The sequence below is a fragment of the Dehalobacter sp. DCM genome (assembly GCF_024972775.1).
GTDB lineage: Bacteria > Bacillota > Desulfitobacteriia > Desulfitobacteriales > Syntrophobotulaceae > Dehalobacter.
The window spans coordinates 1,605,001-1,720,343 of the sequence record NZ_CP092282.1; the positions used below are offsets into that span (position 1 = coordinate 1,605,001).

Consider the following 115,343-nt stretch of genomic DNA (forward strand, 5'->3'; position numbering starts at 1 on the left):
GTAAAAATAGAACAAGAAGAACCCGTCATAGCAGCGGGTTCTTTCTTTAAATAACTGGCAACCGAGGGAGCAACCGAGGGGACAGGGAGCAACCGAGGGGAGCAACCGAGGGGACAGAAGCAACCGAGGGGACAGGTACCGCGGTTGAAATAGTTGAAAAAGTATGCAAACTTTTTTAACCTAAAATCAGAGTAGTTGTATTAGTAATCCACAGTATCCCAACAACGTAAGCGCTTAATAGTAACAGAGTGCCTTATATAAAAAAACTCTAAAGGAGGAGTAGTGATGGATATCAGGGAAGTCGCACAGCAATACCGATTGAATCAATGGATCCAGCGAATCCGTGAATGCCGCAGAAGCGGGCAGAAAATTGCTGACTGGTGATCACTGATGCGGTATACAATCCGAAATAGCCAATCCTGAAAAGCCCAATCAATAAAGCTGCGATTGTCGAAGCTGAAATTGAACAATAGATACCCATAATTATGATAGGGATGCAGCGAAAATCGACAATTACGCTCGGTGTGACCCTTAAGCTGTAAACCATAAGCAGGCATCCAAGTATCCCGGTTAGTATACTGATAATCAGCATGGTCTTAGTATTGAATTCTAATATTCTATCTCTGACGATCAAGTTTCCTAAGGTCACGGAAGCGATAATGAGCACGGAGATTGACGGAAAGACCACTCAGAATGCTAAGCACGAATAAACCTCCATAAAGTAAATTCAGTTAGCATCGAGATACGTTTCATTTTATGTATCAATTCTCGATGAAAGATCAAACATAGATTTTCTTAGATCCAGGATATAACTGGTCATTTTTTTTATAGTTTCCGTCTTGTCAGGAGTTCGATTACTATTATCTCCCGTCATATGTTTTAAAAAGTCCCAAAATGCCGCTGTCATATTATTTTCATTCATGGCAAGGATGATAGATGGGGTAGACGTTTTGGCAACGATGGTACCAACGTCCTCCTTGGAGTAAACAGTATACCTGTCTTCTGTTATCTCTGAAGTCAGATAAATATGAAAATTACTGTAGGTTTTCAATAGATCTACGAGACGTTCAAGATGAAGCACGTATTCTTGCGGAGTATAGTATGCTGAACCACCGCTCAGCATATCCGAAGAGGCAACCTTCACTTTCGATGCCAATACCGTAGTTACATCAGGAAGACAGATAATTTCTGAAAATATATTAGTTTTCAAAAGTGCCTCAAACAGAATAACTCTGCTCTTCTGGTAATTAATCAGATTCTCGCCGTTTTTTCCTAATCGGGAGATAATACTGGATGTTACTGCCTCAGGCATAGTCAACAACGAGAGTGATTCCGTCTTAATAAGGGAATCGCTTTTTTCCTTTTCAAATTCAAGAAGGGTATGAAAATATGTAGCCTCATCTTTTGATGTAAAAATCATCATCAGCGGTTTACATAGAATAAGATATTGTTTGTATTCTTCTTCATAGGCTTTAATCGCTTTTTTATCTTTAAAAAAGAGATTAGCAGCCTGATTAAGCATATGACCGACTGAGCGTGATATGACAGCGGAGACATTTGGGGCAATGAATAAGGTTTGTTTAAAGATCCCATCCCTCTTTTTGGGATAAAAGTAAGGTTCGATTGCGCCTGTCATATAAAGAGGCATCCATTGGTTGATGGCATTCAGCATCTCATCCAAGTTCCGGCTGACGGTATGAATAATCTTTATCCGGTTACCTTTCATGAGAATCTGGAACATTAATGAGGCCCATTTCATCGCAAATTCCCGGTCAGCTGTCATCCAATCAGTAGGCTCATCACTGAACAAAAGCAGGGTATTCGGAGTGCCTTGAGTAAGTACATCTGTGAGAAAATGAATAACGGCCTGTTTTTTGCCCTCTACACCGTAAAAAATGGATACAGCCGGAACATTCTTCTTAGGAATTTTCTCAGAAACATAAAAAAGCGGTACCGACTGCCTGGAAGTGTAATTAGAAAACCCTGATAGAAAATTTCCTACTGTAGATACTTCATTTTTTACCTCTCCAGACAACCATCGAGAGATCAATGCAGAAAGCTCGCTTGCCTCAGAATTAAACGGGTTGGCATCAAGTGCGTCACATATAGCTTTTCGCTGGTAATCCTCTTTGCAATGGCTGGCAAAATAGGTGGCCATTGCATTGATAGAGGTGATATCTTTCAAAGCGCCTCTTTGTCCTTTACGCAGTCTGCTGATATGCGAAGCGTCAATTCTTGTATAAATTGATAGAGCGCTGTTGGTAGTCTTAGTAATATTCATTAAAAAATCTAGCTTTTCGTTGAATTGCATATTACGCACCTCATGCATATTACTTTGTGTAAATTATAGCAATTGTATTTATAGAAAATCAATTATCTTGACAAGAATCCTGTCAAGATAATTGACATTGTCAATAATACACAGATGATTTTATGCACAATTCAGAAATGATAAACTGGTTTATAGTGAGGTGAATAACGTGCAAATGTGAATTTGAGGGAGGAAAAAGGAATGCGTAAAAAATTCTTATCCTGCGTATTGGCCTTATCATTGATATTGTCAATGATTGTGGCAATACAGATACCGGTATCGGCTACTCAGCAGCCGGCTGCGGTATTTACAGACGGAGATCTGGATCAGGTTTACTTTGCCGGAGATACACTTTCCTTTAATCTGACGGGTATCCCGGTCGGTGTTTCGCCAGCTGGAATTCCTGCTGGAACAACGCTAAGAGTTTGTTTAGGTGTGGCAGACCTTTCAGGTTTTTCTGATTTTACCGTTTTCTCTGATACACTGTCAAACGGCATGGGGGATGGTACCGGGTTTTATGTGGAACGGACACTTCAGGCAGACGGAACTCTTGATTCACCGGTCACAGGCACATTGGGAAATAGCCTGACGGTGGGAATCGTCGCTGTTAAGCTTTATGTTTATAACGGTTCATCCTGGCAAAATGTTTTACAGGGGCAAACGCCTGATTATATCGTGTTGACTGAAGGTACAAAAAATGCCATGGTTGGAATGGATGGTGTCATGATAATGCCGGACGGCGTGACGAGTGACCCAGTTATTGGCAGCAGTGCACAGGATACCGAGGATCTCAGAGATATGGATATATCCTTCAGTAAGACCATAGCCGATGGAATAACCGGAACCATAGCTTTTACCGGTTTAAATCTAATGGTTAACAGTTCAGATATTGCGGGACTGGACGATGGATTGATCATGGAGCAGGTGGCCATTCCGACCGATGGTGCAACAGAGCAGTATACGATGGGGGTTGATGTAACGCCTTCAGCACTTGCCTTTCTTGAGAGCTTAGGTGCGGTCGTATCAATCTCATCATTATCATTTGACGGACTGACAACAGATGACTTCTCTGCTGTAGCGGCAGATGTTGCCGGCGGTACGGTCAGCAACCTGGCTTTCAATGATGATACTAACACCGTATCATTTACTGTTAACCATTTTAGTAATTATACTTTATCGATGACCGATTCTAGTGAAGAAACGGACATTTTCTATGATGATTTCGAAAGTTATGCTGAAAATACTTTCCCTTTATCTTTTACACAGCAATATAACGGCACAGGAGATGCTAATCAAACGGTCATCACTGCCCAGGTATTTGATGGTTCAACAGGAAAAGTTTTTCAACTAGAAGGCGCACCTTCGTGGTCTTCAGAACAATTCGTAACTTTGCCTGTTTCTCTGCCGGACAATCTTATCTTAGACGCTTATATTAAACCAGTGACAAGTTCCCGCAATGCTGAGCTTGCTCTTCGTAACCTAGGTGTAGGGCCATGGGGAACAAGAATATCTAGTATCTGGTTTGAAGGTGACGGCACAATTGTTGCGGTACAAAACGGCAATGATGCAGACCGACTATACATTGAGAATTATACAGTCGGAAACTGGTATCGCGTCACTTTAGACAATGACATGGTTTCTAAAACTTATGATGTATATATCAATGGGGTTGTAAAGGCGTCTGATATACCGATGAACCCTTCGGTGGCACCGACAACATTGAGTCTGATTGCTCATAATGTTTCAACCAGCAGGGCTTATTTTGACAACGTTGGACTATATGCTCAACTGCCTGATTTTAATAATTATGTTTGTGAGATAACCGATACAACAACAAAGTACACGACCCTGACTGATGCGCTGGCCGAAGTGACGGATGGGCAAACCATAAAGTTGCTTGCCGATATCGATTATACTGATGGTTTAGTCTTAGAAAACAAGCATCTTATCTTTAATTTGAACGGCTATACCCTTAATGTTTCAAGCACTGACGATTGGGGTCAAGGCATTGAAGTGCATGATGGAAGCATACTCGAAATCGACGATTCTCTTGGCGGAGAACTCAACGCCATTGGCAGCAATAATCCGGAAAAATATGGTTCCGGTCTCCGCTTGGACGGAAACAGCACAGCTACGGTAACAAATGTTATATCTTATGGTTACGCTAACGGTGCCGATTGCACTGAAGGGACACTCACTATCAAAGGAGATGTCCATAGCGGAAATAACGGAGTATTTGCCCAGGCAGGTGGCCAGGTTATTGTTAAAGGTACAATTTACTCCGGTGGACAGGGAGCGATATCGTCGCTTGAGGATACCAGTATAATAATCGATGGCGATGTCATTTCTTCAGGAAGCGGTATTACCTGCGGTGCCGGAACATTGCTGGTAAAAGGTGATATCCAGTGCACCTATAATGGCGTCAGTGTTGCCTTTGGGGGCAGTGCCGAAGTCTATGGCGACGTCACGGTAGGAGGTGCATTTGGTAATTATGCTGTTAATGTTACTGCCGGAACGGCAACGATCAATGGCACTCTCACTGCGCCCAAGTATATCAGCCTTGCCGACACCGATTTTCTGGAAGGCAGTCATACAGGAGTTGGCAGCGGCTATTACGTTTATACCAAAGACAGCAGCACGGCAAAAGTAAAAATCAAGAACTGCCTGATTCCAGGTTGCTTTACTTCAGTAGATGACGGCGGATTCAATGAATATACCGAAATTGACGGTGAGATTTATTATCATGTCAGTACGGCTAAACAATTGGCTCATGTTAACGACCACTTGAGTTATAACTTCATCCAAACAGCGGATATAGATCTGACAGGCATTGACTGGACACCTATCGGGCTTACTTATGATACTCCTTTCACAGGGGTTTATAATGGAAATGGACATTCTATTACCAACCTAAATGTCAACCAGTTTGCATTTACGACGAATAAGTCAGGAGGACTGTTCGGCGCACTTGTCGGCGATGCAGCTATTAAGAACCTCGATGTATCAGGCAACGTCATCTATCAAGTTAACTGGTATGCAACAAGTTCGATGACAGGCGGCATTGCTGCTTCAATGTTCAGTTCAGGCGGCAGCAGGCCTGTAATAGATAATTGTTCCTTTACCGGCAACGTTACGGCTATTGCACAAGTTACGATTCTGAATAATGGGATTTCATCGTTTGCAGGTGGTATTGTCGGTTATGCGCGTGATGGAGTCATCAAAAATTCCAGCTATAAAGGCGGTAATATCCTAGCCACGACAATTCCAAGTTCGGGTAGCACAACAAGGGCTTGTGCAGGAGGCATAGCTGGGAATTTAAGCGAAAATGCCTCCATTATTAACTGCTATAGCACTGAAGGCAGTGATATCTCTGCAACAGGCAGCAGCAACAACCGTGCAGGCGGTATTGCGGGACAAACACAATACAGTTCCAACATATCTGTTTGTTATAATGCTGGAAGCGTTGATGCAACACCGGCAGCGGGCGGGACTGCTGAAATCGGCGGTATCTCAGGTCAAACCGAAGGCGCAAGCACGATTTCGGATTCCTATTGGCTTGATACCTGCGGTGCAGGGGCTCAAGCAGGCAGCGACAATTCTACAGCGACGACCGGAAAAATGATTGATGCCGCAATGAAAGCAACAGGTTTCCGAGATACATTAAATAGTGCTTTAAATGCAGTCTCTGATCAAACGCTTTATACATGGCTGCAAGCTTCCGGCAATTATCCGGAATTGTCTGCTGTATTTTGGAAACAACCGACTTCACCCAATATCTTTCCTGAGTCAAGGGTTAATGTAGTTACCCAGAGGCTAAGCGGTTCGGACCGTTTTGCTACCTCAGTATCCATTGCCGAAAGCCTCTATAGCGGCCCTATTAATCATTGTATTCTGGCCACCGGATTCAATTTCCCCGACGCCTTATCAGGAAGCTCCCTGGCCAACCTGCTGGATGCGCCGATTCTACTGGGAGGCAATTCAGCGCAGGACAGTCAGGAAGTACTCAACTATATTAGGACACATCTGACCGAAAACGGTACGCTCTATATTTTGGGCGGACAGGGCGCAGTATCCGAAAAACTTCTCGCTGCCCTGAGGGAGATGGGGGTAAAGAATATCCAAAGGATCTCCGGCCAGGATCGATATCTGACCAATCTGGAAATACTCAAGAAACTCAATGTTGCGAAGGGGACTCCTGTATTTATTACTACCGGAGAAAATTTCCCGGATGCTTTGAGCATCAGCTCCATTGCAGCCTCGCTCGGCTATCCTGTTCTGCTCAGCGGCAAGGATTCTCTTAATCAGGCCTCCCTTGATTATTTAAAAAACCTTGCGCCGGGTAAAATCTATTTCATAGGCGGCAGCGGCGCAGTCTCCGAAGCCTTGGCTCAGAAGCTTCAGCAGCTAACGGGCTTGTCTTCTGGCTCAGCGATTCGGATCCAAGGTCAGAACCGTTATCTGACAGCGCTGAATATTGCCAAATACTTTAACCTTGATACAAAAAAGGTATTGCTGGCAACCGGAACGGACTTCCCGGATGCGCTTTCCGGCACGACCTTGGCTGCTCATTATAACTCTCCGGTACTTCTCGTAGGAGGAGAAATGCAGCTGATTGAGGAATATTTGGACTCTCAAGCGTATACGGATGCAATCATCTGTGGTGGTACGGGCGCGATTCCACAATCTATTATTGAGGATTTATTTAAGTAAAAAAATAAGTAAATAGCCATAAAACACTGTAATTGCTGGTCACATCTTCGAGATACTTCGATGATGCCCTGCCAATGATATTCGTGGAATCCCAAAATTCAAGCTGTCTGCAAATAGAGCAAAGATTTCAGTTTACACTGTTCTTTGCTCTATTTCTATACACCTGCTTATTTGACGGTTACGTTAAAATGTTACAAATTGTTTTTAGAGTAGAGTAGAGTAGATTTTATCTCCCCAGATAGGAAAAGTGCATATAATCATTTGACGAGTGCCAGGCGTTTCCGCCCCAGGTAAAGCCGTATTTATTGAAAGCGTTTACAACGTCGCCGTTTAATGGAATTGAGTATGGACTTATTCCCGGTTTCCAGAAAGATCCAGCCTTGATAACGCCGGTGTTGGTAATCATATAATTCTCATTCGGGTTGATATCAACGGCCAGTCCCCAGCGGTGCTCCGAGGTCGGTTCCGGGCGCCAGGCATATCCCTGAACGCTATAAATTGGAAATTTTTCCGGGCCTTCATAGATTTCTTTGAATACTGACTGAATCCGGTCGGCAATAGCCTTATTGACGGTCAATGTGCGTTTTCCTGAGTACTTTTCACCGCTTGCTTTCAATAGCCAGACATCGACAGAAATCGTCGTCATATGCTGAACGGACTCAGTGGCACTTGGATAGACCGGATTGCTTAGAGAACCAAAGACCAGGATGTATTTTTCTTCTGTATATCCCAGATCAAGCAGCGGATCGGAAGATTCCTCGGGATAAAAGTCTGAGGTGTTGTCCCATTCACGGGAATGTTTCATGCTGCGACGATTATTCGAATAACGATATCCATTTTCAGAGATTAGTTTATCAATGGTGGAATTGCTTATTGCGGACTCGCCGCCCAGAATGCAGAGCGTTTTCCCCGAGGTGTTGGAATCAAAATACGAGCGGGTCGAAGCGGATAGGGTTGAACTGACAAGAACAATCGGCGAGTTCGTCTTTGCGGCATAGGCTGATCCGGACAAAGCGTCTGCGTAGTCCTCACCGGTCGCGATCATGACGTTAGGTCCAGGTACGTCACAGCCGAAGCGGTTGATGACGGCAATGTTTCGATCATATTTATTTACCCCGGTGATCCGTTCCGGATTTGGGAACATTTGAGCGACATTATCGCTGATAATATCGGTATCACCGATCACATACGTATTGGTAATCGGATGAGATTGGATATATGCTTCTGCTTCCGGTGAGATACGGTCTTTTGAGACTAAAATTATCGGTACGTTTTTGCAGGCGGCGATGGAAGATACCGAAAGGGCATCCGTAAAGCCATCGCCTGATGTGATAAAAATTTCTGACGTATTAACGGATTGACTGGCTACGACAACGGAGGTCGCATACCTGTCAGGGCCAGCCCAACGGGTTACAGTTATTCCCATCTTCTGTAATTCCAACTGAAGCGTATTCGATAAGACAGCAGTCCCGCCGATAAGAATCACACATTTCACTTGAAGATCAGTTAAGGTTTGTTTGGTCGCTGACGGCAGGGATTTTTTTGTTGCGAGCAAGATCGGTGCATTGAACTGTTTAGCTGTTACAGCAGAAACCAAAGCATCCGGGTAATTATCGCCACTGACAATAATTGCATAATCCGATTGTGTCCAGCCGGTATGGGCGATCGCGGCAGCGGTTGCATAGCGATCTTGCCCGGAGACACGGATGGTGGTCTCTTCCGTGTTGCCCAAAGCAGGTATCTGTGATGAAAGGACTAGGATCAGGGAAGCTGTTATACAAAGAAAGATTCTTAAGCCGCGCGGCATCAACATTTCACTTCCATTTCTTAAAAGAATAAAACAAAAAAACAAGCGATCAATGAATCATAGATGCTTGTTTAATGCTCTCTATGGTTCGGCAGTCTGGCAATCCTGGCATAAATGCTTTAGACCCATGACTTTGCGGCCCAGCCTTTCAGCTGGTGTGCTCTTGTCGTCATAAATATATATTCATTTCGAAACATTTATTGTTGAAATAATTCTATTGAATTTTCCGACGATTGTCAATCCATTTGCGGCATCGTTCGCCTGCATATGTCAATGACAAATGCTCGCGGATACAAGTTTACATGAAGGAATTAAATGTTTTTTAGAGAAAAATATTCGAATTTGATGGTTGTGGCTCAAAATGACGTAGGGTTTATTGATGATTAGTTACGAATGGAGGAGAGAATGTGTCCAACGAAACCGATGTTACGGTAATACTACCGCCACCGGCAATACCACTAAGGATTCTTAGTGATCCTGCACCTGAACCTGTACCCCGGCCTCAGGGATATAATGGTTCTGATCTGACACAAAAAAAGAAGAAAGAACGGCGTATGGAGCTCCAGGGACTGGAGGTGGGAGATCCCCGATCGACAATAAATCTGCTGAAACTTGGACTGCATAATGTTGCCCAATCTCTGCCGCCGATATTACGGAAATACGGGTGGATGATACCGATTATTCTTGTAATATGGACGGGATTAGGAACGTTCAGCGCGTATAAGATGATGGCTGCGGCACCTGCATTGGCGCCGCTGTGGATGTTCCTGGATAAGATCATACTGGTTTTGGTCTTTCTGACGGCTTCTTACAATAATTTTATCGGGAAAGCCATCTATGCCACTGTCGTTCTTCGCGTCATCGTCCCTTTAGTCCGGCGCGTACGGCGAGAGGGCTTCCGTAAAGTAAAAACAAATTTTACATCGCTGATACCTGATTTGCAAAAAAATTGGGCGGAAGTCGGGGCACGCAGTCTCGGCATTCTGATCCTATTCGCCGGTCTTGCTGCGATGATCTCTAATTTTCTGACACGGAACAATGCGATTGATAAAATCGCGGTTTCACTGGCTATTGCATTTGCCATAATGAAAGCGCTTGGTGATGGACCGCGTAGTATTCCGTTTATGACCGGACGCGTCGTTATGAATGATCTGTTTGTCTTGCTGCGTAAACCAAGCCCAGTACGCAATCATCATATTTATGTAGCGCTCAGCGGACTGACGCTTGGCTTTCTGAGCAGTATTCTGCTTGCCGTTCTGAGAAAGCCGTTGGGAGAGAATATAGGGTATATCCTGGGGGCGATTGCCGTGGTCGCCGGCTTAGTACTGATAGTGGTCATGAAATCCAAACAAGCCGATGCGTAAATTTAAAGATCGGACATACGGCTTTGAAACACAATTTGACGCGGATACCGGCTTATATATTCGCAGCAATGTTTTGAACGAGAACGGTGAAGATACCGGGGAAGAACCCTTTATGGCGGAAATGCCTCATCTGCTGGACATTGGCATCATGGGCCATTGTGATCATGGCGGCAGCGGTCTGTGCGTGCAGTCGGGCGTTCAGTGCTATCAGGATGGATGGCATAAACACGAGCCGAACATGTCTTTATTGGATTACAAAGCGATAATCCGGCAGTGTGAAGGCCATGTATGTCAGATTGCTCTCGGAGGCAGAGGAGATCCGGACATGCATGACGATTTTGAAGCAATCCTGGTCAGTACACGCGAGGCTGGGGTCGTTCCGAATATGACAACATCCGGGCTCGGGCTCACTTCGGTCAAGGCACGCCTGATCGCTGAATATTGCGGAGCCGCCGCAGTCAGTTGGTATCGTTCAGAATATACGCTAAAGGCTATCGCTGCCTTACTGGATGAAGGTGTTCACACCAATATTCATTATGTACTGAGCAATCAGTCACTGGATGAAGCGATTGCGCTCATTGAACAAAAAAGAATCCCCAAGGGGATCGGAAGAATCATCTTCCTGCTGCACAAACCGGTGGGACTGGGGCGGCAAGACAATGTATTGGATATCCTGAATCCAAAGGTGCGTTACTTTTTCGGCTTGTTCAATGACGCAGAAAACTGCCGAATCGCCGGATTCGACAGCTGTTGTGTACCGGGACTTCTGAATATGGCTTGGAAAGTCCATCCGGCCAGCATCGAGCCATGTGAAGGCGGACGGTTCAGCGCTTATGTTACGCCGGATATGCAGATGCTGCCCTGCAGCTTTGACCAGCAGCAGCGCTGGAAGGTTGACTTGCGTCGCCATACATTGCTGGAAGCCTGGAATAGCAAGGAATTTGATGAATTTCGAAAGATAATGAGAAATAGTTGTCCGGACTGCAGTCTGAAGGGCTATTGCCTTGGCGGATGTCCGGTTGTACCTGAAATCGTCCTATGCGGGATGATACGAGGAGGGAAAAAGATTGAAAATACGAACTGAGTTTGTTACCAATTCAAGCAGTACCAGTTTTGGCGCGTCGCTTGGCGATGCTGTCGCTGCCGTTTTGGTGGGACTTGCTGTATTTCAATGTGATTGCAGCAGGGTTGAGGAAAGCGACAAAGTGGATGAAGAGGACGGTGGCGGCGGAGGAGGCGGAGACGCCGAATTAGAGGGTGCCATGGCTGCAGCGGCTCAGGCGGCGCAGGCAGCCGCCGAGAAAATGGCCGCAGATGCTGCGGCAAAGGATGCGCTGATTGGTGGGGTACTGGATGCGGAGAGCGCCAAACTGGAGGCAGCCGGCAGCAAAATTGACCAGGAAATCGACGCGTATACAAAGCAATGGGCTGATGCGCAGACGACAGCGGATAAGAGCGACCCGAGCTTTGATAAGATGAATCAGCAATATCAAGACTATATCGATTATTTAAAAAGTCAAAAAGACCAAATCGAAGCACAAAAATACCAGCTGGCTGTGACAAAGGCGGAAGAAGCAGCAGCTAAAGCGGCAAAGAGCGATTGGGTCAAACAACAGCAGGAGGATCTGGTCCAGGTCAAAGAGCAAAAAGCTTACCTGGAAGCTGTCGCTAAAGGGTATGGGCAGCATAAAAGCTACGATACCAGTGCGGTGCAAAGCCAGATTGAAGCCTTAAAGCAACGGGAAAATGAGCTTCAGGGAACGCTGAAAGCAAACAATGCCGAGATCAATTACACCCCGAAGGATCGTACTCCGATTGGCCCGGATCCGGAAATAATCCGGATCCAACAGGAACACAAACAAAAAATGGAACAGCTGCAAAACGAGATTAATGTTGCCAAAGAAGAGCGCAATAACGCGCGCAGAGATGAATTGATCAAAGAACAGCAATGGCAGCAAAAGGTCGCAGAAAATGAAATGGCCAAAGCAAGTTTCTGGAATGTCTTGACGAAAGCAGGCGAACTGACGCAAACGGCCGCCGACACCGGTGTCGATATCCTTTCCAATGTGACGGGACCGGTTGGAAAGACGATCAAAACTGCTTATACCGGACTTAAAGGTGTAGCCGGGGGACTCGGCGAAGGGTTGGCCAAAGGGAATATTCTCAACGAAGTGGGTAAGGGTGCTTTGGGAGGACTCAGTGATATCGCCAAAGATAAACTCGGGGGATTTGTCGGGGACCGTTGGGGCGAAGCTGCAGGTAAGGCGGCCCAGAATATCTATAATGTCGGCGCTGAGGCAGGTAAAGAAATGTATGGAACCTTTGTCGACGGACCTGAGAAAGGGAAAGAAGGCGAGTTTCTGACAAATATCGTGACTTCCGGTTTTAAAGGCGCAATGAAAGGCGCTTTGGACTCATCCTTAAATGTCCTCGGAGACGGAATCCTGCCAGAAGGCGGAAAAATACCTGAAGGACTGGATTGGTCGGATGTCAATGTCGGTTCGTTTATTAACTCCATCCGGAATTCAAACCCTTTGACCCAAAGCTTCGGGCAGACAGCGATCAATAACGGCCTGCAAAGCTGGGCGACGGACCAGGGCAAAAATTTCATCAAAGGCGATCCGGTCATCTTTGATAACTGGAAACAGGGATATACCGGTCAGGGAATCGAAGCCGTCAGCGTGGCAGACGGCAAAGCGTATACACCGTTTGTTGAGAGCGGCCTGTCCGGCGTTTATAAGGCAGGAAAAGCCATTCAAAATACTACCGATAGCATAAACAACTTTGTGAATCAGTATAACCCGGTTACTTATGTGTATTAATAGGAGGTACTGTATGAGTTTACGATTTCACTTGAAGCCGGAGGCTGTAACCTGGCTGGGATCCGCATTTGATGAAAAATCAATCATCTCGCCGCTTTATTCCGTCCAGGCACCGGGTTTTGCCGAACAGGATAAGCAAGGGCTTATGGATCAAGGAATCATCGATACAGCAGGAGCACTGACGCCGACGGCATACGAGTTTTTTAATGGATTAGCCGGGGCTCAAAGCTTTGCAGGATTCCGAGTTGCCGGCCCTTTCGGGAAAATTGATAAGGTCGCTTACTTTAACGGGGATAGAGTATATTGGGTCGACAATGCCGGAGAAACACTGATAGTATCCGATATTAAGGATACGGAGACGATCCTCACGATTCTTAACGAAATAACCGGAATCAGCCATCTGGTAAACGCTTCTCTGGATATTGAGCTTGACCCGGCTGCCGCACAGGTGTTTACAGCATTGACAGATTTGACACGTCAGGCTGCACTCGTTGCCTGCGCCGGAAAAGGCATGATACCGGAAGGTTTTAGCCTGGATGAGATCCTTAGTGCCTTAAACTATGAAGAGACACGCTGGTTCGGTTCGTATTTGCGCCGATTAAGACCGGACGGCGTATCGGTGAATCCCGAAATAGCGGCAATCGCTCTGCAGGCATTGATTGACGCAGGATATATTAGCAAAAATGAAACCGGATACAGTCTGGTTCGGGAAGCATACGCCATGGCTGTGAATATGCTTATTATCGAAAACGTTTTTCACCTTCGCATCGGTAAAGTTGATAACAATGAAATTCAAAGCGGCGAAGCCCTTTTCTTGCAGGCGGGACTTCACGATGCGCTGATGATAGACTCCGATGGCAAAAAAATAGGGTTTACTTCGGTATCGACGAATGCGATGATTGAATATCTGATCAGCATGATGACGACACCACCTAAAATATAATTCTGGACATTCAAGCAATTCGTTACTACTTCATGCTACAAAGAAATTTATTTCCATTTCCATTTACATGGGACCTCATGAAAAAAGAATCAAGGGACGGAGGGGACAAAGGTCTACGTCCCTCTGTCTCCCCGTTCCGGTCATTTGTATTTTTATTGATTTTCTTATCATTATCGCTATAATCATTAAGATTTATTCCAGGCGGGATGGGATTCTCAAGCGGCGTATATTACTCTATGGTCTCGGCATTATCGTTTTTGCGGCCAATGATTTGAATTATTATTATGCTTACTATTACAATACTCACTGGGTTACTTGAACAAGTTTCTGTTTAACCGCATCAAGATAGATAAATCATTGATTGATCAGCTTACCGTTCTCAATGGTACGGGTATTCAAGTGGTACATGCCATTATAACCATGGCTAAAGCGATGGGGATAGAAACGATAGCCGAAGGTGTCGAAACCAAGGAACAGATCGATATTCTAAAAGGATTGGAATGCAGCCAAGCCCAGGGGTATTACCTTGGAAGGCCGGTGCCAGCCGCTGATTTCGAGGAATTGTTTATAAAAGCAAGAAAAAAGGGCGTATCTCGAAAGCGCAAATAAGATGTTCAACCGAAAATGACCGCGGCTTATTAAATTAAAGGATTTAGAGCACGGTTTGTGGAAATATATCCTGTTTACGATGTATAATCGTATAGAATATATTTGCTGGAGGTTTAGCATTGGCAACAAAAAAAACCCGTCGGGGTGCACGCAGCAAGAGACAGACGGTTAGTCAGACGATCCGGAATGAAATCATCGGGATTCTTATCGTCGGTATTGCCTGTCTTGGCTTTGTATTGCTTTATTCAAACGGAAATGGCACTGTGGTAGCTGCCTTGGTCAAGGGTTTACGCCTTTTAGCAGGAGAAGGCAGTATAGGAATATTTATTATTCTTGGCGCGGTTGGTATCGGATTAATGAGTACCCGCAAAAGTAGTTTCAAATCCAGGATAGCGGGGATCATTCTTCTTTGGCTGGTCGCGGAAGGATTTATCCATTTAGGGCTATCCGATAACGATCTACCATCGACACTGATGGCGATGGCTCGATATGGCCAGGGCGGCGGAATAATCGGCGCTGCAATCAGCATGGCGCTGGTTAAAACAATCGGACCTGGCGGAGGTTTCGTTATTCTCGCTGTTCTGGCTGTGATCGGTGCGATTCTCGCGCTTAACCGGTCATTGGTGGCGACGGTCAAGGATGTGCTGGAAGCGATGGCAAACGGCGCGGGCTTGATTCGAAATCATCTGACCGATTTTGTGAAAGTACTCGCAGACGGACGAAGGGAACGGCAGGAAGAAGAGACGTATAGCCGACAAAAAGCGCTGGCGGAGAAGAAAAAAAGTGAACCGAACAAAATGCCGGTAAAAAATGTCAGAGAAGATTTTGATACCCGGCATAGCGGTCCTATTATCGAAATATTTGGCGAAGAGAAAGATAAAACGACAGTCCCTAACCCGCCAATTATTCAAACAGAACGGAATACGCCGGCATTTCAGAGCGATTCGGAGCTGCCGGCAGGGAAATTGACCAGTACACCGATTCAACGGAAGACGGAGAAGTATGGTAATTATAAGCTGCCGCCGCTGACGCTGGTCCACAAATCCATGAAAAAAGGACAGCGGACCAATAAGGACATCGCCGATAATGTGAAGTTACTGGAAGAAACATTGGCGAGTTTTGGTGTGCGTGTCAAAGTCACGCGAGTCACTCAAGGACCGGCGATTACCCGTTTTGAACTACAGCCGGCACCCGGGGTTAAGGTTAGCAAGATAACCAGTCTCTCGGATGATATCGCTTTAAGCCTGGCGGCATCCGACATCCGTATGGAAGCCCCTATTCCGGGCAAATCGGCAGTTGGTATCGAGGTTCCCAATAAAGAGGTAGCCATTGTGCATTTCCGTGAGGTCCTGGAGACTGATGATTTTCAGGATTCGCAAAGCAAGCTCAGCCTGGCTTTGGGGAAAGATATTACCGGCACACCGATTATCGGTGATCTGACGAAGATGCCCCATCTTTTGATTGCCGGCGCTACCGGCTCCGGTAAATCGGTATGTATCAACACCATTATTGGCAGTATTGTTTATAAAGCCAGGCCGGATGAAGTGAAGCTCTTGTTGATTGATCCTAAGGTTGTTGAACTCGCGATCTATAACGGGATCCCGCACCTTATTTCACCGGTTGTCACCGAGCCTCAAAAAGCTGCCGGTGCATTAAAGTGGATCGTAACAGAAATGGAAACACGGTATGAACTGTTCGCTGTCGCCGGCGTCAGGGATATTGTACGCTATAATTTTCTTGTGAGTGAGAAGAAGGATCCGGAGCAAAAGCCGATGCCCTATGTGGTCGTTATTATCGACGAGCTGGCGGACCTGATGATGGTCGCCCCCGGTGAAGTCGAAGATTCGATTTGCCGTCTGGCACAGATGGCCAGGGCTGCCGGTATTCATTTGATCGTCGCAACACAGCGCCCATCGGTTGATGTCATCACCGGTTTGATTAAAGCGAATATTCCTTCCCGAATCGCCTTTGCGGTATCATCCCAGATCGATTCCAGAACGATCCTGGATATGGGCGGTGCAGAAAAGCTTCTCGGACGCGGGGATATGCTCTACCATCCCATGGGTATCAGTAAACCGGTCAGAGTTCAGGGCTGCTTCCTTTCGGACAAAGAAGTACGCAATATAGTAGACTACTTGTTGGAACAGGCGAAGCCGGAATACTTCGAGATACCGGAAATGGCGCTGGCCAGTACTGGTGCTGAAGAACCGGAAGACGAGCTTTTCTATAAAGCGGCGGCTGTGTTTATGGAAACCAATACAGCTTCCGTATCGCTTCTTCAGCGAAAACTGAAGATCGGTTACTCGCGTGCGGCGCGGATTGTCGATATGCTGGAGGAAAAAGGTGTCGTAGGACCCTCCGAGGGATCAAAACCCCGTGAAGTGTTGCTCTCCAAAGGACAGTTTGAACAGAAATTTGGCATAAACCTAAATAATTAGTAAAATAAGCATGGCTAATTACTTATAGATCCATATATTAGTTTATTTTATATAAATTTAAACTATTGCTGGTTTCTTGAAGGATAAGCGTAAAAAATGTAGAATATCAGAATTTGGAGAAAGTGTATGCTTCAAGACATTTTAGTCGAAGAATTATCCAAGCTAGCGGATGCTGTATATATTGATGTCAGATCGGAACATGAATACAGCGACGGGACAATACCCGGGGCAGTGAATGTCCCGATTTTTAACAATGAAGAGAGGGCTCAGATCGGGACCATTTATTCGCAGGAGTCACCCAAAAAGGCAATGGAGCTTGGCTTGGAAATAGCAAGCAGAAAACTGCCTGTCTTATATAAACAAGTGGAAGAAATCGCCGGAAAGAAACCTATCCTTATGTTCTGCTGGCGGGGCGGGATGAGAAGCAAATCCGTGGCTGCCGTGCTCGATGTGATGGGACTTCATGTTTATCGTCTGACCGGCGGGTATAAAGCATATCGGCAAAAGGTCGTCTCCTTTTTTGAAAACGAATGTGATCAACACATCGTGGTCATCAAAGGAAATACCGGCGCCGGAAAAACAGAACTGTTGGCGGGTCTTAAAGAGCATGGTTATCCGGTGATTGACTTGGAAGGATTGTCTAATAATCGCGGATCTGTCTTCGGACATATTGGTCTGGGCACTCAGCCGAGTCAGAAACAGTTTGAATCGATGCTCTATGATGAGATCGAACGCTACAAAGATTATTCTTATCTGATAATGGAATGCGAGAGCAGGCGGATCGGCAGAGTATCCGTTCCAGGCACTGTCTTTCAGGCGATGCAGGAGGGAACGAATATCCTCTTGTATGATACACTGGAAAACAGAGCAAAGAGATTGTGCCGCGTTTATACAGAAAATGTTGAAATGATGGATGAACTTCAAGCTGCGTTGGAAAGACTAAAAAAAACAATAGGAAAAGTGAAGCTTTCTCAGTTGAATGAATTATTAAGCAAAAAGGCTTATACGGAATTTGCGCAATATCTGATCGCAGATTATTATGATCACCTGTACGGTTATCCTAATGAAAAATCAGAGGCATTTAGCCTCAGTGTTTCCCACGAGGCGCCCCAAGTTGCTTTGCGAGAAGTTGAGCAATTCTTAGATGAGAATTTCGCGGTATAACTTTGACTATCCAGTAAAAGAATCAATGACATCACATAATAAAACAACGGATGGCATTATTTAAGGGACTAAAAGTTTTAAACTTGTTATTATTAAATGAAGCAAATCTTCGATGAAAATGTTAAGGGTGGTGAGGCCATGGCTGGTGAAGGGGCCATTCTGCAGATGGCCAGAGAAGAAAAAGGTTGGAGTTATGAAGAGGTTGAGGATGCCATCAAGATTCGCGTCAGATATCTCAGCGCCTTGGAAAATGAAGAATACAACGTCTTACCGGGAGCAACCTATACCCGGGGATTTTTAAGGACGTATGCTAAACACCTGGGACTTAATCCCCAGGAGATCATCGATAAATACAATACGTCGTTTGGTAAAGAAGCGCAACCTGCCATGACAACCCCATTAGCGCCGATTCCGCAAAAACAAGTATGGTTCAGGCCATTGGTGATTGCAGTGATGGCGGTTGTTGCCATTATCATCGTGGTTGTCGTTATTATGCTGACACGAGGTGACAATCCGGAAATCGGATATAAACCACCGACCCTGCCCACGCCTCCTCAAACAGCACAAGAGGATAATAATCCCGACGACACCGAGAATGATAACGCCTCTAATCCGGCGCAGAACTCCGGACAGCCGGCTGGGCAGCCGGGAGAACAGCCGGTGGTCTATGAAGGGATTGTTGCCGAGCTTAACTTTAACTCAGATTGCTGGCTTGTGGTCAAAGTGGACGGGAAGACAGAGATCAACGGGATGGTTGCTTCCGGCACAACCAAGACCCTGGAAGCCGACCAGAAAATCGAATTTGTTAGAGTCGGAAATGCAGGGGGATTGACACTTACCGTTAATGGAAAAACACTCCCGCCGCTGGGCAAGACAGGTGCTGTCGTTGATAACTATGTTATCGATTTGAACAATCTGAATACATTGACAGGAACGCCTGAGACGCCCCAGACCACTGAGCAGACAGAGACTGATCCGGATTTAGAGCAGTAGGATACGTAAGGTATAATTAAAGGACTGACACCGCAAAAACATGTTACGGTATGTTTCTGCGGTTTCTTTATTCGTATAGCTTCTTTCACTATTTGCTAAATACAACAAATACCGATAGAATGAATATGCTTATTTTATTAATAGTCTGGAGGATTTTGCGTGCGCAGCTCCACGTCATTTTTACCCATTAATAAAGAAGAGATGGAAGAACGGGGATGGGAACAGGTCGATTTTGTTCTGGTCTCGGGTGATGCCTATGTCGATCATCCCAGCTTCGGGCATGCAATTATATCCAGGGTGCTTGAAAATGCCGGTTATAAGGTGGGGATCCTTCCGCAGCCTGATTGGAAACAAGCGGACGAATTTAAACGTTTCGGACGGCCGCGGCTTGGTTTTTTAGTCACTGCCGGGAATACGGATTCAATGGTCAACCATTATTCGGTGAATAAGAAACTCAGAGATAAAGATCACTATTCGCCCGGGGGGAAGATGGGCCGTCGCCCCGACAGGGCAACGATTGTCTACTGTAATAAGATACGCGAAGCATACCGGGATATTCCAATCATTATCGGGGGCGTGGAAGCCAGTCTGCGCCGTTTTTCCCATTATGACTATTGGAATGATGCGGTCAGAAAATCAATTCTTATCGACAGCAGTGCCGACGTTCTGGTGTATGGCATGGCTGAGAAGCAAATCGTTGAAATCGCCGAGTATTTGAATAACGGGATGGAAGTGCGATATATCAGGCATATCCCCGGAACGTGTTATACGGTAGACAGTCTGGAGGAAATCAGCGATTATATTCAGATACCCTCCTTTAAAGGTGTCTCGGAAGATAAGATAAAATATGCGGAAGCCTTTAAGATCCAATATCAGGAACAGGATCCGATCCGCGGAAAAACACTGGTTCAGCAGCATGGAACCAAATATCTGGTGCAAAATGTACCAGAAATGCCGCTTACACGGACAGAACTGGATGCGGTCTACGCACTCCCCTATGTGCGCGAAGCGCATCCGCTATATTACAAAGAAGGCGGGATTCCTGCTCTTGAAGAGGTTAAATTCAGTATTGTCAGTTCAAGGGGATGTTTTGGCAGCTGTTCTTTTTGCGCACTGACTTTTCATCAGGGACGAATCGTTCAAAGCCGCAGTGAAGAAGCGATTTTGGAGGAAGCGGTCACGATCACGAATCTCCGGGATTTTAAAGGGTATATTCATGACGTCGGTGGTCCGACTGCGAATTTCCGTCATCCGGCTTGTGACCGGCAACTGAAAAATGGTGCCTGCAAAGACAAGGGATGTCTGCATCCGGCACCATGTAACCGTCTGCGCGTCGATCATCAGGAATACCTTAACCTTCTGCGCAAACTGCGTAGACTCCCTAAGATCAAGAAAGTATTTGTCCGATCCGGATTGCGCTATGACTACATTATGGCCGATAAAAGCGAGACGTTCTTAAAAGAACTCATCGAGCATCATATCAGCGGCCAGTTGAAGGTTGCACCGGAGCATATCTCGTCGAAAGTATTGCATACCATGGGAAAACCTGCGGGAAAGACGTTTGAGCAATTCCGTCAGAAATATTTTAAAATCAACGAACGCCTTGGCAAAAAACAATTCATCGTCCCCTATTTTATGTCCAGTCATCCCGGCAGCACGCTGGAAGCGGCGGTGGAATTGGCCGAGTATTTAAAGGATATCCATTATCAGCCGGAACAGGTCCAAGACTTCTACCCAACTCCGGGAACATTATCGACAGCCATGTTTTATACAGGCCTTGATCCGCTGACCATGAAGCCGGTGTATGTACCAAAAAGTAAAAAGGATAAAGCCATGCAGCGGGCTTTGCTGCAGTTCCGGGATCCGAAGAAGTACGCCATAGTCTATGCTGCCTTGGAGGAGGCGGGAAGGACGGATCTGATCGGCTATGGGCCAAAATGTTTGATCAGGCCGAAACGTTCATATTCAGTTAAACAGGGCGAGTCAAGCAAAGCCGAGATGGCAGAAAAGACCAGTGCAAACAAACCTGGCGGGTCGGCAAAGGCGGCAAAACATAACGGAACAAAGATGAGTTCAAAAAAGGCCATCCCCCTGTATAAAAATGATAAACCAAATAAAACAGATAAATCAAATCAATCGAATAAACAAGATAAACGAGGTAAATCAAGTCAACCCAATAAGCCCAATCAATTAAATAAGCCGAATAAGCGAAAAATAAGTAATAAGGACGGCGCCAAAAACTAGAGCAAAGGGTTTTGACATGATTATAACCTGCGTTATATACTAAATTGATTCTTGAACGTTGTATCAATCATAGTGATGCCCCATTCTTTTTGAACTGACAGTAATAAATATTATAAACCGATTTGAGGGACTGAAATTGAAGAAAACAGCGGCAGTGGTTAATCTGGGATGTCCAAAAAACCAAGTTGACAGTGAAATCATCAGCGGATTGCTCGGTACCCAATTTGATATGACGGATGATCCGGCCTCAGCCCATGTGATCATCGTTAATACCTGCGGCTTCATCGAAGAAGCTAAAGCCGAATCTATCGATGCCCTTTGTGAAATGATAAACTATAAGAATAACTGCCGGTGTGAGAAGGTGTATGCCGTTGGCTGCCTGGCTCAACGCTATGGCAAGGATTTATTCAAGGAGCTTCCGGAATTGGACGGTGTGTTGGGTGACGGCGATCTGGACAAGATACTTAACGATGTGGCCGGAACAGAAGAACGTGTTTTTCGCAACAAAAAGCATCAGGATTTTCTATATTCGCATGACATGCCCCGGCTGCGTATGAGCCCGCCCTATTTTGCCTATGTCAAGATCGCGGATGGCTGCGATAATTGCTGCAGCTACTGTGCTATCCCTCAGATCAAAGGGAAGTATAGGAGCAGGTCAATGGAATCGATCACGGAAGAAGTCAAAAGACTGGCGGACGAAGGGGTTAAGGAAATCGCCCTTATTGCTCAGGATACAACGCGTTACGGCCTGGATCTGTACGGCAGGATACGATTGCCCGAATTGATCCGTGGGTTGGCTGCGATAGACGGTATCCAATGGATCAGACTGATGTATTGTTACCCGGAAGCATTTTCGCAGGAACTTATCGACCTGATCGCGGGTGAACCGAAACTATGCAAATATGTTGATCTTCCGCTCCAGCATGGGGATAATGATATTCTTGCCTGTATGAACAGGCGAAATACAGCGGAAGAGGCTGAAGACTTAATTGCGAAGCTGCGGGAAGCAATTCCATATATCTTTATCCGCTCCTCGTTTATCACCGGATTTCCCGGTGAAACGGAAGAGCAATTTAACAATCTGCTAAACTTTGTCCAAAGAATAAAATTGGACCGAATCGGTGTATTTGCCTATTCACAAGAAGAAGGCACACCGGCGGGACGGATGAAAAACCAACTACCCCTTGAGGTCAGAGAGTCACGCAAGGAGCGATTAATGGCGGCCCAGGCTGGAATAGCCGAAAGCATCCAACAGAAGCGCATCGGGCAAGTCATTCGCGTGATCCTGGAAGAAGAGACCGCTCCTGAGCAATGGACCGGAAGAACTGAAGGAGATGCGCCTGAGATCGACGGACAGATCTATTTGAAGGTATTCGGAAAACATACTGCCGGAGATATTCTTCAAACAACAATAACGAAGGCTGACAGCTATGATATGGGAGGAGAAAGTTTGGAATGAATCTGCCAAATACGTTAACGTTGATCCGAATTATTATGATACCGATTTTTATGGTCGTCCTATTGGTTCGAACACCGGAAGGGGCAGCTTATTTCGCTTGCCAGGATTATATTGCCGGTGCTCTTTTTATTATTGCGTCCGCAACCGATGGTATCGACGGATATATTGCCCGCAAATATCATCTCGTCACCAACCTGGGTAAATTCCTGGATCCCCTGGCCGATAAATTGCTGGTATCGGCAGCGCTGATTGCGCTTGTCCAATTAGGAACAGTTCCGGCCTGGATCGTTTGGGTTATACTCGCACGTGAATTTGCCATTACCGGTATTCGGGCAATTGCTGCTGCTGACGGGGTCGTCATCGCTGCCAGTAAGCTCGGAAAGTGGAAGACTGTCTCCCAGCTATTAGCCATTGCTTTGCTGATTCTCAGAGATTGGCCGCTCAGTGCGCTGAACATCCATCTTGGCCAACCCCTGCTTTATATTGCCTTGGCCTTAACCATCATTTCCGGTGTGGATTATATTTGGAAATCCAAGCAGTTGTTTATAACAAGGAAATAAAAAAATAATTACCTTGGATAGCTTTCCGGCAATGGTGAAATAATGACTAAGGCAAAAATAAACATTCAATCAACGATTGGAGTGTTCACAATGAAAGCAGAAATTATTTCAACGGGAACAGAATTATTGCTTGGAAAAACACTGAATACAAGTGCCTATTATCTTACCGGGCAGCTCTCTGTTCTGGGGATTGAAGTGGATTATCTTACCACCGTGGGCGATAACCGAGAAAGACTAAGGGACGTTTTCCGCCAGGCATGGAACCGTTCCCAAATGGTGTTTATCAGTGGCGGAACAGGACCGACGATTGACGATCTGACCAAAGAAATCGTTGCCGAAGTTCTTGGACTAACCATGAAATTTGACGCCGAAAGTATGAAGCGCATCGCGGCATTTTATCAGAACGACACAATGCCGCCGCAAGCGGAGAAACAAGCCTATTTCCCCGAAAGTGCGTTTATTTTGACCAACGATAACGGAACCGCTCCCGGGGCGTTTATTCATAAAGATAACAAATATTGTATCATCTTACCCGGACCGCCTTCGGAAATGGAAGTCATGTTTCAAAAGTATGCACTGCCTCAGCTGACGCGACTTCTGGATAAAGACCCTGAGAGTATGAAAGTCAGAGTACTCAAGGTATTCGGTTTAGGCGAATCGGAACTCGAGCAAGAACTTGCCGATCTCTTGTCGGATCCAACCTTCGCACTGGCACTTTTGGATAAACATACCTATATCGATCTTAAAATGACGGTCAGAACCTCTGATCCGGTACAAGCGGCAGCGATCCTGGATCAACAAGAATCGCTGATTCGGGAAAAGCTTGGAAACAAAGTATTTGCAGTTGGTGACGAGACCCATGCCAGTGTTATCGGTAAATTACTTTTGGCGCAGCAATTGACTTTGTCTACTGCGGAATCGTGCACCGGCGGTTTACTTGGAGGCCGGATCACAGCAGAAGCCGGATGCTCAGCGTATTACCTCGGTGGTATCGTCAGTTATGCCAACGCAGCGAAGCAGAAATTACTTGGTGTTCAGGAAAAAAGTCTCATCGAAGAGGGCGCGGTCAGTGAGTGTGTGGCCGGGGAAATGGCAGAAGGCGCACGCAGGGCATTTGGGGCTGATATCGGACTGGCGACAACGGGTGTTGCCGGGCCGGGGGGAGGCACCGCTGATAAACCGGTCGGGCTGGTATACATTGCCCTGGCCTATGCCGGCGGCGTGGAGATAACAAAGAATCAATTCTCGGGGAATCGACAGTCAGTGCGGGAAATGACAGCGGAGACCGCTTTAAATATGCTGCGGCTTTATCTGCAGGAAAAAGAAAATGCTTAACCTGAACACGATGTCAAAGGATGACTGATGCTGTCGCTAAAGTGCGAAAAGTATTGGTTGAAGTTGGATTGACAATACCCGTAAATAAAACGTATAATAGAAGTCGAACATACGTTTGATTGCAAAGGCATGAGATAAATATTAAGGGAGGCTTTTAGAGATGGCTGCTCCGGATAAATTAAAAGCGTTGGATATGGCACTCAGTCAGATTGAGAAACAATTCGGCAAGGGTGCTATTATGAAATTGGGAGAGGCTTCAGACCGCATGGCGGTAGAAACAATCTCAACGGGTTCCTTGGCACTGGATTTGGCTTTAGGCGTGGGCGGAGTCCCGCGAGGCCGTGTTATTGAAATATACGGACCGGAATCATCCGGAAAGACAACCGTCGCATTACATATTATCGCTGAAGCCCAGAAAACGGGGGGAGTAGCGGCATTCATCGATGCGGAGCACGCCCTTGACCCGATCTATGCGCGTGCCCTGGGCGTTAACGTCGATGACCTGCTGGTTTCCCAGCCGGACACGGGGGAACAGGCGTTAGAAATCTGCGAAGCGCTGGTTCGCAGCGGAGCGATAGATGTTATCGTTATCGACTCCGTCGCTGCCCTTGTCCCGAGAGCGGAGATCGAGGGCGAAATGGGTGACTCCCATGTGGGACTCCACGCCAGACTGATGTCACAGGCTCTGCGAAAGCTTACAGGTGCTATCAGCAAGAGCCATACATGCGTGATCTTTATTAACCAGATCCGTGAAAAAGTTGGCATCATGTTCGGAAATCCGGAGACAACCACAGGCGGAAGAGCATTGAAGTTCTATGCTTCTGTTAGATTGGAAGTCAAGAAACAAGATATCATCAAGCAAGGGCAGGATATCATCGGAAATCGTACCCGGGTAAAAGTAGTTAAGAACAAAGTCGCGCCACCTTTTAGCTTTGCCGATTTTGATTTAATTTACGGCGAAGGGATCTCCCGAGAAGGCAGTATCGTTGATATGGGATCGGAAGCCGGTATTATGCTCAAATCCGGCGCGTGGTACTCTTATAATGGGGAACGCCTTGGTCAGGGAAGAGAGAATGTGAAGGACTTTTTGCGCCAGCATCCGGCTATTGCTGACGAAATCGAAAACAAGATTCGGGATACGGTTTTGAATGTAAAAGAAAAGCCGCACACGGCTGAGGATACGAAAATAAGCGATTATGATGATTAAACAAGGGACAACTTCCACGAAAAGCGCTTTAACAACAGCGCTGGACTGTTTAAGCCGACGGCAAATGTCGGCTTTTCAGCTTGCCAATAAATTGGAGTTGAAGGGTTATTCCTCGGAAGAAGTCACCGAGGCAATCAATAAGTTAAAGGAGTGGCGTTACCTGGATGACCACGTATTCGCCATTACGCTCATAAAAAGCAAAGCGGCGAGATATTCCAGAGCGCGGATTAAAGGGGAACTCCATCACAAAGGGATTGATGCCGCTCTGGTTGAACGCGCACTGGAAGAAGGTTATCCCGACCAAAAGGAACTCGAAAACGGAATAGTCATCGGACGTAAGATTTATTTAAGCGAATATAATAAATATTTGAAAAAAATTGCCAGCACAGCGTCGGATTCATACTCAGACGATTCCGAAATCAAGCATTCTCCGGGGATTCTGCTGCGAAAGAGAATTGGCGATAAACTGCTGTCCAAAGGGTATCGGCTGGAAACAGTCAAAAGAATTCTTAACGAGATCCTGCGCGAGATAGATTGATTTGCATTCGAATATTTAGTCAATATGGTTGGTATTGACAGATTGTGCAGGGATAATTCGGGACTCACCTTGACAATATTTACACATTTAATTAAACTAGTACTTGATGGATTAGTTTCTTGTAAATTATAACCTTTACGGTTTTCTCTTATATTAATTGAACATAGAAGTCTGCACAGGGGATCCGTGTAGCTTTTCGTTGTAGCTTATATGGAGAAAATAAATAATGAGGGTTAAATTTAACAGAACTGGTCTGACCAGTTTTTTTGGTATATCAGAAAGTATAAATCTTTTATGATATATCTAAGTGCAGCTAGGTCTGCCGCCAAAGACTTGGCGACAGCCAAGTTTTACTTAATTTATGGTATTTTATATTAAAACATTAGGTTAAGGAGGTGAAGCTTTGGAAATATCAAGCTTGATTGCAGTTATTATGGTGCTCGCTGGCTTAGCGATTGGCGGTCTAATCGGCTGGTTTATTCGTAAAACTTCGGCGGAAAAAACGATTGGATCTGCGGAAATAGAAGCAAAAAGGCTCTTACAGAATGCGGAGGTTGAGGCCGAAGCCAAAAAAAGAGAAAAAATCGTTGCAGCGAAAGAAGAAGTTATGCAGCTGCGCAATGATATTGAGAAAGAAACCAGGGAGAGACGAAACGAGATCCAACGTCTGGAAAGACGTAACCTTCAACGTGAGGAAACCCTTGAGCGAAAGTTGGAGACGTTAGAACGCAAAGAAGAGAATCTGCAGAATAAAGAAGCAGATGTTGAGAAACAAAAAAGTGAACTGAATGAACTTTTAGCCAAGCAAGTGGCAGAATTGGAAAGGCTTTCAGGCTTAACGCCAGAAGAAGCAAAACAGCTCTTGCTGAAAAGTGTCGAGGACGAAGTACGTTACGAATCGGCAATTATGATTAAGGAATATGAGACCCGGACAAAGGAAGAGGCTGAAAAACGAGCTAAAGATATTATTTCTTTGGCAATTCATCGTTGCGCGGCAGATCATGTCGCAGAAAGTACGGTTTCCGTCGTTGCCCTGCCTAACGATGAAATGAAGGGGCGTATTATTGGCCGCGAGGGCCGGAATATCAGAGCTCTTGAAACGTTAACGGGTATTGATTTAATTATTGACGATACACCTGAAGCTGTGATCCTTTCGGGCTTTGACCCCATCCGTAGAGAAGTTGCCCGAGTTGCACTGGAGAAACTGATTCTTGACGGACGCATCCATCCTGCTCGGATTGAAGAGATGGTTGAAAAGGCGCAGAAGGAAGTCGATCAGAAGATCCGAGAAGAAGGAGAACAAGCAACCTTTGAAACGGCAGTTCACGGTATTCATCCGGAACTGATTAAATTGCTTGGACGGTTGAAGTTCAGAACAAGCTATGGACAGAATGTGTTGAAGCATTCGATCGAAGTTGCGCATCTATCCGGACTTATGGCAGCTGAACTTGGTGTCGATGTTCAGATAGCGAAACGTGCGGGACTTTTACATGATATTGGCAAAGCTGTCGATCATGATACAGAAGGTACTCATGTCGAAATCGGAGTTGATCTCTGTAAAAAGTATAAAGAATCCTGGGATGTTATTCACGCCATCGAAGCACACCACGGTGATACGGAACCGAAAACAATTGTTGCCGTTCTTGTCGCAGCCGCGGACGCCGTATCGGCAGCCAGACCGGGTGCACGACGTGAAACTTTGGAATCCTACATTAAGCGTCTTCAAAAGTTGGAAGAGATTGCTCAGACCTTTGAAGGTGTAGAAAAATCATTCGCTATTCAAGCCGGAAGGGAAATCCGCATTATTATTAATCCGGACAAAATTGATGACGTGCTTGCACCGAGAGTTGCTCATGATATCGCCAAACGTATTGAGGAAGAGCTCGAATATCCGGGACAAATCAAAGTCGTTGTGGTTCGTGAAACTCGGGCAGTCGATTACGCAAAATGATCTCCCGTAGGCACAAAGAGTCCGGAAACGGACGATCCAGATTGATGTAGACATTAACAAAAGAATGTACTATACTAACAAAGCAGGTTTATACCTGCTTTGTTAGTATATCACTGTATATTTTGCCAGACTAGGAAATGGCGTTGCCCTAAACATAGGCGAAAACAGAGGATTAATTTACTAGTTTCATACAGAAGGATTTTGCCGTATCATATCAAATAAATGAGAAAAAAAGTATACTGTTCAGGAAAGGATTAATGCCATGGGCGCCTTTGAAGTTGCCAATACTGAATCGAACTATTTAAATTATAGTACCGGCTTGCTGGTTTCAATACTGCTTCGTTACCCTGAAATTGTGACGATCAGTTGTAACTATGAACAGCAGACGATGGTACTCAAGTTTCTAGCGACCACAGGATTTGATTTTACAGCCATCAAAACAAAGCTTTATCAAGCGTTGGAGATGTTCCATAAAATTGAAGGACGTCAGATGAAACGCTGCGATATGGAGATATTTGAGCAGGAGATGGACTTAATTGTCATCAGCAGGGACTTAAGCAGTATTACTCAAAGTGAAATCAGCCTCATCGTTGAAATGATGAAGGATGAACTGGCAAACAAGCTGATTGCGGATGATGCTAATTTACCTGATGAAGAAATCCTGCTGCAGGACGAAGTAATCAGCCATATGATAACCGCGATCCGCGCTAATGGTACGGAAAAAAGCTTAACCGCTTTGCGTGAAGAAGGCAGAGTCCTTGTATTTAATGGTTAGGGGATCACTATGAAAATTCTTTTTATTGCTGATATTGTCGGCAGACCGGGACGAGAAGCCGTTGCTGCATTTTTACCGGAACTTCGGAAAACCTATCAACTGGATCTGGTTATCGCTAATGCGGAGAATGCGTCGCACGGGAGAGGTCTGACCAGAGATACAGCGACGGAGCTCTATGATTACGGAGTTAATTTCCTGACCATGGGAAACCATGTCTGGGATCAAAAGGATATCGTCAAATTTATCGATAATGAAAATAAGTTAATTCGTCCTGCCAATTATCCGAGAGGGGTACCTGGCAAAGGGTATGGTTTTGTGTCGCTCAATGGAATAAAAACAGGCATCATCAATTTATCCGGACGCATATTCCTGCAGCCCTTGGACAATCCATTCACCATGATCATCCCGCTGATTAACGCCATGGCCCAAGAAACGCCGATCATTATTGTCGACTTTCATGCTGAAGCGACATCAGAAAAAGTAGCTCTTGGCTGGTTCTTAAACGGGAAGGTCAGCGCGGTTATCGGGACGCATACCCATATCCAAACAGCGGATGCCCGCGTCTTAAACCAGGGTACTGCGTATATCACCGATGCCGGTATGACAGGACCCCGCGATTCTGTTCTTGGCGTAAAGAAGGAAATCATTATTAATAACTTTCTGACTCAGATGCCGGCGCGGTTTGAGGTTGCCGACGGAGTGCATCAGCTGAACGGGGTCGTTCTGGATATTGATGAGAAGACAGGAAAAGCACGAAGTATCCAGCCTATCCAAAGAGATAACGGGGAGACAGAGGGACGTAGACCTTTGTCTCCTTAGTTAAGGGGACAAAGGTCTACGTCCCTCTGTCTCCCCTGTCCAATTTCTCCCAGATATGAAAATGACGGATATATATGCGTTTATAGGATTAATAGCTTTTGCACAGCGCAAATAAACAAATCAGAACGTATGGGATAGTATATTGTCGAAAAGCGTTTATTTTTGAGATACGAAAAAACCAAGGGCGGTGCTTCCTGAAAGAGGATTTTTTTCAATTTACTAGAATATATTTACAGTGTGGAAATACATGTAAAAGGGTCTAGTGGGAGGTACATAGAATGGATGTATTAAAAGTCTCAGCAAAATCCAGTCCAAATTCTGTAGCCGGTGCCTTAGCCGGTGTACTCAGAGAAAAAGGAGGAGCTGAATTGCAGGCGATCGGTGCCGGTGCATTAAACCAGGCAGTGAAAGCAGTTGCAATAGCCAGAGGCTTCGTCGCGCCAAGCGGACTTGATCTCGTTTGTATTCCGGCATTTACGGATATACAGATTGAAGGCGAGGAAAGAACAGCCATTAAGTTAATTGTGGAGCCAAGATAATGGCACAGTGAACATCCGCATAAACCAAATATAAGGACTTGTCGATTAACGGCAAGTTCTTTTTAGTTAAGTATGTGTGATATTACAGGTCGCTGGAAAATCATGCTATAATGATACTTAGTAATATAATAATTTAAGGAGTCAATCATGGCTGATTTATGGATAGCAGACGGACATTGTGACAGTATCGGGGATTATCTTGCCAGGAAAAGAGATTTAAGGGAGCCGTCGTCTTTCGGTCACTGGGACTTGACAAGGGCACAGGATGCACGTCTTGGACTCCAGTTTCTCGCTTTATATATTGAAAGCGAATATAAGCCTTTCCAGGCAGCCTGGCGAGGTCTTGAATTGCTGCAAGCCGCGCTGGAATTTATCGATAAGAATCACAGTGATGTTTTTCTTGTGAAATCTAAAAACGATATCCTAAAATTAGGCCAATCCGACGCCATCGGTCTACTGATCAATGTGGAAGGCGGAGAAATCATCGGCGAAAGTCTGTTTATGCTGGACCTGATTTTCAGACTCGGTGTCCGGAGCATTGGACTGACCTGGAATGAACGCAATGCTATCGCCAACGGTGTGGGCGAAGGGCCTGACAGCGGTGGTTTATCGCAATTCGGTTTTAAAGTTATTGAAAAAATGAACGAACTTGGGATGATTATTGATGTTTCGCATGTCAATGCAGCCGGATTTTGGGATGTGATTCATCATTCCAGAACACCTATCATCGCTTCACATTCCTGTGCCGCGGCACTGTGTGGACATCGCAGAAACCTTACGGATGATCAGCTGCGTGCGCTTGCTGCAAACAAAGGACTTGTCGGCATCAATTTCTGTCAGGATTTCCTCTGCGATAACGGACAGGCCGATATAAACGATGTGGTCAGACATATCTGTCATATCGCCGAGGTTGCGGGAGTAGACAGTGTGGGTTTCGGATCGGACTTTGATGGGATCGAGTCCACACCTGCCAGGCTGGAGCATGTTGGGAAATACCCATACCTTGTAGAAAAACTGAGCCGCGCCGGTTTTAACCGCAGCGAATTGGAAAAAATATGTTATAGCAACTATGTTCGGTTTTTGTCTGCTGTTATAAAATGAGGGCAAACCGGATCAGAATAAAGATCACTAAGGGCGATTATCAATAGTTAAGAGGACGAGTATGATACATACGGCAAAATATGAGGCGGATCTGCACTGTCACACGACAGAATCGGACGGTGTCTGCACTCCAGCTCAAGTTGTTAGACAGGCATGGGAAGTCGGGCTTAAAGCAGTAGCGATAACTGACCACGATACCATTAGTGGGTGGTCGGAAGCCGAGAAAGCCGGCAAACAATATCATATAACAGTGCTTAAAGGGATTGAGATCAATACGGATTGGGAAGGCAGAGAGGTTCATATCCTGGGCTACGCTCTTAATGCGAACGACGATAACCTTGCCACTCGTTTGTCAGAATTACGCGAGAAGCGCGTCCAGCGCATCAAGAAGATGATTGGCAAACTATCACAATGCGGTGTGGATATTGCGTTTGAAGATGTGCTGAAACATGCTGAAGGTGATTCCATAGGGCGTCCACATATCGCACAGGCTTTGATTGAGAAGAAAGTTGTCGATAACGTTCATATAGCGTTCGATAAATATCTAAAGATAGGCCGCCCGGCCTATGTGCCGAGAAATAAGCTAGACCCAGCCGAAGCCATCCGGATCATTCGCGATGCAGGCGGGGTTGCTGTTGTTGCTCATCCGGGATCCTTCTGCACGGCTCAGGAAATATCTCAATGGGTGAAAGTTGGCTTGCAGGGAATCGAAGTATTTCACCCCGAAAATTCAGCGGATGATCGTTGGCGCTTAACGAAAATTGCTAAGCAAAACGGATTGATCATCACCGGTGGATCGGATTATCACGGGCACTCTGTCAAACCGGGGATCAACCTCGGCGACTGGGGTGTGGGGATGAATGTTATTAAAGAGATCGAACAACGCTCATCCATCTTTTTTCAACAAAAGGATTAAAATTTAACTTCCATGTATAGAATATTACTAGTACTTTGTAACACCTAAAACTTGCATTACTCGGCGAGGAAAATTTTCGTATGACAAGGCGAAGGATTGAGTAATACTGGCTGTATTACGAATGACGACAACGCAGTCAGACGGAAATTTAATCGACGATAATGTAAGGAATTAGATGTTACAGAGTACAAGCTGAAGATACGAATATCGAATTTATCGTTGAAGCAGCAGGGGTATTCTATGACTGGGAGATGAAAACATGAATCCAAATGATGAAGTTGTTCTTTTAAATAAACGAATCATGGAACTGGAAAAGCAGCTTGATAATCTGCGATTAAGCCGGAGGGTTCTCATGGATCTTCTGGAACAACTCGAAAAAGATAAGAAGATACTTAATCAAAAACTCGAACAAAAAACAAAACAGCTGCAGCGATATCGTAAGCACGGCAATGGAAAACAGAATGGTATACAGGAGTTTGAATTATTGGAGTTTAAGAACTACATGCGAGAATAAGCCCTAATTCCGGTTATCCGCCATATAAAGTATTTTTTCCTTCGGCGAGGTCGGCGCATGATGGTTGAGGATGAACGTTTGGATATCCGGATTAACGCCGGCTTTAAACGCCAACCGTTTTCCCCAGACGGGGTGCTGCTGATAAATGATTAGGGTTTTAGTCAAAAGGGATCGCTGAGCAAGGATCTCTTTTTTAATATTCGCCGGAAAATGTCCAAAAAGGACAATAAAAATACGCTGCCACAGATGCAAAGCGATCAGCGCTTTTCCGCAGTCGTGAAGTAAAGCCGCATGAAGAAGATTTTGATAATCCTTAGATCCGTAAGTCATCTCGATAAATCGCTTTTGGTTTTGAATGTCATAGGCGACATCCAAAGCATGTCGCTGATCAGTCAAGGTTTGTCGTGTAAACAAGGTAGCCTCAGCCTCGGATAATTCGCGATATATCCAGGTGTACTCACTGTCACGAACACTTGGCCATAGTGCATTAAGAAATTGCTTTATCCGATATAACAGTGCGACCACTCTCTTTCCGCTGTCGTGTACATCTTCAATGCGTACCCGATTCCGTTATGTTACAATACAATACTATTATACTATTTTAAATTAATACTTCCTTATTTGCTACTCGTCTTTGACAATATCTGTTATACTGGGAAAAGTATCGATGCTCTGGCTATACTTTGGGGGGAAATCAGATGCGCAAAAAATTAGAGTCACAACTCGCGGAATTGAAGAATAAAATTGTGGAAATGAGCCGATTAGTTCAAACGGCACTGGAACTATCGATGGAAAGCTTAAAAACACGGGATATGACATTGGCAGAAAAGGTGATGAAGAATGATGCGGTTATCAATGACGCGGAACATGATATAGAGCAGTTCTGCACGCATTTGGTAGCGACACAGCAGCCATTTGCCGCCGATCTCAGGATCATCATCGGCAGTTACCGGATCATATCCTATTTAGAAAGAATGGGGGACTTGGCAGTTGATATTGCCAAAGTTTCCTTGCGGATAGGTTCGGTACCGCTGATCAAACCGCTGATTGATATGCCGAAGATGGCTGAAGCAGCTATTAGAATGCTGCATACGGCGGTTGAGGCGTTTATCAACACGGATATCGCGAAAGCGCGGTCTTTAGCGGAAGCGGATCATGAAATTGACGCTTATTATAAACGTATCCTCAACGAGCTGGATGAAATGACGGCAAAAGATTCTTCGATGTCGGCTCAAGCAATGCAGCTCTTACTTGCAACACGTTATATCGAAAGGATCGGTGATTATTGCACGAATATCGGAGAGGAAGTCGTGTATATGGAGCTTGGGATTCGTGAGGACTTAAACCGCTGATTTTTATTTTTTTTTGGTATTTCCTCTCCCTGTCAAGCGTATTAATTACAAAAACAGCTTGTAAGGGGAGGATTTGTATTGAAAACACTATGGAAGAAGGTATGGGATGCTCATCCAAGCATCTTTGCTGTATCCGGGTTAGAGGAATGCACGGATGAAACACGAAAAGGCTGGCACCTTCCCGCACAGTTTGCATACTTCAGCGGCGGAGATATTAATCTGCGTATAGGCATTATTGCAGCTGAAGACAAATATAAAGACGAAGACTTCCTTTTAGGAGGCATCCAGTGGGGTGCCCATATCGGGAATGGAACCCGGACGGTTATCTATTTTGTTGCTGCTGACTTTTCACCGGTGTTTGTTAAAGCCATCAATCAAATCGGAGGAATGTTGGTAGCCAAAGCCGTGTTTTGGAAGGCCAGACTTACGCCAAGCCTTTATGCGGTTACAGATAAGGATTATTATAAGGCATCTTTTCATGCCGATATCGGTGAACCCCGGTGCGGATTGGATTATTGGCATCGCGAGCTCAATGCAGTGGCTTGGAATCATCTGCGGATCATCAATGACTTTTTCGACGGTTTGACCCGCAGAAGAGTAAGAACCGTCTACGAGAAAAATAAAATCGTCTATTGTTGGGGAAATATAGAGATAGCCGAAGTCAAAAAGAAAGGGAATAAATTTGACCTCGCAACAAAAGTTAAATGGACACGCAACAAAAACATTGCTTCGAAATTTTCCAAGTTAGGTTGGGTGGATGTATCCGGTAATATCAATGATGAATTTTGCCGCAGCATCACAGGGATTCTGGAACTTCTTGAAAATATGGAGATCAACGGCAGCCTTGATACGCGGGATTTGTTTGACCTCAAAGTCATCAATGATAAGGAAGCTATTCCCAGATATTTTGGTAGATATCTGGATTCCCCATGGCTTCCCCGGGATAGAAATGATATGATAGACATGAATCATTTGTATTTTTTTCAGGACGGCGAGGTGCTTTCGATGCTGAAGCCCGTACTGGAAAAACCCTTCCACATGGCCGCATATGCGCTTCTTGCCTTTTCTGCTTTCGAAAGCAGTATCAAGGATAACAAGACCGTGAATGGTATCGTTCGGGTCTGGAATGAAAAGATTTTTTTTCTCTGTGAACAGTCATATCTTGAAGAGCTTCTGCTGTTCCAATCCTGGCTGAAACAACCTGAGAAATTTCCGATTTATATTCTGCCAAAAGAATGGAAAACAGAAGGTTTTAAGGGATTAAAGGAGTTAAGCGCAAATGCGTTTGTTTATTAGCTTGAATTTTAAGGAACAAACTCTTCGCCATTTCGAGAGCTGGCAGCGTTTGCTTCAAGAAAAGGGTGTTAAAGGCTATAAATAATTTTCAAAAAGCAGAGGAGTAGAGATGATTACGTATCGCAGAGCAAAATTAAGTGATGTTGAGGATATCCTTAGTCTGATCAATTACTATGCAGAACAGGGTATCATGCTTCCCCGTACCCGGAGCACACTGTACGAGGGGATCCGGGAAGTCATTGTCGCTGTGGACGGCGACAGCGACAGAGTGGTAGGGACAGGCTCTTTACATATTATTTGGGATGATCTGGCTGAGATCAGGACATTAGCTGTTGATGAGAATTACAGAGGGCAAGGGATCGGGCGCAAGATAATCGATCTTCTGCTTGACGAAGCGCGGGAGCTTCATTGTCCTAAGGTGTTTACGTTAACGTATCAAGTGGAATTCTTTAAACATATGGGTTTCACACTGACCGACAAGAATGCGATGCCCCACAAGGTCTGGCGCGATTGTATCAATTGCGTCAAGTTCCCGAACTGCGACGAGAATGCGATGATTTTATATTTAGACTAAGATCATTTAGGAAGAGGTAGGTTAGTATGTCTGACTATGATAAAAATACAAAGACAGTAAAAATTTACACCGACGGAGCGTGTTCCGGCAATCCGGGACCGGGTGGTTGGGGAGCCATACTCAAATATGGGGAAAATACGCGTGAATTGAACGGGTTTGAAGCGAATACGACGAACCAGCGTATGGAGTTGACTGCGGCTGTCCAGGCTTTATCAGCGCTCAAGGAGCCCTGCCGGGCAGAACTGCACAGTGACAGCGCTTATTTGATCAATGCGTTTGAACAGAAATGGCTGGTCAACTGGCAAAGAAACGGCTGGCTTAATTCCCAGAAAAAGCCGGTAGAGAATAAAGACCTATGGGTTTCGTTGCTTGAATTAGCCAAGATACATCATGTCACTTGGATTAAGGTTAAAGGGCATGCCGGTCATCCGGAGAATGAAAGATGTGACGAACTGGCGAGAAGGGCTATCAGCGAAGCACGGGCAAAGAATTAATTTTTGAATCGTCAATTAATCTGCGGCTCGAAGACAATTGTATTCCCTGAGTATAAAATATTTTTGATAATTACTATTATTTAAGCAAATTTTGGCTTGTTTTTGCAATTAATTTCGATATAATAGTCATAAGGTATTTTATAGTGATTTTTTGCACAAAAACTGCATATAGCGATCATGATAAAATCCTCCGGCATCGTTTATTAATTCAATATGATTAAAGGAATAAACAACACTATTCCTTTTTTTTAAGTCTTGGCGTAAGCCAAGTTTTATTTGGATATTCTAAAAGTATTTTCTAACACGCGGGTGTTGTATCAAATAATTCTTAGAGATGTGGAAGGGATAACGGATGGCAAAATTTCTAGAGTATCAAGGTAAAGAATGGCTTGCCAAAGCAGGTATACCTGTACCGAAAGGCAGAATGGCGGCTTCTCCTGAAGAAGCCAAAGAAGCTGCCGCATGGATCGGGAAAGCAGTAGCAGTCAAGGGTCAGGTACAGGCAGGCGGCCGTGGCAAAGCCGGGATTGTAAAACTGGTGGAGACACCGGATGAAGCTGAAGCGGCAGCGGCAGAAATCATGGCCAAAACGGTCAAGGGGCTGCCAGTCAGAAAAGTATTGATTGAAGAAAAACTGGATATCAAAAAGGAGTTCTATTGCTCTTTTGTGATTAACAATGCCCGGGATGCGCGCTGCCCGATGCTGATGTTCAGTACCGAGGGCGGTATGGATATTGAAAGTGTTCCCGAAGATCTGATTTTTAAGATGAATATCGACCCTATTTTTGGTTTGCAGATTTATGACGCCATTGACTTTTGCGTCCGTGCGGGCATTCCCAATAAAGATGTCAGCAAATTTGCATCATTTTTGACCAAACTGTCGCAGACGTATAAAAAATATGACTGCCAAACGCTGGAGATCAATCCGTTTGTCATGACCGGCGATGGCAGCCTTATTTGTGCTGACTGCAAAATGGAAATCGACAATAGTGCCGTTGGCCGTCATCCGGAATTCGGTATCAAGATTGCCCGGGACCTCCCCGGTGAACCAACCGAGCTGGATATCATCGGGTGGAGCATTGAAGAGACGGATGCCCGCGGTACCGGCTTTCTGATGAATATGGGCTACGATGAGCTCAGTCCGGGTTATATCGGTTATCATCCCATTGGTGGCGGTTCAGCCATGATGGGCTTAGACGCATTGAACCAAGTCGGCCTTAAACCTGCCAATTACGCAGATACCAGTGGCAATCCGGTTGGTTCTAAAATTTATCGTGTAGCAAAATGTGTGCTGTCTCAGCCCAATATTGACGGTTACCTTCTGGGTGGTTTTATGATGGCGAACCAAGAGCAATGGCATCATGCGCATGCGATTGTCAAAGTACTCTGGGAAGAGCTTCCGAAGAAGCCTGGTCTGCCTTGTGTTCTGCTGCTTTGCGGCAACAGGGAGGATGAATCCATGGAAATCATGCGTAAAGGGCTGGCGGAACTGATGACGCCGGACGGTATCGGGAGACGCATTGAGATTTATGGAAAGGAACATGTCACCGATACCAAATTTATCGGTGAGCGACTCCTGGCTCTGACTAAGGAATACAGAGCAGAAAAAGATGCACAAGGAAAGTAGGGAATGCCATGCTGGAAATAAAAGAGAAAAGTATTATTGTGAGAATAGATACCAGCAAGTGCGACTGCTGCGATACCAAAGCGTGCGTCGCTGCTTGTAAAAAATATGCAAGAGGGATCCTTCAAGTGGACGAAGGAGGCAAACCCTCGGTTGCCCATTTAGGTTCGGATGAGATTTTACGGCTGGGGACAGAGTGTTTAGCCTGTGAGATCGCTTGCCAATTTGAAGGTAATAAAGCACTGAAGATCACTGTGCCCATCGAAGGAATCGATGCGTATCTTGCCAAAAGGACAGACAAATAATTAAACGGTGTGATCGTAGTCACTATGCCAATATAAGAATGAGGGATATAAAATGGGTATTTTGATTAGTAAACATTCCAAGGTAGTTATCCAAGGGATCACAGGCCGTGAAGGATCTGTGCGGACCAAATACATGAAAGAATACGGCACCCAGGTTATCGGCGGAACGAGCCCGGGCAAAAAAGGAGAAGAGATCCACGGGGTACCGGTGTATCATACGGTCAAAGAAATTGCCAGAGAAAAAGGCGACATTGATTTCAGCGTGATATTCGTACCGGGCAGTGTTTTGAAAACAGCCGTTTTTGAAGCGGCGGATGCCGGGGTCAAGAATATCATCCCCTGTGTTGAAGGGACACCGATCCATGATATTATGGAAATGATAGCTTATTGCCAAATGCGGGGAGCACGTTTGATTGGACCTGGCTCGATTGGCATTCTGACGCCCGGAGAAGCGGTTGTCGGCTGGCTGGGCGGCAACGTCGAATGGGCAAATAAATTCTTTAAAAAAGGCAGTATCGGCGTATTCTCCCGCAGCGGCGGACAATCCGGGACAATTCCCTGGGTACTTCGTGAAGGCGGATTTGGTGTGAGCACGGTGGTCCATACCGGGACAGAACCCGTTATCGGAACGTCCATGGCCGATCTTCTGCCGATGTTTGAAGAGGATCCTGAAACAAAGGGAGTTGCTGTGTACGCAGAAATCGGCGGATCGCAGGAAGAAGAATGCGCCGACGTGATTGCTTCAGGTAAATTCACCAAGCCCTTCGTAATCTATGTAGCGGGGGCTTGGGCACCGGAAGGCCAGCGTTTCTCCCATGCATCCAATATCGTTGAACGTGGCCGCGGTTCAGCCAAGAGCAAGATTGAAGCGGTGACCAAGGCGGGGGGGTTTGTTGCCGAAACTCCAACCGATATCCCGATAATTCTAAAAGAAAAAATCAAGGACTAAGTGCGTATGGTACTTTAGTGTCAGTGGTTAAAATAATCTGACTGCTGCTAAAGAAAGATATTACTTAAACGATGAAAAATGATAAGTGTATGAAGGAAAATTAAAGGAGGACCCCCACTATGGCTGTTATGAGATCCATTATGTATGTCCCGGGAAATAATCCGAAGATGGTTGAGAAAGCGCCAAGCATTCCTGCCGATATCATCACCCTGGACCTGGAAGATTCCGTACCCCCGGCCGAGAAAGAAGCTGCCCGTAAAATCATTGCCGAAAATCTGAAGTATGCCGGATCCGGCGGAGCTTTAGTCTATGTCAGGATCAACAACTGGGAAACCGAACTGACCAATGATGACTTGGAGGCTGTCGTTTGGGAAGGACTTGACGGCGTTACTCTGGCGAAAACCGGCCATCCCGACGATGTGAAACGACTGGATTGGAAGCTTGAAGAACTCGAGCGCCGCCGTGGTCTTGAAGTTGGCTCCATTAAAATTTCTATGCTGCTGGAAACGGCCAAAGGGATTATGAACGCCTACGAATGCTGCTTAGCCAGCAAGAGAAATGTCAACGCGATTTTTGGCGCTGTTGACTACTGCCGTGATATGCGGATCAAACTGACTTCCGAGTCAACCGAGCAATTATGGGGACGTGCTAAAGTGGGCGTTGCCTGCCGTGCAGCTGGTATCGTCGCTATCGACGCGCCTTTCGTTGCTTACCAGGATATCCCCGCTTTCGAGAAAAACGTCGCCGACGGCAAACAAATGGGCTATGAAGGCCGCATGATCATCCACCCTGGACAGGTCGAACCGTCTAACCGCTTGTATGCTCCGGATCCGGCCGATGTCGAATGGGCCAATGGTGTTGTGAAAGTCTTCGAGGAAGAGGGTATTGCTAAAGGAAAAGCGGCTGTTTCCTACAACGGGAAAATGGTGGATACACCGGTTTACCTCAATGCCAAAGACATCCTCGCAGCGCATGCAGAAATTGAAGCAAAAAACGCGACAAGACAAGCCTAAGATAAACGATCAAGGGCCATATAAAACAATCAGGCCGCCTATTACAGACGGCCTGAAATTTTAATCGCGCTACATAAAAAATCGATCTAGAAAATCAATCGGTATAAGAATTGCCAATATTTTTGATATTTTGTTAAAAGATGCTTGTCCAAGATATACCAAAATGATTATAATTAGAAACAGTATACGTTGATATGAATCGAAAGGAAGATGCATGATATGTCACGAATTAAGAATCTTCGTGAAGAAGCGTTGGCTTTTCATACGGTAAGACCTGGAAAATTAGAGGTCAGAGTCACTGTTCCCGCTAATGACAGAGATGACTTGACATTGGCCTATTCTCCCGGCGTAGCCGAACCGGTGAAAGAAATTGCCAAGGATTTAGCTAATCTTGATGTTTATACGAACCACGCCAATTACGTGTGTATCGTCTCTGACGGAACGGCAATCTTAGGTCTTGGTAATCTTGGCGCAGCGGCTGCCATGCCTGTAATGGAAGGGAAAGCCCTTTTGTTTAAAACATTTGCTGATGTCGATGCATTTCCGATTTGCGTGAATACCAATGACATCGATAAGATCGTCGACCTTGTTGAATTAATGGCCCCGACCTTTGGCGGAGTCAATCTTGAGGATATTAAAGCCCCTGAATGTTTTGAGATTGAAGGTAAACTCAAAGCCCGCAATATATTTAAGGGACCGATTTTCCATGACGATCAGCATGGAACAGCCGTCGTGACCTTAGCGGGCATTTATAATGCCCTGAAAGTAGTTAATAAGAAGCTTGAAGATGTCAAGGTTGTTACTAACGGCGCGGGAGCTGCCGGCATGGCGATTATCAAGCTGATGATGAGCATGGGACTGAAAAATGTTATTATGTGCGATACGAAAGGCGCGATCTATAAAGGCCGTACGGAAGGCATGAATAAATATAAAGTAGAGATCGCTGAGAAGACAAATTTCGAAATGTGCAAAGGCAGTCTGAGAGATGCCATTGTCGGTGCTGACATCTTTATTGGCGTATCCGCACCGGATTCACTTGATGAAGATATGATCCGTTCGATGGCAAAAGATCCGATTGTTTTCTGTCAGGCTAATCCTATTCCTGAGATCTGGCCGATTGAAAGGGCATTCGAAGCCGGCGCTGCCGTCGTTTCAACTGGACGCTCCGATGTGCAAAACCAGGTCAACAACGTTCTGGCTTTTCCGGGAATGTTTCGCGGAGCGATCGATGTGCGTGCCACTGATATTAACGATGCGATGAAGATTGCTGCGGCTCAAGCCATTGCCCAATGTGTTAAGCCGGAAGAGTTATCGGCAGACTACATTATCCCAAGCGCATTGAACCCGGAAGTTGCGCCTGCTGTTGCTGCGGCGACCGCCCAAGCAGCTATTGAATCGGGTATCGCCAGAAACCCGATCGACCCGGCTCTGGTCGCGGAGAATCTGAAGAAAAGATTAGCTAACCAGTATAAATAAGGGCGGGGGGACAAAGGGGACGGGGAGACAAAGGGGACGGGGAGACAAAGGGGACGTAGACCCTTGTCTCCTTTTTTAGGAGACAAGGGTCTACGTCCCCTTTGTCTCCCCGTCGTTACTCAAAGTTACTCCAGAGTAAGGACGCGTGCACAATACCGGCGACAAGCGGAGCACGGATTGCGAAGCGCAACGGTCCATGGATGGACCTAAGTTAAAATTCGCCAAGGAGGGCAAAAGAATTTTAACTTCCCTAATGTAAATTCATGGAGGGCACAAGAGCCGAAAGTGGTATTGTGCAGGCGGCCCAGCCCCATATACGAATATTTGCTAACGTATTTAAAGAACGGTGTACTTGTCATTGCGTAGAATTTTTCTGTGTGACAAAAAACGATCATATACGATCGTATTTGTCACAGACAAAAATTATTAGTCATTTTTTTACCAAGGAAATACAGATACAATCAAGAATATAATACGGGAATAAACCTTATCCTGTTTATGTATGACAATGCGTTGTCACGGTTAGCGACCCAATCGCTTAAGGGTAAGGACTGATTTGGATTTGAGGATTGTAAGGAGGCATGTTTGGCAATTGGGGGCATCTATATTGACCAAAAGCACAGGAGGCAATGAAAGTGCTATTCGACGCAGGAAGGGTATTACGCACGACGCCAATGGTCTTAAGAGCCCGTGGGTTGCTGGATAATCGATCTTCAAAGTGGGTTACTGATGTGTTCTTAATAAATTATTGGAAGCGGCCGGCACAGGCGACACCTGATCGAAATGCCGGCCAAAAAACAGGAGCCCATGGCAAGGCTCCTTCTTTTTCTGTTCATGTATAATTATAATTCCTGAATGGATGCTTCATCCCGATCCATTCGTTTCATACAGGTTATTAAACGCTCACGAAGGACTTTATCGGTAACAGCTTCACGCATCTGACGTAATAAATCAATGGTACGTCTTAAGACAGCAATGATATCTCCTTCGTCCAAGGTACACAGCTGTTGAACCGTTGATAGCGGAGCTCCCTGACTCCAATGATAGGTAATAATCGCCGGACGGGCGTCGAATCGCACCGATTCCGGCCCGCAAATACTCTGGATATAGCTTTGAATCGCCTTAACAGGTTTCAAGTCAATACCATCAAACTTGTTAAAGTAATCATTGCGTTTACTCTCATAATCGATACAGGAAATTAAAGCAGCGAGCTGATCATCATCCAACTGTTCCATAATTCCGGAAAAAATGAGCTCGGTCACCAGGACCTCCTGTACATAGATGTGCCGGGCAATTTCGCCTCGAGGTAAGATGATATCACGGTCGTCTGCCAGATCGATATAGCCCAGCTGCTTCAATTGCGCTTTTTTCATGATAAATTCGTCATTAAAGGTATGATAATCCGGAAGAAGCGTGAGTTGTTTCCTCAAAGCCGCTATTTCTTTTTCGAGATTTTGCCATTTACCGGCATGGGACTTACAGTTCGTGTTTTGCTTGTGAGTACATTTTTGCGGGGCTGTACGCAATATCTTATCCCATTTTAGGATCTTGCGGTACATTTGACGCCCGTATATCTTATTCCGGCGGCGGGGATCCAGTTTATCATAGGCTTTGCGCAGCCTGTCCAGTTCTTTGCGTTTGGGGTAATAATTCAGAGGACACTGAAATGTACCCACATGCTCGCAAAGATGCTCTTTATATTTCGCTGATTCAGCTGAAAGCGCCAAAATCTGGTCTTCGGTTTTCTTTGCAGACAGGATATAGGAATGGGCGGCAAAACTCTTCTTGAAGTAGATTTCAATTTGCTCGGGTGTCAGGGTAGCCAAAAGGTTTAAGATGGTATTATAGGAAAGACGGAACTGACTCGTCAGCGGTTCCAGTTTGGCAATATCGAATTTCACCGGAGGTTCTTTCTCAAAATAGTTTAAATCGACGATGGCGAAAGAATATCCAATGGGGTCGATGCCGCGTCGACCGGCTCTTCCGGACATTTGAAAAAATTCATGATTAGCCAGTGGCCTGAAACTGCGTCCGTCGTATTTATTGAGCGAATCAAAGCATACGGCCTTGACCGGATAGTTAATCCCGACGCTGAAAGTCTCAGTGCAATAAAGAACCGAAATCATTTTGGCCAGAAAAAGGTCTTCAACCATCGATTTTTGTAAAGGTAAGAGACCGGCGTGGTGATAGGCGATCCCTTTCCGACATACCCTGAATAATTTACGCGTTGAGGAGGACCATTCCATTTCCGTGCCAAAGTGCGTAATAAATAAATCTTTGATTTGATTGCTTTTTTCCGGCGTCAAGAAATTCTTAATATTGGCTAATTCGTGGGCTTTATCGGCACATTGTTTTCGGCTAAAGACAAAATAGAGACAGGGCAGGTACTCTTTTTGAATAGTTTTGATCAGATCCAAATGCGATGTGGGTGAAAATAGAGGAGATTTATCGGCGCGGTCGGTTGATTTAAGCTTCTGATAGTAAAATTTAATCAGGTTATCATAGCTGATAAGTCCGGTATCCTGGCAAAAGTAAAAATACTCTAAAGGGACAATCCGTTCATTGGCTTCAATCAGGACGACTTTATCCTGGCGGATAGCTTCAATCCAACCGGCTAATTCAACGGCATTGGCAATGGTCGCGCTCAGACCAAGTATTTTGATATTGGGAGGGGCGAGAATGATCGATTCCTCCCAGACGGTCCCGCGATCCTCGTCATTCAGCCAATGAATCTCATCAAAAATAATATAGGATACATGTTCCAGTTCTTCATCGTCCGTAATCACTTGGTTTCTAAAAATCTCCGTTGTCATGATTAACAGCGGAGCTGTAGGGTTAATGACAACATCACCCGTCATTATACCAATACGGTCACTGCCGAACTGGTGGGAAAAGTCTTTGAATTTTTGATTGCTCAGAGCTTTTATCGGCGCGGTATAAATGATCCGTTTGCCCTCGCGGATTGATTTTTCCACTAAGTAATCGGCAACCAGCGTTTTGCCGGTTCCGGTAGGCGCGGAAACAATAACCGAATGTCCTTGATTAATCGCCTCAATGGCCTCAATTTGAAATGGGTCGAGCTTCAGTCCCTGGTACTCCGATAGCATGCGCGTCACCCGCTTAATTTTTATCGCTGTCAATTCAGAATCATTGTAACAGAGTACAGGCTGATTATCAAATTGACAGGATTAGTGTTTGACATCATAGGCATTATTATTTAGAATAAGAATAGATTGACAGTTGGGAGAGATATTAATGGAGGAGAATTCCGGAGACTTACCAAGCCATTTTATGGGGCAGTTGAATAAGAAAATTGGCAGAAGGCTTTAATCATCCTGTAATGGATTGATTATGCCTTTTTATTTTTGGGGTTGGATGGTGTAGCCAGCAAGCATAATATATTGGAGGGTATATCGTGATTACCGGTATCTTATTTTTGATCATACTTATCGCATTAAACGCGTTCTTTGCAGCGTCTGAAATTGCATTGATATCTTTAAATGACAATAAAATAAAACTGATGGCCGAAGAAGGGGACAAGACAGCGAAAATATTGGTGGGTCTCCTGGGAGAGCCGAGTCGATTTCTGGCAACGATCCAGATCGGGATCACCTTTGCCGGGTTCCTGGCCAGTGCGTTTGCGTCGGAATACTTTTCCGATCCATTAGTTCAGCTTTTAGTACGCTGGGGAGTGCCTGTTTCAGAGACGGTTATCAAAACAATATCTGTTATCGGCATCACCATTATCCTCTCCTATTTTTCGCTTGTTATGGGCGAGCTTGTCCCTAAACGAATTGCAATGAATCGGGCTGAACGCATTGCCTGGATTGCTGCAAAACCGCTATATCTATTATCAAAAGTTGCCTCACCTTTCGTAAAACTGCTGACTGTATCCATGAATTTTTTTGTCAGGTTGTTCGGGGTTGATCCAAATGCTGAAAATGAGCAGGTCACAGAAGAAGAAATCCGTATGATGGTGGATGTCGGTGAGGAAAAAGGGACGATTCATGAGACAGAAAAAGTCATGATCAATAATGTCTTTGAATTTAATAATAAGACTGTATCCGAGGTCATGACCCATCGGACCGATATCGCCGCCTTAGCGATCGATGCCTCACTTGATGAGGTAATCGCTTTTGTTAACAGTGAAAAATACTCCCGCATACCCGTTTATGAAGATAATATCGATAATATTATCGGGGTGCTGCATTCCAAATATCTATTCCAATATCTTGTCAACCACAAAAGCTCAGAAAGTTTTACCCTGCGCGATGTTATACGCCAGCCTTACTTCGTTCCTGATTCGAAGCGCACGGATGAATTGTTTAAAGAGCTGCAGCAGAAAAAGACCCATTTAGCCGTTATTATTGATGAATATGGCGGCACCGCGGGTATCGTTACGCTGGAGGATTTGATCGAGGAAATCGTCGGTAATATATTTGACGAAGATGACGAGTTTGAACAGGAATTTGAAAAATTAGATGATAATACGTATATGATTTTTGGCTCGACGAGTCTGGATACGGTAGTGGAATACCTTGATGTGGAACTGCCAATCGAGGAATATGATACGTTAAGTGGTTTCCTTGTAGGCCAATTAGGACGGATTCCCGAGAATGAAGAGAAACCCACAGTCGAATTCAACGGACTGGTCTTTAAGGTCGAGAAGGTGGATGAAAAAAGAATTGCTAAAGTCAAGGTCTGCAGGGCGTAACTGGATTTGAAATAATCCAGTTACGCCCTTCCCTATGCCGATTGCGTTTTCTTCTATATTAACATATAATTATATCCATATATGTTAATGCGATGTTTATCGGTTAATGCATCACGCTGTTCTTGATTATAATTTAGGATAAGGGGGAGTTAATTTGGACGAAATTATCAATCTGCTAAGCATACTATCCGATAAAACCAGACTGCGGATTGTATTATTGCTTATGGAGCGGGAACTTTGTGTCTGTGAGATATTTGCCGCACTGAATATGTCACAGCCTCGGGTATCCAGACAGCTCGCCATCCTCAAACAATGCCGGCTTATAAAAGACAGAAGGGTTGGGAAGTGGATATACTATCATATTGATAACAATACGGAGGCGGACTATTTGAGGAGTATCGTTTCCCTCCTGGTATCATGGCTCAAAGACGACCCGGAATATAAACAAGATCAGCTGATGGTGGATTATGTGAAGCAATATCCCTGCTGTATATCGGAGGTAGAATAGATGGAAGAAAGATCAATGATTATCTTACCCATGCTTCAGACAACGTGTCTGACCGAATATGATCTTCAAGACCCGATAATCACCGGAGAAATAAAAACTCCCGCCGGTCTGGTACCCAAGGTGTCAACAGTGCTTTCAAGGAAGGATATCATCGGAGCATGGAAAGCGCGTTGGGGAATTAACCGGATGACGTATCGGATCAATCCGGGTATCTATGCGATTGGCGACCCAGATGATGCCTCCCCGATTTTTGTCAGTGCCAATTATAAAATGAGCTTTGATGTACTTCGAAGAGAATTGAATGGCATGAGCGCCTGGATATTGGTACTGGATACCAAAGGGATCAATGTGTGGTGTGCTTCAGGAAAAGGTACTTTCGGCACGGCAGAGATCGTGAACAAGGTGAATAAGACAAAACTTAGCCAGATCGTTCAGCATCGGACATTAATCCTGCCTCAGCTTGGCGCTCCAGGAACAAGCGCCCATAAGGTTCTGAAACAATGCGGGTTCAAGGTCGTTTACGGTCCGGTCAGAGCATCCGATATCAAAGACTATATGGCAGCAGGAATGCAAGCATCTGACGACATGCGGGCCGTACGCTTTACAATGGTTGACCGTTTCGTGCTGACGCCGATCGAGTTAGTCGGCACCTTAAAAAGATCCCTGCTTATCTTTGGTGTGTTATTTATGATTAATCTGATCCGGGCAAATGCCTTCGGAGTGGTTGATTTTTATGCGTATGTGGGTGCCATTCTTATGGGCTGTGTGTTGACACCGGTTCTCCTTCCATGGATACCTGGCCGCGCGTTTGCTTTTAAGGGCTGGCTATTAGGGTTGGTTTGGACGCTTGTCGTCTTAGGGCTTAGCGGCTGGCCGGCAGAATCTGCCCTCAGCATCGTCCGTTCTATCGGCTATTTATTGGTACTGCCATCGATCTCAGCCTATCTAGCGATGAATTTTACCGGCGCTTCCACGTACACGTCCATTTCCGGTGTGATGAAGGAGATGAGAAAAGCTGTTCCACCGATTATCATCACTTCCTGTTTGGGTGCAGTAATGATTCTGATGGACAGCTTATTCCTGTTATAACATTCATACGAAAGGAGCCTTGGCTATGAAGCATCACTATCTTAAAAATGTGTCGACATTGCGACTTCTGGAAGAAAAATGCACCGGCTGCGGGCGATGCATGGAGGTATGTCCTCATCAGGTTTTTGCAATAAAAAACGATAAATCGGAAATCATAGACAAAAACAGCTGTATGGAATGCGGCGCATGTGCCAATAATTGTCCGTTTGAGGCTATCGAAGTTAAGTCCGGCGTTGGCTGCGCTTCGGCAGTGATCAAAGGCTGGCTGACGGGGACAGAACCTACCTGCGGCTGTTCTGACGAAGGCGGCAGCTGCTGCTGAGATGCTTGAAAAGGGGGACCACGATGATCCCGCATACAACCACCATTACCGGCATATTAAGCGGCTATAAGACTGATCCGGCAAAGGGTCTTAGCTCGGATGAAGCGGCGCAACGGCTTGCCGAATATGGGAAAAACGAACTCCGAGCCGGGAAGAAAAAAACGAACCTCCAACGATTTGGCGAGCAACTAAAAGATATGATGATCATTATTTTGATATTGGCGGCGGCGGTGTCGTTGGGCGTCGCTGTTTACGAAGGGGACAGGGGAGGATATTTTGAGTCTTTCCTGATCCTCTTGATTGTCGTCATTAATGCCATCATGGGCGTCATTCAGGAAAGTAAAGCCGAAAAAGCATTGGAAGCGTTAAAAAACCTTTCGGCTCCGCATGCCAGAGTGCTGCGCAGCGGGCATGAGACCCTTTTGGAAGCCTCCCAGCTCGTACCCGGTGATGTCATCCATTTAGAAGCCGGTGACTACGTTCCTGCCGATGCACGCATTATTTCTGCTTCCAGCCTGCAGTCAGTGGAATCGGCATTAACAGGTGAATCTGTTCCGGCGGAGAAAGACGCAGAGGTCATTGTCGAAGAAAATGCAGCGTTGGGCGACCGTGTGAATATGCTTTATGCCGGGTCCAGTATAACCTATGGTCGGGCCAAAGCGGTTATTACGGCTACCGGGATGCATACGGAAATGGGTAAGATTGCGCACCTTCTGGATGCCCAAGAGGAAAGTCAGACCCCTCTGCAACAAAAGCTGGCCTTAATGGGAAAATATATCGGCATCGCTGCACTGGCAGCGTGTGCCGTGATTTTCGTCATTGGTATTTTCAGTGGAATGCACAGTATTGAAATATTTATGATTGCAGTATCTCTCGCTGTTTCTGCTATACCTGAAGGATTGCCGGCTATCGTGACGATTGTGTTGGCTATCGGTGTGCAGCGTATGGTGCGAAAAAATGCGATTATTCGAAAACTCCCCGCTGTGGAAACACTTGGCAGTGCGTCTGTTATTTGTTCTGACAAAACCGGGACATTAACCCAAAATAGAATGACGGCAGTTGCCGCTTTTGTACCTGATCGGGAGAAAGCGGATAACATCGACGGCGATGATTCACCACAGATAAAAAAACTGCTCCAATACGCTGCTCTGTGCAATAATGGCGCTGTCGAATTTAATGACGGCAGTGAATTCCATATTGGAGACCCTACTGAAACGGCAATCATCCTTGCCGCAAATAAAAAGGGATATTCCAAAGATGCTTTGGAACGTCAATACCCGCGTCTGGCCGAAGTCCCATTCGATTCCGACCGAAAGATGATGACAACCGTTAATCGGGTTGAAGACGCAATTATCGTTATTGTCAAAGGTGCTTTCGATGTCTTGGAGCAACGATGCGTTTCCGGTGATCTGGAAGCCGGAAGAATACATACGGAAAGTATGAGCCGTCAGGCATTACGTGTTCTGGCTGTAGCTTATAAAGAAATAGATTATGTTCCCCAGGCTCCTTCCGCTGAAGACCTGGAGAACGGATTGACCTTCATGGGGTTGATTGGATTGATCGATCCGCCTCGTCCAGAAGCAAGGGCAGCCGTGGCCATATGTCGTGAAGCCGGTATCAAAGCGGTGATGATCACCGGCGATCATATTGTTACAGCCTCTGCTATCGCCCGTGATCTGGGGATACTCAAGGACGAAGATCAAACCATCGGCGGCAGTGAGTTGAAGTCGCTTTCGGATGAGGAGCTAAGGGAGCGTATTCGCCGTATCGCCGTGTATGCCCGTGTTTCTCCTGAGGATAAAATACGAGTTGTACGTGCATGGCAGTATCAGAATGAAGTGGTGGCTATGACGGGTGACGGTGTGAACGACGCACCTGCCTTGAAAGCGGCTGATATCGGCTGTGCCATGGGTATAACCGGAACGGATGTGGCTAAAGGGGCTGCAGATATGACGCTTACGGATGATAATTTTGCGACTATTGTCGATGCGGTCAGGGAAGGCCGCGGCATATTTGATAATATCAAGAAAGTTGTTGGCTTTCTGCTCGGAACAAATATTGGAGAGGTATTGACTGTCTTCTGTGCAATGCTGATATGGAAACAGTCGCCCCTTCTCGCTATTCATCTTTTATGGATTAATCTGGTGACAGACAGTCTGCCCGCAGTTGCCCTGGGCATGGAAAAGGTAGAAGCGGATGTGATGAAGCGTCAGCCCAAGCCCAAGGACGAAAGTATTTTCGCCCATGGATGGGGTATTCGTATTGTATTGCTGGGTTTTATGTTTGCTGGTCTAACACTGACGGCGTTTTGGATCGGCTGGCAAATAACGGGCGATATTGTTGCGGGACGGACCATGGCCTTCCTGGTATTGGCGCTATCGCAGATCATCCATTCGTTTAACATGCGTTCCGAACAATCTGTGTTTATTATCGGTGTTTTTTCCAATAAGTATCTTAGCGGTGCTGCGGCGCTCTCGATGGCGCTGATCGCACTTATCGCATGTGTTCCGGTCATTGCCGATGTTTTTGGCTTGACCCGGTTATCCCCGGAACTGTACTTAGCAGCTCTTGGTTTTGCATTCGTACCATTGGTGGTCCTGGAGATAAGCAAAATACTCTGGCGAGTACACCGAGGCAAAAAATAGACTGCAAAATTATGGACTATTCTCGCTGGATATTTTTTCTTTTCTTCCTTTTGCGGATGATTTTTGATACCAGCCATCCCCCAATAAAAAATGCTAGGATATACCCGACACAAGCGATCAGTGGCATACCCCAGATTTTTGGGGTTATATCTGTCATGCTAATCAGGCTTGCACCAATAATTAAGGCGGCACAGAGCAGACTCATTGCGAGTTTGTCGACCATATCATCAGCTTGTCTGGCGGGCCCATCGGCATCGGTCAGGTTGATATTGATTTTGGCTTGCCCGCGCATGGCCATTTTTAAGATGTTGGAGAGCTGCTCCGGTATGGTCAGACTATTCTTAGCGGATCCGTAAAAGGACAAAGCGGCCGACATAAGCTCCTGGTGCAGGTCGAGATCCCTTAAAACCATGCCGGAGACGTGATTGGCCATTATCTGAACAAAATTGACCTGAGGGCAGCATACCGCGAGTACGCCTTCAATGGTGATCACCCCGCGTCCCAGCATGGTGATCCCTTTGGGGAGGTAGATCTGATGGTCATCCAGTATATCCTTGATTTCCTCTATGATCTGGCCAAAATGAAGTTCGCCCAGATCTAAATCGCCATAGCGTGCCAGCATGTTCTCAATATCTTCGTAAAGCTTGGTATGATTAAGTTTTCCTCTGATGGTGCCCATTCCTTGAAAGATGTTGATCAAGCCTTCTATATCACGTTGGACAACAGCGAGGATCATTTTTTTTAGGAATGATTTGTCTCTATTCGTGATTTGCCCGACCATACCGAGATCGAGCCAGACGATTTTTCCGTCGCGGATGTAAATGTTGCCTGGATGTGGGTCGGCATGGAAGAGACCGTCATCAACGATTTGCTTCACATAGTTTTCAGCGAGTTTGATGCCGATTTCAACGATATCGTAGCCGTCAGCCTTCAGTTCGGCCAAATGATCGATCTGAATCCCCTCGATATGTTCCATGACCAATACTTTCGATGTGGTTAATTCACGTTCTATCCTCGGGAAAGTGACATATTTGATACCTGAATTCAAGTTGGCGAATTTTTCAAGGTAATCCGCTTCGGCAAGGAAATCCATTTCCGATTGGGCTGTAGCCCACATTTCATCAATAAACATCCGTAAGTCTATTGTTCCCATATCAATGCGCAGGACTTTGGTCAGAGATATTGCTCTTTTGATCAGGTGAATATCCCGTTCCATGGTTTGGTAAATACCGGGACGCTGTACCTTCAAGACCACGGTTCGGCCATTTTTCAAAACAGCCTTGTGCACTTGGGCGATTGAAGCCGAGCCAATGCATTCTTGAGTAATCTCACTGAATCGTTCTTGGGCTTGTACACCATACTCTGATTCAAGAACACCAAGCATTTCTTCGAAGGAAATAGGCTTTACATCCGTCCGAAGTTCGCTTAACGCATCACAATAACGCCGGGGGAGCATATCGGTACGCATGGACATGATCTGGCCGAATTTAACAAATGTCGGTCCCAGATCTTCAAGCATTAACTTCATTTTTTCAGGAGAAACGCCGTGGATAATTCCATGGCGTCTTAGTACATTGATCATTTCCCGCAGACGGGCTGCATTTGTTTTGCTTGTAGGGCTTGTATTGGTTGTATTGGTTTTATTGGTTTTATTGGTTGTTTTGGTTGTTTTGCTGTCAGTCGAAGTGCCGTTGTATTTCATCTTTCTTCTCCAGCTCATTGAGCTTTTCTCGTAAGGCGGATAGTTCTTCTTTACTTAAAGTATCGAGCTTTTTCAGGAGAGTTTCCATATTCTTATCGTTCTTTTCCGGTTCGTGATTGGTCAGATTACGTCTTAATTCCTCATTAATGATTTTACCCTGTTCTAATGTGAGCTCACCTTTTTCTATGAGGGTATCAATCATTTCTTTGGTCTTTTCAGCGGAAGTAGCGATGGCCCCAATGCCCACAAGGAAGATTTTTTTCATCTCATCACTTAGATTCATATTCACAACCTCCTTTTACCTAGTATAACGAAAATAACGCTATAAATATAGAGGGAAAAAGCAGATTATTAAATATTTGGAATTAACAGAAAACAGTGTGTTCATCAATTTAATTATTTATGATAGTATTGAAGTAAATCACTGATAAATAAGCAATATATCCCATAATATGCTAAGAAACAGAACTTTTTTTCTTGTGTTCGCCAGATCATTGGAATATTTAACGACTAATATTATACCGTTTGGTATTCGTGATTTATGACGGCGCATATTTCCCTTATATTTATATTTCGGAGAATTTATACATTTATTATATGCTCAGCGGTACGTTTTTGTGGCTTGAATCGCTTATCTTGGGGGCGTATATCCTCGGATGGACGCTGTTGGTGATAGTTATAGGCGAGGATAATTTAAGAAAACGGAACAATATAAGGGTTAATAATACTCTTGTTACTGTGACAGAAGAAAAGTATGGAGGTCGATTGTTATGAAAATGAGAAACATGATGATAGCCACGGTAATCATTCTGATGATGGCGATTACGGGGTGCCAGAAAAACACAGAACCGGCGCCAAATCCAAATCCTGAGCCGACTCCGGCACCCGAAACAATGAATCTGGCAGTTTATTATCTCAAAGAAAGCAATAATGAGATCTACTTGGTCAGAGAGGTTCATACTGTCGAAAAAAGTGAAGGTGTTGCACGGGCTGCTTTAAACGAGCTGGTCAGCGGGACACCGCTTACGTCCGGTGCTTATAACGTGCTTCCGGCAAATACCCAGATTCTGGATATTACGATTGAAAAGGGTTTAGCGACCGTCGATTTTTCAGAAGAGGTCCTGCATGCCAATGTCGGAGCAAGCGGAGAAGCCCTGGGGATTGCCAGCATCGTCAATACATTGACCGAGTTTTCGACGATTCAAAAGGTTCGGTTTACTGTGAAAGGCAGTGCGGAAAAAGGCATGGACTGGTGGGGACATGTCGGACTTTATGAACAGCCATTTTCACGCGACCTGAGTTCGGTCAATGAACCGCTGATATGGGTAACGGAACCGACAGCAGAACAGGCCATCACGAGCCCATTGACAATTAAGGGGAATGCTAAAATTTTTGAAGCGGTTGTCAGTTATCGGCTGAAGGATTCAACTGGGAAGATTCTGGCGCAAGGGCATACGATGGCATCCGCCGGCGCTCCCGAGCGGGGTGACTTTAAGGCGACGTTGACATTTACGCCTATATCCACGGGTAAAGGAGTGCTTGAGGTCTTTGAGTCCAGTGCGAAAGATGGTAGCGATGTTAATAAGGTGACGATCCCGGTTACCTGGTGATTCTTTAAGAATTCACTCCGCACTCCAACCAATTGTGGTGATATCCTGGATAGGAGCGGTATAAAATATTAGGCGTATAATTCTAAATAGTATGAATATTTGTGCAACATTGTCTGTGAGATGATATAATAGAATAAAAACGTAAGAATTGTCGGTTTTGAGAGGAGTTGTTTTTTGATGCCGAGAGTATTTCTCAATAACAAATACTGGCTGAGAGGCGGCCGCTTAAACCAGAAACGTCATTTAGACATGACAGAGGAAGAAAAATCGCAAATTGCACGGTGTCTTACACATCCTCCAAAGAAAACGCCCAACCGGTCTCGTTACGGTTGGGCGTTTCAGATACGGGTTTCTATATCGTCAGATAGAGTTTCCGCCAATGCAGAAACATGGCTATAACAACCCAAAAGCCTGTGTATAGGCAGATAAATGCTAACTGGGGATTTGTACTCCAACTATTTACCCAATCGTAAATTATTTGGAATAGTGTCACGGATTGGCTGTGGATGGTTACGTTAACATGACGCACAACGGAATAAAGCATGGATGAGCCAAAGTAAATAAGAATGGCATTTCGGCCGATTGAGTCAAACGGATAATAAAACGGCGCCGAGATTTTGTCGATAACCGGTATTCGTGTATCCCATAATAGGTGGGAAATAGCCAAAACCATAATCGAACAGCCTGAAGTCAGGGTGACAAAGGAAGGTGTCCATAGGCGTTTGTTGATAGGGATGAAGTGGGCGAGGACAACCGTCAGGGCTAGGAGAAAAACACCGAGAGCCAGTATTTTGAGAAAGCCCCACTGAATAGAATCTCTTTTTAAAAATACACCGGCAGTAAAACCAAAAAGAGAGCTGGCCATTGCTGAAAATAGGGTGCATACCCCTTCGGGATCGTAACCCATTCGCCCCTGGGCGTAGATATGATTATTCGTAAAAATTAGCGGGTCAAGCATACCGGACAGGTTATTTCCGGGGATGGGCAGACCTCCCGGTATGTCGCGGCTGGTATAGATCAGGAGGATAAGATAAACAGCAAGAATTACTATGCCGGCGCTAAAAGGCCAGATCCATCTTCCGGATACTCTGGTTATAATCACAGTAAGCAGGCCGGTAACCGCAAGGACTTGCAGAACACCGGTAAAGCGCAGTGTAGAAAAGCTAAAGTTCCACGTTACGAGAAGATTAAAGAGCAAACCAATGAGAATAAGAAGCAAAAAACGCCGGACTAAGCGAAGCCACGGCACTTTTTTACTATAAGCGATGGCCATGGCCGTACCGGATAAGGTCACAAAGGATGGAAAGGCAAAGTCGATGAGATGATAGCCGTTCCAGATAGCGTGTTTGACATAGAGAGCGTATAGCGGGCCTTCCGGTACAAAGGTTAAAAATACCAGCAAAACGGATAAAGCCCGGGCAAAATCCAGGGCCTTGATCCTATTGGGGCTTTTTTTCTTCATAGAGAACTTTCCTTTCTGATTCTGCAAGTTCATTGTGTTTTCAGACGGATCTATTGTTCTAATTTAATCCAATGGGTTTCTTTATGACCAGCCGCAAAATCAAAGGCAGTTTTTGTTGATAGTATACCAACGCTGTACCGTCCCTCCTCAGGATTCCAGACATGATACGCGTTTAAGGCGGCTTCGTATTTTGCTTTATCCTCATTAGAGGTGATTGCTGTAATTGAGGCATCGGGGTGTTGATCCCAGTGCAGCAAAAATACAATATATCGCGCATCCGCCACGGAATCCGTAACTTGAAGTTCACGTAGCGCCGTGCCGGCTGCCCGATGATCCGGGTGTGTATCATCCCAGGTCATCGTTTGATGAAGAGCGCGTGGATACATTGCTTCAAAGGAAAGAATAATATCTTTTACATCCTCAGACGACACCTGGCCGTCAGGAAGATCGTTCAAATAGATATTATAGGGCTTGATACCGAGATTAGCGGCGGATTCGCGGATATCCATCAGGCGTGACTCGCCAAGCTCGTCGCGTGTCAGCGGGGCAAGGCCCTGAAGTGATAATTTCTCGCTAACTACATTCAATGTTGCACTGGCCGTACCCTTTGTAAGCAAGACGAGGATAACCGGATCGAAGTGCTTTTGCGCTTCGATAATCGCGGCTCCCATGTTTAAAACTTCATCGTCAGGATGAGGAACATAGAAAATACAAGCCTGAGTTGGTGTGTCAGGCTTTGCCGGTTCATCGGAGGGCACTTCGGGTTTTGAAGGCTCTACTGGTATAGCCGGTTCCGTTGGGGTAACGGGGTTCGTTCCATACGATATTGCCCATATGACACCAAGGACGGTAACTAAAACCGCGATAAACAGAATAGGTAGCAGAAACTGTTTCTTCATAATAGCAAGTCATCCTTTATACGTACTGTTAATTAATTCTAATTTGTTTTAGGCTTGCTGAACAGTCCTGTTTACAAGTTTTTATGCAATATGGAATGGTTTTTATTATAAAATGCTATTAACAAAGAGTTTTGCCAGCATCGGATCAAACTGAGCTCCGGCGTTCTTCAGGATCTCCTCTGCCGCCGCCTTTGGCTCGAATGCAGCCCGATACGGCCGGTGGCTGGTCATCGCATTGTATGCGTCGGCAATCGCAATAATTCGTGCTTCTAATGGGATCTCAATCCCTTTTAAACCTTGAGGATAACCCGTCCCATCCCAGCGTTCGTGATGCCCCAGGATGGATTCGGCCAGATTGGCGTATTCTGGGATCGAATTGATAATATTATGGCCAATTTCCGGATGCCTTTTTATTTCGGCACGTTCAGAATCAGTTAAAACATCCTGCTTCGTGATGATACGCGGGTCAAGACTAACTTCCCCGATATTTCGAATGCGACTCAGGGTTTTAAGAGAACGAATACTTTCATCGCCTAAACGGACGGCGCGGCCGATTTCGGCGGCATAGAAGCTTACGGTTTCTGATTCAACTTTTTCGTTGGGATTTCGCTTGTAAAGCGTTTCAATAATGATTTGAACCAGAGGATGGAACGGTTTGTTCTCATTATCTTGACCATCATCCGATGCGTTAATCTCAGACGAGGGCTTAATATCAATATTAAGAGAATCCAACTGCGCATTGGCAGCGAGTTCATTAAGCCGTTTGACAAGGACTTGTGCTTGGGCAGCAGTTGTCTTAGGCAAAAGTATAACAATTTCTTCATCGCTGACCCTGGCGATAATATCATCGGTGCGGCATTCATCCTTAATAATCTTAGCAATCTTTTTAATTATCGAATTTGCTTTAGTAGTCCCAAGTTCCTGCCTCATTAGCTCCAGATGATTAATATCAATCACCGCAAGCGAAATCGGAAGATTTCTTTCCGTATTCAAACGTTTCAGCTCTTCTTCAAAAAAGCGGCGATTATATAGTCCGGTCACCGGATCGTGAAAATTAGCGTAATGGGCCCGGGCAATTTTTTTCTTGCCACTGACCGAGCCATTGATCAAGAAGACCATCCCATGAATGTGATTATCGTTGTCGGACACCGGTGCCGATTTGATTTTTACCGAACGTTTTTCACCATTCTTACATTGGATCGTACTGTTCTTGACCAATAAAATATCCCCAAGAGATTTGCCTATTACCTCATCGCTTGTCCAACCGGATAGGCCTTCGGCTTTCTTGCTGATAAGCTGGATCTTGTTTTGGTTGTCCGTCAAGATAACGGCATCATCGATAGTCGCTAATGTCGTTTTTAACCATACTTGCCCTGACTCCATCTCAACGTCTCCATTCACTAATCAATCGGATAATTATCCTTATCTTGATTATCGTCTATTACGAAATAATTATTTAGGGGAGAAAAACGGAGCAAATCCGATAAAATAGGAACTAACTAAGAATAATCACCCGTATTTCAGGTGGATGCTTTAACAAACAATAGGTAACAAAATATTCGAATAATTTCGACATAATAGTGATTTATTTTCTTCATCGATAGATAAAGACGGTATCGCTGAACTTATTTCGTTTTGCGACACCGTCGTTTATAGTTTATATTTTGTTTTAGCTTTCATTTTATTTATTTTTTGTTTTCAATTTCTGTTTTCAGTTTTAGCTTTCAATTTCACACATTCAGTTTAGATAATGCAATTAACCGTCCGTAGCAAGTCGTCAATATTAAAAGGTTTACTCAGGAAGCCTTGATACTGATTGGCTTCGGGAAGGTTGTCCCGATTGGGGATAGCGGCCGTAATAATTACGGCAGGGATATGACGCAGTTGATTGTCATTGCGCATTCGCTGTATCAAATCACGGCCGCCCATACCTTGCATAATCAGGTCTGTTAACAATAAGTCCGGTACATAACCGCTTTTCATAAGATACAGACCCTCTAATGCATTTTTCCTAACCTCGACGTTGTGTCCGTCATCTGTAAGCGCTGTTTGAATGACCATACCGATAAGGGGGTTGTCCTCAACAACCAATATTCTGTTCATAAGCCACCCTCCAATTCTGGATAAGATTAGACACAATAAAAGTATATCATGGAAAAACAGCGAATGTTGTCGACTGATGGTGTCATAAATAGACATAAATAGTAGAATGCATCCTGGCAGAAATAAATGCAAACAAATCGTTTATTTATTGGAAATTTGCACACTATTGGTGATCCAGAAACCAATTGGTTGCATAAAAATCGAATTTTCGATATGATTACATCGAAAGTTTACATGACACGCAACAGAAAAATCGTCAAGGAGGAAATGCGATGTTCCAGGAATTCAAACAATTTATTATGAAGGGCAATGTCGTTGATCTTGCAGTCGCGGTGATTATTGGCGGCGCGTTCGGCAAGATTGTGACTTCATTAGTGAATGACATCATCATGCCTTTGCTTGGGCTGATACTAGGGAAGATCAACTTTACAGAGCTAAAGTGGGTTATCGTACAGGGGTCTAAGGGAATAAATGGTTCTGAAGGGGTTAAAGAAGTTGCCGTTTTATACGGGACATTCATTCAATCCGTTGTTGACTTTCTGATCATCGCACTCGCTATCTTTTTTATGCTGAAAGCACTGAGTAAATTGAAGCGGAAGAAGGAAGTGCTGGAAGAAACACCGGCTCCGCCTGAACCTTCCAACGAGGAAGTGTTATTAGCGGAAATCAGGGATTTACTTAAAGCGAGAAACAAATAGAGATCCTAAGCAAGGTGTAAAAGCGCCTTGTTTTTTTCGCAGGTTTTTAATCATAGTGCTCGATGTGATGTCCTGTATGAAAGATGGGTATACTCATGATGGCTAAATTTGTTCATGACGGGTTTGCTCATGAATTCAGTATTATGCGCAATTTTTATTGTACAAAATGCCGATATTTTAGTATAATAGCACTTTGAAAATACTACGCTTCTATTTACATAACATATACGATTTAAAGGAGGATATTATGCAAAAAATCCAAATGAAAACGCCATTAGTCGAAATGGATGGCGATGAGATGACCAGGATCATCTGGAAATCCATAAAAGAAATCCTGCTTCAGCCTTACATTGATTTAAAGACAGAATACTATGACCTTGGACTGGAATATCGCGATCAGACGAACGATCAGGTGACGTATGATGCCGCGATGGCCAACAAGAAGTACGGCGTATCCGTCAAGTGCGCGACGATTACACCCAATGCCCAACGTGTCGAAGAATATAATCTGAAAGAAATGTGGAAAAGCCCGAACGGAACGATTAGAGCCATACTCGATGGAACCGTATTCCGTTCACCGATCGTTGTCAACGGAATCAGTCCGATCGTCAGCGCATGGAAGAAACCCATTACGATTGCCCGTCATGCCTATGGTGATGTTTACCGTAATACGGAATACCGTGTTGAAGGCCCCGGAAAAGCAGAGATTGTCTTCACAGGAAAAGATGGCAAGGAAATACGTCAGACCATATTTGACTTTGAAGATAAAGGCGTCATTATGGGTATGCATAATATCGATAAATCAATTGAAAGCTTTGCCCGCGCTTGTTTTAACTATGCTTTGGATGTTAAACAAGATCTTTGGTTCGCAACAAAGGATACAATCTCCAAAAAATATGACCATACATTTAAGGATATTTTCCAGGATATTTTTGAAGCAGAGTATAAGGAAAAATTTGCGGCAGCCAATATTGAATATTTCTATACACTGATTGATGATGCAGTCGCACGTGTCGTCCGTTCTGAAGGCGGATATATCTGGGCATGTAAAAACTACGATGGCGATGTGATGTCCGATATGGTCGCTACTGCGTTCGGTAGTTTGGCAATGATGACATCCGTGCTGGTTTCTCCTGACGGCAACTATGAATATGAAGCCGCTCATGGCACAGTGACCCGTCACTATTACAAACACCTTAAAGGCGAAGAGACCTCAACAAACGCGATGGCTACCCTGTTTGCCTGGACAGGCGCCCTGCGGAAACGCGGTGAGCTTGACGGCTTGAAGGATTTGGTTGAATTTGCTGATCAGCTCGAAGCGGCTTCGCTGAGGACGATTGAAGAGGGGACCATGACCAAAGACCTTGCTCTAATATCCGAACTTCCTGAGAAAAAGGTTGTGAATACGGAGCAGTTCCTCGTCGAAATCAGAAAGACGCTGGATAAAATCAGGAATTAAGAGAGTCAGCGATATTGTCTCAAATAGATACTTATATCGAAGAAAACCGTCTAATTAGATTATTTTGAGACGGTTTTTCTTTTTTTGTATATCAGAAAATGTAAGTGACTTTCTGTCCTCGAAAGTGTGATTCGCGTTCTGAACTACAGAAGTGCAGCTGTGGCTGTCGCCTTCGTTGAATTAATAATTATTATTGAAATAATGGAGATAGGATATTGATTTTTGTTTATATATTCACTATAATAGACTCAAGTATAATTCTCAAGATGAGAAAATCAAATTTAAATTTGAGAGGATGTGAGAGCGTAACAATTTGCCTTTTGAAACATAAGGAGAGTGAAATTTTTAACGTTATGTTATTAATTGAATCTGCAGATTACCGATTGGACTGTAGCTCCTTATAAAGCATGTTCATGCTTATTATTTGTTGTAACTAACCGTGTCCAATTGCACATGGTTTTTTTTATAGGCAGAGGAAAGTGACATACCACACTTGCAAACCGTCATTGGCTATCCTTTATATATATTTCCCACAGGCCAATGGTCAATAAACAGCGAAGGAGGAAAGCGAAAAATAGCTCTTATTATCATTTTTTTAGAGATTTAGAAAGGGAGATGAATGATTTGACAGATACCAAAAAAAGTCTAGCACTGTATGTATTCTCTATTTGCTGCTTCTATTTCTGTATGCCGTCCATGGGGATTATGACTCCGACTATGGCTACATTATCCCAAGCTTTCCCGACGGTTCCTTTTATTAGCATCACCTACATCGGCACCATCGTTGCTTTGTTCCAAATCTTTGGTTCTTTCATCGGCGGTGCGATTGTTGGTAAATTCCTTAAATTCCGCACTACGTTAATTCTTGCTTTTGTTCTCTATCTGGTTGGCGGCCTTGGGCCTTATTTCCTGCCGGATGGCTCCAGCTGGACAACTGTTTTGGTCTTCCGGGCTATCTTCGGTTTAGGACTTGGCTTAAACGTTCCGATGGGCGCTACCCTGATTTCCAGACTCTATCGCGATGAAGCAAAACGCGCGAAGATGATGGGCTTCGGAATGCTGTTCTTCAACATCGGTGCTTTCGGCTTCAGCTACCTCGGACCATCTTTGGCTCTGATCAGCTGGCAGACCGCTTTTCTAGCTCACTTTGTTGGTATCGTCGGTTTAATCGGCGCTATTATGCTGAAAGAGCCCCCCGATGCCGAAGAAGTCAAGGGTGCAAAAGTCAAAATCACCCCGAGAGCTGTTCTTTGGCCATTAGTTTTTGCTATTGAAATGACGCTCGTGTACAGTATGTTCACCATGGGTTCCATGGTTCTGGCACAAGGCGGTATGGATCCTAATACAGCCGGTATGTACCAAGGTACTGGAATCGCCATCCTGACCGCTGTCGGATTTGTTCTTTCCATTGGTTTTGGCTGGATTTATCGTGTAGTAAACAAGTGGATTGTTGCCATTTCTATGATTTGCGTCACCATCGGGCTTTTCCTCGTCAGTTCATCCGGTGCTTCCTTAAGTATTCCGCTGTTCTTGGCTGGCTGGGTATTCTTCGGTATTGGCCAGCAAGGTATAACTAACGGCTTGCCGATGGTTGTCAGCACGGTTGTTGACAAGGCGACGGCGGCTGCTGCGTTGGGTCTTACTTTTGGTTTCATGAACTTCGGCGGCTTTACCTCCACGCCATGGGCTCAGCTCCTCTCGACAATCGGAGCTGACACAGCTGCTGCTGTTATTCGTGCCAATGGGATCGTCTTCATTGTATTCACAATCGTCATGATTGTAGCTACAATGAGAATGAAAAAGTTTAGCTCCGAATCTGAAGCAGCGAAATAAGTTTTTTGAATAAGAAGGGCGCTGTCTGGCGATAATGCTCGTCAGGTAGCGCCTTTTTCTTTTATTGATTAATAAAATGCCGTGTTTAGATATGGCGGGCTGCTGTCTAACGAACGATTTTGTTCGTTGGTCGACAGCCCTTTTTGGTTGCCTGTTTACAATAATATGAGAATTGATCATGTTAGTTACACGAGAATTAATGTGATTAACGTAACGCCGGGTACTGATTTTTTAGGGAAATTTGAGATAATATAGAAAGGACTATTATATATTCAATGAACATTAGCGTTAATATTATATTATGAAGAGAAGGTGTAACACGATGCCAAAGTCACTCAGCCAATTTTTGTCCGAGCAAGGGGTCGATGACAATCTGCTGAAAGAAGCGGCTAATTTTCGGGAATTTTACAAACTGGAGGATAACCTTCGCTTTCGAATTCCGGACACCCTAAGTTATTTTTACGGCAAGGATATTTGGAATATGTGTATTGCGGCCTTGCTGGAGGGTGAAAGCATTCTGTTGTCGGGGCCGAAGGCGACTGGAAAGAATTTGTTGGCTGATAATCTAGGCACATTGTTCGGGAGGCCGCAGTGGAATGTTTCCTTCAACGTCAATACAGACAGCGCGTCGTTGATTGGGACCGATACATTTGTCAACAACGAGGTCAGACTACGGAAAGGTGCGGTATACGAATGTGCGACGTACGGTGGCTTTGGCGTCTTTGATGAAATCAATATGGCTAAAAATGAAGCTATTGTTGTTTTGCATTCCGCTTTGGATTATCGCAGGATCATCGATATTCCTGGCTACGAAAAGATCAGCCTGCATGATGCGGCGCGGTTTATTGGCACGATGAATTATGAGTATGCCGGGACGCGTGAACTCAACGAAGCCTTAGTATCGCGGTTCTTAGTCATTGATATTCCACAGGTGGAAGAAGATAAGCTCATGCTTATCCTACAGGGTTATTTCGCGGATGCTGATATGGAGAAACTGGATCAGTTTGCCGGTTTGTTTCTGGATCTTCAGACGAAAGCTGATCACGGTGAGATCTCAACAAAATCGGTGGACCTTCGCGGGCTTATTGCCTGTATACGAACGATCAGAAGAGGTCTTAAGCCCAGATTAGCTGTCAGTATGGGAGTCACGGGAAAAACATTTGATCAGTATGAAAAGGAAATCGTCGGTGACGTCATCCGTACACGAATTCCAGATAGCTGGCAAAGAGAAGATGTTTTTCCATCGAGCCTGGAATAATTATTAGGGTTTTATTCTATTTTGGTTTATCAGGCAATTTTAAATACTTGATACATCTAAGTGCAGCTAGGTCTGCTGCCAAAGACTTGAACCAGCCAAGTTTTATTTAAATTTGCTGTGTATCACTAGGTATTGGGCTATGTTGAAGGGAAGGATCCGTATATGGAGTGGATCTACAGTAACTATGACAAGGAAAGCCGTCTGAAGAATGTCATGTGGACAGTCAGCGGAGACTACTCCGAGGAATTGGAGAAGTCAGGTTTTTATGCGCACATATCCGATGATTTGGCCTTATATTACGCTGCCTTGGCTGGCGCCAGGAGAAAATATATTAACTGGAAAATGGTCAAAGGTTATTTGAATTACCGGGTTAAGCAAGGCGTTTCATTTGAGGTGCTGTTGGTTTTAACGCAGCTTTGCTGTGACCGGATGGTTGAAGCGGCTTTGTATCATGAACGACCGGGTCTGGTCGAAATAAGCAAAAAGGCCGTTGGCGACTTAATTGAAGCGTATCTGCTTGATCCTCCGAAAACCCTTTTGGATCAAGTGCGCTATGCGGTATTATTGCGACAGGCTGGCAAGCACATTCCGGTTGACCGGTTGGTCGGGGATATTGTGCGTGCGATTGAAGATCCAGCCGAGGTAAAGGATACTGATGATGTCATAGCGAAAATAGACCGAATTTATAATGCGTATTTTTCCGGATTACAGGAAGCTGCGGTATATGACGGTCAAAAAGGGCAGGCAGACTATCGGATCGCTGATGATGTCAATAAGGCATTTGATCAAGACGACTTCCAGAGATTTATGATGGAAGAGTATTATCATGAGACTGAAGATGTACTGGAGGCTGCCGTCGATCAAATAGCCACTGTCTTCTTGGCGGAAACGATGGGTTCGCTCAGACCGGATAAAAATGAACAAAGCGGACCGGTTGATCGAATTGTATCAATGGACGAGGAAACCGCTGAAAAGCTGCATGCAAAAATTGAATATTACTACGGGAAATCCTTTTTGTCTAAGGATGAAGTGATCCGGATTGAGAAACGAATCTGCAGAAATACCCACGAGGGCTGCAGGGTTCATTTTACGGATGGTGTTCTTCGGCATCAGGGTGATCCTACTTTTCAAACGAAATTAGGCCACAGACAAAAGGAAAATAATATGGCTTATTTCAATAGTACGGCACGTGTCAACCGCAGAAATATCCAGAGACTCAAGGAAAATATTATCCGTATGCTGGCCAAACAGGCTGAAGTAACCGTTGTTCCCTCTGAATATGGGGTGATCATACCCAATAAGCTGTGGATGATTGGCAGGACATCTAATCATAAGGTGTTTAATAAGGTCATGACCAATGCAAAGGGCGGGTATGTGATCGATATCTTGCTCGATGCGAGCGGATCCCAGCGCGAACGACAGGGAATTATCGCGGCGCAGGGTTATATTCTCTCAGAAGCGCTAACCTTAGCTGAAATCCCGAATCGCGTCATGAGTTTTTGCAGCTTTTTAGACTATACCATTTTGCGACGGTTCCGCGATTATGACAGCCCGCGCCTGGATAATAGCAATATTTTTGAATACCAGGCTGTGGGGAATAACCGCGACGGACTGGCAATTCGGGCTGTCTGTGAAGCTTTGACCAAACGGGATGAAGAGAATAAGATTTTAATCATCCTCAGTGACGGAAAACCCAATGATATTCAAATAGCGAAGAACAGCACGATAAGGGGTGATACGTCTTATCGTGGGTTCAAGGCGATAAAGGATACCGCAATGGAGGTTCGCAAAGCCAGAAAGTCCGGAATCATCGTTTTAGGCGTATTTACTGGGAAGGAGCAAGATCTGCTGGCGGAAAAGTACATTTACGGCAAGGATTTTATTTATACCAGAGATATCGGGAAGTTCGCGGATATTGCCGGGATTTTTCTAAAACGCGTGATCGACAGCTGAAAAAGGATATTTACACTCTTGTTCTTTTTTTACAAAGACCTATTGACATCACTGGGAATAGATAATATATTTTGTTATAGTGATAGCATTTATGTATTTATTAAAAACATGTTTCCGTATCATATCAAGAAAAATCAAATAATCACCATTTTGCCTGTATACACTTGTTAATATGCGTAAAATTGTACAATCTAAAACCATATAAAAAGTCCCGGGCAACTTCTCCATGTCATATTTTTATAAATAATTAAATTTATGCGTTCAGGAATGCTGTGAATAACATGAAGCAATAGCAATTATTATTTTGTGAATAATTGCTAGGATAGTAAATATTGATTTTTGTTTGTTGTATTATCCATTGCCATAGGACTGTACAGCATTATTTTCTGTGCCCTTATGGGTTGCAAATTGGTGAGTCTGGTTTTTTCTTCATGACCGCAGAGATTACGACTACCTTAGCCGATGGAGTAAACTGATGACGACAGCCATGCGGTGTCGATGCATCGAAATAGAGAGAATCGCCTTCTTTCAAGCGGTATTCATCAGATGCAACAAACCAAAGGGTTTCACCTTCCAGCATATAAAGCAGTTTAACTCCTTCGTGAAGTACGGGTGACATAGTGACTAAATCACCGCTGATGATCAGGCTATCAATTTCTTGATTCGGACTATCGGTCAGCTGCTGATACACACAGCCCATATGGTTTATTGCTTTTACTTCATTACTTTTAACAAAACTATGGACAGGATCCTGCTCATGAAAAAAGATATTAATGGGGACATCTAAGGCACGAGAGATCTTTTCTAGAGTTGACAAAGAGGGGCTAATAAAGTCATGTTCAATTTGGCTTATATAACTGATACTCACATTAATCATTTCTGATAGATTTGTAATGCTCAGATGGCGTTCCTTACGGATATTGCTAATCAATTTCCCTACTTTCATCAAGAAATTTCCTCTCTTCAACGTGTTGATTTTTCAGAGAATAGATGACAGTTATTGATTGAAGTGCAGGCAACGATCATTTCTAGTTTGTCATCGCAAGGGACACCCCAATGCGGTGCAGAGGCGTTAAAGAGAATGGCATCTCCTTCTCGCATTACGTATTCCTCCGTTCCAACATATAAGTGTAATTCACCATGTAATACATAAATCAGTTCAGTTCCTTCATGCTGGAAGATCATGCTTTCTAAAGCATGGATCTTTGTAATATATACACAGAGAGAGCTGCTCGGCGTGGGGTTACAAAGATATTCCAATAATCCTCCCAGCGAATGATGCAGATGAGTGCGTCTTTCCTTGGGAATATATTGGGTTTGGATCTTCGGCCGGGGAAAAAGTGAAGACACCGGAATACTCATAGCACCGGCAATTTTTTCTATACTCGATAAAGAAGGGCTGACCTTGTTTCTCTCTACCAGACTGAGATAGCCCATAGTCAAATCCGTTCTTTCGGCAATATTTCTCAAACTCAGCTGTTTCGTTTTCCGGATATCACGAATGATGGGACCTATTTCAACCATACATACCCTCTACGATCTAGCACATAGTCACACAAATAAAGTTTTACATTATACATTAAATTATATCCAATAACTCCTTTGTTTTGTACAGGAAATCGTTGTCAATAAACGGGATACTACCCGCATTCCAAGCGAATATTTACAGCCAGTTAATGCCAACCAGGCTTCCGTAATACAGACGATATCGAATCAGAGTTTTGAAGTCAAAATCATTCTATAAGCAGGTGCGATCCTGTCAAGGAAGTGAAGACGTATTGCGACTCTAGAAAGGTGTGAGGATAAATGAGCGATAGTACGGCAGAACAAACACTTGATCAACAGAATGAAGAGATTCTTGATGACTTTCCGGAAGGTATGATAAATGCGGAAGAAAGGAATAAGAACAATGTGGATGGCGATATTTCCTTGTTGACTGATATATATGCTTTGTGCAATCAATTAATTATCAAAGATGACTTGCATAGTGTTTATCACGCCGTTGTTGATACAGCTCTGATGCTGACCAACGCAGATAAAGGGTTTATCCAGGTTCCAGATGAAAAGAACCTGGGCGCGTTGAAGCTCATTGAATACTCTGGGATGAAAGAACATAAAGTTCCATATGCTATCCCCATCGGAGAAGATTGTTCCGGGAGAGCCTACACAGCGTTAAAACGGGTTATTGTCAAAGAGGTATCCAGTTCAACGATTTTTTCGAAGGAGAATAGACAGATTCTCCTTGCGGAAGATATACAGGCGGTTCAGTCTACGCCACTGATCAGCAGCAAGGGGAATACTCAAGGGATACTGTCGACATGTTATAGTCAAAAGCACGATCTGAATACAAGAGATTTACGGGTGATTGATATACTAGCACCGATTGCAGGCGATATGATTGAGTTAGCCAAAGATCGCGAAGAAACAAATCAGAAAGTGAAAGAAGCCCTCGCAATTAACGAAGAACTCCGACGCATGGACCAGCATAAGAACGCCTTCCTCAGCATGCTCTCTCATGAGCTCCGTAATCCGCTGGCTTCCATCATGATGAGTCTGTCATTGCTTGATGTTCCGGAAAATAATAAGGAAGCATTACGAGCGAAAAAGGCTATAAAACGGCAGTCTGCACTGCTTTCGCGACTTATCGACGATCTGTTGGATGTCACGCGTATTTCATCGAGCAAAATGACACTAAAAAGAGAATATATTGATTTGAATATGATAATTTCACGGGCGATTGATGATTACAAGGAACAATTTGAACGCGGAGGCGTTCACTTAGAGGTTGACCTGCCGTTAGTTCCTTTATATATCGAAGCAGATCCGGCACGGATAACACAAATTATCGGCAATATACTGCACAATGCGGTAAAATTTTCTGGAAGCGGCTGCTTGACCGCAGTGACTGTCTATAAGGAAGGTGCCGAAGCAGTTATTCGTATCCGGGATAATGGCATTGGTATCGAACGTGATTTATTAGAAGATTTATTTAAGCCTTTTGCACAGGCAGCAGATAGGAACTCAGAAAGGAATGGTCAAGGCCTCGGACTCGGTTTAGCCATTGTTAAAGGCATCGTGGAGCTCCATGGCGGTATTATTGAGGCATTTAGTGAAGGTTTAGGCAAAGGAACAGAATTTATTATTCGGTTGCCGCTTGGAGAAGGGCCGAATAATCTTTCTTGTCAGCAAAACATTGAAGATAAAAAGGCTGCGCAAGTTTTTAAGATATTGGTGATTGATGATGTCCCGGATATTGCGGAAATTCTCAGTTCCTTGTTATGCTCCCTGGGTCATGATGTTATTTCGGCCAAGAGCGGCAAAGAGGGGCTAGATAAAGCCAGAACATTTCATCCCGACGTCATCCTGTGTGATATCGGTATGATAGGAATTGACGGGTATGAGGTTGCGCAAAGAATAAGAAACGACAGTGAATTAAAGGATGTCTATTTAATTGCCTTATCCGGGTACGCTCAAGAAATGGATATTAAGAAGAGTATGCATGCCGGTTTTGATAAACATCTCGCCAAACCGTTAGACTTAGCTGTCTTAGACAAGATTCTGCTTGGGATCTCCAAAAGGTAAAGGGAGTATAAATTAGAAAACGTCATACGCAGGGAAATCAATGAGTTGATTTCCCTGTATGATATTTTTATATGTGTATTTAATTTGAATAATATATATGTAATTTCATTAATGCAGCATAACAATTCTAAGAGCAGATTTAGCGGCGGGTAAATTTGTTTACTATCCCAAACCACTATATAATGCCTTTATTGATTCAACTTAATTAAATGATACATAATAATATGAGGTGTTAATATTGACTGGGCAATTAATTGAAAGCGAGTTTATAGAAAGAAAGAATGTTAAGGATATTCTGAAGAATGTACTATCATACCCACTGAATATTGTAGTTGCTCCGATTGGCTACGGTAAAACAACCGCTGTCAAAAAATATGTACAAGATATAAAAATTCGCTCTGTATGGATTTCAATGTCAGAGCTAGGGAAGGATAATGATTTTTTTTGGCAGGAGTTAATCAAAAGTATTGCTCAATTTAATCAAACATTAACCGAAGAACTACAATCTCTCGGTTTTCCTTCGGATAATATAAGAATTGCCAAGGCTCTTAATATTATCAAAAAACGATCGGCTAAAGAAGAAATAATTATCGTCTTTGACGACTATTATTTGATTGAAAACAATGAGAAGAACGAATTATTATTGAATCTTATTCAGTTAAAAATACCCTACCTGCACATTATAATATTAAGCCGATTTATGCCGGACATCCCAGTTGCCGGGCTAATTGTTTCAGGTTTGTGTCATTTATTAGATCATGATGTACTCGCCTTTAGCATCGATGAAACTGAAAAGTATCTTAGTTTATATGGATGTCATGTAAACAAAAAGCAACTGGAGGAAATTCAGGATTATACTTGCGGGTGGATTACGGCTATTTGTCTAACCAAGAATTATTTAGTCAATGGGGAAGCGGATGCTTTTTCTAAATTTTATCATGATAGTGAATTGTTATTAAAATCAGTGATTACTCATATTTATGAGCCGGAAATTACGGAATTTCTTTATAAGATATGTTTTTTAGAATCATTCACTATGGATCAGGCATGTTTCATTTTAGAGGAAAAAAAAGTAATCGATTACATAAAACGGCTTTATAGGGATAGCTTTTTTATTTTAAGAAATCATGAAGGTGCTTATAAATTAAATAAGATAGTAAGAAATCTCCTTTGCAGTGGAAGGGAGCCTAATAAAAATGATATCGATTATCAGAAACTCTATGCAAGAGCAGGTCTTTGGTACATCAATGAGAAAAAGTACATTGAAGGGTTAAGTTGTTTATTTAAAGCGCAACATTTGGAAGATATATTAATGGTAATGGACAAAAAAGAGACAACCCTTGATATCATTCAATCTGCGCTTATAATCAACGATAACCTTTTGGAAATGATACTTAGTATGCAAGATCAAATAAAATACCAATATCCTATGGCCATGATTAAACTAATCTATATCTATTGCTTGGTTAGAGATAAAGAAAAGGGCGCAGAGATGTTTAATCTTTTGGCTAACTATTATAATGTATATAATCACGCGACATACAGTAACAAAAGAATTCTCGGTGAGATAGAATTTCATTGTAGTATAACTGTTTTTAATGATATCCAAAAAGTTTTTGACCATTTTGATAAGTCTTACGAACTTTTAAAGGGACAATCGTATATCAGTGATAAGCATGATGGACTCATATTTAGTTCACCCCATCTATCATATATGTACTATCGAGAAAAAGGGCACTATAAGGATATTATAGAGATTTTATCATCCAGGTATGAAAGCTATCTCTGTCTTATTGGCAGTAATTATGTCAGTTTTCAATACTTAGTATTTGCAGAATACTACCTTGAAACAGGCGATCTCGAACAAGCCCAACTTAATGTATTAAAAGCAGTTCATCTCGCACAAAAAGATAGATTTGTTTACCTGCTCGTATGTGCTAAATTCACTTTAACTCGTCTTTATCTTGCTCAAGGTAATATTTCCGGAGTCAATGAATGTTTGAGCTATTTTGCGGTTATAAGTCAGAATGATGATAACCTGTATATTCGAACCACCGTGGATATAGCTAGGGCCTATATATATTCCTGTATGGATCAAATAGACGAAATACCCGAGTGGATTAAAAGTAGAACGAATCTGAATGAAAGTTTCAGGCACAGTATGGATGTTTTTAGTATCGTATATGGTAAGTATGTGCTCCTTTCCGGTGATTTTATTGAGCTTGATGCTCTAATAAATAATTTTCTCGCTCAATTTCGAGTGTATAACAATCAGTTGGGATATATTTATACCTTTATATACAGTGCGGCTGCCAAGTGTACTCTTTATGGAATAGCTGATGGTGTTGTAGAACTAAATAAGGCATTGACTATCGCTGAGGCAGATAATATTGTTATGCCTTTTGCTGAAAACGCAGAATATATATTGCCCATTTTAAAAAGTGAGTTAGTTAATGTGAATTCAACCTATCTGAAGCGGCTCACCGCCTGTTGTATAGAGCATCTTGCTATAAAAAGAAAAATTAAAAGATCCAAAGGCTTCCTATCTGATCGAGAAATCGAAATATTACAGTCTTTAAATGACGGATTAAAAATAAAGGAAATTGCCAAAAAATTATTTCTTTCACCAAATACAGTTAGCACCCATATGAAAAATATCTATTCCAAATTGGATGTTAACAATAAAATTGCTGCTATTAAAAAGGCTTGTGAAATCAATATTATTTAATATTTAATTTATATAAAATATTCAAAAAATACCATATTTATGTGATGCTGCATATTCAGAATAAGACTATAATTAAAAAAGCTTATTCCGATATGCTTTTTTTTTAGGGATCGTTTGTGATAAATATTCAATACAACCAAATTATTGTTGACGCTTAATTAATATTGGGAAGGAAGCTATATTGTTGTGGTTGATAAAAATACGCTAATGCACAAAAATACTAAGGTAAACGTAATTTTCCATAAAGAATATCATCCCAAAAAGATTGTTCTAGCGGAACTAATTTGTAATAATCAAGGACGCGCTATTGATTGCAAAGTTTTAAATGTCACCACTTGCTTACCGAACTCCGATTTAAATAGGGAATTGGTAGTTAATCAGGCCAAACACTTGTTAAATGCTGCGGTGTATACGTGGTTAGAAATATTTGAAAGCGTTGTTAATAACGGAAATTCTTTAAAATTCGAAAAATATAATGAGGCGCTGAGCCGATGGTATCACGTACAGGCTTACGCCACTTATAATAGCAATCAGTTTGTTGCCATCTTTGAAGATATTATGGATATAAGCAGCTTCAGTTGATGGATGATCGGGATGGCCAGCTTGACCATTCGCTATTTTTATATACAAGTGACAAACGAAAGTTAGCGTATTGAAAGGGTGGATAATATGGCCTGTCCGCAAAACGTTGCAGATAAAAAAGCTGCGCAAGTTTTAAAGATATTGGTAATCGATGATGTCCCGGATATTACGGAAATTCTCAGCGCCTTATTATGCTCGTTGGGGCATGATGTTATTTCGGCCAAGAGTGGCATTGAAGGGATAGATAAAGCTAAAACATTTCATCCCGACGTCATTCTGTGTGATATCGGTATGATCGGGCTTGACGGGTACGAAGTTGCGCGAAGATTACGAAACGATAGTGAATTAAAGGATGTATACTTAATCGCCTTATCCGGATACGATCTGGAAATGGATATTAAGCAATGTATGCATGCCGGTTTTGATAAACATCTCGCTAAACCATTAGACTTAGCTGTCTTAGATGGCGTCCTTGCTGAAATACACAAAAGGTAAATCCAGCGGGATAAGCGTATGGGGACGAGGGCTGGGCATTGGCATATAGGGGACAAAGGGGACGGGGGGACAAAGGGGACGTAGACCCTTGTCTCCTTTTTTAGGAGACAAGGGTCTACGTCCCCTTTGTCCCCCCGTCTCGGCTCCATCCTCGTTTCCATCGTCTTGCCCTCGCACCGAATTTCATATCTCTTTGTATGAAATATCTCGCATTATCTCCCAGAATATAAAATAATTGCATAAAAAGGTTTATAAATTCTAAAATATATAGGATAATACATAATGGGAAAATAGTGATGATAGAATGACTCAAACGGAGACAGAATAGTGAAGTATCTTACGAAAAAAGTAAAATTAGCGAATATGCTTGCCTTTTGGAAGCATTTTCAGAAGCAAGAATGTCTTGTTTTTTATAACCCTCAAAAAGAGGAATTGATTTTTGGTGCTAAACGCATCAGGACTTTTGCCGACGGGGAATCACATCAGGATTACCCCTATGTATTCTCAACACGGTCATTTTTTCCGATGGTCAGGGATCCCAAATGGGTTGATTTTGGCAATGAGACAATTGCTTTTACTTATTATTTGGTTGAAAAAGACGGTAATCAAACGCTTTATTATCCGGATCAAGGAATTGACGATACTGAAATAGAGGAAATAAGCTCTATTCAAAGTTCTTTGACGCATACCCATACACATACCTGTCAATTTGGAGATGATTACCCCCAGTGGCAGGCTATGTTCGACAAAGTGCTCAAAGAAATAACCTTACATAAAGCGACGAAGGTCGTACTTTCGCGTGAAGTGAAAATCACCTGCGATGGAACAGTAGATCAGGAAAGTGTTCTCCATAATCTTCTGAAGAATAACCGAGACAGCTTTGTTTTTGCGTATACTCGCGATGGAAAAACGTTTTTAGGTGCAACACCGGAAATTCTGGTTCAAAAAGAGGGAGATACCATCATCAGTTATGCCTTGGCGGGCACGATATCCCGCAGCAAGCTGGATGATGAGAAGCAACAGGCATTTCTGCTTAATGACCCCAAAAATGTACATGAACATACAATCGTTATCGACAGGATTGCTCAGGTATTGAAAAAATACTCTCGGGACGTGCAAATAGGGCAAACCCGTATCTTGGCATTAAGGAATCTTTACCACCTGCAAACCATTCTTATGGCTAAAGATGCGAGCCCGTTAACGGAGTGGGTGACCCGGCTTCACCCAACACCGGCTATGGGTGGCAGTCCGTATAAGACCGCTTTGGATATTATTAAGAGAAACGAAAAACACGAGAGGGGACTCTATGCAGCGCCGCTGGGAGTCATTAATGCGAATGGCGACGGTGTTTTTGTAGTGGGAATCCGTTCTGCGCTTGTCATCGAGAATAAGGTCTACGCTTATATAGGATGCGGGATCGTTGAAGGGTCCGACTGTCGCGAAGAATATCTGGAAACCAACGAAAAAATGCGAACGATTCTTGAGAGCCTGGAAGAGAGCGATGGAAATGAACGATCATAATTATCTGACCGGAACAAACTATATTGCGGCGCTTGTTGATGAGTTATATCAGCTGGGGGTTCGAGAAGTCGTGATCAGTCCCGGGTCGCGATCAACACCTGTCGCCATATTATGCTGCGAACACCAATTTGATGTTTATATCGACATCGATGAACGTTCAGCTGCGTTCTTTGCTTTGGGTATCGCCAAAGAAAAGTGTAGGCCGGTGGCTTTACTTTGTACATCGGGATCGGCCGCCGCCCATTATCTGCCCGCGCTGGTGGAAGCAAGATATTCGCGGGTGCCGATGATCGTACTGACAGCGGATCGTCCGCCTGAATTACGGCAGGTCGGAGCACCGCAAACCATCGACCAGAACAAACTCTTTGGGGGTTATGTTAATTTTTACGAGGAGATATCCTTACCAGAAGAAACGGAGACCATGCACCGCTATGTCCGTATGGTGATGCAGAAAGCATATGGTGCAGTGATGAAGACTGGATTCGGCACGGCACATATCAATATCCCATTGCGCGAGCCCTTGATACCGGATCTGAATAAACTTGATTTTTCCGCAGGCCGCAGTTCCTATCGGTTTCAATTGATATCTGAACTGTCTCAGGCGAATAGGAACATCGTTTTACCGGATAGCTCAATCTTTGATTTCCTAATAAATAAGAATGGGATTATTATCGGCGGCGGGGATGCCTATGCGGATTACCATCGTGAAGTGATTGCGCTTGCCCAGCGTTTGAAGGCGCCGCTGCTGGCTGATCCGCTCTCGAATTTCCGCAACTATGATTCGGACGTGATCATCGATAGCTATCAGGCTTTTCTCAAATCGAATGAGATTAAGGATGAGCTAAAGCCGGACTATATCATTCAGTTCGGACAGACCCCGGTTTCCAAGAGCCTCCAGCAATATGCAGCCCGGCATCGCCAAAGTCTGTTTATTCAGGTTGACACTGTATTTGAATACCGTAACCCGGCCCTGTCCACGGATACATATATTGAAGCTTCACCAAAACAGTTTGCCAATGCGTTGAAATCTGAAAAAAGCAATACCGAATACCTGAAAAAGTGGCAGACACATCAGAAAAGAATGCGGGATAAATTGAAATCAGCCGAAAAGGAAACCCGATTTTTTGAAGGTGCGATTATTCAGAAAATGCAGAAACAGCTACCGGAGGGATGTCGGTTGTATGCGGCAAACAGTATGGCTATTCGCGATGTTGACGATTTTTTTGAAGCGCGAGCGCAGAAGATCAAAGTCATGGGAAACCGCGGCACGAATGGAATCGATGGGACAATATCGACGGCATTAGGCATTGCGGCAGCAAAAGAGCCCACCGTGCTGTTAGCCGGGGATCTCGCGCTGTTTCATGATATGAACGGATTGCTGACAGGGAAGAAATATGCGCTCAATTTGACGATTATCTTGTTCAATAATAATGGCGGGGGGATATTCCGTTATTTGCCCCAAAGCAAAGAGAAACATTTTGAAACCTTGTTTTTAACTCCGCATGATTTGGATTTTTCTGCTTTAAAATCTCTGTATGGAATTACTTACTACGAAGCCAGCACAATCGATGACTTTGAACGATGTTTTAAAAAGGCGCAGGCTGAACCCGGGATCAAACTCATCGAAACCAAAATCGACTTGGAATTGAGCAAAGAACTTCACGATACATATACACGACTCTAAGCAATTGTATAAAAGCTATTTTGCGGAATAACGGCATTAGTCGAGGCATGACCATTGCACAGCGTATTGGATTGTAGGTGAAAAAAGGCTATGATGATTTCCGTAAGTGGGTTTCATTTTCATCTGGAAGTAAGAGGCAGCGGGAAACCGATTGTTTGTCTGCATGGCTTCGCGGAAGATTTGAGTACATGGGGTTCTATTACGTTAGATAAATATCAAATGGTACTGATAGATCTGCCGGGACATGGACAGAGTGATAAACCGGAGATGATGGAACAGTATCGTCTGCCGATTGTCATTGATCATCTGCACGCGTTGATCCGGTATTTAGATCTGCAGGCATACACGCTAATGGGTTATTCTATGGGCGGACGGATTGCTCTATCGTATACGCTTGCTTATCCAAATGAAGTTGATCGCTTGATATTAGAAAGCAGCTCGTATGGGGAATGCGGAATACTGAGCCGATATAAACGGCGGCGTAACGATGCGGAATTAGCCCGGAAGATCCAAGAGAATGGAATAGAATGGTTCGAACGATTCTGGGCAGAACAGAGCATTTTTCAAACCCAGAGCACGCTGCCGCCGCAAATAAGGCAGAAGATAAAGGAAAGACGTTTGCAGAATGAAACACATGCGCTAGCCAATACATTATTGGCCAACGGGCAGGGGACATTTCCCTGTCTGAAACGACGTATGGATCATATCAAAGTACCGATACTCTACATTTGCGGTGAGAAGGATCATAAATACCGGAAAATTGGTTCAGCGATGCAATGCCGGAATAAAAATACGGTGACGTCCATTATTACGTCAGCGGGCCATAATACCCATATCGAAAGACCAGAGCTTTTTACGGAAGCTGTCACGCGGTTTTTAAATAAAGATTAATGAATCTAGTTTATTATAATGATAAACAAGACAAACCATTTCATGAGATAAAAGAAATTAAATTAAAAAAACAGGGGGTCTAGTCATGTCACTATTTCCTTGGGAAAAACTCAATCGCAATTATGACGATGTCATTTACGAAACGTATAATGGGATTGCCAAAATCACGATTAATCGTCCGGAAGTCCGCAATGCATTCCGTCCAAAGACAGTCATGGAACTGATCGACGCTTTCACCATAGCCAGAGAAGACAGCAAGGTCGGGGTTATCATACTGACGGGGGCTAACCATGGACAAGGGCAGGAAAAGGAAGCTTTCTGTTCTGGCGGCGATCAACGGGTTCGCGGTCATGGCGGTTATGTCGGCGATGATCAGATCCCGCGGTTAAATGTACTTGATCTGCAACGTCTGATCCGACTCATACCCAAGCCCGTTATTGCCATGGTCAACGGATATGCCATCGGCGGTGGCCATGTCCTGCATATCGTCTGCGATTTATCCATCGCTTCGGAAAATGCGAAATTCGGCCAGACCGGTCCGAAAGTCGGTTCCTTTGACGCCGGTTACGGCGCGGGGTATTTAGCCCGGATCATCGGTCATAAAAAAGCACGTGAGATTTGGTATCTATGCCGTCAGTATACAGCAAAAGAGGCATTGGAAATGGGACTTGTCAACACCGTTGTCCCATTTGACCAATTGGAAACAGAGACCGTCAAATGGGCGGAGGAGATCCTGCAGCATTCGCCAACAGCGCTGCGCTTTTTAAAGGCGGCATTTAATGCGGATACAGATGGCTTGGCCGGATTGCAGCAATTAGCCGGGGATGCGACGCTGCTCTACTATACGACAGACGAAGCAAAAGAAGGAAGGGATGCCTTTAAGGAGAAACGCATCCCGGATTTCGACAAGTTCCCTAAGTTTCCTTGAGTTTTATCAAGCCAATGCGGGTAGTGTGCATACAGACGTTTTTAAACGGAAAGGTATCGCTGTCTTGAGAACGATGATCACCTTAAGGATATCGGATAACGTATGAATTGGTTAGAAAAACAGGCGTTAGAAAAGCCGGATAAAAGATTTGTCAACGCGTTGACTTTCAGTGAAGTTTATGAACTTACGGCGGACCTGGCGGCAAGGCTCTCTACGTATGTCCAAAATCAGTGCAGAGTCGCACTGTTCTCCAATAACTCCGAACGAATGATTTTGATTTTTCTCTCGCTTCAATTGCTGCAGAAGGAAGTCCTGTTGCTCAATACCCGCTTAACAGAGACTGAAATTGAAGAACAATGCGAGAAGCTGGATATTCGGCTAGTCATAGCACAAAACAATAAAACGTTCCCGTCCCTGGCTGCAAAAAACGGGATAACGGATGCCAGACAATGGCTGCTTTTTGACGAGATCTTTTCCAGGTACGCAGCAAAGAGCGATCCTGGTGGTGATGACATCACAATCTCTGCAGACAAGGTTTCGTTGGCTGAGGAATTCAGACCGGAGCAGATCGCGGTGATTATGAATACAAGCGCGACGACAGGGGATTTTAAGTCTGTGCCGCTCCGCTGGAAACAATTCCTGGCTCATGTACAGGCTTCTCAGCAATGTCTGGGCATGTCAAATCAGGATAATTGGCTGATGGTCCTGCCGATGTATCATATTAGTGGATTAACAATCCTCTTGCGCAGTCTCTACAACGGGACCTCCGTGACCGTCATGGAGCGGTTTGACGAGGAACAAACAGTGTCACTCATAAAAAATGGTACAGTAAATATGCTATCCGTCGTGCCAACGATGCTCAGCCGGATTATTGACAGGATCCAAGAACATCACCTTCGCTTAGTTTTGACAGGCGGCGAGTTTATCCCGGAGCCGCTGGTGGAAAAATGTCTGAACAAACGGATTCCCATCTATAAAACCTATGGCATGACGGAAACTACGAGCCAAGCGGTAACCTTTTCCGTGCTTGAATTTCCAGAGAAAAAGGCTGCGGTCGGCAAAGCGCTGCCCCATGTTAAGCTACGGATCAGTAACCCGGATTCAGACGGTAGCGGCGAAGTCCATATCGCCAGCCCGATGGTCATGGATGGTTACTTAGGCAAAGAACCTGTGAAGGGCTATTTCAATACGGAGGATATCGGATATCTTGACGATGAGGGATTTTTATATATTCTCGACCGTCGGAAGAATATCATTATCTCAGGCGGTGAAAATATTTATCCCCGTGAAATCGAAAGTACGCTTTATCAGCATCCGGACATGGTCGAATGCGCCGTTGTCAGCAGAAAAGATCCGGTCTGGGGGCAGGTGCCTGTTCTCTTTGCAGTGACTAGCATGGACACGGAGGCTATCCGGCAGTACCTGGGGACGTATCTGGCTAAATATAAACTGCCGCGGGATATTATCCTCCTGACGGAACTTCCTCGAAATGCCACTGGGAAAATAGCCAGAAAAGATTTGGAAAAAATGGCTGAGGACTATTACAGGGAATAAAATGATTTGCGACGAATTGATATATTGATATATTAAATCTCAAACATTAGATGAAGATTAGGTTATAAGGAAAGGAAATGGCGATGAAAATAAAAAAAATAGAGCTATTCCATATCCGTATGCCGCTTAATTTCATCTTTAAAACATCCCAGACCAACTTAAACTATCGAGAGACTCTGATTATTAAAATAGCGGACGAGACAGGTATTACCGGATTTGGTGAAGTTGTCGCCTTTAATGAACCTTTTTATACCAAGGAGACACTGGCTGATGCCAAACGGGTTTTGATTGAAGTCTATATCCCTTGGTTAACGAAGACAGGCCAGTCCGGCCATTCCCCCATCCGGCACCCGTTTGAGGTCCATAAAGAGATAGGTCTGCGATACCCGATGGCTTTGGCCGGATTGGAAAACGCCCTTCTGGATCTTTTTGCCCGACAGCAGGAAAAGCCACTCATGGCAGTAGTTTTCGGAGAAACGACCACGACGAAAATTGAAGCCGGTATGGTCCTGGGAGATTTAGAAATCAACGAGCTGCTTAGCCAAATCGGCAGATACTACGATGAAGGCTATCGTCGTTTCAAAATAAAGATAAAACCGGCGGATGGTTATAGAAAACTCCAAAAAATCAGAGAAAAATATCCGCATCTGATGCTTTTAGCCGATGCCAACCGAAGTTTTGGAACAGAAGATATCTCTGAGCTTTTAAAAATAGATGCTCTGGGTCTGATGTGTCTGGAAGAACCATTGATCGATACCCTGCCGGGTAAGCGCATGGCGGTTTATCAGGATTTACAGTCACAGCTGCGGACACCCCTTTGCTTGGATGAAAGTATACTCACCATGGATGATTTAGAGGAAGCAGTTCGGTATAAGGCATGCCGGACAGTGAATATTAAGACAGGCCGAGTCGGGGGACTCTATCATGTCAAGAAAATGATTGAATGCTGCCGCAGAAACGGCATCGGCTATTGGATCGGCAGCATGGTTGAAAGCGGGATATCAAAAATTCTGCATGTCCATTTGGCAAGTCTCATGGATACATATATTCCCGGTGATCTTTCACCCTCACGCCGTTATTTCACATCGGATCTCATTGAACCGGAAATTGTCGTAAAGGACGGTAAAATTGACGTACCGCAGGGACCGGGTCTTGGTATTGCGGTTGATGAAGCTATGTTAGCGCACTATACCATCGATCAGCATGCCATGGAAAAGTAACCGAAGAAACGGTATTCATTCCTCAGCCGGAATGCGTAATGATATATAATCGGAACATAATAGGATAAATCAGGTACTTGAATATCGGTGGCAGAGGGAACCATTATCCTGAGTAAAGGGTAATGACGGTTAAGGATCCGTATTAAAGAAGGAGGTTCGACATGGAACCACAGGATGAGGATCGTAGTCAGAAAGAAAAAAATTATATTGAATGTTTGAATATCGAATACTTTCGGGCTGCAGGCGATCACATGGAAGCAAAGATGAATCTCACGGCTTTTCACGGGCAGCCCTACGGTTTTTTGAGCGGCGGTGTGACCATTGCTTTTGCTGAAACAATAGCAGGATATGCCTCAAACCAATTACTGCCTGCAGAAAAGAAAGCGGTTGGGCAGTCTGTTTCTGCGAATCATCTCAAACCGAAAAAGATGGGCGGATACATTATCGCCAAAGGGAGGCTGCTTCATAAGGGCAGAAGTTCTCATGCCTGGTCGATCGAAGTGATTGACGATCATAACAACCTGATTTCATTTATTACCGTAATCAATGCGATAATCAAAATTACCTGAAAAGACGCCGATAGGCGTCTTTTTCATCCGATGCTATGCATGGCGCGTAACTTAGCATGTTGTCCGGTTTATCTGAGCAAATGACGTCATAGATGATCTTATGCCTCCGACAGCACACCGACAACAAATAGCATTTTGACAAAAGCTGAAAACAGTGCTAGAATTGCATTATAATAATTTACTAATTTACTAATTTACTAATTTACTAATTTAGTAATTTAGTAAATTAGTAAAATAATTAATTTATTAATTTACTAGATTCGATAAATTGCTAAGTTAAAAATAAGGCAAAGGGAGTGTATACATGAAAATTCCAGCAACATTAAAACATAAACCGGTTATCGTTTCGGAGAACTACGAAAATATTGACGGCAGAAACGCCTATAATTCCGAGGCAAAAGGCTTATCTTTGGGTCTGGCCCAATGGAATGACCGTGGTAAACTGGACATCTCGGCAAAGGTTTGGCGATATACGGGAGAGAAATGGTCCAGGCAGTCTGAAGAGCTGCCGCTGCATCGCGTAATTGACCTTGCTATTTTGATTTGCCGGTCGACTCTGTATTTCCGTCAAGCCTATCGGTATGATCGGTTGTATGATCCGGCCAATCCAGTTATTGATCGGATCGGATTGCAGGGAGACGCAATGAATGTCGCGGTGTGTACCGATAATCCGATGATTGACGGGGATATTGAACTATTCAGGCAGGCGTTGAGCGATGGTGATGAAATGAACAGTGAAAGGTTGAAGATCCTCGCCAATTTATTAAAGGAAATGGGGTATTAAACCGTGGGAAACAGTGATTCCAGCAGTAACAGTAGTGACAGCAGTAACACTAGTCAGCGCAGGAAAGAACTGCGCAATGAATATAAGGAAAGAATAACAACGGGTGGCGTGATAAAAATCACAAATACGGTCAATGGGCGTTACTATTTATCCGGAGAAATCAATGCCGAACGTTTTAAAAATCGCTTCGAATTTGCTCAAATAACTGGATCCTGTGTGTTGACAAAACTGCAGGACGATTGGAGTACCTATGGCGGAAAAGGGTTTATATTTGAGGTACTAGAAGAAATCGAAATGAAAGAAGACCAGACAACCAAAGAATTCAAGGAAGACCTTAAGGTTTTAGAGGAAATTTGGGCCGAGAAATATAATCCTGACGAGCGCTATTGATTACTCTTGATTACTATTGATTTGAAGTTCGATGTTGAGGCTTGAAAAGCAACAGTAACTTGATTAAAATAGTTAATGTTATGGTTTTTTATACTTGAATTGGCTAATTCTTGTTAACAATCATGTTCAATTATGTTAAGTGAGGAGTCACGAAATGAAAAAAGAACTTGCTACATTTGCCGGAGGCTGTTTTTGGTGTATTTATGCCGCGTTTGAGGATATTCCGGGCGTAATCAGCGTCAGGTCAGGGTTTGCTGGCGGAGAAGAAGAAAATCCTACGTATGAAGAAGTCGCCATGGGTATGACCGCCCATCTTGAGTGTGTACAGATTGATTACGATGCCGATGTCTGTACCTATAAAGATCTTCTCAGTGTTTTCTGGCGCCAAATCGATCCGACGGATGATGAAGGCCAATTTGCTGACAGGGGATACCATCACCGGACAACTATTTACTATCATAATGAAGAACAACGTTTACTGGCGGAAGAGTCCAAGCAGAACCTTGATAAAAGCGGGATCTTCAGCAAACCGATTGTCACAGAAATCCTTCCGGTAACCCCCTTCTATGAGGCGGAAGATTACCATCAAAGCTACCACACGAAAAACAATGAGTTCTACTGCCAATACCGAAAAGAATCAGGCAGAGATGATTTTTTGGAAAAAATGTGGGGCACGAAACACGGCGAATAGGGAACAGTTCTGCTCGCTCAGCCTGCATGATGAATGACGGATCAGAATAATGCGTTATACTCGGATGACAGTAAAAAAACAGAAAGAATGTTGATATGAAATAATAACATTCTTTCTGTTTTATGTTTGCATCATTATTACGGTGTTACTTACAGATCTGATACGTATTTGAAATTAGTACTCAAAGACTATCTCAAACATTTACTTCAATTAGGTCTGGGTGTCACAGTTCCAGCGACAAGCGGAGCACGGATTGCGAAGTGTTTACGAGTTATTTGTTTTCCTCTTTACTATCTTCAGCGGGATTCGAGACGACGGCAGTGACATCTTGATCGTTTGCTTTTTGTGCAATTTCTTCTATGGCAGTGGCTGGGGAAGCGACATCTTCAACCGTTTCACAGGGAACGATCGAATTTAAATATCTGGATAATTTGTGGTTAATAAGTGCGGCGCCATAAATAACGACAGCAATACCAATAATGCCGAGCGGTTGGAGCAGACCGGGAAGTAATTGTCCTGGGATGACCTCACTGGCAACCAATTCGTAGGGATAACCTTGGGCCACATAATTCGCGATGGTGGTTTTAAAATAGTAAATGCTGTTGATTATGTAGGCGATACCTACCAGGGCAATCACTATCGACATGACATACATAAAAATGGAGCTTCTGGGAGTTTTTCGGCTCCTGCTGCTGATCTTGGGCTGTTTTTCCATAAGTGTATTCTCCTTTTTGCCGTGGTGCCGGCGATAATTTATCTTCGGACGTTTATCATATCGCATATAATAGACGTGCACGAACTTACTATAGTTTTGATTCCTTAGAATTGTATTAATATAATGTGAACTCTTTGTGAACATTATCCATGCCATGAATCTGCGCAGCTAATCTGCTGCTTCCGAAAAATCTCTAAGTTCCGATGATCGGCGATGCAAGGCGTGTGGGCAATGTCGCATAAAAATTTTCTTTAAGGAAATTCTTAAGGAAGAGGAAAAAACCTCCTTGCGTAGAAATGAACGGAAAGGAGGCGCTTGATAATGGATCAAAAAAAACAATCTCGCGCAAAACTATTGGAAGATTATTTATATCATCTGCAGGTCGAACGCGGACTTTCTGGCAATACATGCTCTAATTATAAACGGGATCTAAGCAAATTCTACTATTTTCTTCAGGACAAGCGCAAAACGATTCTGGATTGCACGACCTCTGACCTGATGGACTTTATATTGGCCGAAAGGAAGAACGGGCAGTCAGCAAGAACGCTGGCAAGGTATACCGCAGCCCTGCGCGGATTATATAAGTATTTAATAGAAGAAGATAAGCGCAGCGATAATCCAACGATCTATCTCCCGGCACCAAAACTGGAACAAAAGCTGCCGAAGGTCATTTCGGAAAATAATTTAAAACAGGCCATCGAACGTCACGGCGAAGAGAAACAGTTCTTCCGGCGGGACAGAGCCATCGTTGAAGTATTGTACGGAAGCGGATTGCGTGTCTCAGAGTTAACGGGACTCAGTCTCAACGACATATCGTATAGCCTTGGGTATATCCGCTGCCGCGGCAAAGGAAACAAAGAAAGGATTGTTCCCTTGGGTGATCCGGGTATCCGGGTTTTAAAGGACTATACGGAAAATACCCGGTTTTTGCTCTTAGACCGGAATCCAAAGCCCGGTGCGGAGGATAAAAATACACTTTTTTTGAATTCTCGCGGAAAGCCGTTATCCCGCCAGGGTGTATGGCAAATACTTAAGAATTGGGCTAAAACAAATGACCTGAGAGCAGATATCTATCCGCACCTCTTAAGACACAGTTTTGCGACGCATTTACTCGATAATGGCGCTGATCTGCGCTCGGTGCAGGAAATGTTGGGACATGCCGATATTTCCACTACGCAGATTTATACCCATTTAACCAAAAAACACTTGTTGGACGTTTTCCGTAAAGCCCATCCGAGAGCAAAACAAGGAGGAAATACGCATGACGCGAGCGATAGTCATCATAATGGATAGTGTGGGTATTGGCGCAATGCCGGATGCTGCCGCATACGGCGACACTGGCAGCAATACAATAGTTCATATTTCCAAAGCAGTAGGGGGACTAAAAATACCTAATCTGACCCGGATGGGACTAGCAAATATTACGGATATACCGTTTATTGCCGCGATAGCAGACCCTGCCGGTAACTACGGAAAGATGTCCGAGCTCTCCCCGGGGAAAGATACCACGACCGGCCATTGGGAAATAAGCGGTATCGTACTCAATGAGCCATTCCCGACATTTCCGTCGGCGTTCCCGAAGGAATTTATTAAACAGTTCGAACTGCGGATTGGACGGGAAACTCTTGGTAATGAGGTCGCATCCGGTACGGAGATTATTGAGCGACTTGGGGTCGAACATATGCGAACGGGTAAACCCATTGTCTACACCTCCGCTGATTCGGTATTTCAAATAGCGGCCCATGAAGAAATCATCCCTTTGGATGACCTGATGGCTATTTGCCGAACGGCAAGAGAAATGCTGGTTAATGAACTGGGTGTATCCCGAGTCATTGCCAGACCCTTTATCGGCGACACCGGCCATTTTCAGAGAACAACCAATCGACATGACTTTTCCGTAAAGCCGATGGAGAAAACGTTATTGGATCATGTCATCGCCAGAGGCCAAAAAGTCTTTGCTGTCGGTAAAATCAATGATATTTTTGCCGGACAGGGAATCAGCGAGTATGTTCTGACCAAGGGCAATGATGACGGCGTGAATAAGACAATCGATTATATGAAACGATATGAGCCCGGAATGATTTTCACCAACCTGGTGGACTTTGATATGGTTTATGGTCATCGCAATAATGTGAAGGGCTACGCGGAGGCGCTGGAAGCTTTTGATCGGCGTATTCCGGAGATTATTTCCGCTCTGCGTGACGACGATATACTGATTATCTCCGCAGATCATGGCTGTGATCCAACGACAGACAGCACAGACCATTCACGGGAGTACGTTCCTGTCCTGGCCTATGGACGGCAGCTGAAAAAGGGGATCAATTTAGGGACAAGGGAGTCTTTTGCTGATTTGGGGGCGACAATCGCCGAATATCTCGGAATTGAGCCCTTAGTACACGGTCAGAGTTTTTATTCATCTATTCGGATTTAGAGCAAGTTATCTGTGACCATGTTGTTGAGAGAAAAGGCCATGGGACTATCGCGATTTTTAGAATATTGAAGCATTTTTTGAAGTATTATTAAAGTGAAGGGTTATGATTACGTGATATCTGAACAAGAACACATGTCAGTTTTAAAGGAAGCAAGCAGTTATTTACAGGAAAAAATACAATGTATCCCCGAAGTGGGAATCATCCTTGGGTCTGGTCTTGGTAAGCTGGCTGATTTGGTTATGGATCCTGTTGTCATCAATTACAGCGATATACCGCATTTTCCGGTTTCCACTGTCGTCGGCCACTCGGGCAAGCTCATTGTCGGTACGTTGGCTTCACGTCGGGTCATGGTTTTACAGGGACGTTTCCATTACTATGAAGGATATGGTATGCATGAAGTGACCTTTCCTGTCCGCGTCATGCAGTTGTTAGGCATCAAAGGGCTTATTGTGACGAACGCTGCCGGTGGTGTCAATCAAGGTTATCACCCCGGAGACCTCGTGGTGATTAAGGATCATATTAATCTCATGGGAGATAATCCGTTACGAGGTGCTAACCTTACGGAATTAGGGCCGCGTTTTCCTGATCTCAGTGAAGCTTATAACGCCAAATGGCGTGAGTATGCGCTGAGTCTCATGAAAGAACATGGTATCGAACCCCAGCAGGGGATCTATGTCGCCTTGAGCGGTCCGTCTTACGAGACACCCTCGGAGATCCGTTACTTGAGAACGATTGGGGCTGATCTGGTCGGCATGTCTACAGTACCGGAGGTCATTGCTGCTAACCATGGCGGCATGCGGGTCCTCGGCATATCCTGCGTAACGAATATGGCTGCTGGAATCTTGCGCCAGAAGCTGGATCATCAAGAGGTTCTGGCGACTGCTGATCGCATTGAGAAGACGTTTGTGCGCTATATGACTGAGTTAGTGGCGAGGCTGGACTAACCAATCGATGCCTTTTTCTATTTACTGTGTATATGCGTTAGGATACTGCAGCGTAGGGCTGTAGCACATCCCTGCCGCAAATAACTAGTACAACGTTCTCTAAATACCATGACAGAAGGATGTAATAATCTGGGCTGGTCTGCATGCCACATTCCGCTTTCGGCTCTTGCGCCATCCTTGGCGCAAAGAGCCGCGCTACGCAATCCGTGCTCCGCTTGTCGCCGGAACTGTGGCACGCAGACCTGATTTGAGGTGTAAAGAGAATTAAAGAATGCTGTACTAGTAGATGTAGATCATTCTCCAATTAGTTACTTAAATTACTTTAGAGTAAGGTCGCCTGCACAATGCCAACCAAGCGGAGCACGGATTGCGAAGCGCAACGGTCCATGGATGGACCTAAGTTAAAATTCGCCAAGGAGGGCAAAAGAATTTTAACTTCCTTAATGCAAATTCATGGAGGGAACAAGAGTCGAAAGTGGTATTGTGCAGGTGGCCCAGGCCCAAATACGCATAATTGCTAACGTATTAAAAGAACGTTGTACTAGACAGGAAATAGAAAATGGTTGATGCGAATAAGCAAGTGAGGTGAGTAGGATGCGGATGGTTGAGCTGATAGAAAAAAAGCGGAATGGCAAGGAACTGACGCCTCAAGAGATCCGCTTCATCATTCAGGGGTACGTCCGAAACGAAATCCCGGATTATCAAATCGCAGCGTGGACGATGGCGGTATATTTTCAGGGGATGACCGTTAAAGAAACAGCGGAGCTCACCTTGGCAATGGCTGAAAGCGGAGATCAGCTCGATTTGTCCATACCCGGCAGAATCTTTGTTGATAAGCATAGTTCTGGCGGAGTCGGGGATAAAACAACCCTGATCGTAGCGCCGATGGTAGCTGCCTGCGGCGTGCCGATTGCTAAAATGTCAGGACGCGGGCTCGGGCATACCGGCGGAACGATCGACAAACTATCGGCCATTCCCGGTTTTCAGGTGGAGCTGACAGAAAAAAAATTCCTGCAGCAGGTACAGACAATCGGCCTCTCCGTTATAGCCCAGACCGGCAGCGTTGTTCCGGCAGATAAAAAGTTATATGCCCTGCGCGATGTGACAGCGACTGTCGATACAATCCCACTTATCGCCTCATCAATCATGAGTAAAAAAATAGCAGCAGGAGCTCAAGGCATCGTGTTAGACGTAAAATACGGTTCGGGTGCTTTTATGGCGACACTGGCCGAGGCCACAAAACTGGCAGACATCATGGTTGGGATCGGGAAGAATCTGAACAGGGAAATGGTGGCTGTGTTAAGCGATATGTCTCAGCCGCTGGGAAATGCCGTCGGCAATGCGATTGAGGTTCTGGAAGCCGTCGATTGTTTGCAGGGCCATGGACCGGCCGATTTGATGGAAGTATGTATGGAATTGGGCAGCTGGATGTTGGTTCTTGGCAAGAAAGCCGACAGCACCCAAGATGCTTCCATAATGCTTCATGAAGCTATCCGAACCGGCAAAGCCTTTGATAAGTTCTTGGAATTTGTTCGGGCGCAGGGCGGTAATGAGCGATTAGTAAGCAAAAAAGAACTTCCCCTGGCACCAATAAAAATAGCTTATTGTGCTGATAAGACCGGTTATATTCAACATATTGATGCGCGCACGATCGGGACGTTGGCGATGCATCTCGGAGCGGGAAGAGAAACAAAAGACAGTCCCATCGATCTGGGATCAGGTGTCTATCTCTTGAAAAAAACAGGTGATGCCATTCAGGCAGGGGAGCCTGTGTGTTATCTTTATACTTCTTCCCCGGAAAAAACACCGCTTGCACTGGAGAAGGCAGCAGAGGCAATAACCTTAGGTGACGTTAGACCGTATTACCAAAAGTTGGTTTCAACCGTTATCCGATAAGCCTTGGCGAAAACACTGAAATGCTTTAACGCACATTTGAAAGAAAAAAATGATTCTGCCAACCCGACGAGACGGGTTGCAGAATCATTTTTTATTCATGGATGAATTTATACCGCGAGGTCATAAAATCATTACAACGGGATATTGTATTGCTTCAGTTTATTATAGAGCGTCGATTTGGCAATGCCCAGGATTTCAGCAGCATCGGCAACATTATAATCGGTTTGGATGATGGCATTCTTTATGGCATTTTTCTCCGCATCTTCGAGAGAAACCGCATTTGACGGCTGATTGCTGATTATTTCCGGATAGAGGATATCATCCGGCAGGTCTTTGAGATTGATGAGTTTACTTTGAGCCATGGTTACGGCATAGACCATCGCATTTTCTAATTGGCGTACATTTCCCGGCCAGTTATATTCTATAAGTTTTTCTTTGACTGGACTGCTTAAACTGGGGATTTCTTTTCTTCCCACTCTTTTGCAGGTGCCCTGAATAAAAAAGTTGGCCAGTTCTAAAATATCGTCTTTCTTTTTCCTTAGAGACGGAATCTTAAGTTTAAATACAGCCAGGCGATAGTAAAGGTCCTCTCTGAAGGCTTTTTCCATCACCATTGTTTTCAGGTCTTTATTGGTTGCGGCGATCACTCTGAAGTCGACAGGAATATATTTTTGGCCGCCGATACGCAGTACCTTTTTGTCTTCAAGAACCCGCAGCAATACGGGTTGGATTTCCAAAGGCATATCCCCGATTTCATCTAAAAAGAGTGTTCCTTCATTGGCTAATTCGATCAGGCCGGGTCTTCCTTTCCTCTCAGCGCCGGTGAAGGCACCGCCTTCATAACCGAATAATTCGCTCTCGATAAGGTTACGCGGCATCGCTGAACAGTTAATGGAGATAAACGGGCCTTCCGGCCGAAAATCTTTATGGATGGCTTGGGCAAAAAGTTCTTTGCCTGTCCCGCTTTCGCCTTGGATGAGAACATTGGCGTACATTTTGGAGAATTGCTTGGCGGTCGCGATTGTTTCCAAGAATATCGGACTTTTGCCTACCAGATTTTCAAAGCCATAGGTGGCTTGGGCGCCCCGTAAGTCATTGACTAGTTTTTTAATACCTTCGATCGGAGAAAGATGGATGACGGCACCGTTTGGAATATTATTCTCGTCTAAAACCGGATTGACTGTCATGAGGTAACGTTTCTCAAGATGATCTTTAATGATGATTACTTCATGATTATGGGCTGGGATGCCGTTCTCTAAAGCATCCTTGATTGGTCTTGTATCTTTAATATATTGGGAATAGTGCTCGTCATTGAGACTGGCAAAACCAAGCGATAAAATAGTGTTACCTTCTTGATTAATATGCGAAATATAGCCCTGTTTGTTCAGGGTAATCAAACCGCCGCTGACAAAGGATAATGTCGCTTCGAGGGTTCCGTTACTTAGAATTAAATGATTATTGGATTTTTTTAGAATAAGCTGTTGTTCAATGGCATAAGCCATCGAAATGACCCAGCCCAAAGAATGTGTTTGCATATTAGAGATGTCGTTTTCCGGTATCAGCTGATAAATGGTAAGCGCTCCAATAATATGATGGTTTTCATCGAATATGGGAGCAGCCGATACAATATTTTCATTCAATGTGACACTGTAATTATAAGGGCCGATAAATTGCACGGCTTGCCCAAGGCGGACACACAAACTATGGGCGTTTGTGCCGGCGTATTCTTCGCTGACAACGGATCCGAATTTTAAGTGCGGTTCGTTTCGCCCTTCCCCCTCAACATAAAGAAGTGTGCCTTTCTCATCGGTCAGCAACAGGGTATATCCGGATACTGATAAAAGGCTCAAGTACTTTTTCATAAAGGGGACGGCAATTTCAATGAGATCCTTTTTACTCTCTGCTAAAATTTCTTGCTCTTCAGGTGAAAGCATATAGCCAAGATGATTTGTATAGGGATCGACATGATTATTTTTAGATCGAATCCAGGATTCGGCAATCTCTAATGGGACATAGGGAGACACTCTTGGATCTTCATCGTTTTCCAAAAATCTTTTCTTTATCTCCGTGACCTTTTCCCGCATATCTTTGTCGATTTTTTGATTTCCATATAAAATGGAGGGTTTTGAGTCAGATAACAAAACAAGCACCCCTTATATTGGCAATAAATCAATCATATGTGATGATGTAAGTACATTTTAGCAGATTATATCATATTTACACCTATTTTTATATTTTTATGGGAATCTAGAAAAAATTCTTTATTTATAGAAAATGGCATTTGGCAGGGGAGCGATTAAAGTATGGCAATGCTTTATTTATCATGCTTTTTTTCGGTTCCTTCCGATGGCATATTTTTTGCAATCTCTATAAACAGGGAGGAAAAATAGTTTGCATCGATGTCTAATCTTAAAGATAAGGGAGGTACAGGAATTCAAAGAAACAGAGTATCACTGAGCTAACCCTTCTAAGAAGTCATGTTTGTACGATCGACATGAGCACCTATGTCCAGAATTGTGTCCTAATAAATAATTATTAATCAAAAAATGTTGTAAAAAGGGAGAAATGAATATGAAAAAAGCATGGCTTATGGCAATTGTTGCTATCTGCAGCGGAGTCGTCTTCGCAATTAGTTTGTTTAAAGTTCCGCCTACAATGGTTCTGCTCATGCAGGAATTTAATGTGAGTATTGCTGTTATCGGTTTAGTCATGACAGCGATAGCAATCACCAGTACGGTTATTGCCTTACCTGGCGGCGCTATTATGCAAAAAATCGGACCTAAGAATATGGGGCTGGCTGCGATGGCCTGTACCCTGATTGGCAACCTGATCGGTACTTTTTCCAGCAATTTTTCACTTCTCATCTTCAGTCGGGCGATTGAGGGTTTTGGATTTGGTCTAATCAGTTTAGTTGTTCCTACGATTATTGCCGCTTGGTTTCCAGCTCAAAAACGCGGACTTCCGATGGCTATATGGTCCCTGTGGGTATCCATTGGGATGTTGATTATATTTAGAATGACCAATGTTATCGTTCCCCAATTTGGCTGGAAGGGTTCTTGGTGGTTAGTGACGATTCTGTTTATTATTGTGGGTATTCTTTTTGCCTTAATCGTCAGACTTCCGAAAGAAGGAGAAGGCGCCAATGAACCTAAGTTGGAACAGGGCGAAAAAGTTTCTTTACTGGAAGGATTTAAATCGCCGATGGCCTGGCTGCTCGCCATCATCTTTATTGCTTTTGGCTGGCCGTGTGCTGCATTTTCCGGCTTCTATTCGACATTCCTCCAACAGGCTCTCGGATTGGACATGGCCGCTGCCAATTCCATTGTCAGTTATGCCACGATAGGCATGATCATTGGCGGCATCTTAATTGGTTTATTGCTCAACCGGATTAAAAACAAAAATCACGGTCTGGTCCTGATTATTATCATGGCGCTTGCTGCTGTTTTCTTCTACCTGCAATTCGAAATTAAAGCCGTGGCAATCCTGGTCCCGTTTGTATTTGCTTCAGGTGTTATACAGCAGCTGATTCCGCCGACGATATTTACCATAGCACCCACCGCAGCGGGCAGTCCCGAAAGAATTGCTGCAACCATGGGTATTATTTCTCTGGGCGCAAACCTCTCCGGGATTTTATCCAATACCTTTACCGGACCCCTCGTCGCTTCCTTTGGCGGTGTTTGGAGCAAACTCAGTATCTTTATGCTGGTAATTACATTAGTTGGTGTTGTCGCTGCCATTGTTTTGAACATGCTGCTGTCAAAGAACTATAAAGCGCAAAGCAAAGTCAATCCACAAGTATAGTCGAAAAACTTCTTCTATTTCTTTCCTTCCTGACTCTATTCAACGCAAATCATAAAACCAAATCAAAGGGCTGCTGCCGGGGATTTGCCTGGAGCAGTCCTTCTCAGAAATGATTCACTTACGGACTTATAGATTATAGATTATAGATTATCGATTATTTAGTGAAATGTTTCATCATTCAATAACGACGTACCAATCTATTCAGAGATTGGCAAGAAATGAGGTCTTTCCTTTGAGTCAATACAAATTCAAACATCTATTTGAACCTATCCAATTGGGTAAAACCGTATTCCGCAACCGGATATTTGCCTCGCCCCAGGATTACCCGGGACTCACCGACAATCGGTTTCTCACGGAAGAAGCCGCCTATTTCTATGAAAGAAAAGCACTGGGGGGATTTGCGTCCGTCTGTGTCGGCGATATGATGGTCGATGCTGCCTACGGCCGCAGTCATCCTTTTCAGATGCGCGGCAACGATTTTTTGGGGAAAGCCAACTTCACCCGAGTCAGCACGGCGATCATCCGTCATGGGGCAATGGCCGCCATTGAGCTTGTTCATGCCGGGCAAAACGCCAATCCGCTGCTCATGCCGGAAAACAGAGGCTATGTCTTAGGCCCCTGTGACGGCATCCGTCCGGACGGCGTGGAAATCCGGGGGATGAATGACGAACAGATCGCGGAATTGATCATGGCCTATGCCGATGCGGCATCCTTCGCCCGGCAATGCGGGTTTGGCATGATCACCCTGCATGGCGGACATGGCTGGCAGATGTCACAGTTTATCTCAGCCCGGGATAATAAACGGACCGACCAATGGGGCGGATCCATCGAGAACCGGATGCGGTTCCCGTTAGCTGTTGTTGAAGCGGTCCGCAAACGGATCGGTCCGGCTGTACCCATCGAATTCCGGATGAGCGGGACGGAATTTCTGCCGGACGGCTACGATATAGACGAAGGCATCCGAATTGCCCAAGCCCTGGACGGCCACGTGGATCTGATCCATGTCTCGGTGGGGCACCATGAAATCGACGCGGCTTCCATGGCCACACACCCGCCGATGTTCCGTCCGGACGGATGTAATGTCACGTATGCCGCCGCCATCAAGAAAGTAGTCAAAACCCCGGTAGCCACAGTCGGTGCGTTAACGGATCCGGCCATGATGGAAGAGATCATCGCTTCCGGTCAAGCCGATGTGGTGGCCCTGGGACGGCAGACTTTGGCTGATCCGGATCTGCCGATCAAGGCGCGTCTGGGACGTGAAGAAGAGATCACACCTTGTCTGCGCTGCTTCAATTGTTTCTCCCACAGTACGGTGGGCGGTGTCTTCTATTGTACAGTGAATCCGGAAATAGGCCGCGAGCAGCTGAGTATGACCCAAGCACCGCCAATGCATAAGAAGACCGTGCTTGTGGCCGGAGGCGGCATGGGCGGAATGGAAGCGGCATTGACCGCAGCGAAGCGCGGACACACCGTTATTCTCTGTGAAAAGTCGGACAGGCTGGGCGGAGCGTTGTTATGTGAAGAGAATATCCCGTTTAAGGCCAATCTCGCTGTCTATATCAAGCGTCAGGCCCAAAAGGTATCCCGTTCGCCGATCAAACTTCACCTGAATACAGAAGTAACGCCGGAACTCGCCAAGTCCTTCCAGCCGGATGTGATTATCGCGGCCATGGGTGCCCGGCCAATGATCCCGAATATCCCGGGGATCGAAGGGAAGAATGTGGTCGGTGCGGAGGCAGTCTATTACCAGCCGGAGATTGTTGGCAATAAGGCAGTCATCATGGGGGGCGGACTGGTTGGGATCGAGCTGGGGATCTTCCTTGCCCAAAAAGGACATGACATCACCATTGTAGAAATGGCGAACGGAACCATTGCCACCCCGCCGCAAGTGGAAGGCACGTCCGGACGGATGAGCGGGCTGATGGAAATGCCATTGGGATTCCCGCTGGTGCATGGGGTCGGGTTGATGGAAGAATTGAAAAAATTCAAGAACCTGCAGATCCGTGTATCCACGAAAGCCTTGGAAGTGACGGCTGAAGGGTTGGTTGTTGAAGGGGCGGATGGAATCAGGACGATCGAAGCGGATACGGTGATTTATGCCATCGGTCAGAAACCCCTGCGCGAGGAAGCATATGCGCTGGCTGACTATGCGCCGGAATTCTATACCATCGGGGACTGTGTGACACCAAAGACCATTTATGAAGCAACCTCTGTCGGTTACCAGATCGCCACGGATATAGGCCGGTATTAAGCGATTCAATCATGATACAAAGTGATAATGAAATAAAAGTAATTATGACTAATTTATTACGACTTATATAGATAGGAGGATAATAAGCAATGTTAACCAAGAGACAAAATTTACTGGAAACGATCAGAGGCGGAAGCCCGGATCGTTTTGTCAAGCAATATGAATTTCTGCATCTCATTTATGAAGCTTCGGTTATGATGAAGGGGATGCCCGCACCTGGGGGCGGATACGGCAAAGATCCCTGGGGAGTTACGTGGAGCTGGCCGGAAGGGCAATTAGGCGGTTTCCCTGTCCATGATGATGAACACAAGGTTTTGAAAGATATTACGGAATGGAAGAACCAAGTGAACGCACCGGTTATCCCAACCGAAGATGAGGTATGGGCTCCAGCGGTTGCTCATGCCAACCAAGTGGACCGCAACGAGGAATTTGTTACAGCGTTTATCGCACCGGGCATTTTTGAAATGACCCATCACTTAATGGGTGTAGAGGATGCGTTAATGGCTTTGTATGAAGAACCGGAAGCGATGCGCGAGCTCATTGAATATTTAACGGAATACGAGCTGGCTTATGCCAAAATCATTATTGATAAAATCCATCCGGATGCGCTTTTCCATCATGACGACTGGGGCAGCCAGAAGAATTCCTTTATTTCCCCGGAAATGTTCCAGGAGTTCTTCGTTCCGGCTTATAAAAAAATCTATGGTTTTTATAAAGCCAACGGCGTCGAGCTGATCGTTCATCACAGTGATTCTTTTGCAGCTAACCTTGTGCCGGCGATGATCGAGGTCGGAATTGATATTTGGCAAGGTGTGATGAATACTAATAACATTCCGGAACTAGTTAAGCAATACGGCGGCAAATTGACGTTTATGGGAGCGCTCCATAGCGGTGAAATCGATTTTCCGGAATGGAAACCGGAAATTTGTGCGGAACATGTGGAAAAAGCCTGCCGTACGATTGGCAAAAACTTTTTTATCCCGTGTCTGACCCAAGGCGGGCCTGCCAGTTCATTCCCGGGCGTGTACGATGAAGTAAACAAACTGATCGATAAAATGAGCAAAGAGATGTTTTAGGAAAATCAAATATATTCAGCGACAATTGAGTCGGGCATAAGTTTTCCACAAAGTATTCCCTGTAGTTGAATTTCTTATAAAAGATTTCGTTCTTATAAACTGGTGGTATTTGATTTGTAATGAAGAAAGGGAGAGAACTTATGAAGAAAGCGAATAGTGGTATTTTACTCAAACTGGCTATTCTCCTCATCGCTCTGCAGGAAGTTGGCACAGGGGCAGCCACGCCGGCTCTCGGTATCATTCAGGCCGCGATGCCGGACGTCAATCCGATTCTCATCCAAAATATCGCATCCATAACCTACTTAACGATCGTCCTTGGCGGACTGGCTTACAGCTGGTTTGCCAAAGTCTTGAGAAAAAGAGTCATTCTCTATATCGCCGTTTTCTGCTTTATCATCGGCGGGATCGCGCCGGCCTTTTTGAATAACATTTATCTCATCCTGTTCTTCCGTGCTGTTGTCGGCTTCGGCGTAGGACTTATGTATCCCATGGCTAACGATTATATCGTTGACTATTACGACGGCAACGAAAAACAGAAGATGATCGGATGGGCCTTTGCGATCAGCATGTTTGGCGGTATCATCTTCCAGCAGCTCGGTGGAAGTCTTGCTGCCGTAAACTGGCATTACACGTTCTTTTCCTATCTCCTCGGTATTCTTTTCTTTGCCATCCCGCTCTTGTTCCTGCCGGAGCCTCCGAAAAAAGCGGAATTGGTTAAGGGAACGGCTCAGGAAAAAGCCAAGGTACCGGCCCGTCAATGGGTCCTCAGCGTTTTGAACGCGCTTTGGAACGTCGGCTTTGCTGCGGTTGTTACCAATGCAGCCATCATTATCATCACTGAAGGCGTCGGTACCGGTGGTCAGATCGGTACAGCCTTCTCCATTATGACCCTGGGCGGTTTTGTAGGGGGCTTCTTCTTCTCGCACATTCGTAATTTCCTCAAAGGTTTCTCCCTGCTGGCATGTTATTGGGTCGTAGCAATCGGTTTCTTCGTGTTTGTCTACGCCGGAACGTCAATCAATCTGATCTACCTCTCCTTTGTCATTATCGGTGTAGGTTTAGGTTTTGCCGGCTCCAACTTCTTTAATAAAACTTCTGAGATTGTTCCTTACGCAGCAGCTGGATCGGCATTTGCCTTACTCTCAGCCTTCAACGGATTAGGCGGTTTCTTTTCCCCGTTTGTTCTGACCGCGTTGACAGGCGCTTTTGGCATGGCTCCCGGCAGACCGTCACTCTGGCTTGGCGCCATCATCTTAAGTGTACTTGGTGTTGTTGCCTTCCTATTTGACAGAGCGACACCGAAAATCCCTGAGAGTATTCGGCCCACGCAGAGAATGGAATAATGGTTTGATGCGCTGTGACTTCTGTTCGAAATATAGAAAGATTATTTCCTGAAAGACAGGGGATACTTCGGCATTAACGCAGCGTGTTAGACAAAAACCGCCTTAATCAACAGGTTTAGCCCAATTTCAGGTTATGAGAAGTTCTGGCACACTATATGCAATATTTAACTGTAGACATTTGATGGGACTGTTACAGCATGGAGGTGATAGAATGGCAAAAAAAGAATTTGTCCTGCCGTATCAGCAAACCAAGGACACGGCGGTGAACGCTCCCAAAAAATGCCCGAACTGCGGGGCTTTATGCGCATCGACAATGAAAGTGTGTACCAAGTGTAAAGCAGATTTGACAGCCAATGCCCCCTCAGACGAAAAGAAAGAATAAGAAAAAGGAGGAACCCATTAATGTCCAATAAAGACATAAAAACAGTTTATAAGGGTACTGGTCTTTGTTCGTTTGGTATCGGCGCCAATCTTGCCGAAATTGATGTTAAAGACGGGAAAGTACTGCGTACCCGGCCTGCCAGATACGACAAAGCCTATGACATGGAGCAATTCCGTCCCTGGACGATCAAGGCACGCGGCAGCGAATTCAGTGCCTGTAATAAATCGTTGATCCCGACCCATGCTATCGGCTACAAAAAAAGAATTACATCTCCGAACCGTATTCTCTTTCCTTTGAAACGTGAGGACTGGGATCCTAATGGGGAAAGAAATCCGCAAAACCGCGGTAAGAGTAAATTTGTCCGCATTAGCTGGGATGAAGCAACCGATATCATTGCTTCGGAAATCAAACGTGTGGAAAAAGAATATGGCTTATATTCGGTTCTTCTGCAATGTGACGGCCATGGCGAAACCAAAGTTGTTCACGCTGCGCACGGCTGCAACACACGACTTTTTGACGTGCTTGGGGGCTACACCATGCAGGCAAGACAACCGGACAGCTGGGAAGGCTGGTATTGGGGCGCGAAACACGTTTGGGGACAGGACCCCGTCGGGCAGGCCGATATGGGTAACCTGCTTATGGATATTGCTGAAAATACAGATACGCTCGTTTTCTGGGGATGCGATATGGAAACAACACCTTGGGGATGGGGAGGCCAAATGCCGAGCCGTTACTGTAACTGGCTGACGGAAATTGGCGTCAAGCAGGTCTACATTTGCCCCGATGTGAACTATGGCGCTGCAGCGCATAACGACAAGTGGGTGCCGGTATTCCCGAATACAGACGCAGCACTTCACCTGGCGATTATGTATACCTGGCTCACAGAAGATACCTGGGACAAAGACTATATCGCCACGCATTCTGTCGGGTTTGAATACCTGCAGAAATATATCCTTGGGGAAGATGACGACAAGACCCCCAAGACACCCAAATGGGCCGAACCGATCTGCGGTGTTCCAGCCCGTACCATTAAAGCGCTGGCCCGCAACTGGGCTAAAAAAGCCTTTTCTATCGCGCACTGCAACGGCGGTTCACTGATTCGTTCGACCTACTCCCATGAACCCGGACGCCTTGAAGTCTGTCTGATGGCAATGCAGGGCATGGGAGCTCCGGGCCGCAATATTATTAAGTTCATCGAATGGAACTTCTATGGTCTGGATACTCAGCAGCCGCCGCCGAAGTCGGAAGTTGTACCCAGCCTAGATAAAGCGTATCGCGGTTATAATTTCGTGCAGCCGGCATCCTTCATTCCTAAGACGCTGATTCCGCAGGCGCTACTCGGCGATTATACCGAAGACAATCCGCTGAGCTGGCATGGCTTTACTGTCGCCGGCTGGCCGCGCTGGGATCAGTTTATTGAATATCATTATCCCATCCCCGGGGCTAAACCAATCCGTATGATCTGGACAGACACTCCGTGTTGGACAACCTGCTGGAACGGCGGCAATTCCATGATTGAAGCGTTGCACAGCGATCGGATCGAGACGATCATCGCGCAGCATCCCTGGCTGGAAAATGACTGCCTCTACGCAGACCTCATTCTGCCAATCAACACGAAATATGAAGAAACAGACATCGGTGTCGACAATGTCGGTGGCAGCTATTCTTCCATCTACTATGAAGAACAAGCCGTAGAACCCCTGGGCGAATCAAAAAGCGACTGGGAAGCAGTCGGAGAAGTAGCCAAGAAGCTGGGTGTCTATGATGCCTATGTGGAAGGCAAGAGCCTGGAAGAATGGATCCGCCATGGTTTTGAAACCTCCGGGCTGCAGGATTACATCAGCTATGAAGAATTCAAGAAAAATGGCTATTACCTGTCACCAACAGCCGAAAACTGGGAAGACGTTCCCCGCGGTTTTGAGCTGTTCTATAAAGATCCTGAAGAAAACGCATTAAATACACCGACAGGTAAGCTTGAGATTTACTCGGAGTCTCTGGCCGAAAACTTCCCGGATGATGATGAACGCGGACCTTATCCGAAATTCATCCCGTATGGCGATCGTCACCAGGAAAGCCGTCTCCATCCGCGCAGCGAAAAATACCCGTATCTCATCGTCTCCAACCATCCGAAGTGGCGGGTCCATGCCAATATGGATGACATTTCGTGGTTCCGCGAGATTGAAACCTGTAAAGTAACCGGTCCTGACGGTTATCAGTATGAGCCAGTATGGATCAATCCGAAAGATGCCAAAGAGCTCGGCGTCGTTCATGGTGATATTGTTAAAATCTATAACGATCGCGGCTGGACCATGGGTGGAGCTTATGTTACAGAGAGAATCTTACCCGGCGTTGTGCTGCAGGATCATGGTGCGCGACTCGATCCGATCGAAGACGGTATCAGTGACCGATCCGGTGCCAATAACCTGATTTGCCCCACAGCAACCACTTCCAAGAATGCGCCCGGTGAATGCACCAGCGGCTTCCTGGTTGCCGTTGAAAAAGTGGACGTATTTGCAATGGCGAAGCAGTATCCCGAAGCATTCGGCCGCAAATATGACAAAGGTATCGGTGTCAGTATTGAAAACCGTATCAAACAATAAGGAGGACAAAAATGAAAGTATTTGTAGTCGATGTCGCGAAATGCAACGGATGCTACGGCTGCCAGCTCGCCTGTAAAGACGAACATGTGGACAATGACTGGATGCCCTATGCTAAGCCGCAGCCGGATACCGGACATTTCTGGATGAAACTGAAAGAAAAAACCCATGGCCAGGTACCAAAGGTCAAATTGGAATATACCCCGTATACCTGTATGCACTGCGCTGATCCGGCCTGCGCCAAAAAGAGCGACGCTTTTTATAAGCGGGAGGACGGGCTCGTCATCTTAGACCCCGTTAAGGCTCAAGGCAAAAAAGAACTTGTTGATGCCTGCCCCTATGGCGTTGTTTATTGGAACGAAGACTTAAACGTTGCTCAGAAATGCACTGGCTGCGCCCATTTGGTGGATGAAGGCCAGCTGCCGCGCTGCGTGGATTTCTGTGCGGTTGACGCCCTGCGTTTTGGCGAAGAATCTGAGTTTGCCGCAGAGATAGCCAAGGCAGACGTCATTCGTCCTGAACTCGGCACGCGTCCCCGAGTGTATTATTTGAATATGCCGAAGCTGTTCATTGGCGGTGACGTATGGGATCCGGCTACCGATGATATCATTGAAGGCGCCAAGGTGACTCTGACCGGGGCGGATGGATACACTGCCGAAACAGCAAGCGATGAATACGGTGATTTCTGGTTCCGCAAACTCAATGCTGGCAGCTACACGTTGAAGGCTGAAGCCCAAGGCTATCAACCGGTTGTCAAAGAAGGCATCGAGCTGAAAGAAAGTCTGAACATCGGTGATATCCCGCTGGTAAAATAAAAGAGGATCTTTCGATACCCTTTAAACCCTAGGCAATAAAAAAAGATGATTCTGCGTACTGCCTCGTGGTATGCAGAATCATTTTGTTTAAACTTAACCGGGGTTAAATATTAAATCAATGATGCGGCTGCTCTTCTGCTACGATCAGAGTTGCGCACCAAAAGGCAACACGGGTTAAGCGTATTGTGTGAAGAAAGAGGGTCATAATCAATGGATTATAGCGATGATGCGAATAAAAGCGATCAGGAAATCCTAGAATCGTATGCGCTTGTTTTATCAAAACTTAAAGACCTTTTGCAGGAAGACATTATGACGGTCATTACCGACAGAACACACTTCCGCAATTTCTTTCCCGGCCGGGTGATGGGACAAGGTGCCGGTGATCTGACCCGGTCGGAACTGGCTGGTGTTCCGGAACTAATGCAGTGTATAAATACCGGAAAACCGAGTGCTGTATTGGCTGTACAAAAGGATACGGGTTCCCGTTTTTTATCGTTGACCTCACCGATTAAAAACAGCAGCGGTGAAACAATCGGCTGCGTCTCCATCGGCCGGAGTATGGAAATACAGTCCAATATCGAAAATACGGCGCACGATTTAGCGGCAACCATGCAGCAAGTTAATGCCGGACTGCAGGAAGTTGCCTCCGGGTCTCAGGGACTGTCAAATAAGATCGATAATGTCGTTCTGTCCGCCAATGAATCCGCTGTAAAAATTAATCAAATCAATAAGGTTATTACTGCCATCACGGATATTTCCTCTCATTCCAACCTGTTAGGGCTCAATGCCGCCATTGAAGCAGCACGGGCAGGGGAACAGGGACGCGGGTTTGCCGTTGTTGCGGAAGAAATGCGCAAACTGGCAGCCCAAAGCAAAGAATCAGCGTCCATGGTCACAGAAATATTGACTGAAATGCGCCAGTCTATCGGAAATATCATCACAGAGATCAACCAAATCGGCGGCATCGCCGAAAACCAGGCCGCTGCAACCCAGGAGATTACGGCTGCAATCGAAGAGGTGAATGAACACTCGCAGAACTTGGCAGATTTAGCAAAAATTCGAGTTGATACGGAATAGGCTATACAAAAAACAAATTCTAGTGATGTTGGCAGTGAATCATTTTTATGTGTCATTATTCAATAATATACGAAAAGGAGGAGTGGTCATGGGGAAAATTATCATTACCGGTGTTGACGGGAATTTTGGCGGGTATGCCGCACGGAGCATCATGAAGAAAGTACCGCTTCATAATCTGATTTTTACAGCACCGAACAAAAAGGTTTTGGAAGAGTTTGCGGCGCAAGGTGTAGAGACCCGATATGCCGACTTCAATAATCCGGAGCAGCTGAAAGAAGCTTTTGCCGGCGGTGAGGTATTGCTGCTGATATCGATGCCGTTTGTCGGGGAAAAGAGAAGGAATGCCCATAAAGCGGCTGTGTATGCTGCTGTCGCTGCCGGGGTCAAAAAAATCGTCTATACCTCCATTGTTGGAAGCGGTGACGATTCCTGCGATTCCTACGAAAAGTTCGATCACCAATATACAGAAAATTACATTCTAACGACACCCTTGAAATATGTTTTCCTGCGCAATTCCCAATATGCGGAGGCGATGATCTCAGCCTTTGAAGAAGCAGCTGAGGCGACGGGCGTTCTTACCAATAACATGGGTGAAGGACGGATGGCCCATGTTTCGCGCAACGACTGTGCGGAAGCCGCCGCGTGCGTTGCAGCTGGCGCCGGAGAGGACAACACGGTCTATTATATTTCGGGACCAACAGCGAACACCATGGAGGAATTTTGTGCTATTGGATCAGAAGTCACCGGCAAAAAAGTAACCTATCAGTATGTCAGCGATGAAGAAAACTATGCCTTCTTTGATTCCCTCGGTGTGCCGCGGCGGACGGATGGGGAATGGGCGGAGACCGCCAAGGCGTTTCCATTCTGCTCTGAAGGGATGGTTACATTTGGAGCCGCGATACGCAATGACAAAATGAGCTATTGCACGAATGATTTTGAGACGCTCACAGGCAAAAAGCCGAAGAGTATCCGTGAGATGTTTGAGGACATCGCGAACTACCGAGTGGGTAAACGGACATCAACGGACTAATACCGTGAACGACAGATCGTGTGACTAACAATTAAAAAGTCTGCAAAGGGTAGACAAGTTTAGGACATTTCACAAGTAAGATAAGAACAGAGCTGTTAAACCTAAGGGGTAAATGGCTCTGTTCTTGTTATAGTGGTTCATTATTTCTTCCAGAGAGCTGAGATCGGTCTGCAGCATTTTGAAAGGGTGCGAATATTTATGCTTATAGTGGATGTTCTATTGATGAATTCATGGGCTGTGCAAGCTAAATAAAAATACATCGTGGTAATCTTCTTACGCATTCCTAATCGGTTCGTGAGATTTTTTGCCATAAACCTTTGCATAGGCCTTACAAAATGGGCAATGATCATTTTCAATATTCTTTACAAAACGATAGGCAAGTCCGGATTGCGTTTTTCGTGCATGTTTGCACACAGGACAGTTGATGCATACCTTGGCCATTAAGCGGTCTTTCTCAGTTATTCCCATTTTTAAGCACCTCTTAAAAATTATATATGCCTTAGGTGTAGAGTATATCATTACCTATTAATATACAACGCCGGTTAATCTCCTAATTAATACTGGTTTAAGACTGGTATCCAGTATTACGTTCTTTAAGTAAAAAGACATTTGTTTTTTTGAGGTAGGTAAGCACGCATTATCTATGGTGTCTGTATGGGTCAATATTTATGAACATTGTACTCGTCTGTGATGATTAATCGAATATTAAACAAAATAGGACTGAGGAGTAGAGAGTACTGGGTAAATACTAGTAAAACATACAGACACAACTAGCATTGCTACTGAAAATAATTAAACGTAACATTATATATACTGAGAAAAATGTATAGTTACGGTGCGAGAAAGGTAATAAAAATAGGTGAAAATATTCATGAAAAGCAAATATATACAAATATATCGATAATTATGATCAGGAGGAATTATTCATATGACCGAACGACAGAATAGTATTTTAGCAGTTAAGGGAATCGAAGATGGGATTATTTCTGACGAAGCACTTCAGGATTTTGAAAAAAGAGTCGGGATGGAATTACGTGTTAACAATATTTTTAATGAACTGGCATCAAAAGACGCGATACGAAAATTTGCCGATGGGATAGGTGATGAAAATCCCCTTTGGCGGGATGAATCCTACGCGAACCAAAGCCCTTATCGTGGAATTGCTGCACCTCCGTCCTGGTTAAACAGTGTTTTCCCCACCTGGGTGCTCCAAGGCCTTAAAGGGGTTCATGCTATTCATGCAAGCACAGAGTGGGAGTTTTATCGGCCGGTTTATTTAAATGATACAATCCGGCCGGAATGCTATTTTTCCGGATTTGAAGTAAAAAATAGCTCCTTTGCTGGCAGAACGGTCATTGAGCGGCAGGAAGCGCGGTATTATAATCAGAATGGCGAGTTGGTGGCTGTAGCGCGTCCAGTTGGTTTTCGGACGGAACGAAGAGCCACAAGAGAAAATAAACTGTATATGGACATCCAGCTCCCTCATCCTTGGACGGAGCAGGAATTGGCGCAAATCGAAGACCAGATCTTAAAAGAGGAAATCCGCGGCTCAAAACTTCGTTTTTGGGAAGATACCGAGCCCGGAGATCTTCTGCCGCCAATTGCAAAAGGACCGTTAGGTCTTACCGATGTTATTGCTTATTGCATCGGCGCAGCCCCTGTTGCAATTAAAGCCCATGCCTCTTCTTTAAAAATATACGGTCAGCATCCTGCGTGGTGTTTCCGTGATCCTTACAGTTTTGCGCTGGAACCTATATATGGGGTTCACTATAACCAAATGGCAGCACAAGACTGCGGTTTACCCTACCCTTATGATATCGGTGTTCAGAGACATTGCTGGCTTATTCAGCTTCTCACCAATTGGATGGGTGATTATGGCTGGCTTAAGCGCAATTATGCCAAATATGCAAAATTTGTCTTTTTCTCAGATGTTGTTAAATTGTCAGGAAAGGTAGTCAGGAAATACCGGGATGATGAAGGAGAGTATTGTGTTGATATTGCAACCAAAGCGATCAATCAACGGGGAGAAGATGTCATGCCCGGGACTGCCACGATAGTCTTGCCTCGAAAAAGAAATCTCCTGTGCGCATTGGAAAAAAGGCTGCGTTCCGTATAAGAATGAATATTTTTCTTGATACGAGAGATTAGTAATCGCAGGGTCTAAACCATTCTATAGAAAAGAAGGAATAGCAATGTCAGAACAAAATGGATCAACTGCTTATATTCGGAAAGTTAATAAAATTTTCACAGTCTTTTTAGCACTTGGTTCGATAACAACACTAATTCTAAGTGTTATGTCGATTTGCTCCACTTATATTTCTTTCATTATCCTATTGCTTGGCGCAGCCCTTGCTGCTGGGTTGACCTTTAGGAAGATCTCCGACTATGCTGTTATGACCATCGCGCTGCTCGCTATTCTCATCTCCTTAGGTAATCTTATGTTGGATATACCGGAAGCAGCAGCGGCCTTAGCATTAATTATGATCTGTTTTAGTGCTTTCTATTTTATTAAATGGCTTCCGCTCATTACCGGCGGCGGAATGCTGATAACAGTCATTTATCTTCAATTTGTTCAAAATTTGTATCAAACGCAAGTTTTTATCATACAAGCTATTTGTATTCTTTTCACATCCCTGATTCTATTTTTCCTTACACAATGGGGGACTGAATTGATTCAATCAGCAAGCACAGAGGAAAGGAAAACAAAATTTGTCCTGCAAGAATTGAGTAACACAATGAAGGTGGTGGAACAAAGTACGTTCTCCATTAACACTGACATTGATACCTGTAACAATAACCTGACAGTGATCCATGACATTAGTAATGCGGTTTCAAATGCAATTCAAGAAATTACCAAAGGCGTTGTTAGTCAAACAGAAAGTGTTAACAGAATAAATGTAATGATGGGGGATGCGGATGAAAAAATTTCTGAGATAACGAATTTTACCCATATGCTGGCGGATGAATCCCAAAAAACATCTGAAGAAGTGCTGAATGGCTCTGCCCAAATTAATCACATGGGCGATCAAATGGAAATCATTAATCAAACCTCCGAAAAATCGTTTTTGGCTGTACAAGAACTTTATGAAGAAATGGGAAAAGTCAACGCTTCGCTTGCGGGAATTACTGAAATAGCGCAGCAGACAAATCTGTTGGCGTTAAATGCAGCAATAGAAGCCTCCAGAGCAGGAGACTTAGGAAAAGGGTTTGCGGTTGTTGCCGATGAAATAAAAAAACTGGCAGAGCAAAGTGCTAATACGGTTGAATATATTAATCGAATTATTGCAGAAATAAAAGCTAAAACGCAGAAGGTTCTAAACGATGTTCAACAGGGAAAAGAGGCTACCCTATCCGGAAATGCAATTGCAAGCAACATGCTACAGGGATTCCAAGCGATGGAGAACGCCTATATTCGTATAAACGGGTATATCGAAGAAGAATTAAGCAAAATCAAAGCAACAGCCGCGTTATTCTCAAATATTCGGATGGAATCAGAAAATATTGCGAGTGTCTCGGAACAGCATGTGGCTGCAACGGAGGAGGTAATGGCGACTACGGAAGAACAAAATGCCAATATTGAGACCTTGTATGTTTTAATGCGGGAATTGAAAAAATCCAGCGATCAATTAACTGGAGTCATTGATAAACAATAAGTGATTTTCTAATTGTTGGGCAATATATTTAGTGCTATCGGCTTATTTTCATGGCTTCAACTCTTATAAATATTCATTCTTCGATTGTGTATTGATGAGAGGAAGGTGCTTCATGCAAGCTAAAATGCATGTCAATGCCAAACAGGTTTTGGCTGATTCAATTATTGATCTGGCGAAAAAAAGACCGATTGATAAGATTACTGTCCAAAATATTGTCGATCATTGCCATGCGGGACGGCGGACGTTTTATAATCATTTTTCAGACAAATATGATCTTGTAAATTGGATATTTAAAACTAACTTAGATAATATTGTAGAAAAATATACAGAGATTGAGCCACTGGAGAAGGTTGTATGCAGGATACTGACCTTTATGAAAGAAAATCGGGGCTTTTATTCCAATGCACTTAGTATTGAAGGGCAAAACTGTTTTCTTAATTTTTTTTTCCAATCTGCTTGTTATTTCTATACCAATTTAATCGAAAAACGTTTTGGGAAAGAGGCACTCACCGACGATGTGGTGTTTATTATTGAATACAACTGTTATGGTCAAATTCATATCGCAAGTGAATGGATAAATAAGAAAATGTCAGATTCCCCGGAGATAATTGCCAGAAAAATGGTTTGCAACATATCCGAGGAACTAAAAGTTTTCTTCGAGATATAAATAATTCAGGAGCAATTCTCATCTATGATGGGGATTGTTTTTTTATGGATTTAACTAAGAGCTTTTCACAATAGTGGGGTTATGTGCCAGAGAGGCACATAACCCCACTATTGTGTCTGGAAAAAACGAGTCTTCATGAGTTTTAATTAGATTGAGACAGATATTGAACTTCAGAAAATACTCGGTCCTTGCCGGTTAAGGCATAGGGTTGGCTTGAAAGGAGGTGTTTACAGTGCAGGTGAATTATCATTTACCTAAATTGAGGATAACTTCAGTTCTGCCAACACATCCGCCATAATACACAATGATCTAAAACGTTGATCACATGTGAAAAAAGAAGACGCGAGAGGAGAAAATAAGCAATGAACCCATTGCAAATTAAAGAAAAAGATCCCTTATACCAATTTAAACACTGGGGCCTCATGTCCTGGAACGGAATTATTTTCATGGCTGTCTTTATGATTTTTTGGGGTATGTGTCATAATATTCCACCGATGAACCCTGCTTTTACTCCGGCCGAAGTTGCCCAAATTTTCCGTGATGATCATAATATCTTCCGTTTGGGCATGGTTGTCTGTATGACGTTTGCCGTTTGTTATGGAATCTGGGGCGTTTATATTGGTAAAGTCATGGAAAAGGTCGTTGGCAAAAACAGTATACTTATTCCAATCGAAATAATGGGTGCCGAGTTGACTGTTGTAGCGGTTCTTGTTTCCTGCAGTTTCTGGCTGACTGCCGGATATCGTCCGGACCTTCCGGATACCCAGCTGCAGCAGCTGCTGGATAATGCCTGGATGCTTATGGATACGGCTTATTTCGTAACATCTGTACAAATGTTCGCCTTGGGTGCCGCTTTTCTAAGCGACTGGCGCGAAAAACCGCTTGTTCCAAAATGGGTGTCCTGGTATGGAATTTTTGTCGGTTTTGCGTTTATCGCCGAGTGCTGGATGCCTTTCTTCTACGAGGGTATGTTTGCCCGTAATGGTTACCTTAACTTCTGGTTTGAGTTCCCGATTTGGTTTATCTGGTGCCCATTACTGTCCGCTTTCCTGATTAAGGCTCTCCCGCGTTTGAAGAAAGAGGCATTGGAAGAGGTTAAGCAAGCGAATTAGTCTAAGATAATTAATGGAGTGAGCGATAATGACATCAAATGCAAGTACTCCGCAGGCAGAAAAACATATGCAGATCAAGCTGAACCCGCCAGGTGATTCCGGTGTATGGATTCCCATTACCTTGGACGCGTTTGTATTCCTCGCAATGTTTACATTTTTTACTTTAGATCGAATCGCTGATCCGATCTTATTTGAGCAATCCAGACTGCACCTGAATGTCATCATCGGGTTTTCCAATACGCTGGTTTTGCTTACCAGCAGCTGGTTCGTAGTTAAAGCTGTACAGGCAGCGCGAGTGCGTATTCCGGCCAAGGTAAAAAGCAATTTGCTGTTTGCCATGCTGCTCGGTCTGACCTTTGGGGTACTGAAGATCGTGGGATATTATCAAGATATCATGGTGGGTCATAGCATAACTGCCAATCAGTTTTTTGGTTATTACTTTTCAATAACAGGTCTTCATTTTGTGCATGTTATGGTAGGGCTTGCACTTTTGACCATATGTTTTTTTAAAGCACAGAGAGGTCCTGTGGATGAAAAATATCTCGTCTGGATTGAATCAGGCGCGACTTTCTGGCATATGGTCGATATGCTTTGGGTTATGATATTCCCAATGTTTTATCTATTGAGGGCGATATGATGAAAAAAGAACAATCTACTTCTATTGCAACAATGATATGGCTTATTCTCATGGTTGTGACAATTGTAAGTTTCATACTTGTGGAGGAGACCAACGTTGTACACCTCGCCGTGACCTTGGCTGTTATGATTGGGGCATTTAAAGCCCGTCTGATTTTCATTTATTTCATGGAACTGAAACGAAAGATTTTGCCTCATCGCATCATCTACGAAATTTGGGCGCTATTAGCCTTCGTTATCATTCTCGGAGGATATTGGTACTCGCAATTGATGGTGTAAAAAATAGGTGTAAGTAGAAAGGGCGTAACGAAGCTTTATGTGTTCGGCTGCGCCCCTTTATTGATTTTTGAAAGAGAAAAGAAAAGACGTTAATTGACGTCTTTCGCTTATTTTTACTGGGATAATACCTGGGATGGATACCGAACAAACCCGTATTGCCGCGGCTGCCTTTCAAGCATAAAATGATGCTATAGAAAATGGCCCAGCTTCAAATATCAGGAAAAATTGGATGGGCTTTTGTCATGAAATCAGTGAGGTAGGAAATGAAAAATAATGAATTTGATCTAATAGATGACATTAACAAATGTTCGTGCCTAGGTTACAACCTGGATAAACTGATTCAGCCCAAAATATTAATAACTCTTAATAGGCAGGATGAACCGTTGCATGGGTATAGGATTATCGAGCTGTTAAATGAAAATTTTTTTTGCAATAATCACGTTGACAGTACGGGGATTTATCGGGCTTTAAAAACTTTGGAAGAGCATAACATTTTGGGTTTTGAATGGGATACCACGGGGACAGGACCTGCCAAAAAAACGTATTGGCTAACGGAGGCCGGCAAAAAATGCTTGGCAAATTGGATAAAAACACTTAAGGAATATCAAAAGAATATCTGCCAAATTATAGATACCTTTGAGTTGTCAAATAGTCGGCTGTAGATGGTCATAGTGATTAAACCAGCTAAGTAGTATGCGTTTATTTGAATTGTTATATTGGAGTAGTCTTTAATGTTTAGATAACAGATAAAGTCTAATAAGTGATTAAATCAATTGTTTTATTCGAATCATTGATGCAAGGAGGAACGTGATGTGAATAATCTGAAATTGATTAGGAAAGCGAAAGAAAGTGCCTTATCCGGAAAAACGCTTGATAAAGAAAGTATTATTTCTTTACTCGAAATTGATCCCAACACGGAGGATGGCGTGAGATTAGGCCTGGCAGCGAGAGAAGTAGCTTCTGCCGTTTGTAAAGACAGGGCATACCTTTGGGCCGCGATAGGGCTGGATTATAAAGCCTGCCCCATGAACTGCCATTATTGTTCATTTGGAGAAAGCTGGGGAATTGTCACAGAAGAAAAAGAGTTCAGCCAAGATGAAATTATAGAAATGGCCAGAGGTTATGTTCAGGAAGGCATAAGGTGGATCGTACTGCGAACGACTCAATTTTATAGTCTGGACAAATTGATCGAGACGGCAAAAAAAATCAGGGAAGCTGTACCGGGAGAATATGAATTAGTAACCAACGCTGGAGAGTTTGATGGGCTAACTGCTCAAAAAATGGCTGACGCCGGACTGCAGTTTAATTATCATACGTTACGGCTTAAAGAGGGTATTGATACCAAGTTTAACCCGGATGACAGGCTGGCAACGTTGGAGACTGTTAAAAAATCAGCTTTAAAGCTGGTTTCCCTGGTAGAACCTATCGGTATAGAACATACCAATGAAGAAATCGCAGATTCTTTTTTAACTGCTATTAAATATGAAGCTGTCGTTACCGGAGGCATGGGAAGAGTTCCTGTAAAAGGAACACCGCTCGGTGAGTTTCCGGCTCTTTCTAAAGAGAGACTGGCTCAGATTGTGGCAGTAACCCGTCTGGCTGCCGGCTTTAGAGCGCCGGACATATGTGTGCATCCAGCCTCGGAACTGGCCATGGAGTGGGGAGCTAATGTGGTAGTGGTTGAAAAAGGAGCTATCCCTAGAGATGTTTGCTGCAGTTCCAAAGATGAATGGTGGAATGGATTTAGCCCGGATACTGCAAAAAAATGGTTTGCCGCTAACGGGTATGGCGTATTTTCCAAGGAAGGGTAAAAAAATTTTAAACATATTTAACATCAACTCATTAGTTCATACAAACGAAAAATCGAAAGGAATGAATAAAAAATATGAAAAAATTACTATCCTTCATTCTATGTTTAGCATTAGTTATTAGTTTCACTGGCTGTGGCAAGGAAACCTCTGGAAAATCTATAGATGCTAAAGTTGGTACATGGAAGACCGCGCAGACCATTCAGCCGTTTTTTTATCAGGATTATCTGAAAACTCCTGATAAAGTTGAGATTTCAGCATTTACTAACCCAGGCGATATGAAGACAGCCTTACTGGCCGGAAGCCTCGATATGTGCGGTACTACTTTGGTTACCGCCATTACGGCAGCATCTAAAGGCGAACCTGTGGTCGTCGTTTGCGGATTGGCAAACAAGTGCTCGGCTTTGGTTGTGGGCAAGGATTCCAATATCAAAACAGAAGCGGACCTGAAGGGAAAGAAGATTGCTTATGTACCCGGAACAATGCATCACTTGCTTTTGCTTGAGGTGCTTAGAAGAAACGGATTAGATCCGGAAAAAGACGTGGAACTCAAGAGAATAGATTTTTTTGATATGGGTCAGGCGCTTGCCCAAGGAACAGTCGACGCATTTTATAGCGGAGAACCCTACCCTTCCCTCGCGGTGGCCGAGGGTTACGGAAGAATACTTTCATATCCCAATGATGATGAAAAAATTGGCATCATAAATGCCGCTATGATCACGACAAAAGACAAGATTCAAAATAATCCTGAAATGATTCAAAAACTTGTCACCGCTCACGCTAAAGCAACGGAATACTTAAACGCAAGCAAAAACGTTTGGCTTACAAAGGCAGCCGAGTTTGGAACGGATAAAAAGGTATTGGATGTAGCCGCAAACAATATAGAACTGTTCTGGAACATGGATGAGGATTATATCAGCCATGTCAAAAATTTAGCTCAGCGTATGAAGGAACAAGGACTGATCAGCCAAATCCCCGATATTGATGCGATGTTTGACTTAAGCTTCGTAGAACAGGCTGAAAAGGAACTGAAATAATGAAACAATTCAGCAAGAAAATTGATCCGGTTGGATTAATTTTTCCTCTTCTACTTCTTTCCATATGGTATTTTGTCGCCGCAAGCGGCAAAATACCATCTTATTTACTGCCAAGTCCCGAAAAGTTCTTTCAGGTGATGATGGATTTTATTTTCGGTTCGTATAAGCTTACGCCATATTCCGGAAAAATGGTTGAAAATATGCTTGCGAGTTGTCTTCGTGTGCTATGCGGTTTTAGCTTAGCTGCTCTAGTAGGATTGCTATTAGGTTTTTTAACAGGAAGGATACGATTGATCAAACGGATTATTGATCCCTCTGTTCATATGGTTAGGACAATACCGGGAATCGGCTGGCTGCCTATGGCTATGGTATGGTTTGGAATAGGAGAAAGAACCACGGTCTTTCTGATTGCACTGGCCGCTTTTTTTCCTATTTATATTAATGCGGCTCACGGTGCCGGAGAAGTGCCATTGCTTCTCATTCGGGCGGGCAGGATGTTGGGTGCAAGCAAGTCTGCTTTGTTTACAACTGTTATTTTGCCATCTGCTTTTCCATCTGTTGTAGTAGGTTTAAGACTTGGACTCGGTGTTTCCTGGGCTTATTTGGTATTAGGAGAGCTTACAGGAGTATCAAAAGGTCTTGGAGCCGTCATGATGGACGCCCGTATGCTGGGACAAGTGGAAATGATACCTGCGGCCATGATCTGGATTGCTATATTAGGAAGATTATCTGATTTATTGCTGATTAAACTCTGCCAAAAGATTTATCCGTATTATGGGGGTGGAAGAAATTGAAAAATGAAATAGCGTTCGTTATGAATAAGGTTAACAAAAACTTCTCTTCGGGGAAACAGTTGTTAAAGGTCTTGGAAGACGTTTCTTTAGAGATTGAAGAAGGTGAACTGGTCGCCCTTTTAGGACCCAGCGGCTGCGGTAAGTCCACTCTGATAAATTTGGCTGCGTGTTTTGAAAAACCGGATGATGGGCAGGTGTTGTTTATGGGCAGGCCCATTACCATGCCGTCGCCCCAAAGGGGAGTGGTTTTCCAATCGGCACAGCTTTTTCCCTGGCTCACGGTCAAGCAGAATATTTCCTATGGCCTTACGTTACAGAAACAAAAAAAGGAAATCATCGAGGACAAATGCAGTAAATATATCCAATTGGTAAAATTAGAAGGGTTTGAATATTATTATCCACCTCAGCTATCCGGCGGGATGCAGCAGCGGGTAGCGCTGGCGAGAGTTTTAATTATGGAACCACGGATGCTGCTTATGGACGAACCCTTTGCAGCCTTAGATGCCCAGACGCGTTTAGCCATGCAGCAGCTGTTGCTTTCTATCGCAAGGGAGATAGAGCCTACGGTGTTATTTGTAACGCATGATGTGGAAGAAGCACTATTTCTAGCTGATAAGGTATTGGTGATGAGTCGTTTGCCCGGACGGATCATCCATGAAGTAAAAGTCCCTTTTCAAAGGCCAAGGCCGATTTCTCTTATAGGCAGTACGGCGTTTTCTAAATTAAAAAGAAGTATACTGGCGTTGTTGAATATCTAGGTTTTCTGTCTATAATGATATTTTCTTAGAAATAACTTAGTGACATCATTTTCGGTAATTCTAACAACGATAAATTTTAACCCAGAGTTTGCAGGGTAGATTTTAAATTATCCCTGCAATTGCTGATATTGAGTCGTTTGCGAATATTAGCGCGGTGGAAGTCA

The 115,343-nt window shown here is 44.4% G+C and carries 98 protein-coding genes and 1 riboswitch (1 of these 99 running past the window's edge); of the genes, 81 read left to right on the forward strand and 17 right to left on the reverse strand.

Features of this window, described 5'->3' with window-relative positions:
- Positions 1–292: 292 nt before the first annotated feature.
- Positions 293–688: a LytS/YhcK type 5TM receptor domain-containing protein gene (locus LPY66_RS07570; RefSeq protein ID WP_337987470.1), complete on the reverse strand. Its 396-nt coding sequence runs from the start codon at positions 686–688 to the stop codon at positions 293–295.
- 66 nt (positions 689–754) lie between these two features.
- Complete coding sequence (locus LPY66_RS07575; RefSeq protein ID WP_337987471.1) at positions 755–2,311, reverse strand: transcriptional regulator; 1,557 nt, start codon at positions 2,309–2,311, stop codon at positions 755–757.
- Positions 2,312–2,512: 201 nt separating this feature from the next.
- Here LPY66_RS07575 and LPY66_RS07580 point away from each other — a divergent pair, with 201 nt between their 5' ends.
- A complete protein-coding gene (locus tag LPY66_RS07580) occupies positions 2,513–7,021 on the forward strand; it encodes a cell wall-binding repeat-containing protein (RefSeq protein WP_337987472.1) in 4,509 nt (1,502 codons plus the stop codon).
- A gap of 226 nt (positions 7,022–7,247) precedes the next feature.
- On the opposite strand, the gene LPY66_RS07585 is transcribed toward LPY66_RS07580, so the two are convergent.
- The gene (locus LPY66_RS07585; protein WP_337987473.1) at positions 7,248–8,834 is read right to left on the reverse strand and encodes a cell wall-binding repeat-containing protein; all 1,587 of its coding nucleotides are present in this window, start codon (positions 8,832–8,834) and stop codon (positions 7,248–7,250) included.
- Between the two features lie 81 nt (positions 8,835–8,915).
- Positions 8,916–9,000: riboswitch (cyclic di-GMP riboswitch) on the reverse strand.
- A 235-nt stretch (positions 9,001–9,235) separates the two neighbouring features.
- On the opposite strand from LPY66_RS07585, the gene LPY66_RS07590 reads away from it, so the two are divergent.
- The 21 genes from LPY66_RS07590 (at position 9,236) to LPY66_RS07690 (ending at position 33,119) form a co-directional block, all read left to right on the forward strand.
- On the forward strand, positions 9,236–10,192 hold the full coding sequence (locus LPY66_RS07590) for a hypothetical protein (protein WP_337987474.1): 957 nt from the start codon (positions 9,236–9,238) through the stop codon (positions 10,190–10,192).
- On the forward strand, positions 10,185–11,276 hold the full coding sequence (locus LPY66_RS07595; protein WP_337987475.1) for a radical SAM protein: 1,092 nt from the start codon (positions 10,185–10,187) through the stop codon (positions 11,274–11,276). The genes LPY66_RS07590 and LPY66_RS07595 overlap by 8 nt, the downstream gene beginning before the upstream one ends.
- Entirely contained in the window at positions 11,260–13,014 is a 1,755-nt protein-coding gene (locus LPY66_RS07600; RefSeq protein WP_337987476.1) for a hypothetical protein, read from the forward strand. The genes LPY66_RS07595 and LPY66_RS07600 overlap by 17 nt, the downstream gene beginning before the upstream one ends.
- Positions 13,015–13,027: 13 nt before the next feature.
- Positions 13,028–13,957, forward strand: coding sequence for a hypothetical protein (locus LPY66_RS07605; RefSeq protein ID WP_337987477.1), 930 nt, complete (start codon positions 13,028–13,030; stop codon positions 13,955–13,957).
- Positions 13,958–14,272: 315 nt separating this feature from the next.
- Positions 14,273–14,566, forward strand: coding sequence for an EAL domain-containing protein (locus LPY66_RS07610; RefSeq protein ID WP_337987478.1), 294 nt, complete (start codon positions 14,273–14,275; stop codon positions 14,564–14,566).
- A gap of 119 nt (positions 14,567–14,685) precedes the next feature.
- On the forward strand, positions 14,686–17,004 hold the full coding sequence (locus LPY66_RS07615; protein ID WP_337987479.1) for a DNA translocase FtsK: 2,319 nt from the start codon (positions 14,686–14,688) through the stop codon (positions 17,002–17,004).
- A gap of 126 nt (positions 17,005–17,130) precedes the next feature.
- Positions 17,131–18,168, forward strand: a complete 1,038-nt coding sequence (mnmH, locus tag LPY66_RS07620) for a tRNA 2-selenouridine(34) synthase MnmH (protein ID WP_337987480.1) — start codon at positions 17,131–17,133, stop codon at positions 18,166–18,168.
- A 96-nt stretch (positions 18,169–18,264) separates the two neighbouring features.
- A complete protein-coding gene (locus LPY66_RS07625) occupies positions 18,265–19,161 on the forward strand; it encodes a helix-turn-helix domain-containing protein (RefSeq protein ID WP_337987481.1) in 897 nt (298 codons plus the stop codon).
- 201 nt (positions 19,162–19,362) lie between these two features.
- Positions 19,363–21,405, forward strand: a complete 2,043-nt coding sequence (locus tag LPY66_RS07630; RefSeq protein WP_443112480.1) for a YgiQ family radical SAM protein — start codon at positions 19,363–19,365, stop codon at positions 21,403–21,405.
- Between the two features lie 136 nt (positions 21,406–21,541).
- A complete protein-coding gene (rimO, locus tag LPY66_RS07635) occupies positions 21,542–22,864 on the forward strand; it encodes a 30S ribosomal protein S12 methylthiotransferase RimO (protein WP_337987483.1) in 1,323 nt (440 codons plus the stop codon).
- Positions 22,861–23,424, forward strand: coding sequence for a CDP-diacylglycerol--glycerol-3-phosphate 3-phosphatidyltransferase (gene pgsA, locus LPY66_RS07640; protein WP_337987484.1), 564 nt, complete (start codon positions 22,861–22,863; stop codon positions 23,422–23,424). Before rimO ends, pgsA begins: the two co-directional genes overlap by 4 nt.
- 90 nt (positions 23,425–23,514) lie before the next feature.
- Positions 23,515–24,759 (forward strand): competence/damage-inducible protein A, encoded by a 1,245-nt coding sequence (locus tag LPY66_RS07645; protein ID WP_337987485.1) that lies wholly within the window; start codon positions 23,515–23,517, stop codon positions 24,757–24,759.
- A 160-nt stretch (positions 24,760–24,919) separates the two neighbouring features.
- Positions 24,920–25,966, forward strand: a complete 1,047-nt coding sequence (recA, locus tag LPY66_RS07650) for a recombinase RecA (protein WP_337987486.1) — start codon at positions 24,920–24,922, stop codon at positions 25,964–25,966.
- Complete coding sequence (locus tag LPY66_RS07655; protein ID WP_337987487.1) at positions 25,956–26,504, forward strand: regulatory protein RecX; 549 nt, start codon at positions 25,956–25,958, stop codon at positions 26,502–26,504. Before recA ends, LPY66_RS07655 begins: the two co-directional genes overlap by 11 nt.
- 433 nt (positions 26,505–26,937) lie before the next feature.
- Positions 26,938–28,455 (forward strand): ribonuclease Y, encoded by a 1,518-nt coding sequence (gene rny / locus LPY66_RS07660; RefSeq protein WP_337988045.1) that lies wholly within the window; start codon positions 26,938–26,940, stop codon positions 28,453–28,455.
- Positions 28,456–28,717: 262 nt separating this feature from the next.
- Positions 28,718–29,230: a hypothetical protein gene (locus LPY66_RS07665; protein ID WP_337987488.1), complete on the forward strand. Its 513-nt coding sequence runs from the start codon at positions 28,718–28,720 to the stop codon at positions 29,228–29,230.
- Between the two features lie 9 nt (positions 29,231–29,239).
- Positions 29,240–30,049, forward strand: a complete 810-nt coding sequence (locus tag LPY66_RS07670) for a TIGR00282 family metallophosphoesterase (protein WP_337987489.1) — start codon at positions 29,240–29,242, stop codon at positions 30,047–30,049.
- 278 nt (positions 30,050–30,327) lie between these two features.
- Entirely contained in the window at positions 30,328–30,588 is a 261-nt protein-coding gene (locus LPY66_RS07675; RefSeq protein WP_026156341.1) for a stage V sporulation protein S, read from the forward strand.
- Positions 30,589–30,735: 147 nt separating this feature from the next.
- Positions 30,736–31,689 carry a dipeptidase gene (locus tag LPY66_RS07680; protein WP_337987490.1) on the forward strand — a complete coding sequence of 318 codons (954 nt, stop codon included), beginning with the start codon at positions 30,736–30,738 and terminating at the stop codon, positions 31,687–31,689.
- Positions 31,690–31,750: 61 nt separating this feature from the next.
- The gene (locus LPY66_RS07685) at positions 31,751–32,605 is read left to right on the forward strand and encodes a PHP domain-containing protein (protein WP_337987491.1); all 855 of its coding nucleotides are present in this window, start codon (positions 31,751–31,753) and stop codon (positions 32,603–32,605) included.
- Positions 32,606–32,864: 259 nt separating this feature from the next.
- Positions 32,865–33,119, forward strand: coding sequence for a hypothetical protein (locus LPY66_RS07690; protein ID WP_337987492.1), 255 nt, complete (start codon positions 32,865–32,867; stop codon positions 33,117–33,119).
- Positions 33,120–33,122: 3 nt separating this feature from the next.
- On the opposite strand, the gene LPY66_RS07695 is transcribed toward LPY66_RS07690, so the two are convergent.
- The gene (locus LPY66_RS07695; protein WP_337987493.1) at positions 33,123–33,644 is read right to left on the reverse strand and encodes a hypothetical protein; all 522 of its coding nucleotides are present in this window, start codon (positions 33,642–33,644) and stop codon (positions 33,123–33,125) included.
- A 173-nt stretch (positions 33,645–33,817) separates the two neighbouring features.
- Between LPY66_RS07695 and phoU the strand changes: the two genes are divergently transcribed.
- The 10 genes from phoU (at position 33,818) to LPY66_RS07745 (ending at position 43,044) form a co-directional block, all read left to right on the forward strand.
- Positions 33,818–34,471 (forward strand): phosphate signaling complex protein PhoU, encoded by a 654-nt coding sequence (gene phoU / locus LPY66_RS07700; protein WP_337987494.1) that lies wholly within the window; start codon positions 33,818–33,820, stop codon positions 34,469–34,471.
- Between the two features lie 78 nt (positions 34,472–34,549).
- Complete coding sequence (locus LPY66_RS07705; protein ID WP_337987495.1) at positions 34,550–35,767, forward strand: hypothetical protein; 1,218 nt, start codon at positions 34,550–34,552, stop codon at positions 35,765–35,767.
- Between the two features lie 109 nt (positions 35,768–35,876).
- The gene (locus LPY66_RS07710; protein WP_337987496.1) at positions 35,877–36,341 is read left to right on the forward strand and encodes an N-acetyltransferase; all 465 of its coding nucleotides are present in this window, start codon (positions 35,877–35,879) and stop codon (positions 36,339–36,341) included.
- Between the two features lie 26 nt (positions 36,342–36,367).
- A complete protein-coding gene (gene rnhA, locus LPY66_RS07715; protein ID WP_337987497.1) occupies positions 36,368–36,835 on the forward strand; it encodes a ribonuclease HI in 468 nt (155 codons plus the stop codon).
- Positions 36,836–37,187: 352 nt separating this feature from the next.
- Positions 37,188–38,462, forward strand: a complete 1,275-nt coding sequence (locus LPY66_RS07720; RefSeq protein ID WP_337987498.1) for an ATP-grasp domain-containing protein — start codon at positions 37,188–37,190, stop codon at positions 38,460–38,462.
- Positions 38,463–38,470: 8 nt separating this feature from the next.
- Positions 38,471–38,764, forward strand: a complete 294-nt coding sequence (locus LPY66_RS07725) for a hypothetical protein (RefSeq protein ID WP_337987499.1) — start codon at positions 38,471–38,473, stop codon at positions 38,762–38,764.
- A gap of 52 nt (positions 38,765–38,816) precedes the next feature.
- Positions 38,817–39,713: a succinate--CoA ligase subunit alpha gene (locus LPY66_RS07730; RefSeq protein ID WP_337987500.1), complete on the forward strand. Its 897-nt coding sequence runs from the start codon at positions 38,817–38,819 to the stop codon at positions 39,711–39,713.
- Positions 39,714–39,832: 119 nt separating this feature from the next.
- Positions 39,833–40,726, forward strand: a complete 894-nt coding sequence (locus tag LPY66_RS07735; RefSeq protein WP_337987501.1) for an HpcH/HpaI aldolase/citrate lyase family protein — start codon at positions 39,833–39,835, stop codon at positions 40,724–40,726.
- Positions 40,727–40,945: 219 nt separating this feature from the next.
- The gene (locus LPY66_RS07740) at positions 40,946–42,202 is read left to right on the forward strand and encodes an NAD(P)-dependent malic enzyme (RefSeq protein ID WP_337987502.1); all 1,257 of its coding nucleotides are present in this window, start codon (positions 40,946–40,948) and stop codon (positions 42,200–42,202) included.
- A gap of 635 nt (positions 42,203–42,837) precedes the next feature.
- Entirely contained in the window at positions 42,838–43,044 is a 207-nt protein-coding gene (locus LPY66_RS07745; protein WP_337987503.1) for a hypothetical protein, read from the forward strand.
- Here LPY66_RS07745 and LPY66_RS07750 read toward each other — a convergent pair whose 3' ends face one another.
- Positions 43,045–45,309, reverse strand: a complete 2,265-nt coding sequence (locus LPY66_RS07750) for a DEAD/DEAH box helicase (protein ID WP_337987504.1) — start codon at positions 45,307–45,309, stop codon at positions 43,045–43,047.
- Between the two features lie 308 nt (positions 45,310–45,617).
- Between LPY66_RS07750 and LPY66_RS07755 the strand changes: the two genes are divergently transcribed.
- The 5 genes from LPY66_RS07755 (at position 45,618) to LPY66_RS07775 (ending at position 51,480) form a co-directional block, all read left to right on the forward strand.
- Entirely contained in the window at positions 45,618–46,916 is a 1,299-nt protein-coding gene (locus LPY66_RS07755; RefSeq protein WP_337987505.1) for a hemolysin family protein, read from the forward strand.
- Between the two features lie 154 nt (positions 46,917–47,070).
- A complete protein-coding gene (locus LPY66_RS07760) occupies positions 47,071–47,424 on the forward strand; it encodes an ArsR/SmtB family transcription factor (RefSeq protein ID WP_337987506.1) in 354 nt (117 codons plus the stop codon).
- Positions 47,425–48,513 (forward strand): mercury methylation corrinoid protein HgcA, encoded by a 1,089-nt coding sequence (gene hgcA / locus LPY66_RS07765; protein WP_337987507.1) that lies wholly within the window; start codon positions 47,425–47,427, stop codon positions 48,511–48,513. It abuts the gene before it with no gap.
- Positions 48,514–48,532: 19 nt separating this feature from the next.
- On the forward strand, positions 48,533–48,835 hold the full coding sequence (gene hgcB / locus LPY66_RS07770) for a mercury methylation ferredoxin HgcB (protein WP_337987508.1): 303 nt from the start codon (positions 48,533–48,535) through the stop codon (positions 48,833–48,835).
- A gap of 23 nt (positions 48,836–48,858) precedes the next feature.
- Positions 48,859–51,480: a calcium-translocating P-type ATPase, PMCA-type gene (locus LPY66_RS07775; protein ID WP_337987509.1), complete on the forward strand. Its 2,622-nt coding sequence runs from the start codon at positions 48,859–48,861 to the stop codon at positions 51,478–51,480.
- Between the two features lie 16 nt (positions 51,481–51,496).
- On the opposite strand, the gene LPY66_RS07780 is transcribed toward LPY66_RS07775, so the two are convergent.
- Both LPY66_RS07780 and LPY66_RS07785 read right to left on the reverse strand, forming a co-directional pair.
- Positions 51,497–53,182, reverse strand: coding sequence for an ABC1 kinase family protein (locus LPY66_RS07780; RefSeq protein WP_337987510.1), 1,686 nt, complete (start codon positions 53,180–53,182; stop codon positions 51,497–51,499).
- On the reverse strand, positions 53,157–53,465 hold the full coding sequence (locus LPY66_RS07785) for a phasin family protein (RefSeq protein WP_337987511.1): 309 nt from the start codon (positions 53,463–53,465) through the stop codon (positions 53,157–53,159). Before LPY66_RS07785 ends, LPY66_RS07780 begins: the two co-directional genes overlap by 26 nt.
- A gap of 487 nt (positions 53,466–53,952) precedes the next feature.
- Between LPY66_RS07785 and LPY66_RS07790 the strand changes: the two genes are divergently transcribed.
- Entirely contained in the window at positions 53,953–54,792 is an 840-nt protein-coding gene (locus tag LPY66_RS07790; RefSeq protein WP_337987512.1) for a Gmad2 immunoglobulin-like domain-containing protein, read from the forward strand.
- A gap of 352 nt (positions 54,793–55,144) precedes the next feature.
- Here the strand turns inward: LPY66_RS07790 and LPY66_RS07795 are convergent, their stop codons facing one another.
- The 4 genes from LPY66_RS07795 to LPY66_RS07810 form a co-directional block, all read right to left on the reverse strand.
- On the reverse strand, positions 55,145–56,254 hold the full coding sequence (locus LPY66_RS07795; RefSeq protein WP_337987513.1) for a heparan-alpha-glucosaminide N-acetyltransferase domain-containing protein: 1,110 nt from the start codon (positions 56,252–56,254) through the stop codon (positions 55,145–55,147).
- Between the two features lie 50 nt (positions 56,255–56,304).
- Positions 56,305–57,153, reverse strand: a complete 849-nt coding sequence (locus tag LPY66_RS07800; protein WP_337987514.1) for a PIG-L deacetylase family protein — start codon at positions 57,151–57,153, stop codon at positions 56,305–56,307.
- A gap of 105 nt (positions 57,154–57,258) precedes the next feature.
- Positions 57,259–58,536 (reverse strand): HD domain-containing phosphohydrolase, encoded by a 1,278-nt coding sequence (locus LPY66_RS07805; protein WP_337987515.1) that lies wholly within the window; start codon positions 58,534–58,536, stop codon positions 57,259–57,261.
- 360 nt (positions 58,537–58,896) lie between these two features.
- A complete protein-coding gene (locus LPY66_RS07810; RefSeq protein WP_337987516.1) occupies positions 58,897–59,256 on the reverse strand; it encodes a response regulator in 360 nt (119 codons plus the stop codon).
- 272 nt (positions 59,257–59,528) lie between these two features.
- Here LPY66_RS07810 and mscL point away from each other — a divergent pair, with 272 nt between their 5' ends.
- The 5 genes from mscL to LPY66_RS07835 all read left to right on the forward strand — a co-directional run bounded on the left by mscL (position 59,529) and on the right by LPY66_RS07835 (position 66,457).
- On the forward strand, positions 59,529–59,954 hold the full coding sequence (gene mscL / locus LPY66_RS07815; RefSeq protein ID WP_337987517.1) for a large-conductance mechanosensitive channel protein MscL: 426 nt from the start codon (positions 59,529–59,531) through the stop codon (positions 59,952–59,954).
- Between the two features lie 247 nt (positions 59,955–60,201).
- Positions 60,202–61,413: an NADP-dependent isocitrate dehydrogenase gene (locus LPY66_RS07820; RefSeq protein WP_337987518.1), complete on the forward strand. Its 1,212-nt coding sequence runs from the start codon at positions 60,202–60,204 to the stop codon at positions 61,411–61,413.
- 624 nt (positions 61,414–62,037) lie between these two features.
- Positions 62,038–63,246, forward strand: coding sequence for an MFS transporter (locus tag LPY66_RS07825; RefSeq protein ID WP_337987519.1), 1,209 nt, complete (start codon positions 62,038–62,040; stop codon positions 63,244–63,246).
- A gap of 322 nt (positions 63,247–63,568) precedes the next feature.
- Positions 63,569–64,504, forward strand: coding sequence for an AAA family ATPase (locus tag LPY66_RS07830; protein ID WP_337987520.1), 936 nt, complete (start codon positions 63,569–63,571; stop codon positions 64,502–64,504).
- A 162-nt stretch (positions 64,505–64,666) separates the two neighbouring features.
- Positions 64,667–66,457 carry a nitric oxide reductase activation-like protein gene (locus tag LPY66_RS07835; RefSeq protein ID WP_337987521.1) on the forward strand — a complete coding sequence of 597 codons (1,791 nt, stop codon included), beginning with the start codon at positions 64,667–64,669 and terminating at the stop codon, positions 66,455–66,457.
- Between the two features lie 394 nt (positions 66,458–66,851).
- Here LPY66_RS07835 and LPY66_RS07840 read toward each other — a convergent pair whose 3' ends face one another.
- Together LPY66_RS07840 and LPY66_RS07845 are read right to left on the reverse strand one after the other, a co-directional pair.
- Entirely contained in the window at positions 66,852–67,403 is a 552-nt protein-coding gene (locus LPY66_RS07840) for a helix-turn-helix domain-containing protein (RefSeq protein WP_337988046.1), read from the reverse strand.
- 17 nt (positions 67,404–67,420) lie between these two features.
- A complete protein-coding gene (locus LPY66_RS07845; RefSeq protein ID WP_337987522.1) occupies positions 67,421–67,981 on the reverse strand; it encodes a helix-turn-helix domain-containing protein in 561 nt (186 codons plus the stop codon).
- Between the two features lie 282 nt (positions 67,982–68,263).
- On the opposite strand from LPY66_RS07845, the gene LPY66_RS07850 reads away from it, so the two are divergent.
- The 14 genes from LPY66_RS07850 to msrA all read left to right on the forward strand — a co-directional run bounded on the left by LPY66_RS07850 (position 68,264) and on the right by msrA (position 84,076).
- The gene (locus LPY66_RS07850; protein WP_337987523.1) at positions 68,264–70,039 is read left to right on the forward strand and encodes a hybrid sensor histidine kinase/response regulator; all 1,776 of its coding nucleotides are present in this window, start codon (positions 68,264–68,266) and stop codon (positions 70,037–70,039) included.
- Positions 70,040–70,277: 238 nt separating this feature from the next.
- A complete protein-coding gene (locus LPY66_RS07855) occupies positions 70,278–72,767 on the forward strand; it encodes a helix-turn-helix transcriptional regulator (RefSeq protein WP_337987524.1) in 2,490 nt (829 codons plus the stop codon).
- A gap of 186 nt (positions 72,768–72,953) precedes the next feature.
- Positions 72,954–73,349, forward strand: a complete 396-nt coding sequence (locus LPY66_RS07860; RefSeq protein WP_337987525.1) for a hypothetical protein — start codon at positions 72,954–72,956, stop codon at positions 73,347–73,349.
- Between the two features lie 87 nt (positions 73,350–73,436).
- On the forward strand, positions 73,437–73,844 hold the full coding sequence (locus tag LPY66_RS07865) for a response regulator (protein ID WP_337987526.1): 408 nt from the start codon (positions 73,437–73,439) through the stop codon (positions 73,842–73,844).
- A gap of 327 nt (positions 73,845–74,171) precedes the next feature.
- Positions 74,172–75,365: an isochorismate synthase gene (locus LPY66_RS07870; protein WP_337987527.1), complete on the forward strand. Its 1,194-nt coding sequence runs from the start codon at positions 74,172–74,174 to the stop codon at positions 75,363–75,365.
- Positions 75,352–77,049 (forward strand): 2-succinyl-5-enolpyruvyl-6-hydroxy-3-cyclohexene-1-carboxylic-acid synthase, encoded by a 1,698-nt coding sequence (gene menD / locus LPY66_RS07875; protein ID WP_337987528.1) that lies wholly within the window; start codon positions 75,352–75,354, stop codon positions 77,047–77,049. The genes LPY66_RS07870 and menD overlap by 14 nt, the downstream gene beginning before the upstream one ends.
- A gap of 90 nt (positions 77,050–77,139) precedes the next feature.
- Positions 77,140–77,940, forward strand: coding sequence for a 2-succinyl-6-hydroxy-2,4-cyclohexadiene-1-carboxylate synthase (gene menH, locus LPY66_RS07880; RefSeq protein ID WP_337987529.1), 801 nt, complete (start codon positions 77,140–77,142; stop codon positions 77,938–77,940).
- An 85-nt stretch (positions 77,941–78,025) separates the two neighbouring features.
- Positions 78,026–78,868, forward strand: a complete 843-nt coding sequence (gene menB / locus LPY66_RS07885; RefSeq protein ID WP_337987530.1) for a 1,4-dihydroxy-2-naphthoyl-CoA synthase — start codon at positions 78,026–78,028, stop codon at positions 78,866–78,868.
- A 102-nt stretch (positions 78,869–78,970) separates the two neighbouring features.
- Entirely contained in the window at positions 78,971–80,422 is a 1,452-nt protein-coding gene (menE, locus tag LPY66_RS07890; RefSeq protein ID WP_337987531.1) for an o-succinylbenzoate--CoA ligase, read from the forward strand.
- Between the two features lie 83 nt (positions 80,423–80,505).
- Positions 80,506–81,642, forward strand: a complete 1,137-nt coding sequence (gene menC / locus LPY66_RS07895; protein WP_337987532.1) for an o-succinylbenzoate synthase — start codon at positions 80,506–80,508, stop codon at positions 81,640–81,642.
- Between the two features lie 161 nt (positions 81,643–81,803).
- On the forward strand, positions 81,804–82,211 hold the full coding sequence (locus tag LPY66_RS07900) for a PaaI family thioesterase (RefSeq protein ID WP_337987533.1): 408 nt from the start codon (positions 81,804–81,806) through the stop codon (positions 82,209–82,211).
- A gap of 304 nt (positions 82,212–82,515) precedes the next feature.
- The gene (locus tag LPY66_RS07905; RefSeq protein WP_337987534.1) at positions 82,516–82,995 is read left to right on the forward strand and encodes a DUF6530 family protein; all 480 of its coding nucleotides are present in this window, start codon (positions 82,516–82,518) and stop codon (positions 82,993–82,995) included.
- Positions 82,996–82,998: 3 nt separating this feature from the next.
- Positions 82,999–83,385, forward strand: a complete 387-nt coding sequence (locus LPY66_RS07910) for a GIY-YIG nuclease family protein (protein WP_337987535.1) — start codon at positions 82,999–83,001, stop codon at positions 83,383–83,385.
- Positions 83,386–83,539: 154 nt separating this feature from the next.
- Entirely contained in the window at positions 83,540–84,076 is a 537-nt protein-coding gene (gene msrA, locus LPY66_RS07915; protein WP_337987536.1) for a peptide-methionine (S)-S-oxide reductase MsrA, read from the forward strand.
- Between the two features lie 271 nt (positions 84,077–84,347).
- On the opposite strand, the gene LPY66_RS07920 is transcribed toward msrA, so the two are convergent.
- Positions 84,348–84,791 carry a hypothetical protein gene (locus LPY66_RS07920; protein WP_337987537.1) on the reverse strand — a complete coding sequence of 148 codons (444 nt, stop codon included), beginning with the start codon at positions 84,789–84,791 and terminating at the stop codon, positions 84,348–84,350.
- 321 nt (positions 84,792–85,112) lie between these two features.
- On the opposite strand from LPY66_RS07920, the gene xerD reads away from it, so the two are divergent.
- From xerD to LPY66_RS07940, 4 genes are all read left to right on the forward strand, one after another.
- A complete protein-coding gene (xerD, locus tag LPY66_RS07925; RefSeq protein ID WP_337987538.1) occupies positions 85,113–86,084 on the forward strand; it encodes a site-specific tyrosine recombinase XerD in 972 nt (323 codons plus the stop codon).
- The gene (locus tag LPY66_RS07930; protein ID WP_337987539.1) at positions 86,053–87,222 is read left to right on the forward strand and encodes a phosphopentomutase; all 1,170 of its coding nucleotides are present in this window, start codon (positions 86,053–86,055) and stop codon (positions 87,220–87,222) included. The genes xerD and LPY66_RS07930 overlap by 32 nt, the downstream gene beginning before the upstream one ends.
- A 132-nt stretch (positions 87,223–87,354) precedes the next feature.
- Positions 87,355–88,167, forward strand: a complete 813-nt coding sequence (locus LPY66_RS07935; RefSeq protein ID WP_443112466.1) for a purine-nucleoside phosphorylase — start codon at positions 87,355–87,357, stop codon at positions 88,165–88,167.
- Positions 88,168–88,761: 594 nt separating this feature from the next.
- Positions 88,762–90,063, forward strand: a complete 1,302-nt coding sequence (locus tag LPY66_RS07940) for a pyrimidine-nucleoside phosphorylase (protein ID WP_337987541.1) — start codon at positions 88,762–88,764, stop codon at positions 90,061–90,063.
- Positions 90,064–90,194: 131 nt separating this feature from the next.
- Here LPY66_RS07940 and LPY66_RS07945 read toward each other — a convergent pair whose 3' ends face one another.
- Positions 90,195–92,147, reverse strand: coding sequence for a sigma-54-dependent Fis family transcriptional regulator (locus LPY66_RS07945; protein WP_443112481.1), 1,953 nt, complete (start codon positions 92,145–92,147; stop codon positions 90,195–90,197).
- Positions 92,148–92,634: 487 nt separating this feature from the next.
- Between LPY66_RS07945 and LPY66_RS07950 the strand changes: the two genes are divergently transcribed.
- From LPY66_RS07950 to LPY66_RS07990, 9 genes are all read left to right on the forward strand, one after another.
- Complete coding sequence (locus LPY66_RS07950) at positions 92,635–93,864, forward strand: MFS transporter (protein WP_337987543.1); 1,230 nt, start codon at positions 92,635–92,637, stop codon at positions 93,862–93,864.
- Positions 93,865–94,096: 232 nt separating this feature from the next.
- Positions 94,097–96,115: an oxidoreductase gene (locus LPY66_RS07955; RefSeq protein WP_337985078.1), complete on the forward strand. Its 2,019-nt coding sequence runs from the start codon at positions 94,097–94,099 to the stop codon at positions 96,113–96,115.
- A gap of 89 nt (positions 96,116–96,204) precedes the next feature.
- On the forward strand, positions 96,205–97,191 hold the full coding sequence (locus LPY66_RS07960; protein WP_337987544.1) for a uroporphyrinogen decarboxylase family protein: 987 nt from the start codon (positions 96,205–96,207) through the stop codon (positions 97,189–97,191).
- A gap of 140 nt (positions 97,192–97,331) precedes the next feature.
- On the forward strand, positions 97,332–98,534 hold the full coding sequence (locus LPY66_RS07965; protein ID WP_337987545.1) for an MFS transporter: 1,203 nt from the start codon (positions 97,332–97,334) through the stop codon (positions 98,532–98,534).
- Positions 98,535–98,745: 211 nt separating this feature from the next.
- Positions 98,746–98,916 carry a hypothetical protein gene (locus LPY66_RS07970; RefSeq protein WP_337987546.1) on the forward strand — a complete coding sequence of 57 codons (171 nt, stop codon included), beginning with the start codon at positions 98,746–98,748 and terminating at the stop codon, positions 98,914–98,916.
- Between the two features lie 20 nt (positions 98,917–98,936).
- Entirely contained in the window at positions 98,937–101,516 is a 2,580-nt protein-coding gene (locus tag LPY66_RS07975; protein WP_337987547.1) for a molybdopterin-dependent oxidoreductase, read from the forward strand.
- Between the two features lie 11 nt (positions 101,517–101,527).
- Positions 101,528–102,328, forward strand: a complete 801-nt coding sequence (locus LPY66_RS07980; RefSeq protein ID WP_337987548.1) for a 4Fe-4S dicluster domain-containing protein — start codon at positions 101,528–101,530, stop codon at positions 102,326–102,328.
- Between the two features lie 210 nt (positions 102,329–102,538).
- Positions 102,539–103,405 carry a methyl-accepting chemotaxis protein gene (locus LPY66_RS07985; RefSeq protein ID WP_337987549.1) on the forward strand — a complete coding sequence of 289 codons (867 nt, stop codon included), beginning with the start codon at positions 102,539–102,541 and terminating at the stop codon, positions 103,403–103,405.
- A gap of 88 nt (positions 103,406–103,493) precedes the next feature.
- Complete coding sequence (locus tag LPY66_RS07990; RefSeq protein ID WP_337987550.1) at positions 103,494–104,435, forward strand: NmrA family NAD(P)-binding protein; 942 nt, start codon at positions 103,494–103,496, stop codon at positions 104,433–104,435.
- A 273-nt stretch (positions 104,436–104,708) separates the two neighbouring features.
- Here the strand turns inward: LPY66_RS07990 and LPY66_RS07995 are convergent, their stop codons facing one another.
- Complete coding sequence (locus LPY66_RS07995) at positions 104,709–104,903, reverse strand: hypothetical protein (RefSeq protein ID WP_337987551.1); 195 nt, start codon at positions 104,901–104,903, stop codon at positions 104,709–104,711.
- Between the two features lie 460 nt (positions 104,904–105,363).
- Here LPY66_RS07995 and LPY66_RS08000 point away from each other — a divergent pair, with 460 nt between their 5' ends.
- The 11 genes from LPY66_RS08000 to LPY66_RS08050 all read left to right on the forward strand — a co-directional run bounded on the left by LPY66_RS08000 (position 105,364) and on the right by LPY66_RS08050 (position 115,179).
- Entirely contained in the window at positions 105,364–106,551 is a 1,188-nt protein-coding gene (locus LPY66_RS08000; RefSeq protein WP_337987552.1) for an FAS1-like dehydratase domain-containing protein, read from the forward strand.
- A 76-nt stretch (positions 106,552–106,627) separates the two neighbouring features.
- Complete coding sequence (locus tag LPY66_RS08005; RefSeq protein WP_337987553.1) at positions 106,628–108,088, forward strand: methyl-accepting chemotaxis protein; 1,461 nt, start codon at positions 106,628–106,630, stop codon at positions 108,086–108,088.
- 112 nt (positions 108,089–108,200) lie between these two features.
- Positions 108,201–108,755, forward strand: coding sequence for a TetR/AcrR family transcriptional regulator C-terminal domain-containing protein (locus LPY66_RS08010; RefSeq protein ID WP_337987554.1), 555 nt, complete (start codon positions 108,201–108,203; stop codon positions 108,753–108,755).
- A gap of 362 nt (positions 108,756–109,117) precedes the next feature.
- Entirely contained in the window at positions 109,118–109,867 is a 750-nt protein-coding gene (locus LPY66_RS08015; protein WP_337987555.1) for a hypothetical protein, read from the forward strand.
- 28 nt (positions 109,868–109,895) lie between these two features.
- Positions 109,896–110,504: a cytochrome c oxidase subunit 3 gene (locus tag LPY66_RS08020; RefSeq protein WP_337987556.1), complete on the forward strand. Its 609-nt coding sequence runs from the start codon at positions 109,896–109,898 to the stop codon at positions 110,502–110,504.
- Positions 110,501–110,782, forward strand: a complete 282-nt coding sequence (locus tag LPY66_RS08025; protein WP_337987557.1) for a cytochrome C oxidase subunit IV family protein — start codon at positions 110,501–110,503, stop codon at positions 110,780–110,782. The genes LPY66_RS08020 and LPY66_RS08025 overlap by 4 nt, the downstream gene beginning before the upstream one ends.
- 263 nt (positions 110,783–111,045) lie before the next feature.
- Positions 111,046–111,444: a helix-turn-helix transcriptional regulator gene (locus tag LPY66_RS08030; protein ID WP_337987558.1), complete on the forward strand. Its 399-nt coding sequence runs from the start codon at positions 111,046–111,048 to the stop codon at positions 111,442–111,444.
- A 150-nt stretch (positions 111,445–111,594) separates the two neighbouring features.
- A complete protein-coding gene (locus tag LPY66_RS08035) occupies positions 111,595–112,593 on the forward strand; it encodes a radical SAM protein (protein WP_337987559.1) in 999 nt (332 codons plus the stop codon).
- A gap of 74 nt (positions 112,594–112,667) precedes the next feature.
- Positions 112,668–113,627 (forward strand): ABC transporter substrate-binding protein, encoded by a 960-nt coding sequence (locus LPY66_RS08040; protein WP_337987560.1) that lies wholly within the window; start codon positions 112,668–112,670, stop codon positions 113,625–113,627.
- Positions 113,627–114,421 carry an ABC transporter permease gene (locus LPY66_RS08045; protein ID WP_337987561.1) on the forward strand — a complete coding sequence of 265 codons (795 nt, stop codon included), beginning with the start codon at positions 113,627–113,629 and terminating at the stop codon, positions 114,419–114,421. Before LPY66_RS08040 ends, LPY66_RS08045 begins: the two co-directional genes overlap by 1 nt.
- Positions 114,418–115,179 (forward strand): ABC transporter ATP-binding protein, encoded by a 762-nt coding sequence (locus tag LPY66_RS08050; protein ID WP_337987562.1) that lies wholly within the window; start codon positions 114,418–114,420, stop codon positions 115,177–115,179. Before LPY66_RS08045 ends, LPY66_RS08050 begins: the two co-directional genes overlap by 4 nt.
- Positions 115,180–115,255: 76 nt before the next feature.
- On the opposite strand, the gene LPY66_RS08055 is transcribed toward LPY66_RS08050, so the two are convergent.
- A protein-coding gene (locus LPY66_RS08055) for a helix-turn-helix transcriptional regulator (RefSeq protein WP_337987563.1) crosses the window boundary here: on the reverse strand, positions 115,256–115,343 show its 3' portion. 800 nt of this gene lie beyond the right edge of the window; the window shows 88 of its 888 coding nt (coding positions 801–888); the start codon falls outside the window, past its right edge — the gene reads right to left on this strand; the stop codon is at positions 115,256–115,258.

Coding starts and splice junctions, on each gene's coding strand:
- LPY66_RS07785 (WP_337987511.1), bottom strand. CDS start 53,465: ATGAATCTAAGTGATGAGATGAAAAAAATCTTCCTTGTGGGCATTGGG.
- mnmH (WP_337987480.1), top strand. CDS start 17,131: ATGCTTCAAGACATTTTAGTCGAAGAATTATCCAAGCTAGCGGATGCT.
- LPY66_RS07645 (WP_337987485.1), top strand. CDS start 23,515: ATGAAAGCAGAAATTATTTCAACGGGAACAGAATTATTGCTTGGAAAA.
- LPY66_RS07780 (WP_337987510.1), bottom strand. CDS start 53,182: ATGAAATACAACGGCACTTCGACTGACAGCAAAACAACCAAAACAACC.
- LPY66_RS07710 (WP_337987496.1), top strand. CDS start 35,877: ATGATTACGTATCGCAGAGCAAAATTAAGTGATGTTGAGGATATCCTT.
- LPY66_RS07810 (WP_337987516.1), bottom strand. CDS start 59,256: ATGAACAGAATATTGGTTGTTGAGGACAACCCCCTTATCGGTATGGTC.
- menD (WP_337987528.1), top strand. CDS start 75,352: ATGAACGATCATAATTATCTGACCGGAACAAACTATATTGCGGCGCTT.
- LPY66_RS07675 (WP_026156341.1), top strand. CDS start 30,328: ATGGATGTATTAAAAGTCTCAGCAAAATCCAGTCCAAATTCTGTAGCC.
- mscL (WP_337987517.1), top strand. CDS start 59,529: ATGTTCCAGGAATTCAAACAATTTATTATGAAGGGCAATGTCGTTGAT.
- rnhA (WP_337987497.1), top strand. CDS start 36,368: ATGTCTGACTATGATAAAAATACAAAGACAGTAAAAATTTACACCGAC.
- LPY66_RS07960 (WP_337987544.1), top strand. CDS start 96,205: ATGTTAACCAAGAGACAAAATTTACTGGAAACGATCAGAGGCGGAAGC.
- LPY66_RS07830 (WP_337987520.1), top strand. CDS start 63,569: ATGCCAAAGTCACTCAGCCAATTTTTGTCCGAGCAAGGGGTCGATGAC.
- LPY66_RS07995 (WP_337987551.1), bottom strand. CDS start 104,903: ATGGGAATAACTGAGAAAGACCGCTTAATGGCCAAGGTATGCATCAAC.
- menB (WP_337987530.1), top strand. CDS start 78,026: ATGTCACTATTTCCTTGGGAAAAACTCAATCGCAATTATGACGATGTC.
- pgsA (WP_337987484.1), top strand. CDS start 22,861: ATGAATCTGCCAAATACGTTAACGTTGATCCGAATTATTATGATACCG.
- LPY66_RS07805 (WP_337987515.1), bottom strand. CDS start 58,536: ATGGAGTCAGGGCAAGTATGGTTAAAAACGACATTAGCGACTATCGAT.
- phoU (WP_337987494.1), top strand. CDS start 33,818: ATGCGCAAAAAATTAGAGTCACAACTCGCGGAATTGAAGAATAAAATT.
- menC (WP_337987532.1), top strand. CDS start 80,506: ATGAAAATAAAAAAAATAGAGCTATTCCATATCCGTATGCCGCTTAAT.
- LPY66_RS07750 (WP_337987504.1), bottom strand. CDS start 45,309: ATGCTATCGGAGTACCAGGGACTGAAGCTCGACCCATTTCAAATTGAG.
- recA (WP_337987486.1), top strand. CDS start 24,920: ATGGCTGCTCCGGATAAATTAAAAGCGTTGGATATGGCACTCAGTCAG.
- LPY66_RS07970 (WP_337987546.1), top strand. CDS start 98,746: ATGGCAAAAAAAGAATTTGTCCTGCCGTATCAGCAAACCAAGGACACG.
- LPY66_RS08000 (WP_337987552.1), top strand. CDS start 105,364: ATGACCGAACGACAGAATAGTATTTTAGCAGTTAAGGGAATCGAAGAT.
- LPY66_RS08010 (WP_337987554.1), top strand. CDS start 108,201: ATGCAAGCTAAAATGCATGTCAATGCCAAACAGGTTTTGGCTGATTCA.
- LPY66_RS07665 (WP_337987488.1), top strand. CDS start 28,718: ATGGGCGCCTTTGAAGTTGCCAATACTGAATCGAACTATTTAAATTAT.
- LPY66_RS07800 (WP_337987514.1), bottom strand. CDS start 57,153: ATGAAGAAACAGTTTCTGCTACCTATTCTGTTTATCGCGGTTTTAGTT.
- LPY66_RS07975 (WP_337987547.1), top strand. CDS start 98,937: ATGTCCAATAAAGACATAAAAACAGTTTATAAGGGTACTGGTCTTTGT.
- LPY66_RS07720 (WP_337987498.1), top strand. CDS start 37,188: ATGGCAAAATTTCTAGAGTATCAAGGTAAAGAATGGCTTGCCAAAGCA.
- LPY66_RS07795 (WP_337987513.1), bottom strand. CDS start 56,254: ATGAAGAAAAAAAGCCCCAATAGGATCAAGGCCCTGGATTTTGCCCGG.
- LPY66_RS07605 (WP_337987477.1), top strand. CDS start 13,028: ATGAGTTTACGATTTCACTTGAAGCCGGAGGCTGTAACCTGGCTGGGA.
- LPY66_RS07980 (WP_337987548.1), top strand. CDS start 101,528: ATGAAAGTATTTGTAGTCGATGTCGCGAAATGCAACGGATGCTACGGC.
- hgcA (WP_337987507.1), top strand. CDS start 47,425: ATGGAAGAAAGATCAATGATTATCTTACCCATGCTTCAGACAACGTGT.
- LPY66_RS08045 (WP_337987561.1), top strand. CDS start 113,627: ATGAAACAATTCAGCAAGAAAATTGATCCGGTTGGATTAATTTTTCCT.
- LPY66_RS07940 (WP_337987541.1), top strand. CDS start 88,762: ATGCGGATGGTTGAGCTGATAGAAAAAAAGCGGAATGGCAAGGAACTG.
- LPY66_RS07900 (WP_337987533.1), top strand. CDS start 81,804: ATGGAACCACAGGATGAGGATCGTAGTCAGAAAGAAAAAAATTATATT.
- LPY66_RS07740 (WP_337987502.1), top strand. CDS start 40,946: ATGTCACGAATTAAGAATCTTCGTGAAGAAGCGTTGGCTTTTCATACG.
- LPY66_RS08020 (WP_337987556.1), top strand. CDS start 109,896: ATGACATCAAATGCAAGTACTCCGCAGGCAGAAAAACATATGCAGATC.
- LPY66_RS07990 (WP_337987550.1), top strand. CDS start 103,494: ATGGGGAAAATTATCATTACCGGTGTTGACGGGAATTTTGGCGGGTAT.
- LPY66_RS07905 (WP_337987534.1), top strand. CDS start 82,516: ATGAAAATTCCAGCAACATTAAAACATAAACCGGTTATCGTTTCGGAG.
- rny (WP_337988045.1), top strand. CDS start 26,938: ATGGTGCTCGCTGGCTTAGCGATTGGCGGTCTAATCGGCTGGTTTATT.
- LPY66_RS07790 (WP_337987512.1), top strand. CDS start 53,953: ATGAAAATGAGAAACATGATGATAGCCACGGTAATCATTCTGATGATG.
- LPY66_RS07945 (WP_443112481.1), bottom strand. CDS start 92,147: ATGCGGGAAAAGGTCACGGAGATAAAGAAAAGATTTTTGGAAAACGAT.
- LPY66_RS07835 (WP_337987521.1), top strand. CDS start 64,667: ATGGAGTGGATCTACAGTAACTATGACAAGGAAAGCCGTCTGAAGAAT.
- LPY66_RS07680 (WP_337987490.1), top strand. CDS start 30,736: ATGGCTGATTTATGGATAGCAGACGGACATTGTGACAGTATCGGGGAT.
- LPY66_RS07625 (WP_337987481.1), top strand. CDS start 18,265: ATGAAGCAAATCTTCGATGAAAATGTTAAGGGTGGTGAGGCCATGGCT.
- LPY66_RS07580 (WP_337987472.1), top strand. CDS start 2,513: ATGCGTAAAAAATTCTTATCCTGCGTATTGGCCTTATCATTGATATTG.
- LPY66_RS07985 (WP_337987549.1), top strand. CDS start 102,539: ATGGATTATAGCGATGATGCGAATAAAAGCGATCAGGAAATCCTAGAA.
- LPY66_RS07670 (WP_337987489.1), top strand. CDS start 29,240: ATGAAAATTCTTTTTATTGCTGATATTGTCGGCAGACCGGGACGAGAA.
- LPY66_RS07630 (WP_443112480.1), top strand. CDS start 19,363: ATGGAAGAACGGGGATGGGAACAGGTCGATTTTGTTCTGGTCTCGGGT.
- LPY66_RS07820 (WP_337987518.1), top strand. CDS start 60,202: ATGCAAAAAATCCAAATGAAAACGCCATTAGTCGAAATGGATGGCGAT.
- LPY66_RS07845 (WP_337987522.1), bottom strand. CDS start 67,981: ATGGTTGAAATAGGTCCCATCATTCGTGATATCCGGAAAACGAAACAG.
- LPY66_RS07685 (WP_337987491.1), top strand. CDS start 31,751: ATGATACATACGGCAAAATATGAGGCGGATCTGCACTGTCACACGACA.
- LPY66_RS08040 (WP_337987560.1), top strand. CDS start 112,668: ATGAAAAAATTACTATCCTTCATTCTATGTTTAGCATTAGTTATTAGT.
- LPY66_RS07950 (WP_337987543.1), top strand. CDS start 92,635: ATGAAAAAAGCATGGCTTATGGCAATTGTTGCTATCTGCAGCGGAGTC.
- LPY66_RS08025 (WP_337987557.1), top strand. CDS start 110,501: ATGATGAAAAAAGAACAATCTACTTCTATTGCAACAATGATATGGCTT.
- LPY66_RS08005 (WP_337987553.1), top strand. CDS start 106,628: ATGTCAGAACAAAATGGATCAACTGCTTATATTCGGAAAGTTAATAAA.
- LPY66_RS07935 (WP_443112466.1), top strand. CDS start 87,355: ATGTCAGTTTTAAAGGAAGCAAGCAGTTATTTACAGGAAAAAATACAA.
- LPY66_RS07595 (WP_337987475.1), top strand. CDS start 10,185: ATGCGTAAATTTAAAGATCGGACATACGGCTTTGAAACACAATTTGAC.
- xerD (WP_337987538.1), top strand. CDS start 85,113: ATGGATCAAAAAAAACAATCTCGCGCAAAACTATTGGAAGATTATTTA.
- LPY66_RS07930 (WP_337987539.1), top strand. CDS start 86,053: ATGACGCGAGCGATAGTCATCATAATGGATAGTGTGGGTATTGGCGCA.
- LPY66_RS07840 (WP_337988046.1), bottom strand. CDS start 67,403: ATGAAAGTAGGGAAATTGATTAGCAATATCCGTAAGGAACGCCATCTG.
- LPY66_RS07730 (WP_337987500.1), top strand. CDS start 38,817: ATGGGTATTTTGATTAGTAAACATTCCAAGGTAGTTATCCAAGGGATC.
- LPY66_RS07735 (WP_337987501.1), top strand. CDS start 39,833: ATGGCTGTTATGAGATCCATTATGTATGTCCCGGGAAATAATCCGAAG.
- LPY66_RS07690 (WP_337987492.1), top strand. CDS start 32,865: ATGAATCCAAATGATGAAGTTGTTCTTTTAAATAAACGAATCATGGAA.
- LPY66_RS08030 (WP_337987558.1), top strand. CDS start 111,046: ATGAAAAATAATGAATTTGATCTAATAGATGACATTAACAAATGTTCG.
- LPY66_RS07865 (WP_337987526.1), top strand. CDS start 73,437: ATGGCCTGTCCGCAAAACGTTGCAGATAAAAAAGCTGCGCAAGTTTTA.
- LPY66_RS07585 (WP_337987473.1), bottom strand. CDS start 8,834: ATGTTGATGCCGCGCGGCTTAAGAATCTTTCTTTGTATAACAGCTTCC.
- LPY66_RS08015 (WP_337987555.1), top strand. CDS start 109,118: ATGAACCCATTGCAAATTAAAGAAAAAGATCCCTTATACCAATTTAAA.
- menH (WP_337987529.1), top strand. CDS start 77,140: ATGATGATTTCCGTAAGTGGGTTTCATTTTCATCTGGAAGTAAGAGGC.
- LPY66_RS07725 (WP_337987499.1), top strand. CDS start 38,471: ATGCTGGAAATAAAAGAGAAAAGTATTATTGTGAGAATAGATACCAGC.
- LPY66_RS07775 (WP_337987509.1), top strand. CDS start 48,859: ATGATCCCGCATACAACCACCATTACCGGCATATTAAGCGGCTATAAG.
- msrA (WP_337987536.1), top strand. CDS start 83,540: ATGAAAAAAGAACTTGCTACATTTGCCGGAGGCTGTTTTTGGTGTATT.
- LPY66_RS07920 (WP_337987537.1), bottom strand. CDS start 84,791: ATGGAAAAACAGCCCAAGATCAGCAGCAGGAGCCGAAAAACTCCCAGA.
- LPY66_RS07965 (WP_337987545.1), top strand. CDS start 97,332: ATGAAGAAAGCGAATAGTGGTATTTTACTCAAACTGGCTATTCTCCTC.
- LPY66_RS07850 (WP_337987523.1), top strand. CDS start 68,264: ATGAGCGATAGTACGGCAGAACAAACACTTGATCAACAGAATGAAGAG.
- menE (WP_337987531.1), top strand. CDS start 78,971: ATGAATTGGTTAGAAAAACAGGCGTTAGAAAAGCCGGATAAAAGATTT.
- LPY66_RS07575 (WP_337987471.1), bottom strand. CDS start 2,311: ATGCAATTCAACGAAAAGCTAGATTTTTTAATGAATATTACTAAGACT.
- LPY66_RS07655 (WP_337987487.1), top strand. CDS start 25,956: ATGATGATTAAACAAGGGACAACTTCCACGAAAAGCGCTTTAACAACA.